Origin of the sequence: Kocuria massiliensis, assembly GCF_900169715.1 — a bacterium.
Classification (GTDB): domain Bacteria; phylum Actinomycetota; class Actinomycetes; order Actinomycetales; family Micrococcaceae; genus Rothia; species Rothia massiliensis.
The window spans coordinates 1,277,590-1,392,932 of sequence record NZ_LT835161.1 but is presented as its reverse complement, the minus strand read 5'-3'; the positions used below and the strand labels follow the sequence as shown (position 1 = coordinate 1,392,932).

Below are 115,343 nucleotides of genomic sequence, written 5' to 3'. Positions count from 1 at the left end.
AGATGGTTTGCGGAACTACCAACCTGGAGCGCACCGCATCCAACCCGTGGCCACCACGCATGGCGTGCTGTGGGTCAACGATTCCAAAGCCACCAATCCGCACGCGACCGACGCATCGCTCAGTTCCTTTGACCCGGTCATCTGGATCGCCGGAGGGCTGTCGAAAGGTGTGGCGTACGACGACCTCGTGGCCCAGCACGCCCACCGCCTCAAGGCAGTGATCTTGATCGGTACCGACACCGACTCCTTGGCGGATGCCCTGAGCAAGCACGCGCCGCAGGTGCCGATTCATCACGCCGCCTCGCCCGAGGTTGCTTCTGAAGACGGGCCATCCATCATGTCGTCAGCGGTGCGCATCGCGCATGAGCTGGCGGAGCAAAACGACACCGTTCTCATGGCGCCCGCCGCGGCGTCGATGGATCAATTCGTTTCCTATGCGGAACGCGGCGAGGCTTTCATCGACGCCGTGAGTGCGCTCGTTGAGAAGATCAACCAAGCCGGGGAAGGAAGCGCCGGAGCATGAGCACAGCAGCACCGGAGCGCCCGAGAAAGCCACGCCGCGACACTTTGTGGACCAAGATCGCCGACGGATACCGCTATGTTTCGCGGCCGTTATATCGGTGGGTCGCCACGGGATCGATGAATAGCGCGGCGATCGGCATCGCCGTATCGGCTCTGGGCCTCACGGTGCTGGGGTGCATGATGGTGCTGTCCGCTTCGTCCGTCGAGCAGATTGCTCAGGGACAATCGCCGTATAGCCTCTTTATCAGGCAGGGTATTTTCGCCTTTATCGGGATCATCGCGATGTTCGTCGCGGCGCGGATCAAGCTGTCCTTCTGGAAAAATCGTCGGCTGGTGTACTGGCTGATGGGGGTTTCGCTGGTCTTGCTTCTCTTGGTGCTCTCGCCCCTGGGTAAGGAAGTCAACGGTAACCGGAACTGGATCGCCCTTGGTCCGCTGTCGTTCCAGCCGTCGGAAATCGCTAAATTCTCGCTCATGCTATGGGTCGTATGGTCCCTAGCTCGGTCCACGCGGGTCGCGACCAGTGCACACGCCGCGCTTTTGCCGTCGTCGCTGGGATTCATTGCGGTCAGTGGGCTGGTGATTATCGGTGGCGATGCCGGTACCTGCATCGTCTTTGTGCTGATCTACGCGAGCGCCTTGTGGTTCGCACGTGCGCCGATGAAAATTTTCACGCGATCGATTCTGGGTGCATTGCTTATCGCGGTCTTGGTGGTCGTATCCGCCCCGCACCGCCTGAGCCGTGTCACGTCGTGGCTCTTCCCCTCCCAGTGCGTCGACGGACAGGAATGCTTTCAGTCCAATTCAGGGTTGGCGGCACTTGCTACGGGTTCGTGGTGGGGGCAGGGCCTGGGGGAGTCGCGCCAGAAATACAACTATCTTCCCGAGGCGCACAACGACTTCATTGTCGCGATTCTCGGTGAAGAGCTGGGATTCATTGGGACGTGCATCGTGGTGGCCCTCTTTGCCGTCATGGCGCTGTGCCTGGCCCGGGTGATCCTTCGCTCGAGCGACCGTTTCGTGCGCTTGTCTGCGGCAGCCCTGATGGCCTGGTTCGTCGGGGAAGCCTTCGTCAACATTGGTATGGTGACGGGTCTCTTGCCCGTGATCGGTATTCCGTTGCCGTTCGTCTCCTACGGAGGCACGTCCTTGACGGTCTCCCTCTTTGCGGCCGGTTTCGGGATGGCCCTGACAAAATCCCCGACCCATCCCGCGATCAGTCTGGCGTCCCTCGATAAGCATCGCGCGGACGTAGACTAGACACCGATCTCGCTCTGCGAAGACCACCACTACCGACCAAGGGAGATTCGACCATGACCCAGCCTCTGTCCGTCGTCGTTGCCGGAGGTGGGACAGCGGGGCACATTTCCCCGTTACTGGCCATTGCGGACGCCGTGCGCGAACGGCACCCTGAGGCAAAAATCGTGGCCGTGGGCACCAAGACAGGTATGGAGACCAGGCTGGTCCCCGAGGCTGGTTACGACCTCGAATTTGTGGACCGGGTGCCCATGCCCCGCAAACCCAGTCTTGATTTGCTGAAACTCCCTCTACGGATGCGTCGCGCGGTTCGTCAAGGCCAGGAAATATTGCGCCGCGCCGAGGCCGATGTGCTCGTAGGTGTTGGTGGGTATGTGTGCACGCCCATGTACCTTGCGGCGGCCCGCGAGAACGTACCCGTGGTGATCCACGAGGCCAACCAACGTCCGGGACTGGCCAATAAGGTCGGGGCCAAGAAGGCCGTTGTCGTGGCGACGGCCTTCGAGGGGACGCCGATTGCCGGAGGACGTCACGTCGGCATGCCGATGAGCCGTCGCATCGCTGAGTGCGACCGTGCCGCCGAACGGTCCGGATCACGCCAGCTGCTCGCCCTACAGGACGGGGTGCCGACCATCATCGTGACGGGCGGTTCTTTGGGCGCACAGAACATGAATCGGACGATCGCCGAGGTTCTGCGTCGTCGGGAATGGGTTGAATCGGGCGTCCAAATGTTGCACATCACCGGTCGAGGTAAGCAGCTGCTGGACGATGACGGTTCCTTGCTCAACGCCCCCGGATACCACCAGGTCGAATTCGTGAACGGCATGGAAAAGGTGTATTCGGCGTGCGACCTGTTGATCGCTCGATCCGGCGCAGCCACCGTGAGCGAAGTCGCCGCCGTTGGCTGTCCGGCGGTCTTTGTGCCGCTCCCGATCGGGAACGGCGAACAAGCGTTGAACGCTGCCGGTCTGGTGGACTCAGACGCCGCCCTGCTCGTCGAGGACAAGAAATTCAACGCCGATTGGTTTGTGTCCTCGGTCTTGCCCGTCGTCACGAACTCGGAACGCCTCACAGAGATGTCCCGGAACGGATACCGTCATGGCATTCGCGACGCGGCGCAGCAGATGGCAGAGCTGATCGACGACGCCGCAAGCCAGGGAGGGAACCACTAATCCCATGAATGCACAGCACGAGAACTCGAAATTGCTGCCGGACTTCATGTATCCGCCGTTTCCGGAGCGGCCCTCGCTGGGCGAGCTCGGACGCATCCACTTCATTGGCATGGGCGGAACGGGAATGTCGGCGATTGCCGATTTGATGTTGGCTCATGGGCTTTCGGTGAGCGGATCCGATATGAAGGACAACGCCGCGCTCGACGTCCTCCGGGCGAAGGGCGCCACGGTCCATATTCCGCAGGACGCCTCGAATGTCGAGAACGTGGACACCGTTGTCGTCTCCACAGCCATTAAGCCGACGAACCCGGAACTCGCCGCAGCCCGGGCCGCAGGATTACGGGTAGTGCACAGGTCGGATGCCCTAGCCGCCTCGATGGACCAGTCGCAATCGGTGGCTGTCGCCGGAACGCACGGCAAGACCACCACGAGCTCCATGATTTCGGTCATGTACGACGGCGTGGGAGCGCAGCCGTCATTCGCTGTAGGAGCCCGGATTGCGGCTCTGGGGTCCAACGCGGCCCTTGGCGCGACGGGACCTGACTCATGGTTCATCGCCGAAGCCGATGAATCGGATGGCTCCTTTGTCAAGTACAGGCCGACTATCGCCGTCGTGACCAACGTCGAGCCTGACCACCTGGACTTCTATGGAAGCTCCGAGGCTGTCACCGATGCCTTCGATCAATTTGTTGATTCCCTGGCCGACCCCGGGGTCTTGGTGGCCTGCTGGGATGACCCCGGCGCACGGCGTCTGGCGACGGGGCACCGGAGCCGGGGCGGAACTGTGTTGACCTATGGCACCACGGACGGTGCCGACGTCGTGATTCGCGACATCAACGGGGAAGGTACGACCAGTACCGCCGAGGTGACCTGGGACGTAGATCTGAGGGGGAACTCCCACTCGGGGTCCACGCGGCTGAGGCTTTCGGTCCCTGGCGCGCATAACGTTCGGAATGCGGCAGCAGCCCTGTGCTGTGCTCTGTACGCCGGATTCGATATGGATCGGGCGGCTCAAGCGTTGTCCGCATTCACCGGTTCTGCTCGCCGATTTGAGTTGCGAGGTCGTGAGCGCGGAATCTCCGTGTACGACGACTACGCCCACCACCCAACCGAGGTGGCCGCAGCGCTAGAAGCCGCTCGTACCGTTGCCGATGGGCACACCGTTTACGCGATTTTCCAACCGCATCTCTTCTCGCGAACTCAGGAATTTGCCCGAGAATTTGCTGAGGCCCTCTCGTTGGCGGACCGTGCCTATGTGGTCGACATCTTCCCCGCTCGCGAGGAACCGATGGCCGGCGTGACCAGCCACCTGATCACAGACGCCGGGTTCACCGAGGTGCGGTACGCCGCGAGCCCCGAGGAAGCAGCCCAGCAGATTGCTTCGTCGGCGAATGATGGAGATATCGTCATGACGATCGGCGCCGGCGACGTCACAACGTACGGCGAGATCGTCTTGAACGAGCTGCGTGAGGAAGGGCCCGTCAACGCCCGGGATTTGGCATGAGTCCACTCCATCGTCCACGCATGCCCCGTCACCAGGAGCAGCCTTCGTCGTCGAAGCAAGGAGAAGACGCGACGACCGGTTCTGTGCGTCCTGCGGATGTCTCTTCCTCGGGCGAAGCGCCCAGGGTCTCGACCACGGAAGACTCCGAACGGCCGAACCGAGCGCCACGTAACCCCCGCGATCAGTTGGCCGAAGCGACGGCTCGGGGCGACGCCGGTACCCGAGGACAACGCATCGAAGCCATCGGGAGCACCCAGCGAGTCGACGAACACCGCCCTGCCGCAGTGCGCGTCAATGACGAAGCTAAGGTTCGGGTCGAACGTGTGCCGGAGGAGCAGCCCGGAAGGACTGCGCAGGACGACCGCCCGGAACCGTCCTCGAAGCCCACTGAGACTGGGGCCGAAGAGCGTCCGGATAATATCCTGAGCTTCCCTCAGGCGGAGGACCGGCGCCGGAAGAGGCAGGGCAACCAGCCCTCGCGAGGTGCCCAAAATCGCCAGAGAAGCGCGCGTTGGTGGGGGAAGCTGCCCCGACGAACCCGCTGGATCGCTGGTATCGGGGTGCTACTCCTGGCGGCCCTTTTGTTTTTCGGCGTGGTGTTCTATTCGCCCTTGTTGGCGGTCCACAACATCACGATCAAAGGGGCAAACCTTTCCGACCAAGCAAAGGTGCAAAAGGCCCTCGATCCCCTCAAGGGACGGCCGTTGACGCGCATCAGCTCGGACGAGGTTCAGGGCATGATCGGTAACGACGTCGTCGTCGAAGGCGTCAGCATCGAAGCGAAGCCGCCCCACGACTTGGAAGTTACCGTTCACGAGCGAATTCCTGTGGCAACCGTGAAGTCCGGTGACCAATACATCCTGGTGGATAAAAACGGCGTCGCTGTGGGCTCGAAGAAGTCGGTGAATGAAGCCGGCGTGCCCTTGTTGGATGGCGGTCCGGATGCGGTCAAGAGCGAATCCTTCACCTCGGCGGTGGCGGCGTTGCAGACTCTTCCGCAGTCCTTGTTGTCTCAGCTGAACAAGGTTGAGGCTGATTCCCCGTCCAATATTCGTTTGGACATGAAGGACGGCTCACAAGTGATTTGGGGGACCAGCGACCAGAGCGAATTTAAGGCTCAAGTATTGAATAGCCTGGTCAAGGCCCTCAAGGATCAAGGTGGCGCGTCGGTTTACGACGTTTCGAGTCCTGATCACCCGGTCACCAAGTAACGCATCGCGCGTCCTCGGTGATCTAAACCTTAACGTCAAGGTTGAATATCACCATCAAACTGAGGAGATTTCCCGGAAATTCTTAGGCGCGAAACGCCGAATCGGTGCGACACGCCTACCGGTGATTGATACTCTAGGTGCGGTATAGGAACCGGCTGATAGTCGAAATCCGGTCCATAATCTAAACCTTCAATCTTAGGTTCAGGACTCGGGTTCCGGAATGTTGGCTTCACACGCTCAAACGAGGAAACCCATGGACGTTACAACTCCCCAGAATTACCTCGCCGTCATTAAGGTCGTCGGCATCGGCGGCGGCGGCGTCAACGCGGTCAACCGCATGATCGAAGTCGGCCTTCGCGGCGTCGAATTTATTGCCATTAACACCGACGCTCAGGCGTTGCTGATGTCGGATGCCGACGTCAAGCTGGATGTGGGTCGCGAGATGACTCGCGGACTTGGTGCCGGTGCGAACCCCGAAGTTGGTCGTCAGGCCGCCGAAGATCACGAAGAAGAGATCGAGGAAGTCCTGAAGGGCGCCGACATGGTCTTCGTGACCGCCGGCGAGGGTGGCGGAACCGGTACCGGTGGCGCACCCGTCGTGGCCCGTATCGCTCGCTCGCTCGGTGCTTTGACTATCGGCGTTGTGACTCGCCCGTTCACCTTCGAGGGACGCCGTCGTTCGAACCAGGCCGAAACCGGCATCGAGTCTCTGCGCGACGAGGTCGACACCTTGATCGTGATCCCGAATGACCGCTTGCTCTCCATCTCGGACCGCAATGTGTCGATGCTCGACGCATTCAAGTCTGCGGACCAGGTCTTGCTCTCCGGTGTTCAGGGAATTACCGACCTCATCACCACCCCGGGCCTCATCAACTTGGACTTCGCCGACGTCAAGTCCGTGATGCAGGGCGCGGGATCGGCTCTCATGGGAATTGGTTCGGCGCAGGGAGAGGACCGTGCCGTCAAGGCTGCGGAGCTTGCCATCGCATCACCGCTTCTCGAGGCATCCATCGACGGTGCCCACGGAGTCCTGCTGTCCATCCAGGGCGGCTCGGATCTTGGCTTGTTCGAGATCAACGAAGCCGCTCGGTTGGTTCAGGAAGTGGCTCACCCCGATGCCAACATCATCTTCGGCGCCGTGATCGACGACGCCCTGGGCGATGAAGCGCGGGTCACCGTGATTGCCGCGGGATTCGATTCCCTGAACCCCGAGACGAACAGCAATAACAACAATGCGGCGGCCAACCAGGCGCAGCGCACGCAGCAGACCTACGGCGGCGGATCTTCGCAGCCGGCCAAGGTTGCCAGCAACCCGCAGCGCGGCGGCAACAGCTATTCCGGGAACTCCTCATTCTCCGGTGGTAGCTCCTCGCAGTGGCAGGATGACTCGGACGTTCCGGCGAACGCCGGGTTCGACGTTGATCTGCCCCCGGCCGTTGATCCGAACGGGGAGTCGGGCGCCAAGAAATCCGGTAAGGATTCGCTGGACGTTCCTGACTTCCTGAAGTAACCAACTGAAAACGCGCGTGTGAAGCCGACGGGCGGGACGGCTAGGCCGTCCCGCCCGTCGCATCTCATCCACGGCGCGTACGTGGGGGCGTTATGCCCCGTAAGTAGTTTTGCCATCAGGCTCATAGAAGGGGCCGATTTCGAGGCGGTGGACGGTGCAATGCACGAGGGTGGAGGATCGACAAGCGATACGCGTGTTCATCTGAGGCATAGAGCGGACCTCTCGTCGGGGGTGTCGATCGCTTTTACCGCATCTGCTACCGGAAACCTCGGTTTGCACGTGCTTGGAACGGCGGACCCTCAGGAGCACCGACGACGCATCGAACGTGGAATCGGCCTCGATCCGGGTAGCTTGTTGTTTTTGGAGCAGGTGCATGGGACGGACGTCGCACTTGCCGACGAAGCCCCGCTCATTCCCTTGAGCTCTTCTGCGGAGGAAGAGCGCGCCTTGGCACCTGTGGCCGACGCGGCGTTGACGACGCACGGGCGCCCCCTGGCCATCATGACGGCCGACTGTCTTCCGGTGATTGTGACGTCGTCGAATCCCCTGATCTATGCGGTGGCCCATGCTGGGCGTCAAGGGCTCCTTCACGGAGTCTTGCCGAATGCCATCGAATCCCTTCGTGCCGCTGGAGGAACTGATCTGCAAGCCTGGATAGGGCCGTCGATTTGTGGACGGTGCTATGAGGTGCCTCCGGACATGGCGAACGAGGCCGAGGCCAAGCTTCCGGGTATCGCCGTTAATACACGCTGGGGTAGCCCTGGTCTCGATCTTCCAGCTGCCGCCGAAAAGCAACTGCGGAGCCTCGGCGTGGAGGTTCACCGCAAAGTCATCAACGAATGCACCTTTGAACAGGACGACCTTTTTTCGCATCGGCGAGCACCTGGACAAGGGAGGATCGCCGGTCTCGTGTGGCGGCGGGGTCATCAATCAGCGTCCTCACGGACTGAATCGATGACCGACGAAGGAGATGTACTGACATGACGGCAATCGAGTATGAGGCGGAGCGGGCACGAGAATTGTCCGTGCGACATGAGCGCGTCCTGAAAGATATTGAGCAGATGGCCGCGATGACGCCGGCCGATGTGAGGGATCCTCACGTCGGCGTCGAATTAATAACCGTCACCAAGTTTTTTCCCGCCTCTGACGTCAAGGCCCTGTACGACCTCGGAATTCGCACCTACGGAGAGAATCGCGACCAGGAAGCCTCGCAGAAGGCACATGACCTCAGCCCATTTATCGATGAGCCGGTGTCATGGCATTACATCGGTCAATTGCAGTCGAATAAGGCCAAATCAGTGGTCCGATACGCGACGAGCGTCCAATCTGTTGATCGGGCCTCGATCGTCAAAGCATTGAGCAAAGCCTATTCCGCGGCGATTTCTCGCGCTGAAGCTGGCGAAGCCTCTGAGCCGGCGGCGGCGAGTCATGGTGGCCTGGAATGTTTCATCCAGGTGGGCTTGGACGACGCGAAGGTAACTCCCGGAGAGGCTGCACAGGGGGCCCGGGGAGGAGCGGATCCCCAGGACATCGAGCACCTGGCCGATCTCATTTCCGAGGCAGATGGCCTGAAGCTCGGTGGGCTAATGGCCGTAGCACCGCTTGGTGCTGAACCCGATCGTGCCTTTGAGAAGCTTCACACGCTCAGCCGTCGTCTGATGGAAAGCCATCCCGATGCCTGGAAGATCTCTGCCGGTATGAGCGGTGATATGGCTGAAGCGATACGATGGGGATCGACCAGCGTCCGAGTTGGAAGTGCCATCATGGGGAATCGACCACGCAATAACGCGTGATGATTCCCCGATTGTGGCGTGTTGACCCACCTGATTTCCCTAGTCAGTGGGAATAATGGTCCCATTGGCGGGTAGCGCCCGTTTAACGAACGATTCTCGAGGAGTTCACATGGCCGGAACACTGCGCCAGGCGATGGTCTTTCTTGGCCTCGCCGACGACGGGTACGAGGCCCAGCCCGCGGCGCAACGGCGTCGGGTTGAGCCGGAAGCAAATGAACAGTCGTATGCCGATTCGATGGAGCGTGCCCCGCGCGAATCCATCGAAGGCTCCACGGCACTGGCGACTCGCCCCCGAGTCGAACAGCACGAAGACTATGAGTACGAGCTTGACGATCAGGACGAGCGTCGTCCCGTGGAGCGACGCTCTCAGCCTCGCCGCGAATCTCGTTCGTCCTCCTCGGCCGTGCGTCGAGCCGATGCTGCTCAAACGACTACTTCCCGGCGTAACAGCCAGGAAGCGACGGATGCGGAAGATGAGTACCGCGCTCCCGTGACCCCGATTAACCGTGCTGCGGCACAAACCGAAAGCGAAAACGAATTGCGACGCATTACCACCATTCACCCGCGCTCCTACAACGACGCGAAGGTGATCGGCGAATCCTTCCGGAACAACATTCCCGTGATCATGAACGTCACGGATATGGACGTTGCTGAGGCAAAGCGACTGGTAGATTTTTCGTCGGGACTGACGTTCGCTCTGAACGGCAGCATTGAACGTGTGACCGAGCAGGTGTTCTTGCTGACGCCCTCCAACTTGGAGGTCCTCGCGTCCGAGGACGTCTCGTCGGCACCAAACGAATCTGACGATTCACTGTTCAACCACAGCTAATAGCGCGTCGGTGCTTGGTTCGTCATAGGAAGGATTCGTCCGTTGATCTCGGCTTTGGCCATCATCCATTTCGCCTTGTATTTGGCGTTTCTCGTGCTGATGTTTCGGCTGATTCTGGACTGGGTGCAAACATTCGCGAGGTTCTGGAAGCCTCAAGGTGTTGCGCTCATTTTTGCGTCGACGGTCTACACCATGACCGATCCGCCGATGCGGTTGATGCGTAAGTGGATTCCGCCATTGCGTATCGGAACCGTTTCGCTTGACATGGGCTTCCTAGTGTTGTTGGTCGTTCTCAGCATCGCGCAGAGCATCGTGAGAGCCTCGTTAGCCTCGGGCGTGTCCTAGCCGAATCGTCGGCGCTCCGCTCGACATCAAGGTTTTCGTCAGACTTTTCCCATAAGCTCTCGTGTGAACCGTGAGGCAGCGGCCGGCTTGCCCCCAACACAACTTCGATGCGACAGCCGCCGCATCTCAACGACAAGAGGTGTATTTCATGACATTGACCCCGGAACAGGTCATTAACAAGACCTTCCAACCCACCAAATTCCGTGAGGGATACGACCAGGAAGAGGTCGACCTTTTCCTCGATGAGGTCGTGACCGAACTCCGCCGTCTCCACAAGGAAAACGACGAGTTGACGCAGAAGCTTCGCGAGGCCGGCGTCGATCCCGAGTCGGATTCCGTCTCGACGGTCGGCGTGAGCAACGCTGAGGCTCCGACTCAGAACGCGACGTCGAAGAACTCCACATCGAACGGTGAAGGCTCGTCCGATTCCGTGGCAGCGTTGAACGTCGAGTCTGACTCTTCGTCCGATCTGAAGACCGAAAACCTCAACTCTGAGATTCACCCGACCGAGGAGCAGGTTCCCACGGCGGCCGAGGGCGCCACGACGAGCGAGACCGCTCAGGCGTCGGATTCCACAAATGCCGGATCCGCTCAGGGAGGCCAGAGCGAGTCTGCCGCGTCGGCGGCGGCCGTCATCGCCATGGCTCAGCGTCTGCACGATGATTACGTCTCCCAGGGAGAGTCCGAAAAGGCCCGTCTCATCGAGGAAGGCCAAACCACGGCTCAGTCGCTCTTGAGCGATGCGGAAGCCAAGCGCTCGTCGATTCTTGCTTCTCTCGAGGAGTCGAAGACCAATCTCGAGTCTGATGTGGAAACCCTCCGCACCTTTGAATCGAAGTACCGTCGCGAGCTGAAGTCCTACCTCGAGGGCAAGCTCACCGACTTGGAGAATTCGCCGCGCGTCGAGCCGACCGCCTCCAAGTAAGTCGGAACGGAGACCGTCGAGTCTCGACCGGTAACCGGGGTCAGCGTCCTAGTGGCGCTGGCCCCGGTACTCTGTTAACGGCATACCGGATGCTTCGAGCACTACCGGAGTGTTAGCCCCGCAGTCTATCTATGAGGAGAATTTCGACCGTGAGCCAGCGCGTCGACACCGTTTCGTCGGATCGAATTCGTCGCCCCTATGTCATGGGCGGCGTGGTGATGCTGATCGTGCTGTACACGCTCGACCAAGTCTCCAAACACATGGTCGTGTCGAATATGACGGAAGGGCAGGTCATCCCCGTCGTGGACGGCGTGCTGTGGTGGCGATTCATCCGGAACCCGGGTGCGGCATTTTCGATGGGGGAATCCATCACTTGGATTTTCACGATCGTGATGGCAGTCGTCGCATGCGTGGTGCTGTTCTATCTCCCGAGGGCCCGTTCTCGTGCCTGGATTCTTGGTCTTTTTGGGCTGCTCGCGGGTGTGCTGGGCAACCTCACCGACCGGCTTTTCCGTGAACCCGGTTTTGGGCGCGGACATGTCGTTGATTTCATCTCCGTTCCGCACTTCGCGATTTTCAATGTCGCGGACTCCTGCATCACGGTGAGCATTGTGGTGCTAGCCATTGTGATGCTTCGAGGAGTTCCGCTCGACGGGCGCACTTCCGAGCCCGCTCAACCTGCTGAAGAGGACCGCTCATGAAGGATACGAACGACGTGACGACGTGGACCGTTGATGCCGACCACTCGGGGTTGCGTTTGGACGCATACTTGGCCGAGGTCACCGGGCGTTCCCGATCGGCGGCCAGTCAGTGGTGTGCCGAAGACAGGGTGTCCGTCGAGGTCGGGGGAAAACCGCTCAAGCCCACGAAGTCGCTGAAGGTTCCGGTGGGCGCTCAGGTTACGGCGGAGGTTCCGGATCCCGATGCCAAGATCCGCGTAGTGCCAGAAACCGTGGATGGGTTTGACATTGTGCACGAAGACGACGACATCGTCGTCGTCAACAAACCGGCAGGGGTGGCGGCCCATCCTTCCCCGGGCTGGCATGGTCCCACCGTGGTGGGCGCGCTGACCGCAGTGGGGGTGGCAATTTCCACATCCGGTGCGGCAGAGCGTCAAGGTATCGTGCATCGGCTGGACGTTGGAACGTCGGGTTTGATGGTTGTCGCCAAAAACGAACAGTCGTACTCGGTCTTGAAGAAGGCATTCAAAGAGCGAACCGTGACCAAGGTCTACCACGCACTGGTTCAAGGAATTCCGGATCCCCTGCGTGGGACCATCGACGCGCCAATCGGACGCCATCCCGGGCACGAGTGGCGTTTCGCTGTCGTCGAGGACGGCCGCGAGGCAATCACGCATTACGAAGTTCTGGAGGCCTTCGGCCCGGCGAGCCTGGTGGAAGTTCACTTGGAAACCGGACGTACTCACCAGATCAGGGTCCATTTTTCCGCTCTGCATCATCCATGCTGTGGTGACCTTACGTACGGGGCGGACCCGGCACTCTCGGCCCGTTGGGGGCTGACTCGTCAGTGGTTGCACGCTCATCGGCTCGGTTTTGAGCACCCCGGCACGGGCCAGGTGGTGGAATTCACGAGCGAATATTCGCCCGACCTGAGTTTTGCGGTGGACGCCATGCGCAACGGAGATGCTCTCACGGCGTCGAGCACCTAAAGTGGAGTGGTGACTTCCGCGGCTCCATCCTCCGGCAAAGGTTTTACCCATCTGCACGTCCACACCGAATATTCGATGCTGGATGGCGCGGCGCGTCTTGATGACCTCTTCGAGCACGCGCACGAACTCGGCATGGATTCCATGGCGACGACCGACCACGGATTCCTTTTCGGCGCCTTCGATTTTTGGAACCGGGCCAGAAACGCTGGCATCAAGCCCATCATTGGCGTGGAAGCGTATGTGACGCCCGGTACGGCCCGGCAGGATCGAACGCGCGTTAAATTTGGCGATGGCGGGCGCAACGACGTCTCCGGCGGTGGCGCGTACACCCACATGACGCTTTTGGCCGAGACGACCCAGGGCATGCACAACCTGTTCCGGGCCTCGTCGAAGGCGTCTTTGGAAGGGCATTTCTATAAGCCCCGCATGGACCGGGAACTGCTGAATACCTACGGCAAAGGCCTGATCGCGACGACGGGTTGTCCTTCCGGAGAAGTCCAGACTCGCCTTCGTCTGGGCCAATACCAAGAAGCTCGGGACGCCGCGGCGGAATTCCGCGACATCTTCGGCAAGGAAAACTACTATCTCGAGCTGATGGACCACGGCCTCGGCATCGAGAAACAGGTGACGAGCGACCTGCTGCGCCTGGGCAAAGATCTGCAATTGCCGTTGGTCGCCACCAACGACCTCCACTACACCCACGCCGAGGACGCCAAAGCGCACGCAGCCCTCCTGTGCGTGCAATCGGGATCGACGCTCCAAGACCCCAAGCGGTTCAAATTCGATGCCGACGAGTTCTATCTGAAATCGGCCGCCGAAATGCGGGAGCTCTTCCGAGACTTTCCGGAAGCCTGCGATAACACCCTCGAAATTGCGGAACGGTGCAATGTCGAGTTCGATACGAGCGCCAACTACATGCCGAATTTCCCGTGCCCTCCCGGGGAAAACGAGGAATCGTGGTTCGTCAAAGAAGTCGAAAACGGTCTGCACTACCGTTTCCCGAACGGCATTCCGGACGACGTCCGTAAACAGGCCGAGTATGAGGTCGGCATCATCACCCAGATGGGCTTTCCTGGATACTTCCTCGTGGTGGCCGACTTCATCAACTGGGCGAAGGACAACGGGATCCGGGTGGGGCCGGGCCGTGGATCTGGCGCCGGTTCGATGGTCGCTTACGCGATGCGTATTACGGAACTGAATCCGCTCGAGCATGACCTGATTTTCGAGCGGTTCCTCAACCCGGACCGTGTGTCCATGCCTGACTTCGATGTGGACTTCGATGATCGTCGTCGTTCCGAGGTCATCCACTATGTGACGGAAAAGTACGGCGAAGACAAGGTCGCGCAGATCGTCACGTACGGCACCATCAAGGCGAAACAAGCGCTCAAGGACTCCTCTCGGGTGCTCGGATATCCCTTCTCGATGGGGGAGAAGCTCACCAAGGCGATGCCGCCGGACGTGATGGGTAAGGGCATCTCGCTGAAGGACGTCTGCAACAAGGACGCGAAGCGATACGGGGAGGCCGACGAACTTCGTGAGCTCCTGTCCAGCGACGAAGAAGCCCGTAAGGTCTTTGAGACCGCGGAAGGCCTCGAGGGACTGAAGCGTCAATGGGGCGTCCACGCCGCTGGCGTCATCATGTCCAGTCACGACATCATCGACGTCATTCCGATCATGCGTCGTGAGCAGGACGGCCAGGTCATCACGCAGTTCGATTACCCGACCTGTGAAGGCCTCGGCCTCATCAAGATGGACTTCCTCGGGTTGAGAAACCTGACGATCATTTCCGATGCCATTGAGAACATCAAGGCGAACCGGGATTTCGACCTCGACCTGGAGACCCTCGAGACCGACGACGAAGAGTCTTACCGGTTGCTCGCGCGAGGGGACACCCTCGGTGTGTTCCAGCTCGACGGCGGACCTATGCGTCAGCTCCTCAAGCTCATGCAGCCGGATCATTTCGAGCATATTTCCGCGGTCCTTGCGCTGTATCGACCGGGACCAATGGGCGCTAATTCGCATACCAATTACGCCTTGCGAAAGAACGGTCTGCAAGAAGTCACGCCCATTCACCCCGAGCTTGAAGAGCCCCTCGCGGAGATTCTGGATACGACCTATGGTCTGATTGTTTATCAGGAGCAGGTCATGGCCATTGCGCAGAAGGTGGCGGGATATTCTCTGGGTGAAGCGGATATTCTGCGACGTGCCATGGGCAAGAAAAAGAAGGCCGAGCTGGATCGCCAGTACGAGACCTTCCACCAGGGCATGATCGATAACGGGTATTCGGAAGGTGCGGTTAAGGCACTGTGGGACATCCTTCTTCCGTTCTCGGACTATGCATTCAACAAGGCGCACACCGCGGCTTATGGCCTCGTTTCCTACTGGACCGCGTACCTCAAGGCGCATTTCCCGCAGGAATACATGGCGGCTCTGCTGACATCCGTCGGCGACGATAAAGATAAGCTCGCCCTGTATCTCAACGAATGTCGACACATGAACATCACGGTGCTCCCACCGGACGTCAACGAATCGGCATTGAACTTCACTCCAGTGGGTGACGACATTCGCTTCGGAATGGGCGCCGTGCGCAACGTTGGGGCCAACGTCGTTTCTGCTTTGGTCGAAACCCGCGAAAGCCAGGGAAAGTTCACCTCGTTCCACGACTTCTTGAAAAAGGTGCCGGCGGTCGTCTGCAATAAGCGCACCATCGAGTCGATGATTAAGGCCGGCGCATTTGACGACCTAGGTCACCGGCGTCGCGCTCTCTCGCTCATTCACGAAGAAGCCATCGACGCAACCGTTTCGGTCAAACGACAGGAGGCAGCCGGCCAATTCGATCTTTTCGGCGGTTTCGGCATGGACGACGACGATCCAGCGACCGACCTCACGGTGGCCATTCCGGACGTCCCCGAGTGGGAACGTCGCGACATGCTGAACTTTGAGCGGGAAATGCTGGGGCTTTACGTGTCCGATCATCCGCTTCGGGGGCTCGACGACGTCCTGGGGCAATTGTCTGACTCGTCGGTGCAGTCGCTCCTAGACGAAGACGGTAAGCCCGACGGATCTGTGGTGACGGTGGCGGGCATGATCACCTCGGTGCAGCGGAAGGTCGCCAAGTCGAGCGGCAATGCATACGCGCGTATTGAACTCGAGGACCGTACCGGTTCCATGGAGATCATGTTCTTTGGAAAGGTCTACGCACCCATCGCCGGCGTGTTGACGGAAGACCTTATCTGCACGATCAAGGGCCGGCTACAGCGGCGCGACGACGGTTCCGTCACGATTAGTGCCCAAGAGCTGAAAGTTCCAGACATTGATGCCGATGGACAAAAGGGACCGGTGATTCTGTCGATCCCCGAACACCGGGCCACCGAATCCACGCTACGGGAGCTAGAGAACATCTTGATTAATCACCGAGGGGACGCCGAGGTGAGGATCAACCTAGCCTGCCGGACCAAGGATGTTCTCATGAGACTGTCTCCGCGGCTGAGGGTCAACCCGAATCCAGCGTTGTTCGGTGACCTCAAGGTGCTCTTCGGTTCCTCCTGTTTGGAACGCTCCGGAGGCTCCGACAACGGACTGTGAACCACCGAATCTGCTGATCGCGGTCGTTGACGTTAAACTGGTCACGTGACTGAGACTGATTCGACCACCGTGCCCACTCCGCTCATGCGCGTACTTGACCTGCGGGGACAGCACCTGAGCCCCTCGCAGCTTCGATCCGTGGTTCCGCGACCCACCGGGGAATTCTTGGCGTCGGCCGAGGAATCGGTCGCCTCCATCCTGGCCGACGTCCGTGATAGGGGCGCCGAGGCCTTGCGCGAACTTGCCCAGCGTTTCGACGGCGTAACACAGGAATCCCTCCGGGTTCCCGAATCGGCCATACGTGAGGCCGTCGACGCTCTTGACCCTAAGGTTCGACGCGGCCTGGAGACCGCTATCGAACGGACTCGGGCCTTTGCCGCCGTGCAACGACCGGACGACGCCTCCGTTGAGGTGGCGCCGGGCGCTCACTTGATCCATCGCTGGACACCCGTGCAGAGGGTCGGTCTCTACGTTCCCGGTGGACTCGCGGTGTATCCATCGTCGGTCGTCATGAATGTCGTTCCCGCTCAGGCAGCCGGCGTTGACTCCGTCGTCTTGTGCACGCCGCCTCAAAAGGAATTCAACGGCTTGCCGCATCCCACGACCCTTGCCGCAGCAGGTCTTTTGGGAGTCACTGAGGTGTGGGCCATTGGCGGGGCTCAAGCACTCGCGGCCATGGCGTATGGGCTGGAAGGTGAGGAATCCCTTCAACCCGTGAATACGATTACCGGTCCCGGAAATATCTTTGTGGCCATGGCCAAACGGCAGCTGCGTTCGATCGTCGGCGTCGATGGAGAGGCTGGGACCACCGAAATCGCCGTCGTCGCCGATCACACCGCCGATCCCGAATTCGTGGCCGCGGATTTGCTGTCCCAGGCCGAGCACGACCCGCACGCGGGATCGTTGCTGATGACGGACTCACCAGAACTCGCAGAGGCCGTCGAAACCGCTTTGCAACGGCGGGTGTCCGAGACCAAACATCGTGACCGGGTGAGGGAAGCGCTCGGCGGGCCCCAATCCGGCGTGATCCTCACGGATTCGCTCGAGCGTGGCATCGACGTCGTCAACGCGTACGCGCCCGAGCACCTTGAGATCCACACAGAGAATCCCCGTGAGGTCGCGTCTCGCATACGGAACTCTGGCGCGATCTTCTTGGGCCCGTATAGCCCCGTGCCCCTCGGCGATTACGCCGCTGGATCCAATCACGTTTTGCCCACCGGCGGCTCAGCTACCCACAGCAGTGGGCTCTGCACCACGTCCTTCATGAAGGCCGTGCAAATCATTGAGTACACCGAGGATGCTCTAGCCGCCGTGGGGGACGACATCATTGCCGTGGCCTCGGCGGAGGACCTTCCCGCGCACGGGGCCGCCATAGCGGCACGTACTGATCGTCGGTCCACCTCAGGAGTGAGCTGAATGCATTGTCCCTATTGTCGGCATCCGGACTCCCGGGTCGTCGATTCCCGCGTGGCCGACGATGGTTCCGCCATCCGCCGTCGCCGCCAATGCTCGTCGTGTTCACGGCGATTTTCCACGCTCGAGACGACGTCGGTGAATGTCATCAAACGATCCGGGGCCACCGAGCCGTTCCAACGTGCCAAGATCGTCTCTGGTGTGCGCAAGGCCTGTCAGGGGCGACCCGTCAGCGAAGACGACCTGGCGCTGTTGGCCCAAGAGGTCGAGGAGTCCATTCGGGCCAAGGGGCTTGCCGAAATCGACGCCAACGACGTCGGTCTCGCTATTCTTGAACCTCTACAACGCCTCGATGAGGTGGCCTACCTGAGGTTCGCCAGTGTGTACCAAGCCTTCGATGGTCTTGAAGACTTCGAAACCGCCATCCGCACCTTGAGGGGCATCAACGAAGCCGACGGCGGTGCCGGAGCCGCTTCGAAGACGACGCCGGCGGAAGGAACCTCGAAGGATGGAGAATCCTCCCAGGCGAAGCCGCGTCGTCGGGCGAAAAAGGCCAAAGATTCCGACGAACCGGATCAGCCGACTCTGATCTAGACCCGTCGAGGAACTTATGGTTAGATAGTGACTGGTCGCCGGTACTTGCGGAGGGGAAGCCGTCAGGTACCGGCGTTCACCATTTAAAGCGAGATGTTCCATGCCGGTCCGTCACGGCATGGGCCAGCGTGGTTTCACCCCAGGGATCCACTCTGAGGGAGAAAAAATCCGTTCGAGGCCCGGAGGCCGCGAACGGATTTTTTCTTGAGGTCACTCGTCAGAAGCAACCGGGTAATTCTTAATCCTCCAGCTCTTGGTCGTGGTATTCCCTTTCTCCAGGTTGCCCCGCTGCCCAGAGGGCCGCGCCCACGATCCCGGCATTGTTCTGCAGCGCGGCCGGGCGGATCGGTGTGGAGATGTCCTCGAGATACGGCATGAACTTCTCCGGTTTCTTGGACACGCCGCCGCCCACCACGAAGAGGTCGGGGGAGAAGAGCGCTTCCACCCGGCTGAAGTACCGGTGTAGCCGTTCTCCGTATTTGTCCCAGGAAAGATCCTCACGCTCGCGGGCACGAACGGAGGCCTTTGATTCGGCGTCGTGGCCGTCAATTTCGAGGTGTCCGAGTTCGCTATTGGGCACGAGAATGCCGTTATGGATCATGGCCGAACCAATTCCCGTTCCCAAGGTGATCACAAGGATTAGTCCGTTTCGGTCACGACCTTGGCCGTAGATTCCTTCGGCCAAACCTGCCGCGTCCGCGTCATTGACCGCGTAGACGGTTCGTCCGAGCGAAGATTCGGCGAGCTTCTTCAATTCGGCGCCGATCCAGGACTTGTCGACGTTTGCCGCGGACCAGGTCACACCATTTTTCACGATCGCCGGAAAGTCGATTCCCACGGCGGTGTTTGGGTCTGGGGCAAGGTCGCGAGACTGAAGCTCCTCGACGATTTGTTGCACGACCGGTAGGACGGTTTCCGGGGTGGCGGGTTGTGGCGTATCGATGCGGTGGCGGTCGCTGACCAGCGAGCCGGTTCGCAGGTCCACAACGCCACCTTTGATGCCGGTTCCGCCAATGTCGATGCCAATGGCCAGTTCGTGAGGTTGCGGATCGGCAAGAGTGGAGACGGAGTTGAGGTCCTGCTGAATGGCTACAGCCGGACGGTCGGGGGTCACTGACGACATGCGTTCTCCTGGAAGAGGTTGAGCGAGAGGCTAGTGGGGTTACGGGAGGGTCAAGATATCGACGCCGTCGGCGGTGACCAGCATCGTGTGCTCAAACTGTGCGCTACGGCGGCGGTCCTTGGTGACAACGGTCCAGTCGTCGTCCCACATGTCCCACTCGATGGTTCCGAGGTTCAGCATCGGCTCGATGGTGAAGACCATGCCTTCCTCGATGACGGTGTTATACGCCGGGGCCGCGTCGTAGTGGGGAACGATGAGCCCTGAGTGGAACTCCCTGCCGACGCCGTGACCGGTGAAATCGCGAACGACGCCGTATCCGAAGCGAGAAGCGTATTTCTCAATGACGCGCCCAATGACGTTGAGCTCCCGGCCTGGTTTGACCGCGTTCATGGCCCGTCGAAGGCTTTCCTCCGTGCGCTCCACCAATAGCCTGGACTCTTCGTCGACGTCGCCGACGAGGAGGGTGCGGTTGGTGTCGCCGTGCATCCGATTTTTGTAGGCGGTGACATCGAGATTAATGATGTCGCCATCTTCAAGAACCGTAGAATCCGGAATTCCGTGGCAAATCACTTCATTGAGAGATGTGCACACGGATTTCCAAAAATTCTTGTAACCGAGGGTCGACGGGTACGCACCGTGGTCGCACATGTATTCGTGCACTACGCGGTCGATCTCGTCTGTGGTTCGCCCGGGTACGCAGTATTCTTCGGCCGCGACAATGGATCCTGCCGCGATCTTTCCCGCTTCACGGATGAGCTCTACTTCTTCCGGGGTGTAGAAGTTTGAGCCGGATCCTTCTTGTGCGGTGGCTTTTCCGACGTATTCGGGGCGCTCGATGGACGCCGGAACTTTGCGGGTAGGGCCGACGACGCCCGGCGTCAATGCACCTATGGGCGCGCCTCCGTTCGGGGCCGGAACGTTATGGGATCTCGTGGAAGTATTGCTGCGGGACATATAGTCAACTCTAGAACACAAGCTCGATTCAGGAGGCACATCATGAGCGTCAACGACAGCGGCGGAAGCAACCCCGACTCGCAGTTCTGGTTCAACACCTTCACCCATGAGGTCGAAGAAGGTGCCCAGTCCGACTACCGCCAGTTAATTGGTCCGTACGCCACCAGGGCAGAAGCAGAGCACGCACTAGAACGAGCCCAAGAACGCAATGAAGACTGGGACCGCTCCGACGCCGAGTGGCGAGGCGACGCCTAGCCCCGGGTGACATTTCACTCACGAAAGACGTGCGCTTCGGCAGGAAAACTGCCGTCGAGCACGTCTTTTCGGTAGGACGAGGCGGCGTCGGTGATGACCGATCGTACGTCGGCATATTTCTTGACGAACCGGGGCGTCTTGCCCGTGGTCAATCCGGCCATGTCCTGCCAGACGAGGACCTGGCCGGTGGTCGAACGACCCGCGCCGATACCTACGGTTGGGACGGTGAGTGCCTCGTCCATGGCACGAACGGCGTCTTCCGCACTCATTTCGGCCAATACCGCGAAGGCACCGGCGGCCTCCAGGGCGGTGGCATCCTCGATGAGCCGTGAAGCCGCTTCAGCCCGGCCCTGAACCCGGAATCCGCCGAGGGCGTTGGTGGACTGCGGGGTAAATCCCACGTGAGCCATCACGGGAATGCCCGCCTGCACCATGGCCCGAACGTGTTCGGCGTAGTAGGCCCCACCTTCCATCTTCACCGCGTGGGCTTCGCCTTCTTTCATGAGGAGAACGGCGCTAGCCACGGCCTGGGCTGGCGATTCCTCGTAGGTCCCAAACGGAAGATCCACGATGACAAGGGCACGTTGAGCCGCTCGGGATACCGCTCGCGTCAGGGGGATGAGCTCATCGAGGGTCACGGGAAGCGTGGATTCATAACCGAAGACGGTGTTTCCCGCCGAATCTCCGATGAGGAGGACCTCGATGCCAGCGGCGTCGAAAATCTCCGCGGTCAAGGCGTCATATGAAGTCAACATCGAGAATCGGTGACCGAGGTCTTTGCATCGCTGGAGATGAGTGGTTCTGACCCGGCGAACCGCGCTGAGCCAGTCATCGGCGTGGGGAGTCTGGTCGTCGCGGTCCTGCAAGTATGAAGCCATGTCCCTCATGATACGTATCCCGCCACTCTTCGCGGTCTGCTATCCACAAGTCGGCAATTTTCCGTAAGGAGCTCGTCGTCTCGGGATAGAGTGAGAAACGGATTCGATCGAGGTCACCGACCGCCAAGGAGAGTCATGGACCGTCAACAAGAATTTGTCCTTCGTACCATCGAGGAACGCGACGTGCGGTTTGTCCGGATGTGGTTTACGGACGTCGTCGGCACCTTGAAGTCGGTTGCCCTTGCCCCGGCCGAGGTGGAGACCGTCTTCGAAGAGGGGCTCGGTTTTGACGGTTCATCGATTGAAGGACTGTCTCGCGTCCATGAATCGGACATGTTGTTGCAGCCCGACCCCTCCACCTTTCAGCTGCTTCCGTGGCGTGGAGAGACGGAACCGACGTCGCGGATGTTTTGCGACATCTTGACCCCCGACGGCGAACCCAGCACGGCCGATCCTCGCGGAGTTCTGAAGCGCATCCTGGCTAAGGCGGGGGACATGGGTTTCACCTGCTACACCTCCCCGGAAATCGAGTTTTACCTGCTCAAGTCCCAAGAGCTGAATTCTGAGGGGCATCCCGAACCCGTAGATCGTGAAGGCTACTTCGACCACGTCTACGGCGGCGTCGTTCAAGACTTCCGTCGTCGGGCAGTCACGATGTTGGAGTCCGTCGGAATCTCCGTGGAGTTTAGCCACCATGAGGGTGGGCCCGGACAAAATGAAATTGATCTGCGACACGCAGACGCGCTTCAAACGGCCGACAACATCATGACTTTCCGTTCCGTCATCAAGGAGGTCGCATTTTCTCAAGGAATCTACGCGACCTTCATGCCCAAACCCTTCACCGAATTTCCGGGGTCGGGCATGCACACGCATTTCTCGCTTTTTGAAGGCGATACCAATGCCTTCTTCGAAGCAGGGGCCGAATACCAGCTGTCTCAGACGGCGCGTCACTTCATCGCCGGAGTCTTGCGCCATGCTCCGGAATTCACCTCTGTGACGAACCAGTTTGTTAATTCCTATAAGCGCCTCTGGGGTGGCGGAGAAGCTCCCAGCTACCTTTCGTGGGGACACAATAACCGTTCCGCACTCGTCCGGGTGCCCTTGTATAAGCCCAACAAGATGCAATCGGCCCGCATCGAATACCGAGGCGTCGATTCCGCGGTCAACCCGTACCTCGGATATGCAGTCATTTTGGCGGCAGGTCTTAAAGGCATCGAGAACGAATACCCCTTACCTGACGCCGAGGACTACGACGTCGCGTCGATGACCGCGGCGGAGCGCCGTAGCCTGGGGCACGATCCTTTGCCTTCCTCCCTGCACGACGCAATTCGTCAAACCGAAGACTCCGAATTCATGGCAGAAACGTTGGGGGAGACGGTTTTCCACCAGTTCCTGCGCAATAAGCAAGACGACTGGACCGCTTATCGCATGGAAGTGACGCCGTACGAGCTGAAGTACAACCTCGGCCTGCTCTGAGATGATGTCGGAAAATTCGGACCGTCCCCACCCCGTGATTCCCGAAGCAAAGAGACACCTCGCTGCGGTCGGTTTCAATGACCTCACCGGCGCCAGTCGGTGGTTAGAATCGCGTGAACTTGAAGGCGTGGACCAGCGTCGTCTCCTCGAGGGGCTCCGGCTCAGTCCGTCCCCTGACGTGGCCTTGAAATCGATCGTGTGGATGTTGGCCGAGGACCCGAACATCGCCCGGTATGTGGAACGGGGAGCTGATGCCGAAGGTTTCTACCGTGTCCTTGGTGCCTCCGAAGCCCTTGGTGAGTTCCTCCGGAGGCACACACAACATGTCGAGATTTTCGATGAGAATCCTGCCCCCTTGCCGGAACCCGAGGAATCGGGCCTCGCCGAGTCTTTGCGGCGCATTTTTCTGACCAGCGTGGGTGCTGACCCTGACTCGCCCTGGCCGGTCGCCCAGGTCACCGGGGAGGACGCCAAGTCGGCGGTTCGCGTGACGTATCGCGATCGTTTGACGCGAATTGCGCTGGCCGACCTCACCTCCGACGATCCCGTGTCCGATATGCCGAAGGTGGGCGCAGCTCTTGCGGATCTCGCTGGCGCCGCCATCGACGGCGCCTTGGCCGTGGCGCGTGCCGAATGCCTTTCCCAGGATCCAGAATCGAAAAATGTGGACATCTCCGTGATCGGCATGGGCAAGTGCGGAGCTAGGGAGCTGAACTATATTTCCGACGTCGACGTCATGTACGCCGTCGGACCCTCCGAGTACGTCGCCCAAGGTGAATCGACGGCGCCCGACGAAGAGACCATGATGCGTCTCGGCACCGAGATGGTGAAAGCCATGACGCCTGTGATCTACGGTGTCGGGCCGGAACCTGGACTGTGGGAAATCGACGCGAACCTTCGTCCCGAGGGCAAGGACGGCCCCTTGGTGCGAACCGTTGATTCACACCGCAGATATTACGAGCGATGGGCGGAAAACTGGGAGTTTCAGGCGCTCTTGAAGGCCCGTCCCATCGCAGGATCTCCGACCATCGGAGCCGAATACCTGGAAGCCATCTCGCCGCGCATCTGGGAGGCTTCGGGGCGAGAAAACTTCGTGGACTCCGTGCAGAGCATGCGCCGTCGAGTGACCAACAATATTCCGCAGGCCGAACGTGAGCGGCAAATTAAGTTGGGACCTGGCGGGCTCCGCGACGTCGAATTCACCGTTCAACTCTTGCAATTGGTGCACGGACGAACTGATGAAAACGTTCGCGATCGTTCGACCACCGCTGCGCTTGCGTCCCTGAGGGAACGGTCTTATGTCGGCCGAGAGCCTGCGGCTCAACTGGACCACGAGTATCGGTGGTTACGCACACTGGAGCACAGAATCCAGCTGCTTCACCTTCGTCGGACACACCTGATGCCGACGAAGGAAGCCGAACAGGCGACCGTGATGCGTGGAATGCGCGGAGTTTCCGACCGCAGTAAGGCTTCTCCAGCGGATCTCCTATCCCGGTGGAAGCGCTCGCAGCGGACCATCCGGGGTCTCCATGAACGACTATTCTTCCGACCTTTGCTGGCCGCGGTGTCCCAGCTATCTCCCGACGACGTCGCCCTCACCCCTCAGGCGGCACAAGACCGGCTTGCGGCCTTGGGTTATCTCGACCCGCGCGGGTCGATGCGCCACATCGAAGCGCTGACGAAGGGTATTTCCCGGCGCGCCGAGATCCAACGGACGATCTTGCCCGTTCTGCTTGGCTGGTTCGCTGCCGGAGTCGATCCGGATGCCGGACTTTTGGGATTTCGTCGGGTGTCCGAGTCCTTGGGGCAAACCCAGTGGTATTTGCGCATGCTGCGGGATTCTCAGGCCGCTGCGGAAAGGCTGTGCGCGATCCTGTCGAGTTCGCGGTACATCACCGATCTTCTGGAAGATGAACCGGAGTCCATTTCGTGGCTGGACCATGATGAGAAGTTGCGTCCCGTGGGATTCGAAGACCTGTGGGCCGAAATCCAGTCCAAAATGTCCAGGCATCCGGATGCTCCGTCAGCGATTCGAATGATCAGGCTGAGCCGACGCCGCGAAATTCTCCGGATCGCGCTCGGAGAGGCCTCGGGAGTGATCGGGCTAGAGGACATCATGAGTGGTTTGGCCGACATCGATCAGGCCACCATCCTGGGCGCCCTTCACGCATCTGAGCGGGAGCTCTACGAAGAAAAGGGCGAAGAAGTTCTCACCGATGTGGCAATCATCGGGATGGGCAGACAGGGCGGCCGCGAGATCGGTTACGGATCCGATGCGGACGTCATGTACGTACACCAGCCCCGAGAGGGCGTCGATGAGACCCGTGCCGTGACGCAAGCCAATGCACTGATCAATCGAAGCATGCAATTGCTGAAGATGCCGATGAAACCTGCGATACGAGCCGAGAAAGCCTTAGAAATCGATGCCGATTTACGGCCCGAAGGCAAGTCGGGGCCGATGGTAAGGACCCTCGATTCCTTCGCGGAATACTACGAGCGTTGGGCGGATACGTGGGAGTTCCAGGCACTCTTGCGCGCACGGCCCTTGGGCGGCTCCGCGGATGTGGGGGAGCGATTCATTCGGCTGGTGGATCCGTACCGGTATCCCGAAGACTTCCCAGAGGAACGGGTACGTCAGATCCAGCGGGTCAAGGCCCGGGTCGAGTCAGAACGCATGCCTCGGGGCGCGGATCCTGCACGCCAGGTCAAGCTTGGACGCGGCGGACTGAGCGACGTCGAATGGTTGGTTCAATTGATCCAACTGCTTCACGCCCACGAGAATCCTTCGCTGAAGACGACGAGCACATTGCGTGCCCTCGAGGAAGCGGTGAAACTCGGGTTGATGGACGCAGAAGACGCCGGCACCCTCGAATCCGCGTGGAAATTGGCGACGCGTATTCGTGGCGCTAACGTCCTCCGAAACGGCAGGGCCTCGGATTCCCTTCCCGGCTCTCGGAAAGACCTTGAGGCCACGGCCAGATGGTGCGGATATGAACCAGGTAGCGCTACCGAGTTGGAAGAGGACTACCTTCGGATTACTCGGCACGCCCGCGCCGTCTTTGAAAAACTCTTTTACCGGCCCCTGGATTAGACGACGATCCGTCTTCCTCGGGCCGATGATGAACCATGGAAAGCGAGAAGAACCTCGTGCGTTTCGCATCCCATATCTCGTCACTCGTTGGCGAGACACCCTTGGTCCAGCTGCAGAGCGTGACCGATGGATTATCCCCAACGGTCCTCGCCAAAATCGAGTATCTGAACCCAGGAGGATCGGTCAAGGACCGCATAGCTTGCCGAATCATTGAAACGGCCGAACGCGAAGGGCGACTGCGTCCAGGTGGAACCATCGTCGAGCCCACGAGCGGCAATACGGGAGTTGGCCTCGCGTTGATCGCCCAACAGCGTGGGTACCGCATGATCTTCGTCGTGCCCGACAAATTCGCCGGAGAGAAGGTCGACGTCTTGCGTGCCTACGGAGCCGAGGTCGTCATGACACCGGCGGACGTTCCACCGGAGGACCCCCGATCCTATTACAAGGTTTCTGATCGGCTGGCCGCTGAAATACCGGGAGCATTCAAACCCAATCAATTTGCCAACCTCAACGGCCCCAGAGCTCATTACGAAACGACTGGGCCGGAGATTTGGCGCGATACCGATGGCCGGGTCACGCATTTCGTCGCAGGTATTGGTACGGGAGGCACCATCTCCGGCACCGGACGCTACCTTCACGAGGTCTCGAACGGTACAACGATGGTGGTGGGAGCCGACCCCGAAGGATCCATTTATTCGGCGGTGGACGGGGAATCACCCCATGGCTTCTTGGTCGAAGGCGTCGGCGAGGATTATTTTCCCGACAGTTTCGACCCTGCGTCGGTGGATCGATACGAGCGGGTTTCAGACGCGGAATCTTTCGCGATGACTCGCCGGCTTGCACGGGAGGAAGGCCTTTTGGTGGGAGGCTCGAGCGGAATGGCTGTGGTCGCGGCGCTCCGAGTCGCGCAAGGTCTGGGGGAGGACGACGTCGTGGTGGTTCTCCTGCCGGATCACGGACGAGGTTACTTGAGCAAGATATATAACGACGATTGGATGACCGCTCACGGTTTCGTCGAGGGAACCTCCGTGACGTCAACCGATGGGTAGCCTCGTCACACGATTGCTCCGTCGTCGGATTGTGTTTGGATGAGATCATGGGCACATTGATCTACAACACCACGACGATCATCATGGGGGACCGCCATTTGGCGCAACTCCGGGAACAGGTGCTGCACCTGGCCAAAGTATCTTCGGAGCTGATCACGATCAAAGCTCCCAATCATGGGGGAACCATCGTGTTGTTTTATACCCCGGGTGTTCCCCTCGAATTCCGCTTTGACTCGACGGAGGGGGAAGTGCTGACCGACGCCGACCGTCGTAGAATCCATCGCTTTTTCGATGAATCGGAACGGCTGCGGACCGCATTCGTCTTCGACTAACTCTGCCTCAGCAGAGGAACCGCACCGGCCCGGTGGTGGGCCGCAATGCTTTTCGTGGCACATGAAGCGCCCTTGAGGCGAGTCAGTTGGCGAGGCGCCGTCCGCGAGCGTTGGCTAACAGGTTCGTTACCCATATTTCTCCGGAACTTTCCAGAATGAGTCGCTACGGTCAAATTCGCACACTCGTTCAAAGTTTTAAGGAGTAACAATGAACGATCTGACTATGACCAAGGAGCCGACGTCTCGAGCTGTTCGGCGGAAAATCATCCTCACCATGGTCGTGAGTATTCTGACTCTCTCTGGTGCGATTGCTCCGGCTCATGCACTCAATGGCGGAAATCGTCAGGCCGCTCCCGGTAATTCCTCCGATGTTCTTGATAGCAAGGGGAATCCTCTCATTTCGGGAAACTACTACAAGGTTTACGACAATAGCCGTAAGACGGACGTTTGTTTTCAGAATGATTTCTTCCACATGTGGACTCTTGGAGGAATTTGCCCGGGCGTGGACCCGTATTTCAAGATCACGGCTCAAGGGGCCAAGGACGGTGAGAAAATCTCTATCCACGACAGAATTAAAATAGAATCAACTACCGTCAACGAATTCTGGGGGTGGGAGCCCGTTACCGACACCTACATCATGCGATCCGAGGACAAATCAGGCACGTTCAGTATGGACTCGGACAACCTTCCCGGGCGATCCACCATTCACCTGAGGGACGATACCGTCGGTGATAGTGGGAATTTTATTGCTGATAACGATGTTCATGGATACGACCCCGAATATAAACAATATGCCGTATCGTTCTCCTTTGCGCCAAGGGAGTCGTGACGTTGGGAAGTGCCTCAGTAAATTGCTCCGTCGTCTCCAACTCTTGCTGAGCGGCGCTCTCATGATCTGTGGGCGACATGACAAATAGGGGGTAGGGCGCAGTGCCCTACCCCCTCAGTCTTGCCAGACTTGAGAGACTTTTAGACTCCGTAATAGAGCTGGAATTCCAAAGGATGCGGTACGAGAGCCAGAGGAGTCAGCTCATTCTCGCGCTTGTACGAAATCCAGGTTTCGATGAGGTCTTCGGTGAAGACGTCTCCGGCCAGCAAGAATTCATGGTCTTCTTCCAGGGCATCGAGGGCTTCACTCAAGGAGCCTGGAGCAGTCTTGATGTCCTTGGCCTCTTCCGGGGGAAGCTCGTACAGATCCTTATCGATCGGCTCCGGCGGTTCAATCCGATTGCGGATTCCGTCGAGGCCTGCCATGAGCTGCGCGGCGAAGGCCAGATAGGGGTTGCAGGAGGGATCCGGCGCACGGAATTCCAGGCGCTTGGCCTTCGGGTTGGAGCCCGTAATGGGGATGCGGATGCCGGCCGAGCGGTTGCCCTGCGAGTACACCATGTTGACCGGCGCCTCGAAGCCTTTGACCAGGCGCCGGTACGAGTTAACGGTCGGGTTGGTGAAGGCGAGAACCGCGGAGGAGTGCTGCAGGAGGCCGCCGATGTACCAGCGGGCAAGGTCAGACAGGTTGGCGTACCCGCGCTCGTCGAAGAACAGAGGTTCGCTGCCCTTCCACAGTGACTGGTGGCAATGCATGCCCGAGCCATTGTCACCGAAGACGGGCTTCGGCATGAAGGTCGCCGACTTGCCGAAGGCATCTGCAACGTTCTTGACGACGTACTTGAACTTCAGGAGGTCGTCGGCCGCCAAAGTCATGGTGTTGTACTTGTAGTTGATTTCGGCCTGTCCGGCGGCCCCTACCTCATGGTGTGAGCGTTCAACTTCCAAGCCGACCTCGTCCAGCGTGACGGAGATGGCGTCGCGCAGGTCAGCCTGCTTGTCTTGAGGGGATACCGGGAAATATCCGCCCTTCGTCAGGGTCTTATTGCCCTGGTTGCCGCCTTCTTCTTCACGGCCGGAATTCCACGGGGCTTCGTCGGAATCGACACGGTAAAAAGTGTGCTCGGGGGAGACCTGGTAGCGAACGTCCTCGAAAATGAAGAATTCAGCTTCGGACGCAAAATTGGCGACGTCGGCGATTCCCGTTGAGTTCAGGTAGGCCTCGGCACGTTCGGCAACGCCACGCGGATCGCGGTGGTAAGGCTCGCCCGTGCGGGGGTTCACGATCGAGCAGGTCAAAACAAGGGTCTTTTCAACGCGGAAAGGATCGACGAAGGCCGACTTGGGATCAGGGATCAGCTGCATGTCAGATTCGGCGATTCCCTGGAATCCACGAATGGAGGACCCATCGAAGAGCTGTCCGTTCACGAAGAAGTCATCATCCACGGACTTCGCCGGAAGGTTGAAGTGCTGCTGCACACCAGGCAGGTCGGTGAAGCGGATGTCGACGAAGACGACATCTTCATTCTGGATGTAATCCAGCACTTCTTGGGCATTTTCGAACATGGTCGGAGTTCTCCTTAGATTGCTCAACGCGATCACACCCGACAACCCTTCGAACGAGGCTGTCTGCGTGTTTTCTGTTGCTCAGGTTAAGCCTGGAACGTTGCCCTGCTGTATCTGCTATGTTTCCGGCACGTAACAGCGTGGCTCAATCCCAACGGCGCTCCGGCAACGGTGCGACCACCTGTCCCACCATAACCCGAGTCACTATGCCGTTTCGTTATCCTGGACTTTATGGCATCCACTCGAAATTCGGCCGACGGCGCTGGGTCACCCGATACCTCCCACCGCGCGACGTCCTCGGCGCGGCCCGACAGCGATTACCCTGGCAGTAGATTCGGCCGTCCGGAGACGGGGCGTGGCTCCCTCGCCAGAGTGCCACGAAGAATCGTGGCGTTGTTCATCGACTGGTTTCTCTGCCTCGGCATCACCCACCTCGTGGTGGGCGGAGGAGACTCATGGGCGCATTCGCTGATGGTATCTGGCGTCTTCTGGGTGTATCAGGGGCTTCTGGTTGGCGTCATGGGCCATTCCGTGGGGCATCTCATCTGCGGGATGCAGGTGCAAACCCTGGACGGGGAACCGGCTGGATTCGGTCGAGCCTTCATACGTGGCCTCTTGGTGACGCTCTTCATCCCGGTCTTGATCGTTGACGGCGACGGGCGTGGCCTTCACGACCGCGTCGTCGGAACGGTCCTGGTTCGCATTCGTTAGCCGGCCCAACGTCTTTCGTACACACAAAAGTGGCGGGGACCGATCGTCGTGATCGGTCCCCGCCACTTATTCAAGACACGGAATTAACGTCCGCGAAGTCCCTTACGGTCAGGGCGGGCCTTCATCGGATCCACACCCTTAGGCATCGGCATTCCCTTATTGAGCGAAGCCAGGCGGTTATTGACCGCGTGGACTTCTTGCTGAGTCAGGTTCTTCGGGTACTTCTTCATCGTCTTGGTAATTTTCTTCAAGGGAACCTGGCCCTCACCGTTACCGGACTTGATGACGTGCACGGGAACATTGGGGGCAACGCGGTTGAGCTTCTTCTTTTCCTGCGCCACCAATGAATTAACCCGACTTGCTGGGCCTTCCGTGACGAGCACGACGCCGGGCCGGCCCAAAGCGCGGAATGCGAGATCCTGGGTGCGCGGATTCACCGCGACGGGCTGTTCCTCAACAATCCAACCGCGGCGCAAGGTCGACAAGGCAGCACCGGCAGCTCCTGGCTGGCCCTCAATTTGCCCGAAGGCCGCTCGTTCGGCTCGCCTCGACAAAATGATGACGCAGGCTAGGGCAGCGACCGGAACACCGATGATGAGCCAGGTGATCCAGTTATTCAATAAGACGCCGACAAGCAGGAAGACCAGCAGAATCACGAGCGCGACGGTCAGGAGGATCCAACCAATGTTGGGATCCGACTTCCTGGTCATCGTGAAGAGCTGCTTCATCTGAGCAAAATATCCAGGCTTATCGCCCTTCTTCTTTCGCTTTTCGGCACGCTTTTCTTCACGCGTGAGCTTGCCGTTCTTGGCACTCTGTGACGACACGTTGATTTCCTCGTTGATTTTGGGTGTGGTGGCACGGGTTGCCCCGGGATTCGGGACCATTCTACGGGAGGAGAATTCCCGCGGGGAACACTACCCGGCCATGGCACGACGCCGTCGGCGGGGTTGCCGACGGCGTCGTGAAGAAAACAGGAGGCTTACAGGCCGGCTGCGACGAGAGACGACGCTTCCTGGCGGGCCGAACCGGTGTCTTCGATGTGGGCGAGATGCTCCGGAATGGGGCGGCCCATCTTCTCCATCGCCCGAGCCCAGAGGCGACCCGCACGGTAGGACGAACGAACCATTGGCCCGGCCATGACGCCCAGGAATCCGATTTCCTCGGCGGCCTGGGACAATGCCACGAATTCTTCCGGTTTAACCCATCGATCAATGGGGTGGAAGAGCGGTGACGGCCGGAGGTATTGCGTCAGCGTAATGATATCGGTTCCGGCGTCGTGAAGATCGCACAGAGCCTCATATACTTCCTCGTTGGTTTCGCCCATGCCGAGGATCAAATTGGACTTGGTGATCATCCCGCGATCTTTGCCATGCGAGATGGTATCCAGGGAACGCTCGTAGGTGAAAGCGGGGCGGATCTTTTTGAAAATCCGAGGAACGGTTTCCACGTTATGGGCGTACACCTCGGGTTTTGCATCGACGATCATGTCCAAACGATCTGGCTTGCCTTGGAAATCGGGAATCAGGATTTCCACGCCAGTGTTGGGGTTCATCTCGTGGATCGCTTCGATGGTTTTCGCATAATGTAACGCGGAACCGTCGTCGAGATCGTCACGGGCGACCCCGGTCACCGTGGCGTAGCGGAGATCCATCTTCTGGATCGAGCGGGCGACCTTCACGGGCTCCAAGGGGTCCAGAGGAGCGGGGCGACCTGTGGCGATATCGCAAAAATCGCATCGACGCGTGCACGTGTCACCCGCGATGAGGAACGTTGCCTCGCGATCTTCCCAACATTCGTAGATATTGGGACAGCCTGCTTCTTCGCACACCGTGTGTAGACCTTCGCTTCGAGCCATGCTCTTGAGCTCTTGATACTCGGGACCCATCTTTGCGGTGTTTTTCAGCCACGACGGCTTTTTCTCGATGGGGACCTGAGCATTGCGCGATTCCACGCGCAGTAGGCGGCGTCCTTCAGGGGCGATAGTCATGGATTCTCCTTCATGGTCGTGAAACCGCAACGAGGGATCGGTGCGGATCAGACCTTTGACGGTCCGACACGAGGCGTAAACGACGCAGCAAGTCGGTCTGCATTGGCCAGAAGCTCTGTCTCGACTTGGTCAACAACATCGGACGGCGAAATGTTCCGCCCCAGTTGTTCGCTGATCGTCGTGACGGAGGCATCCGTGATGCCGCACGGAATGAAGTTTGCAAAAGAACTGAGATCATTGTTGCAGTTCAGTGCGAAGCCGTGCATGGTCGTTTTCTTGGCGACGCGGATACCGATGGCGGCAATCTTCCGATCTGGTTCGATCCCTTCACCACGGACCCAAACTCCCGATCGTCCCTCAACGCGTTCACCCTTGACGCCCAAGTCGCACACGACCTTCATGAGGATCTCTTCCAAGATCCGGACGTAGCGGACCACATCGAAGGGCTCGGGAAGCTTGACGATGGGGTAACCGATCAGCATGCCGGGGCCGTGCCACGTGAGCTTCCCACCGCGATCGATGGGAACGACGTCGGTGCCGTCCTGTGGATATTCGTGCTTTTCAGTTCTTTTGCCGGCCGTATAGACCGGGGGATGTTCCAACAGAAGAACGGTGTTATCCCGTTCCTCGTTGCTGACGCTGCTGTGGATCTCTTCCTGCAGTGCGAGGGCTTCACGATAGTCCACGTACTCGGGCGCGAGACCAACCCGATTCATGACCAAAGACATGGGTTAACCCTACCGCCGGGACATGAGGCGGCTAAATCTCCAGACACGAATGTCCCGCGAAATGGTTGAAACCTGTGGATAACGTGATGAGACTCATGCCAACGGGTGTACACCTATGCGCATGACTATTGCGACAACAGGACATCCAGCCCCGTTCGGACCAGCCCTGTCTGGTTTGGAACGGTATCGGTTGATACAAAAATTGGAGCAGGAGGAAGGTCGATCCTCGTGGTACGCGAAGCTACGGGAGGCGGACCACGAGGGGCAGGTCGGTGATGCCGATGATGCCGGCGGGCTCGAGGGCAGAGTCCGGCGTCGGACCGAGATCGAGCGGCTGCTCTGTGTCTACGCACCGCCAAGCGGTGACATCGATGACCTTTCCGAGGCTGCGGCCCGATGGGGAGCCACAGTGGCCTCCGAATCGGTAGGCATGCGTCATCCGCATATCCTGTACACCCACGATGCTTCCGCCAGCGATCCATTGTGTCCGCTGATCGCCTTAGAGTTTCCCGACGGCGGAACCTTGGCCAGGTTATTGGACGCCCGCGGAAAGGTAGAACCTGGTGAGTGCGCGCAGATTGTCAATGGAGTCGGGCGGGCCTTGAGCTGGTTGCATGGGCGCGGAATCGTGCACGGAAATATTCGGCCAACCGAAGTGCACTTTTCGGTCTCGGGCGTCCCCCTCATCAAGCCGCCGTGGTCGGATCCGTGGCGGGAACGACCAGAGTCGGGTCCTGGGGCCGTGGCCTTAGAGGTTTTTGATTTCGCGGCGATGATCTGGCGAATGCTGACGGGCCGTGCTCCGGGTCCGAGTGTGTCCCGATTTCCGCTTCCTATGGTCTGCCCGTCAACGCCCCGTCCGGTCGTTGATGTCTTAGAGTCGGCCCTGAATGATTCCCCCGAGTCGAGGCCGGACGTGAGGGAGGTGGTTCTCGCCGTAACGGGGGCTTGGGAGTCGATGCCGCTACCGCTCAGGCAGGCAGCGTATCCGGAATTCGTGCGACGCCTGCCGGTGGAAAATGTTTCGGGTTCCGTTCACTCCAAAACGCAGCACACGCCACTCTGGGGTGGAATCGAACGGGTGCGTGCGGCTTCCCGCGGACGTGGAGGGGCCCGGATTTCTGATCGATCGAAACCAACAGGCGAAGAAAAAACTCGTACGGTCCCGGATGGTCAATCGTTCGTCAAGGCCAGGGTTGCTCGGAGCCTGCCCCATGGCCGGTTCCCCGCCTCGAAGCGTTCACTCATCCTGGCAGGTGCCGTTGCGATGGCTGCCGGCGGGGCAATGCTCGGCAGCCGATGGTGGGTTGAGGAGCCTCAGGCGACGAACTCCCTGGGCCACAGTCAGCCTTCAGCAGAAGCCTCCGACGGGCTCATACCCAGGCCGTCAGGCATGGAACCGGCGAAAAGTGAAAATGGCGACGAGGGGCAACTGACATCGGAGATTACCTCACTGTTTGAGGCTCGAGATAGAGCCTTGAGGGACGCCGACGCGGAAAAGATCGCCCTCTACGCGGAACGGGGTGGAGCCGTGGAGCAACAAGACCTCAAGCTCATCCAAGAACTCCACACGACAAAGACTCGGTGGCCGGACCTTCATAGCGCTGTGTCTGACATCCAGGTTGAGAAGGTCGCCGATGAACGGGCCGAAGTGGTGGTCACCCTGACGGTGACAGGCTGGAACGGCCCCACAGCCCAGGAACCGAAGCCTCAACACAACGAAGCCGGCGCCTCGTCCCAGAGAATCCGCATCGGACTGGGACGAGCCACCGGCTCGTGGAAGTTCTCGGACGTTACTCCGATGGGAACGTGAAAATTAGTTCCAGAGAGTGGCCACGGCAATGTTGATGAGAGCGAGGCCGCCGACAGAGTGAGCGATTCCGGTAGGAACTGCTTCCCCTGCCTTGTACTTGCGTTGCCCAATGAACGCGGTGACCGCGATGGCCAAGCCAATCACAAGTTTGACTCCGAGCTTGGCGTGGTTCACGACGCCGTCGCCCATTTCGAGCATTCCCCACATGAGGATGCCCGTGACGAGTTGAAGTAACGCGGCGTAGAACTGCACGGGGACCACGCGCGGCGGCTTGAAATTTGCGACCCAGAGACCGAAGACGAGGGCGGCCCCCAGGATGTGGAGGAACAGGAAGATGGACATCAGAACAGACATACATCAATTCTAGAACGTTTCTAGCTTTTTGGCGTCATAGTGTCAGTAAAAACTGGTGGGGTTTGACACGTGGTGCGAGGTTAACGCATATGAGGCTGCTACCCCTTCGGGGCGGCCGCCTCATATGCGTCGTCGGTCGGAGCCTTACAGGCCAACCTCAGACTCGAACTTGCCTTCCTCAAGGCGCTTCTTCAACGTCGAGAGGAAACGACCGGCGTCGGCGCCGTCGACCAATCGGTGATCGTAGGTCAGCGACAGGTAGCACATCTGACGGATCGAGATCGTGTCGTTGCCTTCCTCGTCGGTGACGACGACGGGGCGCTTGACGATCGATCCGGTCCCCAAAATGGCAACCTGCGGCTGGTTGATGATCGGGGTGTCGAAGAGAGCCCCGAAGGAACCGATGTTCGTGATGGTGAACGTTCCACCGGAGAGCTCATCGGGTCCGATCTTGCCGGATTTGGTGCGCTCGCCGACGTCGGCGATCTTCTTGGCAAGGCCTGCCAAGTTGAGATCTCCGGCGTTGGAAACAACCGGGACCAACAGCCCACGCTCGGTATCCACGGCGATGGCGATGTCCTCGGAGTCGTGGTACGTGATCTCCTTGGCATCAGCATCGTACGAGGCATTCAGCTTGGGGTGCTGCTGCAATGCTTCCGCAACGGCCTTCGCGAAGAAGGGGAGGAAGGTCAGCTTGGCGCCCTCACGAGCCTGGAAGGAGTTCTTGGCGCGTCCACGAAGCTTGGCAACGCGGGTCATGTCGACCTCGGTGACCTGAGTCAGCTGCGCAGACACATCGAGGGATTCCTTCATCCGCTTGGCGATGGTCTGACGGATCCGGGGGGCCTTCTCCGTCTTGCCGCGCTTCTCGGTGTCTACGGCCGGGGCCTTCGGGGCGGGAGCCTCAGACGAAGGTGCCGCGGACTGCTGAGGAGCTGCACTTTCGGAAGACTTCTTGGCATCCACGGCCGCCTGAACGTCCTGTTTCCGGATCCGGCCACCAACGCCTGAACCCTTGATGGTGTTCAGGTCAATGCCCTCCTGCTTAGCGAGCTTACGCACCAGCGGGGTGACGTAAACTTCACCGCTCTGCGAGGAAGACTCCTGCTTGGGTTCGGACTTCGGAGCCTCCTGCTTGGGGGCTTCCTGCTTCGGAGCTTCGTCCTTGGGGGCTTCCTGCTTGGGAGCCTCCTGCTTCGGTGCTTCTTCCTTCGGAGCCTCTTCCTGAGCGGCGGAGTCATTCTTCGAAGAATCAGATGCAGGCGCGGAAGATCCTTCAGCACCGACGATTGCGAGAACCTGACCGACCTCGGCCTCTTCGTCTTCGTCAACCTTGATTTCCAGCAACGTGCCGGCAACAGGGGAGGGAATCTCGGTGTCGACCTTGTCCGTGGACACCTCGACGAGAGGTTCGTCAACCTCCACGGAATCACCGATGGACTTGAGCCAACGGGTCACGGTCCCTTCGGTGACGGACTCACCAAGAGCCGGCAAAGTGACTTCCTGTCCTTCGCCCCCGGCGGACCCGGAAGAATCGGACTTCTGCTCAGATGCGGCAGGAGCCTCTTCCTTCGGAGCCTCTTCCTTCGGGGCTTCTTCCTGGGCAGGCTCTTCGGCCGGTGCCTCTTGAGCAGAGGATTCGTCCGAAGAAGAATCATCTGAAGATCCGGCTCCTGAACCGTCGCCAATTCGTACGAGGGGCGCGCCGACCTCGACTTCTTCGTCCTCGTCGACCAGGATTTCCTCGATCGTTCCGGCAACGGGGGAAGGCACCTCGGTGTCCACCTTGTCCGTCGAGATTTCGACTAAGGGCTCGTCAACCTCGACGGTGTCGCCGACGGACTTGAGCCAGCGGGTCACGGTTCCTTCGGTGACAGATTCGCCCAGTGCGGGCAGTTCTACGGTTTCAGACATCGTCTCTTCCCGTTCTCCTTATGAATATTGCCTGTGTGATGAGTGTTTATCTCGGTAGGATCGCGGCGATCAACCGTGCAACGGGTGACCGGCCAGGGCCATAGCGGCCTCGCCGAGTGCCTCGTTCTGCGTCGGGTGTGCGTGGATGAGCTTGGCGACGTCCTCTGGGTAGGCTTCCCAGTTGACGATGAGCTGAGCCTCGCCGATCTGTTCACCGATGCGCTTGCCGATGGCGTGAACACCAATGATGGGGCCATCTTTTTCGCGCACGAACTTGATGATGCCGTTGGCGCCGAGGATCGAGCTCTTGCCATTGCCGGCCAGGTTGTATTCGGAGACCTCGATGTTGTCGTCGCCGAACTTCTCCTTGGCCTTGGGCTCGGTGTAACCCACGGAAGCGATCTCGGGGTCAGAGAACGTGACCTTGGGGATGTTGATGTCTTCCACAATGACCGGGTTGAGGCCGGCGATTTCCTCGGCAAGGAAGATGCCCTGCTGGAAACCACGGTGAGCCAGCTGCAAACCGGGGACGATGTCGCCCGCGGCGTAGATATTTCCGACGCCGGTGTGAAGGCGTTCGTCGGTGATGACAAAGCCACGGTCCATCGTGACACCGGCTTCTTCGAAGCCCAGTCCTTCGGTGTTGGGGCCACGGCCGACCGCCACGAGGACGATATCGGCTTCGAATTCCTTGCCGTCGGTCAGAGTGACCTTGGCGCCGTTGTCGTCCTGCTCGACCTTTTCAAAGAAGGTGCCGAGGTTGGACTTGATCCCGCGCTTCTTGAAATTGCGTTCGAGGACCTTGATGATCGAGGGATCCTCATTCGGTACGAGGTGGGGCAAACCCTCGATGATGGTGACGTCTACGCCCATCGAGCGCCACATCGAAGCAAATTCGGAGCCGATGACGCCGCCGCCGAGGATGATCGCCGACTTCGGCAAGTAATCCATCTCTAGCGCTTGGGTAGAGGTGAGAACCCGACCGCCAATTTCGAGACCGAAAGTCTTTGAAATCGAACCGGAGGCGAGAATGATGTGCTCACCGGTGTATTCGGTGCCATCGACGTCGATGGTGTTCTTACCGGTCAGCTTTCCCTTGCCGTTAATGACGGTGACGCCGCGCATCTTGAGAAGCCCCTGAAGTCCCTTGAACTTTCCGGAGATGATGCTGTCTTTGTAGTCACGGATCTTGGACATGTCGATGCCCTCAAAGCTGACCTTGACACCGTATTTCTCGGATTCGCGGGCTTCTTCCGCGACCTCCGCGGAGTGGAGATACGCCTTCGTAGGGATGCAACCCCAGTGCAAGCAGGTACCTCCGACCTTTTCCTTTTCGATGAGCCCGACGGAGTAGCCGAGCTGAACCGAGCGAAGAGCGGCGGCGTAGCCCGCGCTACCGCCGCCTAGAATGAGAATGTCGAAAGCATTTGCCGAATCGGCCACGTGGACGCTCCCTCGCGTTGGGTACAGGCCCGAAGGCCTGTCGCTGATGTTGAATCATTGTCTAGCTTATATCCCTGGTCGGCCAGGTCTCTACTTAACGCCACGGAAGACAAAACGCCCCTTCGAGAGGATCATCACACCTCGAAGGGGCTTTTTGCCATAGTGAACGGGCCTTAGGTCAGGCTTCGGAGAGGTCCTCCAAGAGGCTCACCAACGTGGCGACCGAAGCGCCCGTGCCGTTCTTGGGGACGAATCCACGAGCCGATCCTTCGTTGTACGCGGGGCCGGCAATGTCCAGATGGGCCCAGGGAATCTTCTTTCCCTCACGTTCGCCGACGAACTCCTGGAGGAACAAGCCCGCGATGAGCATTCCGCCGTCGCGACCGGAACCGATGTTCTTAAGATCGGCGGCCTCGGTTTTCAATTCAGCGCGCATGTAGCTCGGCAACGGCATCGGCCAAAACGGCTCACCGGCTCGTTCGGACGCTTCGAGGACTTGTCCGCGGAGCTGCTCATCGCCCATGACAGCGGCGTAGCGCGTCCCCAAGGCGACCATCTGGGCGCCCGTGAGGGTGGCGACGTCGAGCAGGTAGTCGGGCTCTGCCTCGGAGGCGTAGGCCAAGCCGTCCGCCATGACCAGTCGGCCTTCGGCATCCGTGTTAAGCACCTCGACGGTGGTGCCGCCGCGCATGCTCAGCACGTCATTCGGTTTCGTCGCCGAGCCGGAAGGCATATTTTCGGCGATGCAGAGGTAGCCCGTGATGCGAATCGGGAGCTCAAGCTCGGCTGCCGCTGCGACGGCGTTGAGAACCGCAGCGGCCCCGCCCATGTCGCACTTCATCGTCATCATGGCCGAGCCAGGCTTGATGGAAAGACCACCCGAATCAAAGGTGATGCCCTTGCCGACCAACGCGACGCTCTTGACGGGATTCTCAGGTTCGTAGGTGACCTCAACCAGTCGCGGTGGGCGTTCGGAGCCCTTTCCAACACCCAAGATGCCGCCAAACCCGCCCTCTTCGAGGGCCTTTTCGTCCAGGACGGTGCAGGAGACCCGGTCAATTCCGGAGACTCGCTCGACGGCACGGTCGGCAAAGACCTGGGGATAGAGGTCATTGGGGGCTTCATTGACGAGCCTGCGGGCCGAATCGACCGCTTCGCCCAGAATAAGGGCCCGCTGGAAGATCTCCATGGTGCCTTCGGAATCAACGTCGCTGACGATCACGACGTCGGAGACGGGCTCTTTCTCCAGGACGTCCTGGGCCGTACGGCGTCCGGCATCAAAGAATGCGCCAAAGGCGGCGCCTTCTGCGAGGGCGGAGACCTCAGACAGGGTCGAGGCCGGGAGATTCAGGGCGACCGATTCGAAGTCGATCAGCTGGCGGACCGCACTGCCGGCGGCTGAGCGAAGGGCATCGAGACGTTCGGGGCCTGTTTCGGCTAGAGACCCCAGACCGATGAGGGCCAACAGGAATGGCCCTTCTTCGCCGTAGCTAGGAAGCCTTAAGAGCTGGTCGGCCGTGCCTTGATGGCCCAGGTCTTCGAGGCTCGATTCGAGGGACTCGACGCTGGCTTCATCGAGGGCGGATGGGGTGAGCTGGGGGCCTTCAGGGCCTTGTACGACGCCGATCACCAAGACCTGAGCGTCAATATTTTCCAGTTCCGGCTCGACCAATGAAAATGCGAGTTCTGTGGACTCCGTCAAACCATGCTCCTTGTATTAGCTGGATAGGTGTTACCTGAATGAGGTATTCCGGTGAATGCGACGTGCAACGATGCGCGGCGTATCACAAGCGTCGGAGGAAATACTCAGGACGTCCCGGGGGTTATGCCTGTACGACCCTTAGTGCTTCCCCCTGACCCCAAGCCTAGGCCTTGAAACTGGTCACCGAGGGGGAATATGGGGATAATTTGTGAAATCCGCAGTAGGGACTACTTGTGGTACCGCTGTCGTCGACGAGGTAGAGGGATAGCTGATGCAAGATCCACAGAAGCTGTATTTGGGGCATCCAGGTCTGCTCAATGACCCCCGGCTGAAGGGGCTTGACCTGGTGGTGGCCCTGACTGGCTTCGCTGAAGCAGGATTCACGGCTCAGCAAGTCTCCGAGGCGATCTTGGCGGAGTTGCAGACTGAGGAAATCGTGGAGTTCGACGTCGATCAGCTCTACGACTATCGCTCCCGTCGGCCGGTCGTGAAATTCCTCGAGGATCATTTCGAGGACCTCTCCTTGCCGGAACTGAAGCTTTACGCTGTGACGGATGGGCTGGGCCAACCGTTCCTCCTGCTTGCGGGGCCTGAGCCCGACCTGCAATGGCAACGGTTTAGCAAGGCAGTCACGGACCTGGCGGAGAAGATGGAAGTCCGTCTTGTCGCCTCCATCGCCTCGATGCCGATGCCTGTTCCGCACACGCGGCCATTGCCCGTCACGGCTCATGGAAACCGAAACGACCTCATCCAAGGGATCTCACCGTGGAAGCCGCTCGCCGAATTGGGCGCATCGGCAGGTCACCTGTTGGAGGTGGACTTCTCCCAACGTGGTTTCGACACGGTCGGGTACACGGTGAATGTTCCTCAGTATCTGTCCGAGGCGGAGCTTCCCCAAGCGGCTGTGACGGCTTTAGAACATCTCAGCGCCGCGACGAAGCTCAACCTCCCGACGGACCGGCTCAGGGAGGCCGGGCGAGAGGTCGAGCAACAAATTAATGACCAAGTCAACGGGTCCATCGAAGTGCAGAGCATCGTCAACCACTTGGAAAAGCGGTATGACGAGACCATGACGGACGCATCGAAGAGGTCTTTGCTTGCGCGCGACGAATCAGAGATTCCGGATGCCGACGAATTGGGCGAAACCATCGAGCGGTTCCTGGCCGAGCACGAAGACGACGAACACAACGATCACTGAGTTGAACGCCCTCTTCGCGAGAATCGTCATCCACAAGATGGCGATTCTCGGCGTTTAACGGTCCCTTCATCACAGGGAACTGCCCGAACGGGATTTACGGTGAATCGGCGTCGCCCGATCTGGTCATTCTGTGCGGCATGACATCAACACATGATTCACGCATGACCACGCGACAGTTGAACACGGTGGCGCGAACGCCGGAAGACATCTTGGCCTACATGGTGCATGCCTTGGGGTACTGGCCGAGAAATTCCCTTGTTGTCCTAGGAGCCTCGGACGGGCGTCTAGGCCCTTGCCTTCGCGTCAACCTGCCGACCCATGACTCCAGCTTTGAGTCGTGGTGCCAAACCATGCGAGGCATGATTCAGCCGATCGAAGACGCCGAGTCCACAGCGGTGGTATTCGCGGCAGCCTTTGCGGAGACCACAAGTTGCTCCGCAGTCGAAGAAGGTGGAGGAACCGCCGGCTCCAATCCTGAGGAGGCTATTCCAAACTCGTTCTTGTGCGAAACATCGACGGTTTTGTCTCTCCTCGCGACCCGAGCCACGATCATTCGCGCTGGCCTTCACGCTCCGGGCGCTTGGGTGGTCGATGTGGACGCTGGGCGGTGGGGCTCGGTCATTGTTGAGGAAGCGAATCCAGGAGAGGCCGACGGGGAACGGCGTGAGATGGTCTCGGTGTTACGCGTGGGTTCGCATCTGAAAGGTCTCAGGTCCCGTCGGCACGAGTGGCTGGTAGAGCCACAGGGAAATCTCGAATCGATTCTGACCAGCCCAGTTGGCGTGGCACTTGCAGTGGAAGGTTACTCCTTGCGCGAGGCAGAGCATGCTGTTGCCGACCACTGCATCTTCCCAGGGGCGTTGGATGTACGGTCCGCGGTGGGGCCAAATGAAGAAGGACGACTCTGCGCCGCCTCACGGGCGGAACTACGAGCCGTCCGGGGGAGTGACGTGTCTCTGTATCGGCTCGACGCCGAGTTGACTCGTTTGGCGGAATCGTTCCGGGGCCAGCCCAGGCCACGAAACGCAATGCTCGACGCCGTTCCGACGGTGGACGAGGCGGCGCTGACGTCTCTGGCGACAACAATCGGCGACGTTGCTGGACTGCATAGTGTCCTAGTGCTGACGGCATGCAATCGCCGAGCCGCTGAACTATTTTCTCGAGGTATGCGGGGCGATCTCCGACAGGTCGTCGACGGGACGAGCATCGGGGCACGCATCGTGACCGGACGGCACCGCATCCCACCAAACAGAGACCGTATGTTGGCCGCAAGAGTGCTCCTGAGCATCGTGGAGTACTTCGCGGAGCCGGAATCTCAAGATTTTGCTCGAGTGGCCAATGCGTATTTGAGCTGGTTCTTCGGGCTGAGTAGTCAGGCGCATCGTTACTTGGAAGAAGTCCAAACTCTTGCCGGGATGGAACACGCGCTCTTGTGTCGACGACTCATGTCGCTCACTCCGATCCCGGCGTGGTTAGGCGGGTCTGGTCACACGTCGGTTAACGAATAGGTCCATGGGAAAAACTCTGACAGAATGTGTCTCCGAAGACCCCGTCTTGTCCGTGACGCAATGCGTCCACGCGGAATCGCAGACTTGGTAAATGTGCCCGGGAATAAACGCGGAAGTGACCTCGTTATTTCTCAGGTACGGCCTTGCGAGTTGCGCGCGGCTGACCCTCTATAGGGTCGGCGCAGACTTGACAGGGTCATAGGTGTTTTACGCGCCTGTGCATACACGACAGGGAAGAAAGGTTTTTGAGTGTCACCTGCTGCACGCAAAAAGTCAGAGTCCGGCGATACCAAGGTCAAAGGCAAGGCCTCGGCAACAGCCGACGCTGGGACGACCGCCGGCGCCGTGACGTCGTCAAAAACCGCGAAGTCCTCAAAGGCCACCGCGCAGACCAAGAGTAAGGCCAAGCCGGCTACCAAGAAGTCTCCGGCTAAGACGGCGTCGCGTCAGAAAGCCACCTCCGAGACGGTGGGTGTGGCTAAGACGGAGGCTGCCGAATCGAGCGCCGCGAATTCAGAACCAACGTCGCGGGACGTTGAAGAGCTTGCCCCCACCTCGACGACCTCGGAAGAGCCTGAGGGTGCCGAGGAAATCGACCGCGACGAGACCCCCGTCGCCGACGACGCCGACAAGGAAGAGAAGAAAACCGTCGCCGCAAAGGGCAACGGATTCGTCATCTCCACCACCGACGACGACGATGAGCCGGCTCAGAGGGTTATTGCTCCAGGCGCTACTGCTGACCCCGTCAAGGATTATCTCAAGCAGATCGGCAAGGTCTCCTTGCTCAATGCAGAGCAAGAAGTTGACTTGGCCATGCGCATTGAGGCTGGTCTTTATGCTGAGCACAAGCTCAAGGACCGCGCGGATGAACTCAGCTCGCAAGAGCGCAAAGAGCTGCGCTGGGTCATTCACGACGGAAAGCGGGCGAAAAACCACCTCCTGGAGGCCAACCTGCGCTTGGTCGTGTCGTTGGCCAAGCGGTACACGGGACGAGGCATGCTCTTCTTGGACCTGATCCAGGAAGGAAACCTTGGCCTGATCCGCGCGGTCGAAAAATTCGACTATTCCAAGGGCTTCAAATTTTCCACGTACGCAACGTGGTGGATTCGTCAGGCGATCACGCGTGCCATGGCCGATCAGGCACGCACGATCCGTATTCCGGTCCACATGGTCGAGGTCATCAACAAATTGGCCCGTGTGCAACGCCAGATGCTTCAAGACTTGGGGCGTGAACCAACTCCGGAGGAGCTGGCCAAGGAACTCGACATGACACCGGAGAAGGTCGTCGAGGTACAGAAGTACGGCCGCGAGCCGATTTCGCTGCATACACCCCTCGGTGAGGACGGCGATTCAGAGTTTGGCGACCTCATCGAAGATTCCGAAGCCGTAGTCCCGGCAGACGCCGTCTCCTTCACCTTGCTGCAGGAACAGCTCCATTCGGTCTTGGACACCTTGTCCGAACGGGAAGCCGGCGTCGTCGCCATGCGATTCGGTATGACGGACGGGCAACCGAAGACTCTCGATGAAATCGGGAAGGTCTACGGTGTGACCCGCGAGCGTATAAGGCAGATAGAGTCCAAGACCATGTCGAAACTTCGGCATCCCTCGCGCTCGCAGGTCTTGCGGGACTACTTGGACTAATCGTCTGAACGGGATGAGGCCGGAAAGCGCTCCGGCCTCATCCCTCACAGGGGCGAATGACAAAGGCCCCGGTCCCGCCAACTGGCGGGGCCGGGGCCTTTGCTACATCCGATGCATGGCATCGGCACATTAATTATGCGGAGGCTGTAGCGCCGAGACGATCGCGCTCGTCCTGCCACAGACTTGCCAATGGACGAAGCTTGTCCTCATTGGTGGTCGCGTGGTGGGCGCAGAACAATAGTTCGCCGCCAGTGTTCTCAAGCACAACGCGCACGTAAGCCTGAGCCCCGCAGGAATCGCAACGGTCGGTTGCGTTGAGTTCCCGAGCTTCCAATGTCGCCGTCATGACTACCTCCTGACGTCTCGATCCGGTCGTTGCTACTGGTTTCGAAAGGCTTGTGAAAGCCGTTTACGACATCCAATAGATACCTTCCGGATATGAATGTTCATCTATGCAAACACGCTCCAAGGCCGATTTCATCCCCACCACGGCTAGTTCGCTGTGGGCGTTGCGTCATGTGGCGTTCATGAACCATTAGACTCGAGGTCGCGCCGGTAGCGGCGTCGTCGTCGTCAGATTGTCAGGAGTCCCAGCTCAGTGTCGCCGAAGAATTCCGAGTACACCGCCCGTCAGCTTTCCGTCCTGGAAGGACTGGAGGCGGTCCGCAAGCGCCCTGGTATGTACATCGGTTCGACCGACTCTCGGGGACTCATGCACTGCCTGTGGGAAATTATCGACAACTCGGTGGACGAGGCTCTCAGCGGGTATGGCCAGTCCATTGACATCGTCTTGAACCGCGATGGATCTGTGGAGGTCAAGGACGAAGGCCGTGGCCTCCCCATTGATATCGAGCCTCGAACCGGGCTCTCCGGCGTCGAGGTGGTCTTCACTAAATTGCACGCGGGCGGCAAATTCGGCGGCGGAACCTACAACGCCGTGGGCGGGCTCCACGGAGTGGGAGCGTCGGTGGTCAACGCGTTGTCTTCGCGCCTCGACGTCCAGGTAGACCGTGGCTCGAAGACGTATCAGATGTCATTCCAGCGCGGAATACCCGGCATTTTTGACGACGGGGGATCGCCAAAACCCGATGCCCCCTTTACCCCTGCGGAGGGCAAGGCCGCGCTCGACGTCGTCGGCAAGGCTCGTCGAGGCGTGACCGGCACGCGAGTCCGGTACTGGGCGGATCGCCAAATCTTCACACCGGACGCCAGATTCGACTACGAGCGCCTCGTCGAGCGCGCCCGACAGACCAGCTTTCTCGTTCCCGGCCTCCGCCTCCGGATTCGCGATGAACGACGTCTGCCTGGAACACCGGGTGAAGACGGGCCTCACGAGGAAGTCTTTCAGCACGACGGCGGCATCGCCGAGTACGTCGAGTTTTTGGCGGCAGGTCCCGCTCTGACCGATGTGTGGCGTTTTCAAGGCTCGGATAGCTTTCACGAAACCGTTCCGGTACTCGATAGCAATGGACACTCCAAGCTGGAAGACGTCGAGCGCGAGTGTGAGGTCGATATCGCTCTTCGGTGGGGGACGGGTTACGACACTGCAGTTAAGTCCTATGTGAATATCATTGCCACGCCCAAGGGCGGTTCCCATGTCACCGGCTTCGAACAGGGCCTGGTGCGAACTCTGCGTAAAGAAATTACGGCGAACGCGCGCAAGCTCAAGGTCGGGACCGACAAGATTGAAAAGGACGACATCCTCGCTGGCTTGACGGCTGTCGTGAACGTTCGGCTGGTGGAGCCGCAGTTTGAGGGGCAAACCAAAGAAGTTTTGGGTACGCCGGCAGTCCGTGCCATTGTCAGCAAGATTCTTTCCCGAGAACTGGATCGAGTCCTGACGTCGAAGAACCGTTCAGAGAAGCAACAGTCTGCGGCACTCCTGGAAAAGGTTGTGGCCGAGATGAAGTCACGGATCTCGGCGCGTGTTCATAAGGAGACGCAGCGGCGAAAGAATGCTCTCGAAACGTCGACGATGCCGTCCAAGCTGGTGGACTGCCGTTCCAACGATGTGGAACACAGTGAGTTGTTCATCGTGGAGGGTGACTCGGCTCTGGGAACCGCGCGTTTGGCGCGTTCGTCCCAGTACCAAGCGCTGTTGCCTATCCGCGGCAAGATTCTCAACGTTCAAAAGGCTTCGATCACTGACATGTTGGCCAATGCCGAATGTGCCGCACTGATCCAGGTCATTGGTGCGGGTTCAGGCCGAAGCTTCGACCTCGATGTGGCCCGCTATGGCAAGGTCGTCATGATGACAGACGCGGACGTGGACGGCGCACATATCCGGACGCTCTTGCTGACGTTGTTCTATCGCTACATGAAGCCGCTGGTGGAAGCGGGCAGAGTTTACGCTGCCGTTCCGCCGTTGCACCGGGTGGAAGTTATCAACGGAGGCGGCAAGGCCAACGAGATGGTCTACACCTATTCGGAGAAAGAACTTCAGGAAATCCTGAACGACCTCGAGGCGAAGGGTAAGAAGTACAAAGAACCGATCCAGCGGTACAAGGGTCTCGGCGAGATGGACGCTGACCAATTGGCCGAAACCACCATGGACCCGCGGCATCGATTGTTGCGGCGTGTGCGCATTGAAGACGCCGAAGCCGCCGAACGTTCCTTCTCGTTGTTGATGGGATCGGAAGTGGCACCTCGTAAGGAATTCTTGATCAGCCACGCGGATCAACTGGACCTCGAACAGATTGACGCCTGATCAGAACGTGGCCGAAAGTCCAGCTGTCCTGCTCCGGTGAGCGGAGCCTGACGGCAGTGAATGTGTAATTAATCACTCGGTGAATCTTCTGGGTCGGATCCGCATCGTCGCGGATCCGACCATTTCCATACCTTTGCCCAAGCATCGGTGGGCCCTCATCGATGAGGTCCAAAAGACCTTATGCTTGATCGTCACGAATAACGTCAAGACATCGTCCAGTCCCGGGAACAAAGGGTAAAAACTACCCTTTCCCGCGTGTCAAGAGGCCGCTGACGGGTCGTCATCAAGTGTTCAGACCACGTTGCTATCTTGAACTTAACCGGTCCGCTGGGGTCCGGTTGTGTGCGTTCAGATGCGCGAGGAGAACCGTGGATACTGTAGAAATTGCCCGTTGGCAGTTCGGGACCACCACTGTCTATCACTTCATGATGGTTCCTCTGACGCTGGGCTTGGGGATGGTTGTGTTGATCTTCAACCTTCTCTGGGTGAAGACCGGCAAAGAGGAATACCTCAGGATGACGAAGTTCTGGGGAAAACTATTCTTGATCAACTTCATCATGGGCGTGGCCACAGGCCTCGTTCAGGAGTTCCAATTCGGTATGGCTTGGAGCGAGTACTCCAGATTCGTCGGCGACGTCTTTGGCGCTCCGCTGGCGATGGAAGGTTTGTTGGCCTTCTTCGTGGAATCTACATTCCTTGGCCTGTGGATTTTCGGCTGGAAGAAGTTGAAGCCGACTATTCACGCATTCTGCCTCGCCGCAGCGGTGCTGGCATCCTGGCTGTCGGCCACGTTCATCATCATCGCGAATTCGTGGATGCAACACCCCGTGGGATACGAGGTGGTCAACGGACGGCCAATTCTCAATGACGTTTGGGCGGTGCTGACGAATAGCACGGCATTGGTAGCGATCACACACACCATCTTTGGTGCCTTGGCCGTCGCGGGATCCTTCCTCCTCGGTATCGCTTGGTACAAGCTGTGGAAGCGGCGTACCAGCGGTGTCGACTCCGTGGATGAAAAGGGCTACGTCATCGTAGGCGACGCCGGACGAGGCGCGCAGGACAAACGCGACTACAAGGTGTGGTTCCGTTCTCTGCGATTCGGCATTCTGATCGGGCTCATCGGATTTTTGGGCACGGCATTCAGCGGCCACATTCAGGGACAACTCATGTTCCAACAACAACCACTCAAGATGGCCGCCGCGGAAGCCGCTTGTCACGACGGGACGGCATTCTCTGTCATGACGGTGTCGGATCTGGGTTCGCAGAACTGTGATGACGTGAAAAACCTCATCGAATTGCCCGGGTTGCTCTCGTTCTTGGCTCACGATGATTTCCACACGAATATTCCGGGCATTACGACGCTGATGCCCGAGTACCAGAAGATGTATGGCACGAACCTCGCAGATAATTCGCTGTATGGGGATCGTGCTGGCCAAGAAATCAGCTATCTTCCGCTGATGGAGGTGACCTACTGGGGATTCCGCATCATGATTACCTTCGGCGGTATGGCTGCCGTCGCGTGCATCTTCGCCTGGTGGATTACCCGGAAGGGCACTGTTCCACAGTCAAAGTGGCTCACGAGACTCGCGATCTTCGGAATCCTCGCGCCCTTCGGCGCCAACATTGCGGGCTGGATTTTCACCGAGATGGGGCGCCAACCATTCGTGGTAGCGCCTAACCCTGATTTGCCACTGGATCAGCGGGTTTACATGTTCACAGAGGCGGCGGTTTCGCCCCACGTGACGGCGGGGGAGATGCTGTTCTCCCTGGCGGTCCTCGTCTTGATCTACGCGGTACTCATGGTCGTGGAGGTCTTCTTGATCTCGAGATACGTCAAGACGGGCGTCGTCGCCGCGATGCCAGAGCTTGTCTCCTCGGATGATCACGACGACGAGGATCATCCCACCAAAAATGACGATGTCTTGGCCTTCGCCTACTAGGAGCACATCACCATGTTCGAAGAATTTGTAGGACAACCTGGATTACCGACCCTGTGGTTCTTAGTAGTCGGTGTATTGCTGATCGGATACATCGTCCTGGATGGATTTGATCTCGGAGTCGGCATGCTCATGGGCCGAATTTTCTCGAAAAACGAGAAAGAGCGGCGCCTGCTGCTGAACACTATTGGCCCCGTGTGGGACGGGAACGAAGTGTGGCTCATCACGGGTGGCGCGGCAATTTTCGCGGCCTTCCCCATGTGGTATGCCTCGCTCTTTTCGTCCCTCTACATACCGTTGACCTTGATCCTCCTGGCCCTCATCTTGCGAGCCGTGTCGATCGAATATCGTGGCAAGCTCACCGGGCCTCGGTGGGAAGCACGGTGGAACGCGATCATGTCGGTGTCTTCCTTCTTCATCGCTTTTCTCATCGGCGCCGCGTTGGCGATCACGACGACGGGCCTGCCACTCAATGATCACGCGGACCGGGTTGGTGGACCATTTGCCTGGCTGACAGTTCCCGCTGTGCTCGGCGGCCTTGGAATGGTCGGGTTCTCTCTGGTCCACGGTTTGGCCTTCCTCGCCCTGAAGACGGACGGAGAGGTTCGCCATCGCGCCCGGGCCTACATGGTCAGAACGCTTCCGATCGCATTGTTGCCGATGGTCGGGTGGGCCGTGTGGCTTCAGATACTGGGCGCGACGGCCCTGTCGCTCACATTCCTCGTCCTGGCCGCAGTCGCCGCAGTGATCGCCTGGGTCATGGCTTCCAAGGGGCGTGAGGGCATAGCGTTTTCGGGGATTGCAGGGTTCGCCGTGTTTGGTGCCTTGGCCATTTTCATGGCGGCCTACCCCAACGTCCTTCCCACCACGTTGGAGGGAGGAACGACCTTGACGATTCAGAACGCCTCTTCCTCGCCCTACACGTTGAAGGTGATGACGATCGTGGCGTGTATTGGGCTACCGGTACTGTTCCTCTACCAGGGATGGACTTACTGGGTCTTCCGTAAACGCCTGTCGGCAGAGCACATCCCAGCGGCTCACGACGTCACCAGCTTGGCGAATCAACCCAACGCCCGGTAAGCGAGAGTCATGACCCAGCAGCAAGCCCCCACGACCCAACCTCGGACCTCGGCGCGTCCGCCGTTGGGTCCGGGGGCTCGCCGCATCATGGCCTGGCTCTCGGTCATCAGTGGATTGAGGGCGGCGGGCCTCGTCCTTTTCGCGGCGTCCGTCGCGACACTATTGACCGTGCTGGCTCGCGAGGCATTCCGCGTCGTTTCCTCGGGCAATGGCCCCGAAGCATCGAGCGATTGGGCAGATTTCGTCGGTTCGCATTCGGCGGGTGCCGATGGTCTATTTCCCTCCTGGCTGACTGGGATAGATCCCGGGCACTGGGCCTGGCAGATCGCTGCATGGGGTGTGGCTGGTCTTGCCATTCGGGCACTCGCGGACTGGGCTCTTTCTGTGGCGTCACAGCGAGCGGCTTCCTCCACGAAGTCTGACCTGCGTCGTCGGCTTCTTGAGGCTGTACTCCATCGCTCGTCGACATCCGCCGGAGCCCGCATCGAAACGGGCGGGGACAGCGAATCATCGTCCGATGGCGGCATCGCCGTTCTGGCCTCGCGGGGGCTCGACACCGTCGATGACTACTACGTCAAATCGTTGACGGCTATGTGCTCCTCTGCGGTGATTCCGGTGGTGCTTATGCTCGTCGTCCTGTGGCTCGACCCGATCAGCGCGCTGGTCCTCGTTTTGACGTTGCCGTTGGTTCCGCTCTTTATGATCCTGATCGGGAAGACCACCCAGCAGGACACCCGCGAGGCACAGACTCAATTATTGCGGCTGTCCAGCCACATTGTGGAACTCTCTCGGGGGCTACCGGTACTCTTCGGGCTCCGACGGAACCGGGCCCAAGCCCAGGCCCTCGACGATTTGGGTGAAAACTATCGACGTCGGACCCTGACGACGCTTCGTTCGGCGTTCCAATCGTCCTTGGCGCTCGAACTCATCACCACCATCTCCGTCGCTCTTGTCGCGGTCTTCATTGGGCTTCGGCTCGTGACGGGGTCGATAGGGCTAGATACGGCGTTGGCGGTCTTGCTCATCGCTCCGGAGTGCTTTCAACCATTGCGGGACCTGGGTTCTGCTTTTCACCAGTCCCAAGATGGCATTGATGCGTTGCGTCGGGCAGAAGCGGTCGTTGAACGGGGCCGCGCACCCCATGCACGTCAGACGAACCAGGATGGGGGTGTGCGCGTACGACAAGTCTCCGTGGCGTACCCGGGACGAGGCCCTGTCTTGACGGACGTGAACCTGGACATATCGGCAGGGAGCACCGCGGTGGTCGTCGGGCCTTCCGGCGGGGGCAAATCCACGTTGTTGAAGGTGCTCGGCGGCATGATCGACGCGATGCCGGCGGAACACCAGACGCCGACGGTTCGCGCGCCCTCGGAGACCGCGTGGATCAGTCAAACCCCCTCATTTCTCGCCGCAACCGTCTACGACGAAATGGGTCTGTATACGGCCCCCGAATTCGCCGAAACCTGGCTCGCCGAAGTCGATGACAACGGGTCGGTCCAGAGTAAAAGCCTCGAACCTCCTGCATCCGATGGCCCACAGTCTTCAGCGGTGGACTCCCTTATTCGCGGGGCTCTGACTGATCTGGGACTACAGGGCCTGAGGGATGTGGCGCCGTCCGCCCTCTCCGCCGGACAGGCCCGGCGTCTGGCCGTGGCGAGGGTGTTGGCGCGAGTACGAGGCATGGTCCTCGACGCGGGTGGCAGTCGTCAGATTTCATTGCTCGTTCTCGTCGACGAACCCACGGCCCACCTGGATGATCGCGCCGCCGCGTCCGTGGCGGGGGCCTTACGCGAGATCGCGAGCTACGGTTCGACCGTCATCTGGGTGACTCACGATCCGGCGACGGTGCCTCACGCGGAGTACTTCCTGGAGGTGCCTGGAGATAGGCAAGTCGTGGTCACCTCCTCGAGAACTCAAGCCCTCGACGGTGCGCGACTGACGAAGGATGCCGCCCACGGTGACCGCCACGCGGTAGATATTCCCCAAGCCGAAGGGCAGGGAACCGACGCCCCAAGAGATGACTACCCGGCGGGATCTGAGGGGAACGTTGCATCTCGTAGTGTCGTGCAAACCTTGGGATCCTTGAAGCGGATCACCGGGGCCAGGTTGACCACGGCGCTTGGCCCATTAGCTGTGAACTTTTTGACGGTAGCTTTTGGGGCATCGTTGACGGCGTTGTCTGGCTGGTTGATCGTTCGGGCCTCTCAACAGCCGGGCATGATGTATCTGATGGTGGCGATCGTCGGGGTCCGATTCTTCGGCCTCGGAAGAGCCTCCTTCCGATACGCGGAGCGATTATTGACCCACGACGTCGTGTTGAGGGCGGCTAACCGGTTGCGCATGACAGCGTGGCGGACCGTCGGGGAATCCGCTCTGAGCCTACGTACCTTGCTCCGGGGAGGAGCGTTCTTAGACCGTCTCGTCGGCGACGTGGATGAACTGCGCGACGCGATGCCGCGTGTCCTCCTGCCCATCGCCACAAACATCCCCGTGATGGTGGGTGCGGTTGTCGTGACCTCGTTGACGGTCCCGTCTGCAACGTGGCTCGTGGGGGTGGCTGCCTGCATGAGCACCTTCTGCCTTCCTTGGGTCGTGACGTGGGCAGATCGTCGGGCCGAATCCATACGACGAACGGCCACATCCCGGACCCTCCGTGGCGTCGTCGGCATGACGGAGGCCGTCGAGGACCTCCGAGGGAATTCTCTGGGACCCCACGTGTTGCGGGTCTTCCGGCATTGGGACGCAGATTCCTTGAACGCCGCTCGGAGGTCGGCCTTTGCCGCAGGTCTGGGCAATGCCACAACCCTCGGACTGTGGTGGTTGACCGCGCTCTTGATTGGGCTTGTGGCGTGGGCGCCCGTGAGTTCAGGACAGATCTCCGCTCCCGTGGCTGCGATTCCCGTATTGCTGTGCACGGCGTTGGTTGAGCCGGCCGCCCAAGCCACCGATGCGCTCCGGGCTTGGCCCGCTTTTGCGCGTCTCGTTGCCAAAATTGATCGGGGTGTTCCTGAAGAACTGCCGAGTTCACGCACGGATCACGACTCCGAGACGACGCGACACAACGCGCAGACGTTGCGGATCCAGAATGTGTCGGCCCGCTGGCCGGGGATGGAGAGACCTGCTGTCCGTGGGGTTAGCGGAGGAGTCGAGCGGGGGCAGGCTCTGGGACTCACCGGGCCGTCCGGATCAGGTAAATCGACCTCCTTGGCCGTTCTCCTAGGATTTCTCCGTCCCGAACAAGGCGAGGTGTCCGTGGACGGCGTCAAATCGGACCCGGAAACGCTCCGGGGAGTCTCGGCATGGTGCCCTCAGGACGCCTATATCTTCGATTCAACGGTTCGAGGAAACCTCGCCCTCGCCAAGCCCCGGGGGCAGGCACCGGGGGATGACGAGTTGTACTCGGTGCTGGACAGAGTCGGGCTCGGTGACGTCGTGCGTGGATTCGAGGACGGCCTGGATACCCGTGTGGGTGCCGGGGGCTCGAATCTCTCCGGCGGACAGCGCCAGAGGCTAGCCGTGGCACGGGCCCTGCTGACCGAGGCCTCGTTCCTGCTGCTCGACGAACCCACGGCTCACCTGGATCACGAGTCCGCTCAAGAGCTCATGGAGGAAATCGACCGGGCCACCCGACTCGACGCCCACGGCGAGAGCGGACCCGGAACGATCATCATTTCCCATCGGCCCGCAGACCTCGTCTACTGTGCTGACGTGGTTGCCCTCAAGTAGCGGCTACCGCCTACGCACCGGCTTAAGCCGAGTCCGCCTCGTCGTCGCGGACCGAGCCGTCCTCGGCCCCGCTGCCGAGAGCCGGCCCGACGGCGTCAATCGGTTGCTGCAGTTGCACGCCGGAACCATCGCGTGTCCCAAATTCCGTGGGCAACGATCGCGAAACTCCGGCCGAAGAGACGGCCTTAGCCGGTCCGCGTCCCGCCCACGCGAGTTGTAGAGCCGACTCGCCTTTCAGGAAGCGATGCGCGCGAACGCCGCCCGTGGCTCGACCCTTGGAGGGATACTCGGAGAATTCGGTAATCTTTACCGAGCCGCCAGACATCCCCGGAAGGCTGTCGCCAGGTTCAGCAACAGTCACGACGACGCCGGGCTCCGTGGGGGAGACGGCACCAAAGAACATCACACGATCCCCGTCCGCGAGCTTAATACCGGCCACACCGCCTCCCGTGCGGCCTTGTGGGCGAACCTTCGCGGCATCGAAGGTCAAAAGCTTGGCGTCGCGCGTGATGAACACCAGGTGATCGTCGTTGGTCGCGTGTGCGACGCCCACGAGCTCGTCGCCCTCCTTGAGGGAAATGATGGGCCAGTCGTCCCGGTTCAGGGGATAGTCAGGATTGACCCGTTTGACCACGCCCTGAGCCGTGCCCATAGCGAGCACCTGATGCAGCGGAGCAAGGGCGATGAGGGATTCACCACGTTCGAGCGTCAAGAAATCCTTGACCGCAACGCCGGTTCCCAAATTCGGTGCGGTCCCGGATAGTTCGAGCTGAGGGATATCCATGACATTGACTCGAACCATACGGCCAGCCGACGTCACCGCCCCGATCTCGCCCCGCGCCGTGGTCGGGATCAAGGACCGTAGGGCATCATGTTTGATGCGCTTGCCGGGATCCGCAAAAGATTCCCGGCCGCCGGGACCACCCGGCGTCCGGCCCACCATGCCCGAGGTTGACAGGGCCACCCAGCAGGGGTCATCCGCGATCTCTAGAGCTAGGCCAAGTCCCTTCTTGGACGACGCTCCGGATGCTGTGACGGCGGAGGCGAGTTGAGCCAAGTCATCGGATTCGAGCAGTTCGGTGCGCCGATCGGTACCGTAGCGTTCGGCGACGTCACCCAACTCATCCGAGACCACGCCACGGAGCTTGTGGTCCGACGCCAAGATGGACTCGAGCTCGTCAATGGTGGAGCGCAAATCGTCGCGCTCCGATTCGAGTTCGATGCGTGAGAATTTGGTCAGTTGCCGCAACCGCAATTCCAGGATGTAGCTGGCCTGTGCTTCGCTCAGGTCGAAAACCACCATGAGTCGTTCCCTGGCCTGAGCGGTCTGATCCGAGGTCCGAATGATCTCGATGACCTCGTCAATGTCGAGCATTGCGATCAGCAGGCCCTCGACGAGGTGGAGGCGGTCCTGGGACTTCTTGAGGCGGAACGCGGTCCGACGTCGAACGACGTCGATTCGGTGCGATACATACACCGTGAGAAGTTCCAGAAGACCCAATGTTTGTGGTTGCCCATCAACAAGGGCCACGTTATTGATGCCGAAGGAATCTTCGAGTGGCGTGTACTTGTACAGGGACTGGAGCACGGCGTGGGGATTGAAACCGTTCTTGAGCTCGACCACGAGCCGTGTTCCGTTCTTGCGGTCCGTGAGATCCACGACGTCGGAAATGCCGGACAGCTTTTTCGACTGCACGCCATCCTTGATTTTGTCGATGACCTTTTCCGCCCCCACGAGGTACGGCAATTCGGTGATGACCAACCCCTGTTTGCGGGGAGTAACCTGCTCGATCGACACTTTGGCCCGAGTCTTGAAGGAACCACGGCCCGTCGCATAGGCATCCCGGATGCCGTTGAGACCGACGATGCGGCCGCCCGTGGGAAGGTCGGGCCCCGGAATGAACTTCATGATGTCGTCGAGGCTCGCGTCGGGATGGTCGATGAGGTGCTGTGCCCCAGCGATGACCTCCCGCAAGTTGTGAGGCGCCATGTTGGTCGCCATGCCCACCGCGATTCCCGACGAACCGTTGACCAAAAGATTCGGGAAGGCCGCGGGGAGGACCCCGGGCTGGGTGAACTGGTTATCGTAATTCGGCACGAAATCGACGACGTCTTCGTCCAAGTCACCCGTGAGCGCCAGCGCGGCAGGGGCCATACGGGCCTCGGTATAGCGGGCTGCAGCCGGGCCGTCGTCGACTGAGCCGAAGTTGCCGTGTCCGTCTACGAGCGGGATGCGCATGGCAAAGGACTGCGCCAGGCGCACCATCGCGTCGTAGATCGCGCTGTCGCCGTGAGGGTGGAGCTTGCCCATGACCTCGCCGACGACTCGTGCGGACTTGACGTGTCCGCGGTCGGGACGGAGTCCCATCTGCATCATCATGAACAAAATGCGCCGCTGCACGGGCTTGAGTCCGTCGCGCGCGTCCGGGAGCGCGCGGGAATAGATGACGGAGTAGGAGTACTCCAGGAAGCTCGTTTCCATCTCGGAAGACACGTCGATGTCGACGATATTCTCGACCACGTCGAGCGGGAAGTCCTCGGGGGTATGCGACGACTTACGGCGGGGTGCCATCTACGGATCCTCACGGTTGAGCGAAAACGGGCGACCCCAGTCTAGAACAATAGGCGCCTGTGACTTGCGCTACTAGACTGTGGTTCATGGTCGATGAAAATTCCTACCCGTCCCACTGGGAAGCGGACGTGGTGTTGCGTGACGGTGCTACGGCTCACTTGCGTCCGGTGCAACCATCCGATCGTGACGCGCTCGCGGAGATGTATGCCCGGCAATCGGAACGCACGATCTACCTGCGGTTTTTCACCTATAAGTCTGCCTTGAGCGCTAAAGAGCTCACGCGCTTCACGACGGTGGACCACCACGATCGGGTCGCCTTCGTGATCATGCTGGGCGAGGAAATGATCGGCATCGGTCGTTACGATCGCACGAATCAGCCGAATGAGGCCGAGGTCGCCTTCTTCATTTCGGATCATCACCATGGACGAGGCATCGGTTCGATTCTCCTGGAACACCTCGCTGCGGCGGGGCTGGAATGTGGGATCACCAAGTTTTCCGCAGAGGTCTTGCCTGAAAACCGCAAGATGCTCAATGTGTTTTCCGAGGCCGGGTTCGAGGTGGCCCGTGTCTTCGACGACGGCGTCGTGATGGTGAGCTTCGACATCGACCCAACCGAAAAATCTCGGGAAGTCATGGCTTCCCGGGAGCATCGCGCCGAGGCGAAGTCGGTTGCCTCTCTGGTGGCGCCACGCTCGATTGCCGTGGTGGGTGCCTCGCGGGACTGGACGCAGGTGGGCCACGAAATTCTCGTGAACATCGTCGACGGTGGCTTCACCGGACCCGTGTATGGGGTGAATCCCGAGGCCTTCGAATTGGCCGGTATGAAAGCCTTCGCGCGGCTCGAGGATCTTCCCGAGGTTGTGGATTTAGCGGTGGTGTCGGTTCCGATTCCCGCGGTCTCTGATGTCGTGGACCAGTGTGGACGTTTGGGTGTGCGCGGGGTGTGCATCGTGACGGGCGGTTACGCCGACGACGGCGCCCGGGGGCGCGCCCGCCAGCAGGCCCTCGTACGAAAGGCCCGTGGCTACGGGATGCGTGTCATCGGCCCGGCTTCGCTCGGCCTGATCAATACCGACCCGGACGTCAGCCTGAATGCCTCGCTCGGAACCGTCTCACCCTTGCGCGGCCACTTGGGGCTTTTCAGCCAGTCGGCGGCGATGGGGGTCTTACTGGGAACCTCGGCGTACCGGCGCGGGGTTGGGGTCTCTACGGCGTTCTCGGCGGGCAATAAGACGGACGTTTCGGGTAACGACCTCATGCAGTACTGGGAAGATGACCCAGGAACCACGACCTGCTGCATGTACCTCGAATCAATCGGTAATCCCCGAAAATTCTCCCGAATCGCTCGGCGACTGGCCAGATCTAAACCGGTCGTGGTCGCCAAATCCGATGTGACCGGCGTGCGGTTGCCTCCCGGGCATTCCGGGAGGACCACCCAAGCCCCGGTCGAGGCCCTGGATGCGATGTTCCGCCAGTCCGGCGTGATCCGCGCCCACACCTCGGATCACCTCATGGACATTGCGCAACTTTTGGTGTCCCAGCCCCTCCCGACGGGACGTCGCGTGGCGATCTTCTCTAACGCGTTCGCTCTGGGGCAGGTACTGGCCGATGCGTGCGTGAGCCACGGCGTCGAGGGGCACCACACGGACCATGTGTTGGACACCTCGAGTGCGGACATCGACTGCTTGCAGATGATTCGAGACGCGGTGTTGGGCGCCTTGAACTCCGAGTCGAACGACGCCGTCGTCGCCTCATTCCTCCCGTCGCCTTTTGTCACGCCGGAAGAGATCGCCGAGGTCCTCATGGAGTGCGCGGCGGCGACGGGTAAGCCCGTGCTCGCCGCGTTTACTGGGGTCACGGAGCCGTCGAGCTACCGACGGGGAATCCACCCGGTGGAGCGCGAGATCCAGCCCGCCGGATGCGACGAAGCGCGGACCTTTCCGGGCGTTCCATGTTACGAAAGCCCTGGATCCGCCATCGCGGCATTGGCAGCAGCCATGGACTACGCGGCCTGGCGCAAACAGGAAGAGGTCTTTGTCCCTGAGGTCGAGGACGCGGATATCCCCGCCGCGAAGGATCTGGTCCAGGGCCTGATGAGCGGCGTCTCCGGTGACGGACTCGCCGAATTGGGCCAGACAGATACACGAAACCTCTTGGCGACCTTCGGGATCAAGGTCCTGGAATCCGTCCCCTTTGACACGCCAGACCAAGCCGCAGAGGCAGCGAACCGGTTGGGCTACCCGGTCGCCCTTAAAGCGATGGATGCGACCATGCGTCACCGTCTCGATCTCGGAGGCGTCCGCCTGGGTATCGAGAACGAGGACGCGTTGCGGCGCGACATCGATCTCATGCATCGCACCCTGCGCCCTTACGGCGTCTTCGACTTGGAAGTTCAAGCCATGGCTCCTACTGGGCAGAACTGCGTCGTCAGGGCGACGGAGGACCCCTTGTTGGGTCCCGTCTTGTCCTTCGGCATGTCCGGCGATTCCGTGGATCTTCTCGAGGACTGGGCCCACCGGGTGCCGCCGCTGACTCAGGGCGACGTCGTCAAGATGGTGCGAGCGCCCAAAGCGGCCCGGAAGCTTTTCGGGTACGGCGGGCTGCCCTCCGTGAAGGTCGACATGCTGGAGGACCTCCTGCGAAGGGTTGCCCAGTTGAAGGACAGCCTTCCCGAGGTGGCCCTGCTGGAACTAAAACCCGTGATGATTTCGGCCGATACTTTGACGGTCCTGGGGGCGTCCATGAAACTCGGTAATCCGCAGCAGAGAACAGACAGCGCGCGACGCACAATGTCTGGATCGTGACACGGACCGACGCGGGTGTGCCCGAAGGACCGTAGAATGACGGAGACGCGTCGAGAACTGATGCGCGAACTGGGTGATGCCGGCGTGACGACGTCGGCGAATCGTCGAAAGCGAGTGAATGGCTGAGTCAGGACATGAAGGGCAGAATCTGGACCGCGACATCGTCAACGCCGGTTTCTACCCGCAATTGGTCAACGACGTGGTGTGGGACGCTCTCGATGGCCAAATTCCCACCTCCCACCTCGTCCATTTGGAGACGCATTTCGATCAGAACGAGGTGCACCGCCACGTTACGGTCGTGGCTTTAGCCGGGGATATTGTTCAAGTCACCCATGTAGACGATCAAGCGTTGGACGAAGACGCCCAACAGATTGTGGCCCACGTGTCCACGGAGACGGTGCCGATCCGAAACCTGACCTCGGTGACGCTTTCCTACGCGTACCGGCAACCGCAGAACTACACGTCGGAAACCCCGGCTTCGGAAGTGACACTCATGATGTCGTGGACGGGTAGTCAGAGGTTGGACCTCCAACCTGCCGGTTGTGCCGACCCACAATGCGAGGCCGATCACGGGTACACCGGAGTGGCAGCGCGCGAAGACGTCGTCTTGAGGATTTCCGCCGAGGCCGATGGACAAAAGGCCGTTGAGGACGCCAAGGAATTCGCCCGAGCCCTTCGGCGAGCCAACACCGAGCTATCCGGAACGTCGCACGCCTGATGGTGGAGGACAAAACCACCAAGTCCGCCGCAGTGACGGATCTTCAGGGCACCCCGCTGCCGGGCCCCCCACGATACGACGGCGCCTCGATTGCCAATGTGCTCAGCTCGGCCGCTTCCGTTTTCCTCCCGGTCGCGGAGTCGGAACGGGCTCCGGAATTTCCGGACCAATTGGGCCTTGGCGATGCGTTGCGGGAGGCCGGGCGTCCCGCCGGCCCTTTTCGGAATGTGTGCGTGGTGTTGGTCGACGGTTTGGGCGAAGAACTCGTCAACCGCCATCGAGGGCATGCCCCGACGTTTCGTCGCTCCGTGAATTTGGGTCCGCTCGACGCCGCGCTCCCGTCCACGACGGCTGCCTCACTCGCGGTGCTCGGTACGGGCCAGCCGACGGGACAAACGGGAATGGTGGGCTACGACGTCGTCGATCCTGAGCGCGACGTCGTCGTGAACCAACTCTCGGGCTGGGACCCGGCGGTCGATCCAGTGGCTTGGCAACCCGTGCCGACCGTGTTCGAACGGCTTGCGGGTATTACCCGTCCCGTGACGGTGTCGATGCCGACCTATGAGCATTCCGCGCTGACGGATGCGGCTCTCCGAGGAACCGAATTCGTGGGGGCAGGTTCGACGACGGCCAGAGTCAGCAAGGCGGCTGAGTTGCTTGCGACGCGAACGCCGACGTTCATGTATCTGTACTGGGGAGAACTGGATCAATCGGGTCATCAGCACGGCTGCACCTCGGAGCGCTGGCTCGAAGCCCTCGAAGAGCTCGACTTGGGCCTGAAGCGACTGGCCTCGAGAGTTGGCCCCGAAACGCTCATCCTCGTCACCGCGGACCACGGAATGGTGGATATCCCCGAGACCGACCGCGTGGATTATTCCGCCTACCCTGATTTGGTGGACGGGGTGAAACTCACCGCTGGGGAGCCCCGCATGGTTCAGTTGCACCTGCAGGATCCCGCGGACCACGAGGCAAAAGAGCGGCTCGTCGCCGCGTGGACCCGTCAATTCGGTGACCGTGCCTGGGTCTTGGACCGGGACGAGCTGATGGAATCCGGATATTTTGGAGCCGAGGTGCGCCCCGGCGTCAGGAAACGGATCGGCGATCTCATCATCGCCGCACGTGGCTCCTTGGCGTTGTACGACCTGCGACGAACCCGCTCCACCGCGTTATCCATGGTTGGGCAACACGGCTCGTGGACCGACGAGGAACGCTACGTTCCCCTCCGGGTTATTCCCCCGACGGGGCAGGGCCGCTAAGGAGCAGGGCCTCGTCGGTCACGGTCCTACTCGCCCCGAAGGGTCGGTTAACCGCGCCCTTGGCCACCACCGTGACTTGCATTTTGTGACGGAATGTCTTGCGCCGGCGCTTCCGTCGCTGCGGTCTTGCCAGAGGGGCGGTTCGGAGTTGCGGGCGCGGCCGGTGTCGTCGGCGCTGGCGTTGGGGCCTGCGTGGGTTCTTGGGTCGGCGCCGGAGTCGTAGGCTCGGGCGTCGTCGGTTCGGGGGTTGTGGGTTCGGGAGTCGTCGGTTCCGGCGTGGTCGGTTCGGGGGTTGGCGTCGGCGCGGGAGCCTGTGTCGTCGGAGCGACGGTGGGGGCTTGGGAGACGCTTCCTTCCGGTGCCGTCGGAACGGGCTGTTGCTCGATGACACTCGGTACGGGTGCCGGTGGCGGGGTTTCCCACGTGGGCGCTGGTGAGCTGCTGGTGGGCGTGCTTGAGGTGGTCGTTGCCGACGAGCTGGCAACCGGGGGAGCATCGTTCTGTTGGTGGTTGAGGAAGAGGACCGTTCCTCCACTGATGGCGAGGACGGCCAAGACTCCCGCGCCCGTCCATATCCACGGTGTGGCCTTCGATCCTCGCGCGGTGTCTTCTACAGGACTCTCAACCGATGCGGCATTGCGGTTCGTGTCATCACTGCCTGGAGCAGCGATGCCTGCGGGCTCTGGACCAGGGCCGCTTTCGGATGAACCAGCTCCTTCCGGAGCATGCTCGATGGGATTTCCGTCGGCATCTGCTGCCGACGTCGCGCTGATTGATTCAGGCGAGGAGGCGGCGTTGGCGGCCATAGCGCCCGCCGCGATCCCCGAAGCCGTTGCGCCTCGGGAGCTCGTGGAACCGCCGCTACGGGCGCGTTGCTGGGAACGGCGACGTGCCTCGATGGCTTCGCGGCGTCGTTGTTGTTCCCTCCGCTCACGCTTGGTCGTAGGAATCTCGGCATCGGAGAAAAGCTCGTCATTGAGGCTCATCATCGGCTCGGTGGCCGGCGATACCGTCCTGGAGGATTCTGTTTGACCAACGTATTCGTAGCCTGGGGCTAGGTCGTCGCGGTTCGCGGAGCCAGGTTCCTCGGACTCCAACGGCTCGGTGGGTAACGCCTTGTCTTCGTCCACAGGTTCGGAGTGGTCCATGGAGGAACCGTCGGCGGAGGACGACGCGTCCGACGGACGTGACGTTGTGTTACCGGACGTCGAGGGTTCTTCCTCCGAGGTGGAGGACGTCTCAGACGTGGTGTTTTCCTTCGGGCCGATCGGCGATGTGCCGCTCCCTGGACGCTTTTTGCGGCGGTTCTTCCCCATGCAGACCTTTGCGCGTTGTGTGCGAAACAGGCAGTTGACTACCTCATACATAAAAGTACCGTGATATCGCGGCTACTGACGAGTTTATAGCTACCGAATGTTTCTAAGGATAAGCAAGGTCACGGTTTGGGGTGGTGTTGGTCTTAGTCTTTGGGACGTTGCTGCCCGAAGACGATGTCATCCCAACTGGGAATTGAAGGCCGGCCGCTCCGTGAACGCGATGAACCCTGCTTGGCAGAACTGGCCTGGGAACGGGCTTCGTCCATCCCCTCGATGTCGAGGGTGGGTTCGCTGTCCTCGGCTTCGGCTTCATCCGTCGTGGAGTCTTCCATCGGAAGGTCTTCGCTCATCTGAGCGAGGCGTCGATCGCTGTCCGGGTCAGCGCCTGCACGCGTCCCGCGACGGGTCTCCAGCTCGTCCAAGAGGGCTTCCGTCGATGTCTGCTCATCGCTCACGGCGTGAAGGTGGCTTCGTGAAGTGCTGGGAACGGACTCTTCGGCGTCCTCTGGTGCGACGGTCGACGACTCCGTGGAATCGTCTACGACGTCGTGAGAGGGTTCGTTCCCGCCGTCGGGGTCGGCGTCCGATCCTGCGGCGTGCGGCGGGGTCGCCTCATCCGCCGGAGCCTCCACGGGCTGAGGGCCGTCGTCGGCGTCGGACAAGCTCTTGCCCAAGAGGAACTCGGCGACGGCGTTGCCCGCCGTCACGGTTTGATTTGCGGGGTTATAGACAAATCGGGCGGGAAAATCCGCGCCGGGGGAAATCTGGGCGAGAGCGGACTGCGAATAATCCACGGAGACCGTGACATTCCACTGACCGTCCTCGCGTTGCCAGGAATTCCACTGGGCATCGCCCTCGGCGAAATTCCAATCCTCGCGAACCGCCACGACCTGGTCGTGCAGAGTCCGGCGTCCGGGGGAGTGATGGCCGAGTTGGCGGACGGTTACCTGACGAGCGGCCGCCACGATATGGGCGCGCTCTGCCAAAATGGGCCATTCGTATCGGCGCACGCGCTCGGGCTTCCAGCCGGATTCGGCAACGATCTCGTCCACGCTGGCACCTTGCCGAAAGCGAGTCTGAATATCTCGAGGGCCGTATTCACCGCGACCGCTCAAGCCCCGAGGTGCTTGGGCGCGTCGGGCCTTGACTACGGCATTGCGTAAGCCGTTGTCGATGCGAACCTGATACCGGTGCCCGTCGTTCGCGGATTCGAGGACGAGGTGTTCGCCGTCGTCCTGGACACCCACGAATGTCAGCCGATCCATCAGTTCTCCTTTGAAAATACTCGTCCGGCGCGTCCGTGACCTGGACGATCGCGCCCGCTTCTCCAGACAGAATACCGCCTGTGTTCTTTTTCAAGGGACTTCCGTATCGACGCGAATCAGCTGTCAGGAAATTCGGCTGGACAGTTACGGGGGAGATAGTGAACAATCATCGCGACACCGGCACACGTGACTCCGATGAATTTACCGAGATGGCGTCGGCAAGTGTGTATGCCGGCTGGGAGAACCACTTGACGATCGATTTGGCCCTGTGGGCCGATTGACACAAAAACCAACGAAAGCGTGACAAACACATGGCTACCGATTACGACGCCCCGCGCAAGCAAGACGAAGAGAGCAGCTCCGACTCCATCGAGGAGCTGAAGTCTCACCGAAGCGATCAGCAGTCCAACGTCGTCGATGAGGACGAGAACGCTGCCGCCGAGAGCTTCGAGTTGCCGGGCGCCGACCTGTCCCACGAGGAACTCTCCGTGGTGGTACTCCCGGCCCAGCAGGACGAATTCACCTGCGCTTCATGCTTCTTGGTGCGTCATCGCTCTCAGATTGCACGCGAAGAAGACGGCCTGTACTACTGCGTGGAGTGCGAGGCGTAAAACTCGCCGTGACCCGTTAACGCATAAGGGGAGGGACCGAAATGGCCCCTCCCCTTTATGTGTCGGCAACGTGGTGACCTCTGAGCGTTCAGGGCGCTTCTTCCTCGTCCGTCTCGGCGACGGGCTGATCGATGAGGGGTGTACGAACCGTCTGTTCCGCAGGGTCCGAACCCAGTGCCAGCGCGAATTCTTCGGGACGGCGGGAATTTGTGAGCCAATACGGCGTCGGATCCGCGGGGTCGGTGATGTGAATTCGTGCGACCGGGGAAACCCACGGGCGGAAATTCATGAATGCTCGGCCATCGGCGGCGGGGCCGCACGCGATGCGAGCGTTTTCGCCCCGGAAAACCTCAACCTCCCCGACGAATTCGCGTTCGATGTGAGCGCGACCGACTTGGAGCGAATCTTCTGTGACTTCCAGCACGGGAGATGAGGAATAGAGAATTAAACCCAACGTTGCCGCAACAATAATTCCGGCCACGATCGCGATCGGGATGTTGATGGGGGCACCCACGGCAAAGCTGGCGACGCCGGTGAGGGCCACGAAAATCCACATGCCCGCGCCGGGGACGAGCTTTTCGTGGAATATGACGCGGCCGGGATCGCCGAAAGGCGCGTCGTCGGGGGTTGGGGAGGCAGGCTCAGACATGCCTCCCAGAATACGCGTCGGCGCCCTCGGGGAGTTAACCCGTGAGCCCGGCCACGGCGGTGAAGCCGCTACAGTGGCCTAAGGCGTGTCGGGATAGCACCCCGCGCGTCGACCTGAGGACGCGCTCATAGCCGGCGCGGGATCCCATCGGCGACAAAGGAGTAATGGGTACATGCACCCCACCGTGGACGTACCGGTGCAATTATTGGACGCGGGCATCGAGGCCCCAAGCTACGCGAAGGACGGCGACGCCGGCGCGGACTTGCGGGCCCGGCACGACGTCACCTTGGCCCCCGGCCAGCGCGCCCTGATTCCCACGGGTGTGGCGATCGCCTTGCCTCAGGGCTACGTCGGCCTGGTCCACCCACGTTCCGGACTCGCGGCCAAACACGGCATCACCGTCGTCAATGCCCCGGGAACCGTGGACTCCGGCTATCGTGGCGAATTGATGGTCACGCTGCTGAATACAGACCAGAATGAAACTTATGAGATTCATCGCGGGGAGCGCATCGCTCAACTCGTGATCCAGAAATACGAGCACGCCACATTTGGCATCGTCGACGAACTGCCCGTTTCCGAACGCGGTGCGGCCGGTTTCGGCTCGACGGGAACCCTGTAGGAAGGACCGAAAGTGCTGGGATTCGGAAAGAAAAAGAAGCAGGACGCCGAAGCAACGGACGAGACATCGAAGGACGTGGAGTCTGCCAAGCAAACTCCGTCCTCAGAGGCTTCAGGCGCGACCTCGGTTGAGGACACCGATGCCGAACGCGATCTGGTGAATGCGGACGATGACGAAGATATCGAGGGCGCCGAACAGGCCGCGGCCGCCGCGGACCAGGACCTTGACGATGAACCGGACCGTTCCGTGACCGGCCCTTTCGACGTCTCCGAGATCGAGACCGACGACTCGTACATTGATCTTGGTGGGCTTCGAATCAAACCGGATGAGAACGTCAATATGCGCATCGATGTTGATCAGCGCAGCCAGTCGGTCGTGTCCGTGACTTTCCAGAAAGATGGCGCGGTCCTGCAGGTTCAACCATTCGCCGCGCCGAAGAGCCGGGGCTTGTGGGCCGAGGTGCGGGCCGAGCTGGCCGCGTCGGTGCGCGAGCAGAATGGCGTCGTCGATATCTTGGAGGGCACTCTGGGCCGACAGGTCATCGCGAAATTGCCGGCATCCTTGCCGAATGGCGACAGGGGTTACCGCGTGGCACGATTCGTCGGGATCGACGGCCCCCGCTGGTTCTTGCGCGGTGTGTTCTCCGGAGACGCCGCGGTCAAGCGGAGTTCTGCCCGTGAAATGGAGCGCATCTTCCGTAGTCTCGTGGTCGTTCGCGGACGCGAACCCATGGCTCCCCGGGATCTCTTGCCCCTGAACATCCCGGATAACGCCGTGCGCCGTGACCCCACGGAAGAAGAGGCTCAAAGCTTGCCGGTTCCGGAACGCGGCCCGGAAATCACCAAGATTGGCTGATTCCGAACCGACCACGGAAATGCCCGTGCGGTCAGGTGCCCCGCAACAACGCATTCGAGTGCTCGTCGAGGGGCGAGTGACGGAAGTGCATCTGCAACCCATCATGGCGCGTCCGAGGTACGAGGCTGAGGTGGACATTACCGCGAGCTATCGAACCGTGTCCTCTGAGACCCGGGGCAAGACCCCGAAAGGCTCCTTCGTGGCCCCGACATCGGCGATCGCGATGGATATGCCGCACTTCGACACGGACGATGAGGCGCCCCTTGGGCCGGGGACTCACGTTCGATTGGTCTGGCACGGGCAACGAACCGTGCCCGGCATTGGCGCCGGCACGAGACTGCGGTGTTCGGGGATGCTCGCCGACCTGAACGGCGTGCCGGTCATCTACAACCCGCGCTACGAAATCGTCTCGCGACACCAAGAGATTTGATGGAGAAAAGGAAAGCGACCGCATGAGTGAGCACCATGACCACCCGGGAGAGGCCGCCGAGGGGCCCGAGGAGCGGCGACTCACCTTTGGCCAGCAGATGGCCCAGGCGTATGGAAACTCCGGAGCATTCCGCCGGGATGAACGCGGCCAGATCGACGTGATGCACGCGATCGGGGGAGTTCGAGGACTCCTTGAGGCCGTTTTGCCGTCTATCGCCTATCTGACGGCCTTTCTGATCACCTCGTCGTTGGGCATTTCCCTGTCGATCGCGATCGGTTTGGCAGTGGTGGCTTCAGTCCTCCGATTCATCACCGGAGGCCAAAAGATTCAGGCGTTCTCCGGAGCGGTCGGCGTGTTGATCTGTGCATTTTTCGCTCACGCCGGGGGCAAGCCGATCGACTACTACGTGGTGGGCTTCTGGACCAACGGCGCATACGCGGCGGGCCTGCTTCTGTCGATGGCGGTGCGGTGGCCCCTCCTCGGATTGATCTACGGCATGCTTCGGGGCGAAGACACCGCGTGGCGTGGGGAGCCGGCACGACGACGCGTGTATCAGCTCGCCACCGGCGTCCTCGCTGCGATGTTCCTCGTCCGGCTCGCGGTTCAACTCCCGCTATTCTTCGCGGAGAACCTACCGGCGTTGGGCATCAGCCGTCTGGTGATGGGAATACCGCTGTACGCCTTCTGCCTCTGGATCACGTGGATGATGACGCGCCCCGCCGTCGTCGTGGAGGCCGCAGAGAACTGATCTCGGCGGCTCCTCAACGGCGGAGACACGCTACATCTCTTGCCCTTGGCTGAGCTCGTCCGTACCGGGCTCATCGACGCGCTCAAAACTCGACTCGGAACTGTCTACCTCGGCGTTGAAGAGGCTCCGCAATTCGCGTTCTCCGGTCGGGGTGGTGATCAGGAAGAGCTCATCATCGCCTTCGACGACGTCGTCATTGCTGGGCGTAATCGGGACGCCATCTCGCAAGATGGCGACCAACGTGGTTTCGGCCGGCCAATCGATGGTTTCCACCGTCCAGCCAACGTACGGGTGATCCGTGGGGACCGTGTATTCGATCAACGTTGCCCCGCCGGTTTGCAGGTCGAGGAGACGCACGACGTCGCCAACCTCCACCGCCTCTTCCACGAGCGCCGTCATCAGGCGCGGCGTCGACACCGCGACATCGACACCCCAGGATTCGTCGAAGAGCCACTCGTTCTTCGGATTGTTGACCCGGCCCACGGTTCGGGGAACCCCGAATTCCGAACGGGCCAGGAGAGAGACCACCAAATTGGACTTATCATCGCCGGTCGCCGCCACAATGACGTCGGCGTTTTGAGGTTCGGCCTGGCGGAGGACGGATAATTCGCAGGCGTCACCAATGAGCCAGTGGGCCCCGCGCAAATCAGACCGGCCGATGGACTCGGGTTTTTCGTCGAGAATCGTGACCCGGTGGCCATGGCCCAACAACTCGTGCGCAATCGAGGACCCCACGGATCCTGCGCCGACAATCAGTACCTGCACGTTATTCCTTTCCCATGCCTCGGCCAAGGCCGGAATCGCTGGAATCCTTGCCGTTGACGTCGTTGAGCCTCTCGACCGTCGAGGCGGGTTTTCCCCAGGACCGCTGTTGGAGTTTCGGTTCGAGGGGCTCGTCGTCCAACCCTGCCGGGGGAGCCGAGAGAATCCTCGCGACCGCGTTCATCTCCTGGGTGCGCATCATCGCGTGCACGACGTCGCCTTGCTGATAGCTCGTCTCGGCGCTCGGCAACATGCCTTCGCCAAACCGGGTGATGTAGGCAATCCGCAATTCGGCGGCGTCTTCGATGTCGCTCAACGGGTGGCCCGTCCAGTCCTCATGCAGCTGTAGCTCGGCCAGGACGAGACGGCCCGACGCTTCGCGGTAATCGCCGGTCATCGACTGCTCCGGGAGGATGCGACGCAGCACCTGGTCTGTACTCCAACGAACCGCGGCCACCGTGGGGACGCCTAAACGTTGGAAGAACTCGGCCCGGTTGGGGTCGTTGATGCGCGCCACCACGTGCGCCACCTTGAACGTTTCGCGTGCCACGCGGGACGCCAAAATATTGGAATTGTCGCCGCTCGACACCGCCGCAAACGCGTAGGCACTTTCGATGTCGGCGCGCTTCAAGGTTTCGCGGTCAAATCCCACGCCCTTGACCTTCTTGCCGTCGAAATCCTTGCGAAGCCGGCGGAAAGCGCGTTCGTCCTGGTCGATGATCGCCACGGTGTGACCGGCGGCCTCGAGAGAATGCGCGAGCATCACGCCGACGCGGCCGGCGCCCATGATCACGAAGTGGGGCACGGTGGATGGTCTCCTGACATTGTCGTGGGCCGCGGTCGAACGATGGATTCGGACGCGGCGGTGGGCTCAGGACCAGCGTAATGCACCCACGGAAACGACATCCGGTGGTGCGGTAGCGTATGGCATTGTGCAAACACTTCCCACTCGCTTGCGGCGCGCTCTTTTTGGCGCACCGAAAGAGACCGAGCAGATTCGGAGTTTGGTCCTGTCCAAACGCTCCGCGCTCGCGGTCTTTGGTGCGGATGGATTCTCGGCGATTGCCTATGCACCGGATGAAATCATCATGGTTCTGGCCCTGGCGGGCACTGCGGGCTTGGCACTGTCCCCGTGGGTTGGCCTCGGGGTAGCGATCGTCTTGCTGCTGGTTATCGGCACCTACCGATACAACATCCGGGACGTGGCCGTATCCGGCGGGGACTATCACGTGGTGACGGAACTCCTCGGGCCCAAGACGGGAGCGGCCGCTGGTGTCAGCCTGCTGTTTGACTTCGTCCTCACCGTTTCCGTTTCCGTTTCCTCAGCGGCAACGTATCTCATGGATCTCATCCCCGCTGTGGCGGGCCACCGACAATTGGTCGCCGTGTGCCTGGTCATCATTCTGACGCTCGTCTTTATCCGCGGCCTTCGATTCATGGGCCGGGTGGCCTTCATTCCCGCCGCCCTCTTCGTCGTGTGCCTCACCGTAACGCTGGGAGTGGGCTTGGTGGAGGCGTGGAGCGGCTCGTTGGGGCAGGCCCCCAGCCACGACTTCTATGTCAGACCGGAAACCGCAGAATCCAACGCCCTCACGGGTATGGGATTGTTCCTCTTAGTGGCCCGTTCGTTTTCCTCAGGCGCGGTGACCTTGACGGGTGTGGAGTCCGTCAGCAACTCGGTGCGCTTCTTTAGGCCACCCAAAGCTCAGAATGCGGCACGAAGCTTGACCATCACTGGGGTGGCTACCGCGGTCGTCCTGGTCGTCGTGCTCTACCTGGCGCGTGCCAGTGGTGCCGTGGTCACTATGGATTCCACTCAACTCGTCCTGAACGGCCAGGGCCGCTCCGAAGACTTTCAGCAGATGCCGATCTTGGCGCAGGTAGGAGAGGCAGTCGGCGGCCACGGGGTCATGTTTTACGCCTTGGTGATCAGCACGGTGCTGTTCTTGCTGATGGCACCGGCCGCCGCATACGCGGGATTCCCGATCTTGGCATCAACAATGGCCGAAAAGGGCTACCTGCCGGTGCACTTCCGTGCGCGGAGCAACCGGTCGCTCTACGCCAACGGCGTGCTCGTGTTGGGGGCCTCGGCGGCGGTCGTAACCCTCGCCTTTGGAGCGGATGTCAACGCGCTGATTCAGCTGTATGTGGTGGGGGTCCTCTTCTCGATGTCCCTCACGCAGACCGCCGTGTTCTTGCGGCGTCGTCGCGAGATCCGTGTGGTCCTGGATGCTCAGCCTCGACGCCGCCTCCTGCGCGACCAAATCATCACCGCGATCGGCTTGATCGCCACGGTCCTGGCGACCGTCGTGGTCTTGCTGACCAAACTCACGCAGGGTGCGTGGGTCACGGTCCTCGTCGTCGGCGTCGTGACGATGACCGCGTGGATCATCAAAAAGCACTATTCCGCGATCGAACGGGAGCTCGCCGTGACACAAAGGAATCCGCTCAAGGCTCTACCTTCACGGGTCCACGCGATCGTCGTGGTACCGCGGTTGCGAAAGCCCGCGCTACGGGCCCTGGCTTACGCTCGGGCGACCCGACCCTCGACCATCGAGGCCTTGGTGCTCAACGTAGATGAAGCCGGGACTCGGAAAACCCGTCAGCTCTGGGATCGCTACGAAGTACCGGTGCCGTTGACGATCCTTGCATCGCCATATCGCGACCCCGTTCTGCCGGTGGTCGAACACGTCCGTGGAGTGCGACAGGCCTCGCCCCGCGACGTCGTGATCGTGTACGTTCCCGAATACGTTCTGGAGCACTGGTGGGATAAATTCCTGCACCATAGATCGGGACACAAAATTGCCAAGGCACTACGCCGCGAACCTGGAGTGGTAACGGCCGTGGTGCCGTGGCGGCTCGGACACGAAGACGAGGAGATGCTGGCGTGATCGAAGAAGGCAGCGAGATCGAAGTAGATCTGGACCGAATGGCGCACGGGGGTGCCGCCGTCGGTCGACACGAATCCCTCGTGTGCTTCGTCCGAGATGGACTTCCCGGTGAGCGCGTCCGGGCCCGTGTCGAGTCACTGGGCAAAGGCGGCCGTTTCGCCAATGCTCGGGCCGTCGAGATCCTGAATCCCTCACCGGATCGGCGATCTTACGACTGGGCCCCCGCCGATCCAGAGCGAACCGAAACGCCCGTCGGAGGCGTCGACTACGCACACATCCGCCCTGAGGCGCAGCGCCAATACAAGGCAGGAGTGATCCGAGAGCAGCTGGAACGATTGGGCGGAATGGATCCGGCCGACGGCCTCTTGACCGACCTGACGGTTCAGCCCTTGGACGCGCCCTCCGACGAGGGATGGCGCACGAGGGTTCATTGGGCCGTCGATGATTCGGGCCGCTTAGGTATGCATCCATATCACGGCTCGGACATCATCCCGGTCGAGGACTTGCCCTTCGCGATCGCCGGAATCAATGCCTTGCGCCTCTACGAGGGGGAATGGCGGAGCATCCAGCGCATCGATGTGGCGGCTCCCGCATGCGGCAACCCACCCTTGGTGGTCCTTACGGCCGTGGACGGCGTCGTGCCGGAGGAGATCGCCGACGACATCGACGTGGAACTCGGAATGTGCCTGCCCACCGACGAGGCGGTCGGGGCCGTGATTCTCCCGGCCCCACGCTCCGGACGTTCCCGGGGCGAAAAGCCCGCTCCGGTCGTGGTTCGGGGGAGCGGGGACGTCGTCGAGGAACTCAGCCTCCCCGACGGCTCGTCATTGCGTTTCAGAGTGGGAGCCGGCGGATTTTGGCAGAATCACCGCGCAGCGCCCGAACGACTTTACGACCTCGTGGGACAAGCTACCGGACTCGCCGAAGGAGAAACGGCTTGGGATCTGTACGCCGGGGCCGGGCTCTTGACGGCGGCGCTCGCGGACCGCGTGGGAGGACCTGGGACAGTGTGGGCCGTGGAGGGCTCGCCAGTGACTGCCGCCGACGCTGAATTCAATTTTGGTCCCGAGGGTCGAGCTCGGACCCCGCGCGCGGCTCAAACTCAGATCGTGACCACCCGGGCCGGCGTCGAACAGGCACTGGCTCGATGGGGCACGCCGAGTCGTGAGGCTCACGGAGGGGCCGATCCCGGGCGCCGAAACCGGCCTGCATCGAGGTACTCGCCCGAGCCGTCATCCATTCCCGACGTCGTGGTCCTCGACCCGCCACGCCAGGGCGCCGGGCGAAAAGTCTTGGAGCGTCTGACGCAGATTGGTCCGCGGCGCATCGTGTACGTGTCTTGCGACCCGGCGGCATTGGGTCGAGACACCGGCTATCTCGCCGCCTTCGGATGGAAGCTTGCGGAGGTGACGGGGCTGGATATGTACCCCGATACACACCATGTGGAGACGCTGGCCGTTTTTGAACGAGCCTAAATTTCCAGGTGGGACGGTGGTTCGTCCTCGGCACAAAGTGTCGTCACATGAGGGTCCGCCCGCGCACTTACGGGTACACTTCAAGGCGAAGGCTTAGTGTCACTGTGTCTCCAAAGGTTTGCATCACACCTATCACCGACGCTCTGCAAGGGCGTATTTGCGCTAGGACTCACCTGGGGACACGGAACTACGCCCCGTAATGACAGTGGCGAGAGGAGTCCCAAGCAATGAGCACTGTGGACAGCTTCGGATCCAAAGGCGCGTTGAACGTCAATGGAACCGACTACGAAATTTTCCGACTCAGCAAGGTCGAGGGCGCGGAGAAGCTGCCGTTTAGCCTGAAGGTGTTGCTCGAAAACCTGCTTCGCACCGAAGATGGCGCGAATATCACCGACGAGCACATTCGAGCCCTGGCGAACTGGGATCCCACGTCCGAACCGGACACCGAGATTCAGTTCACGCCGGCTCGCGTGATCATGCAGGACTTCACCGGCGTTCCCTGCGTGGTCGACCTGGCCACCATGCGCGAGGCCGTGAAGGACCTGGGCGGCGACCCTGGCAAGATCAACCCGCTCGCTCCCGCCGAGCTCGTGATCGACCACTCGGTGCAGATCGATTCCTTTGGAAATAAGGACGCGATCGAGCGCAACATGGACATCGAATACGAGCGCAACGGCGAGCGCTACCAGTTCCTCCGGTGGGGACAGACCGCCTTTGAGGACTTCAAGGTCGTCCCCCCGGGAATGGGCATCGTTCACCAGGTCAACATCGAGTATCTGGCCCGGACCGTCATGTCTCGTGAGGTGAACGGCGTCCTCCGTGCGTACCCGGACACCCTCGTCGGCACCGACTCCCACACCACCATGGTGAATGGTTTGGGTGTTCTCGGCTGGGGCGTCGGCGGCATCGAGGCCGAGGCCGCAATGTTGGGTCAGCCCGTGTCCATGCTGATTCCCAAGGTTGTGGGCTTCAAGCTGACCGGCAAGATTCCCGCCGGCTCGACCGCGACCGACGTCGTGCTCACGATCACCCAGATGCTCCGTGAGCAGGGTGTGGTCGGCAAGTTCGTCGAATTCTACGGCGAAGGTGTCGGTGAGGTGCCGCTGGCCAACCGCGCCACGATCGGTAACATGAGCCCCGAATTCGGTTCGACCGCCGCGATCTTCCCGATCGACGACGTGACCCTGGACTACCTGCGCCTGACCGGCCGTAGCGAGGATCAGGTCGCCTTGGTCGAGAAGTACACCAAGGAACAGGGTCTGTGGCACGACCCGAGCAACGAGGTCGAGTACTCCGAATACCTCGAGCTTGATCTCTCGACGGTGGTTCCCTCGATCGCTGGCCCGAAGCGTCCCCAGGATCGCATCGAGCTGACCAATGCGAAGCAGCAGTTCCGTGCGGATCTGAACAACTACGTGAACGGCAAGCAGTCCGAGGCGGGCGACGAGTCCTTCCCGGCATCCGATGCTCCGGCCGCCACGGCTTCGAATAAGGAGCAGGAAGAGCAGCGTCCGCGCCGCGTTTCTGCCGCCGCGTCCGCCAGTGGCCGCCAGTCGAATCCGATCGACGTCGATATGCCGGATGGACGCGAGTTCGAGCTGGATCACGGCGCCGTCGCGATCGCTTCGATCACGTCGTGCACCAACACCTCCAACCCGTCCGTCATGATGGCGGCCGGCGTGCTCGCTCGTAACGCCGCGGCGAAGGGCCTCAAGGCCAAGCCGTGGGTCAAGACATCGATCGCACCGGGCTCGAAGGTCGTCACCGACTACTACGAGAAGGCTGGCTTGTTGCCGGAGCTCGAAAAGGTCGGGTTCTACATTGTCGGCTACGGCTGCACCACCTGCATCGGTAACTCGGGCCCGCTCGAGGACGAGGTTTCGCAGGCCGTGAGCGATAACGATCTGTCGGTCACCTCGGTGCTTTCGGGTAACCGTAACTTCGAGGGACGCATCAACCCCGACGTCAAGATGAACTACTTGGCTTCGCCGCCGTTGGTCATCGCCTACTCGTTGGCCGGGTCCATGGACTTCGACTTCGAGAACGACGCTTTGGGTCAGGATGCGGACGGTCACGACGTCTTCCTCCGAGACATCTGGCCGGATCCGACCGAGGTCCAGTCCATCATCGACGATTCGGTCTCCACGGACCAGTACAGCACCGAGTACGGAACGATCTTCGACGGTGACGAGCGCTGGCAGAACCTGAACACCCCCACGGGTGACACGTTCGAGTGGGACGAGAAGTCGACGTACGTGCGCAAGCCACCGTACTTCGAGGGCATGACGATGAACCCGGATCCCGTGGAGGATGTCCAGGGTGCACGCGTGCTCCTGAAGCTGGGCGATTCGGTCACGACCGACCACATTTCGCCGGCCGGCTCGTTCAAGTCCGATACCCCCGCGGGTCGGTACCTGACCGAGAACGGTGTGGAGCGCAAGGACTTCAACTCCTACGGTTCTCGCCGTGGTAACCACGAGGTCATGATTCGCGGTACGTTCGCGAATATCCGCATCAAGAACGAGTTGTTGGACGGCGTCGAGGGCGGTTTCACCCGCGACTTCACGAAGGGCGGCGAGCAGGCCGCGGTGTACGACGCCGCACAGAACTACGCCGCTGAGGGTACTCCGCTGGTCGTCTTGGGCGGCAAGGAGTACGGCACGGGTTCGTCCCGTGACTGGGCAGCGAAGGGCACGCGCCTGCTGGGCGTCAAGGCTGTCATCGCCGAGTCCTTCGAGCGCATCCACCGTTCCAACCTGATCGGCATGGGCGTTCTTCCGCTCCAGTTCCCGCAGGGTGAGTCGCACTCATCCCTCGGCTTGGACGGAACAGAGACGTTCTCGATCACGGGCGTGACCGAAATCAACGAGGGCAAGACTCCGAAGACGGTTCACGTGACGGCGACCTCGGAAGACGGCAAGACCACCGAGTTCGACGCCGACGTTCGCATCGATACCCCAGGTGAGCGGGAGTACTTCCGTAACGGGGGCATCTTGCAGTACGTGCTGAGGAACCTGGTCCGCGAGGCCTAAGAGCCAGCCGGATAGCACGACGCCGGGCGGGGGAGTTGAATGACTTCCCCGCCCGGCGTCGTTATTGAGGGTGTGGTTTCTCCGCGGGCTCAGGGCCGCGCGAGGCGCTGGCTGGCTAGCTGATGGTGACGCGGTCGCCGTTGACCGCGACGGTGTACTCCGGAAGGGCCTCAGGTGCCGGACCGGCCTGGACGGATCCATCGCTCAGCGAAAAGACCGAGCTGTGGCATGGACAGGTGATGGTGTCCTTTTGGACGTTAACTGAGCAGCCTTGGTGCGTGCAGGACGAGCTGAAGGCTTTGAACTCGCCGGGCTTGGGTTGGGAAACGATCGCCGTCACGCCGTCGGCCGATGCTTTGATGCCGCTTCCCACGGGGACATCGGTGGTCGACGTGAGATCCACGGGTTTCTGGGGATCGATGCTCGCTTTGCCACTGCTCTGGTCCGAATCGGAGCTGGAGCCACATGCCGAAAGGACGGCTGCGGTTCCGGCCAGGGCGCCCGCTCCGGCAAGAGCGGAACGTCGCGGGGTCCCACCACGTACCGATCCGTCGGTTCCGGCCGCCTCCGTGATGTCGTGCGGATGGTGAGTGGGCTGCTGCTCTGACAACGTGTCCTCCGTGGATTGTCTTGTGATGCGCCTGCATCGCGGTATCGATGCCGCATTCTGTGGACCGGCCGGCACGATCCCGCAGCCGATGACCATGACACCGAAGGGCCCACCGTTTACGTGCGCCATGCACGGCATCGGTGGGCCCTTCGACGTTCCCGTTAGTCGATACGCTCGAAGGCACCGACGCGGTCCAGGTACCGGGTGATTCCTCCGTTGAAGAACGGCCATCCGGTGCCCAGAATCATGGCCAGATCGATGTCTTGGCGGTCCGGGACCACACCTTCATCCAGCATACGAGAGATTTCCGAAGCCAAGGCGCCTTCCACCGAGGTCCGGAGCGTCTCCTGGGTCACCGTATCGTCGTTGGACGCGCCCACGAGTTCGCGGGCTTCGGTGCTCAGGCCGCCCTTCTGGTCGGACAGTGGCGAGATCGCGTGCTCATTGAGCGTCCGGAATTTCTCGGACACGTGGAATCGATCGCCCTGGTGACGCTCGAGGGATTCCAACAGGTGCACCGCGATGGGGAGCCCCACGAGGTCAATCAAGGTGAAGGTATCCATGGGAAGTCCCAATGGCCGGTATGCCTCGGTAATGCTCTCCGGGGAGGCGCCCCGATCAAGGGCCAGGCCGGCTTCGGAGAGGACGACGCCGAGCACCCGGTTGACGATGAATCCGGAAGAATCCCGGGCACCGACGGCGATCTTGTCGAGCCGTTTGGCGAGAGAGAAGGCCGTCGCGATGGCGGCGTCGGTGGTCGAGTCCGTCCGCACAATCTCCACGAGGGGGAGGACGGCGACCGGATTGAAGAAGTGAAAACCGATCACGCGTTCGGGGTGATCGAGGTCTTCGATCATCTCGCTGACCAGGAGCGAGGAGGTGTTGGTCGCGAGGATGCAGTCCGTGCGCACGGACTTCTCGAGGTTCGCGAATACATCCCGTTTGACCTGGGTTTCCTCGAAAACCGCTTCGATCACAAAGTCACAATCGGCGAAATCTGCCGTGTCTGTGGTGCCGCTGACCAATGTCCGAAGGTGTGCGGCCTGTTCTTCGGCCAATCGTCCCTTGGACACGTTCTTCTGAAGTTCGCCGGAAATCGTGTCCAATCCTCGGTCAACGCGAGCCTGGTCGACGTCGCTGATGATCACCGGAACCTGGAGCCGAGTCAGGAACAACAGCGCGAGTTGCGAGGCCATCAACCCCGCGCCGACGACGCCCACCTTGGCAATGTGCGCAGGCTCGACCTCCGGAGGAACCATCGAGGGGTGCTTGGCGCGATGCTGCACGAGTTCCAACATGGAATAGACGGACGAAGAAAATTGGTCGCCGCGGGCGAGCTCGTCGAGGACGGAGATTTGGCGTTCCCGCGACTGCTTACGAGACTCGAGCGGACCGTTGGTAAAGACCTCGAGGGCAACTCGAGCGGCGTCGCTGGCACCGGAGGTCTTCCGCTGCACGATCTCTTCTGCGGCCCGCACCGATTCCTCGAATCGTTCGCGCAACGAGCCTCCCTCGTCGCTATCCGCGGCCCACAAAGGCTCTTCTTGATCCGTCTCGTGTGGGCGGTCGACGACGACCTCGCCCCGAACCACGCCCTCGAACCATGCCAGGGCCTGGTTTCGGGCGTCGTCGTCGGTGACGGCAGCCTCGGTCAGTTCATCGAGGATTCCGATCTCGTGAGCCTGTTGCGAGGTCAGGGACTTGCCGTTGTTGAGTGGGTTGTGGAAGATGACGCGCACGGAATTTTCCGGGCCAATGAGGCGCGGCAAGGCGAAGACCCCCGTCCATCCCGGTATCAGACCGAGGCGGATTTCGGGAAGACCAATGTTTTTGGTTCCGGGATGACCGATCCGGTAGTCGGCGGCCAACGCGAGTTCGAGTCCACCGCCGAGCGCGGTGCCATTGACTCGAGCGCACGTGGGAACCGGCATGGAACGAATAGATTCCACAAAGTCGTGTCCCATCGCCCCGACCGCGGTAATGGGAGTTTCCGGGTCTGCCGCTAGGGTGCTCACCAGGGTGAGGTCGACGCCGGCGGCGAAAGTTGGGGCCGTTCCCTCGATCATGACGCCGTCTACGGAACCGTCTTCTGCCAACCGGTGGACCTCGTCAATGGCATTGAGCAATTCTTGCATCGAGCGGGGTCCCAGGGTCTCGGGGCGCTTCTCGGAGTCGTTGTGCAAGGTCAGTACCGCGATCTTTCGTCCCTGAGGCCCGGTGACGACGTCGCGAGAGACGTGCGTGACCACCTCGTCGGGGCAACGGTCTGTCAGCGGCGTGTAATCGGGATGTGACACGGTCATGGGGATCCTCTCGACGGGGTGTTTCAGCACCACGGTACTGTAACGCCCGTCACGAATCTACCCGGTACTCGCGGTATCGAAGAGTCGTTCCGTCGTCAGGCGTCCTCGGCGAGGTCGCGGGCCAGGGGGTGGGCGACGAGATCGATCTGCCAATTCCGCGCACCATATCCGCGCAGGGCCTCGATCGCCGTCTCCTCGGAAGGATACGGATGTTCCCAACACAGACGCCGCAGGTGCTCCGGGGTGAGCAGATTTTCGGACGGCATGGAGTATTGCTCCGCCAGCTCGGACATAGTCTCCTTGGCGATTTTGAGAGACTCCGCCGAATCCGGTCGCTTGGATTCCCATGCCTTGATGGGAGGGGGAGACGAGCTAGGAATGCTGTATGGGACGAGGTTTTCCTCGCGAGCCGCTTCCTGAATGGCTCGTACCCACCGCACAGACTCCCTTTTGATGAGCTTGGCGTGGAAACCCGGGATGCGTTGCAATTGTGGGACGGATGCGGGCATGGCCTTCGCGGCCGCGATCAAGGCCGAATCGGGCAGGAGCCGCTTCGGAGCGACATCCTTGTGTCGGGCCAAAAGATCCCGTTCGTTCCACAGGTTTCTGAGGGCGGTGAGCTGGCGAGGCGAGCGAACTTGGCGAATGCCCTTGGTCTTGCGCCAGGGGTCGGATTTGGGCTCGGGATCGGGTGCGTCGCAGATCGCTTCGAATTCCTCGAGGGCCCAGTCGAGCTTGCCTTGTTGCCGCAAGAGTTCGACGACGGCGTCACGCAGGTCCACGAGGAGTTCAACGTCCAGCGCGGCGTAGTTGAGCCACGGAGTCGGGAGCGGACGCTGCGACCAGTCGGCCGCCGAATGTTCTTTGGCCAAGGCATAGCCCAGGAGCTCCTCAGTCATCGCACCGAGACCGACGCGGGGCAGCCCGGCGATGCGTCCGGCCAATTCGGTGTCGAAGAGCCGGGAAGGATGCATCCCGACCATGCGCAGACTCGGAAGGTCTTGTGAGCTGGCGTGAATGATCCACTCGGCACCCGACAAGGCCCTGTTAATCACCGTCAAGTCCTCGAAGGCCTCGGGGTCGATCAGCACGATGGGGGAGTCCCCGCGTTTAATCTGGACGAGAAAGGGCCTCTGACCATAGCGAATACCGGAGGCACGTTCCGTGTCGATCGCGACCGGTCCCGAGTGCTTCGTCAAGAGCTCGGCCGCTTCCTCAAGCTCGGGATAGGTGTCGATGACCGACGGTACGCCACCGGACGGCTCGTTGAGCGGAACGGATGGGGGAATGACCAGATCAGGGCTCAGTCCGAGGTCTTCGGGATCGATGCTCAGTTTCTCGAGCTCGTCGGCGCTGAACCCCTCTCCGTAAGCCTGGTCGTGGCCGCCGATGGGGGTCGATTCCTTGGTCATGACGCTGTCACGGGCCGGGTATCCATCCTTCGTCCTGCCTCGAGGGGGAGTGCCATCCCTCGGCTGTCCTGCCTTGTCATTTGTGCACGTCTAGTCTAGTTCACGGGAAATCCGCGTCGTGGGGCTCAGCATCTCGAGGAAGTCAACGGCTAGATACCGCTCACCGGGAAACGGGCCACATCTTCCGGGAGCGGGGGCAAGCCAGCGTAGGTGCAGACCATGTCGGCCCAGGCTTCGAGATGTCGGCGCATGTCCGGCCCGGTAGGGGTCCATGATGCCCTCAGCTCGATCTCATTGCGTTCGCCGCTGTCCTCAAGGACTCCGAAGCCTTGAGAAAAGGCGCGCGTTGCCGTGCCACCAGCCTGCTTATGGAGAGCGCCTTTGGACTCGAGGGATTCCACGAGCCAGTCCCAGGCGACCGAGGAGAGCAACTGTTCTGCCGCGACGTCGGGTTCAATCGCTGCGCGGATGTAGCTGACCACGCGAAATTCCCCGCCCCAGGTCTCCGGTGCTCGAGGATCGAACAGAAGAATGAACCGTCCCAGAGCGAGATCCTGATCTGGGGCATCGGGATCCGCCACCCCGGCCCCCAAACCGACGCCGTATGGCGCCAGATGTTGGGGCGCATCAATCGGTGACAGCGAAAGTTCAGGCTGAAATCGGGCGCGACGCAGTGATTCCAAGGCCTCCTGAAATTGGCTTGGCGTCTGGAGATCATCCTGTGGCGTCGTCACGTTGCCAGGCTACGACTAGCGAGCGGACGCACCCGGCAGGCACGCCGGTTAGGGTCAACAGGCCCCCAAAGTTACGCGCGACTCAGGATCCCGACGGCGTGAACTTCAGGGATACGGAGTTCATGCAGTACCGAAGGTCCGTGGGTGTGCCGAATCCTTCGCCCTGAAACACGTGCCCCAAATGAGAATGGCACGCGGCACACTGCACCTCGATGCGTTCCATGCCCATGGAAGTGTCCTTGATGTATCGGACTCGTTCCTCGGCCAACGGTGCAAAAAATGACGGCCAGCCGCACCGGGCATCAAACTTTGTATCGGCCTCGAAGAGATCGGTCCCGCAGGCGCGGCAGGAATACGTGCCTGGGGAGTCTTCGTCCCAATATTCCCCGGTAAAGGGCCGTTCCGTGCCGGCCTGGCGCAATACCGCAAATTCTTCGGGAGTGAGGATCTGCTGCCATTCCACCTCGCTCCGTTGTGCCGAGCCGCTAGCGTTCAGCGCAGAGTTTTCGAAAGGGTTCTTCTCAGTCATCGACGTGTCCCGTTCCCCAGTACAGGTGCAATACCGGCACCCCTAGGGTCCTTTCCGCTTGGTTGGACCAATGAATGTTCAGCGTGTCCTCGACCGGATGGGGCTCGGTGATGATCAGCACCTGTTGGGCGCCGGTTTCCACCTCTTCGCGCATCGCGGCCACGGGGTCGCCCAACGCAACCCGGCCACGCGCCGTGAAACCGGCATCGCTGAGAACGGCCAAAGAATCCTCGAGGATTGCTCGAGCGTCGGACTCCAGCGTCGCCGGTCCCTTTTCCGCGTGGGACACCACGTGAACTGCTTCCTCAAAGTCCAACAGCGCCAGTTGGTCCAAAAATTCCAGCCACAGATGTTTCGGCAGCGCGGCGGGGACCACGACACGGACATCGTCACCCTCTTCCTGCGGGGCCACGATGTTGATGTTCTCGATCTCCGTTTGGCCGAGAGTCACTTCGGTTACCACTAGCAATGTGCTCATGACTCAAACCCTACTCGCGACGCACCCCAAATGACCTGGTTGTCTACCGATTGACAAGCAAGGATGATGGTAAAAGACACGGTCGAGAAAGGGCGGTACCTGGTGGGCTTATTGGAGTCGGCGATCGGTAGGAGAGGGCGATCCGCCTCCGTGATGAGTCACATCCCTGGCATGACTCCCGAAGTGCGACGTCCCTGGGTTTCCGGTCTCCGTACCGGCGTCGTGGCAGGGGCTTCAATTACCGGCCTCGCGGTGGGCGCGGTGGCGACGATCGCCGGATTCTACGCGCGGACCATCGTGACCCCTCCTAAACAAGGTAATGAGGCTCTGAGAATTCTCGGCGTCGGCTATGAGACCCCCGAACCCAGCGAATCAGATATTCCCACCACGGTGACGTTGCCCGCCAACGACGAAACTCTGGTCAGCGGTCGGTACATGCTTTTTTTCGATGGTGGGCGGGGTTACGCCGTCGTGGGCGACGTCGTGGCCTACTCTCCGAGGCTCGAGACCGTGACACGGCGGGTCGTCGAAGTCCACGAAGGAGACCTCCGCGAGGCCAAGAGGGGACGTTGGTCCGGCGCTATCTACGAGAACCCCGGCGATGCGGGATATGACTACGACGACGTGACCCTTGAGTTGCCGGTCGGGGATGCTCCCGCATGGGTGGTTCCGGCGCCCCAGGGCTCGTCCTGCCGGACGTGGGCCGTGATGGTGCATGGCCGTGGGGCTGCGCGCCAAGAGACCCTCCGGTCACTCGACACGGTGCAAGAACTGGGCATGACCAGTATCCATGTCGCGTATCGAAACGATCGGGATGCGCCGCCCTCCGAAGACGGCCGATACGGCCTGGGATTCACGGAGTGGGAGGACATCGAGATCGCGATCCGCTACGCCCTTGATCACGGGGCTCACGACGTCGTGCTCTTTGGATGGTCCATGGGCGGCGCCATCGCTTTGCAAGCCACCGATAAATCCCAATACCAGCACCTGATTAAGGCCTTGGTGCTGGACGGTCCCGTGGTGGACTGGTTCGAACTCATCCGGTACCACTCGCGGATGCAGCGTTTGCCGTTGAGGCTGGGCCAGCTGGTCTCCGACCTCCTCGCCGAACCCCGAGCCGCAATGATGACCGGATTAGGTGCGCCCATTCTCCTCTCTGACTTGGACTGGCTCTCCCGCAGCGATGAACTCCTGACCCCAACCCTGATCTTGCACTCGGTGGACGACGAATTCGTGCCCGTCAATACCTCCGTGGACCTGGCGTCCCGAAATAGCCTCGTGGAACTCGTCCCGTTTCATAAAGCCCGGCACACCAAAGAATGGAACGTGGACCCCGAGCGATGGAAGCAAGCCGTGGTCGAGTGGCTGCCGGAACATCTCTTTCACGAGAGCGCCCCCACGGAGTTGCCAGAGGGCGAGTCCCCGTTGGACGTCGCCGAGCGCCAGGCGGACTACTGATCAGCCCGGACGGCCGCAGCCGCCCGGCATCTCGACTCGGCCGGGTTCACTGCGCGGCGATATCCGCGAACTCTCCATGGGTCGCGGCGACCAGGTCATCCGGAGCCAGCTCCACATCCAGACCTCGTTTCCCGCCCGAGACGAAAACCGTGGGGTGTTCCCGGGCGCTCGCATCCACCACCACACGCACGGGATTCTTCTGGCCCAACGGTGACATGCCTCCGAGCACGTAGCCGCTACGCTTTTCGGCAACGGCCGGGGGAGCCAACGAGGCAGACTTCCAACCCAGCGCGGCCGCGGCCTTTTTGACAGCCAGCGAACCCGACACGGGAACCACCGCCAGGGCGTAGTCGTCGTCGTGAGTGATCATGAGTGTCTTGAAGACTCGATCGGCGGAATGCCCGAGTGCAGCGGCGGCTTCGGCCCCGAAATTCTGGGTGTCCTCGTGTTCAAATGGGTGAAGAGTGTACTCATAGCCCGACTCGATGAGGGCAGTGACGGCGGCCGTAGGTGCCCCGGATGAATGCTTGGATGATTTTTTCGACACGACTCACCTGTCTTTCTTGAGGATGCTCCCACGATAGTCATGACGCGGCGTTGTACGCACGCATCGCGGAGAGACTACACTCGCTGTGGACCGCCGCCCCGCTGCGGTCCCGTATTCGCGCCGTGAAGAGGTCGAATGCGCATGATGAGCGAGACTCAGCCTCGAAGGAGTACGGTGCCCGAAAACCCCATACGTCTGGTCGACCGACGTCCCAACGTTTCCGCGGAGGAGCTCCTCGAAGGGTTCACGCCGTCGGAGCGCTTCGGGGAGGTTTCCTTCGATACCTACATTCCCGACCCGCAGCAACCGTCGCAGTCTCAGGCCGTCGAGGCGCTCAAGAATTTTGCGCAAACGGTTGGCGGATCCTCTCAAGGCGGCTTCCTCTCCAAGCTCTTCGGTAAAGGGGCCAAGAAGGAGGATAAAGCCGGAATCTACCTCGACGGCGGATTCGGCGTCGGAAAGACCCACCTCCTGGCTTCCTTATTCCACGCGGTACCTGGGCCTAAGGCCTTCGGCACATTCGTCGAGTACACCAACTTGGTGGGAGCGCTGTCTTTCCGCAAGACGGTAGAGGCTTTGTCCACCTACAAGCTCGTCTGTATCGATGAGTTCGAACTGGATGACCCGGGCGATACCGTGCTGATGTCCCGCTTGATGCGCGAACTTTCCGATGCCGGGGTCAAGCTCGCGGCGACGTCGAATACCCTGCCCGGCTCCCTGGGAGAAGGACGATTTGCCGCGGTGGATTTCAAACGGGAAATTCAGGTGTTGGCCGATCAATTTGAGGTCATCCGCGTGGATGGCGAGGACTACCGCCACCGCGGCTTGCCGGCGGCTCCGCAGCCCGTAGCCGATGGCGATTTCGATCGCGTCGTGGAACAACATTTCGGAGAATCCACGCAGGTTGCCGTGGACGATTTCGACCAGCTCATCGAACATCTCTCCTCGGTTCACCCGAGCCGATACCGCCAGCTCGTGGCGGGGCTGGACGGGATCGCGTGGCGGAACGTCACGACGATTACCTCGCAGGCCGTGGCACTGCGTTTCGTCGTGCTTGCGGATCGCCTCTACGACCGAGACCTTCCGATCATTTCGTCCGGTGCGCCATTTGACCAGGTCTTCACCGAGGAGATGATGGCGGGCGGATACCAGAAGAAGTACTTCCGCGCGGTCTCTCGTCTGACGGCACTCGCTCGCGAGGGCATGCTCGAGGGTTCGGCGCATCAAAACTAGGCCCCCAATGGGCTTGGCGGAAGGAGCTGCCGTTGTTGTGGTGGATACTTCCGGCGGTCGTGGTGGGCACGATTCTGCAACGGATTTCCGGGACCGGGGTGGGCCTGGTGGTCGCTCCGGTGTTCACCCTCATCCTGGGTGGGGCGAGCGGCATTTTCTTGGCGAATCTCACCACCGCGGTCTCTGGGGCCCTCCTGACCGTCGCGCTGTGGCGTTCCGTCAACTGGAAACAGTGGCGGTTGCTGTGCCTGTCGGCCGTGTTGGGAACGGTCCCCGGTGCCGTCCTCGTTCGGCTGGCTCCCGGCCCCGTTCTTCAGCTCATCGTCGGTAGCGTCGTCGCTCTCGCCCTGGTGGTGACGCTGGCGGGAAAGCAAACCCGTGCGGTACAGGGGTCCGGTGTCGGCGTGGTCTCCGGTGCCGCGGGCGGGCTCTTGAACGTCACGGCCGGAGTCGCCGCACCCGCCATGGTGATCTATTCGCGCGTGACCTCGTGGCGTCAGACGGAATACGCCGCAACGATGCAACCGGTGTTCATGACCCTCGGCCTGATGTCTCTCGTCGCCAAATGGTCGGTCGGCGCGGTGCACGGGGCCGCTCTGCCCCCGCCCTGGTTGTTGCCGGGTGTGGCGCTCTCCGTCGTCGTCGGTTTGGTGATGGGCCGGCCGTTGGTTCGGCGTATCTCCCCGAACATTGCGAGGACACTCGCACTGACGCTCGCGGGGGCCGGAGCCGCCCTGACGATCGGAAAAGGGATACTCGGACTGATGACCTAGCGACGTCGGCCTGACCCGAACGTACGGACCCGTGATTGGGCAGGTGCGGTAGACGCACAAAGGCCCCGGTTCCAAAGAACCGGGGCCTTTCCTTTGTGCGCGATACTGGGATCGAACCAGTGACCTCTTCCGTGTCAGGGAAGCGCGCTACCGCTGCGCCAATCGCGCGAGTTACATCAATATATTATGTACTGCGAGGTGAGGACGGGATTCGAACCCGCGTTCACGGCTTTGCAGGCCGCTGCCTAACCACTCGACCACCTCACCATGTTCCTGATCAAGCGACTCAGGGCCTTCGCTTCACGAGGTGAAGCAAGCTGCGAGCGGTTGACGGGACTCGAACCCGCGACATCCACCTTGGCAAGGTGGTGCTCTACCAACTGAGCTACAACCGCATGTCCAGCAAACTCCAGGGTGACACCCTGACGTCCGGCGGGTGAATATTTCCAGCCCGTCGCGCTGACAGATGAATACTCTACACATCTTCTAAGGTCTTGCAAAATCCAGCGATCCATACCCAAAAATCCCCGGAATTACGGGGGAGAAGAGGGTTCCTTGGTGTGAAATCGGGCCATGTGGCGTCGAAATAGTGACCGTGTTGTGCATCACGGGCCCTTGGAGGGTGCCGAATTGACTCCCAGGGGTGGCGTCTCTAAGATGTATCGAGTGCTGAGCGCGATTGGCGCAGTGGTAGCGCGCTTCGTTCACACCGAAGAGGTCACTGGTTCGAACCCAGTATCGCGCACAAATGGTTGCCCAGCAGCCAGGTGAAGGTCCCCGCCGGAACATCCGGTCGGGGACCTTTTTCATGAGGTGTGGTGTAGATCGGCACCCGAGGTGCAGTGTCGATCCCGCGGGTGTGGACTGACCGGACGCACACTGGAATGAAGCATTTCGGGGTGGACCGAAGATTGGGTGGGCTCTCACGGCGCGCCGCCCAAGCCCCCGGACACGCCAGTACGAAGGACTGATTCATCGATGACCCAACCGAGGTTGGCAACCGCCACCGAGCACGGGCGCATGTATGCGCGCAAGGTGGACGGTGAGCCCACGGTGCCTTCCATTACGACGGTCATCGGCCAGTTTGCTCAAGATCTGGGCGGTTGGCATGGGTACATGGCAGCGAAGGCCGCACTCGAAGACGACCGCATGCTCCGGGCCGGGCGCTCGACCGGCCTCAAACACGCCGTCATTCGCGACGCCGCCGCAGCAGCCGAACGATACAGAGATCAAGCCGCCGCACGGGGAGATCGGGTGCACAACTATTGCGAAGCCGTCGCTTTGCGAGAGTTGGGCCGAGAAAATCAGGTTGCCGAGACCCGGGAAACCCTGCGCGCGCATGGGGAAACTGACTGGGCGGATCGGTTCGATGAATGGTGGGACCTCTACCAACCCGAGCCTCTTGCGGCAGAAGTGACGGTGTGGAACCACACCGTGGGATACGCGGGGACCCTGGATCTCGTGGCTCGAATCGGCGGACGCGTCTGCATCATCGACTACAAGACCAAAGGCACGGATCGGAAAAACCGCGTCAAACCGCTGGACGCCAAGGTCATCATGCAGCTCGTGGCCGGGGTCAAGGCGGAGGAGTATCTCGTTGACGCCGAAACGGGACAGTGGGAACCGTGGGAGTACGGGGATGCACCCGTTCTCCTGGGAGTTGCGCTCGGTGAAACTGAAGTCAAACCCCAACAAGCGAATCCGGCTTTGCTCAAGGACAGCTGGTTCAAGTTCTGCGCTCTCCGTAAAGTATGGGAATACCACCGGAGCGTGGATTCGATCGCTGCCGACGGGGCCGTTCAACCACTCATGCCGGTGGTTCCGCCGCCCCCGCGCGTCACCCTGCCCGAACAGAACGCCAGCTGACTCACCAACCTCAAGGACTTCGATGACCGTACTGACCGTGCGCACTCTTGGCGATCCGGTACTTCGTACCGTGTGTGAACCCGTGACGAATTTCGACGACGAAATCGGCCGCCTCGTCGACGACATGATTGAAACCATGTTCGAGGTCGAAGGCGTTGGGCTAGCCGCGCCGCAGATCGGGGTCTCACTGCGACTCTTCACCTACGGCGTCGAGGGGCGCGATGGCGAGGTCGGTCACGTGATCAATCCGGTGCTCGAAGTGGGCGAGGAGCCCCAAGAAGGCGGCGAAGGCTGCCTATCCGTTCCCGGGTTGAGTAGCGACACCCCGCGCCGACACTGGGCGCGCGTCACCGGCGTGGACAAAAATAATCGTCCCGTCGTGGTGGAAGGCGAAGGCCTTTTGGCGCGATGCTTGCAGCATGAAACCGACCACCTGGACGGCAAGCTGTACATCGACCGGCTGGTCGGCGACGACAAGAAGCGGATCATGAAAGCCATCCGAGCCGCCGACTATCGGGACGTTGCTGCGGGAGTGGAACGACGCCGGGCGGGCACCGTGTCCAGCGGATTCGCCGCTGGGTCAAGCTTCGGCAAGGGATCAGCTTTTGGTGGTTCGGCATTGGGAGGACGCTCATGACCCGAGTTCTGTACGCGGGGACCCCGGAGACGGCCGTCCCCCCGCTCGAAGCGCTCCTCGCCGCCGGGCTCGACGTCGTCGGGGTTCTGACCAGGAATGATGCCCCCGTGGGACGCAAGCGTGTGATGACACCGTCGCCGGTGGCGCGTCGGGCAGAGGAGCTGGGTCTTCCGGTCATTAAATCCGGTGCGTACGACGACGAAGCGCACCAGGCGGTCACGGACCTCGCCCCGGACATCGCGGCGGTGGTCGCCTATGGTGCGATCCTGCCGAGTCGAGCGTTGGACGCCTTGGAACACGGATGGATCAACCTGCATTTTTCGGTCCTCCCGGCGTGGCGAGGAGCGGCACCCGTGCAACGTGCGCTGATGGCGGGGGAGCGAGAGCTTGGCGCGTCCGTATTTCAGATCGAAAAGGGCATGGACACCGGCCCGGTGTACAAGACCCTGACCGAGACGGCCTCTGACGACGACACTGCAGGGACCATGCTGCACCAGCTGTCCATCAGCGGAGGCGCTCTCCTTGCCGAGGTGATCGGTGACGTCTCACAGGGGCGGATCGTCGCGACGCCGCAGTCCGGCGAACCGACCTACGCCGCGAAACTCACCCTTCAGGATGGACGCATTGATTGGTCGGGCTCCGCCGCCGACGTCGCGGCGCAGGTGCGCGGAGTGACGCCAGAACCCGGGGCCTGGACGGAACTCAACGGCCAGCGGGTCAAGATGCAAGGAATCCGGCAGGTCCACGATGCGGCCGACCCAGCCCCACCAGGCACTGCCCGATTGGAGCATCGCACGATGACGGTCGCCTGCGGCGTCGGGCGAGTGAGCGTTGAGCGCCTCCAGCCGGCGGGCAAGAAGATGATGGCCGCGGCGGACTGGGCCCGTGGAGCCGGGCAACTCGAGCAGAATACGGTGGTCTTTCAATGAGCGAAACTTCAGGACGCGGCCGGTCATCGGCATCTGGCGGTCGGCGCGCCGGGTCGTCCCCACAGCGGGGAGGCGCAAAGCGTCGAAATGCACAGGGCCGGGAGCGCAATCGTCAGAGCCAGGGAGCGCGAAACTTTTCGTCCTCCGCGCCCAGCCAACGGCGTCGAGTCGCAGACCCGGAACGATTGGTCGCTTTCGAGGTTCTTCAGGCCGTCGAAACCCAGGACTCTTACGCGAATTTGGTTTTGCCGTCGACGATTCGTCGCCACGGGTTGGACCGGCGTCAGGCGGCCTTCGCCACGGAACTGACCTACGGAACGTTGCGCGAGCGGGGAATTTACGACGCCGTCTTGGCCGAATGCCTCGATCGGAAGCTCTCCGCAACGGACCCGAAGATCGTGACCGCGTTGCGCCTGGGGGCCCACCAGATTCTCGGAATGAGGGTTCCGGCCCACGCCGCGTTGAATCAGACCGTCGGTCTGGCGCGCGGCGTCATCGGTGCCGGACCCGCCACGATGGTCAACGCAGTTTTGCGTCGCGTCAGCGAGAAGAGCCGCGACGAGTGGCTGGCGCAACTCACGGAAGGGGTAACCGACGAGGTCAAGCGGCTCTCCCTCGAGACATCGCATCCGGCATGGATCGTCCGTGCCTTCCGCCAAGGACTGGCGGCACACGGTCGTACGACCTCGGAGCTTCGCTCGCTCTTGGACGCGGACAACGAAAGCCCCTCCGTGCACCTGGTCGCGTTGCCGGGGCTGGGAGACCTCGCCGAAGCCCGTGAGAATGACGCCCGACCTGGCGAACTCACTGAGGAGTCGGCCGTATATCGCCACGGCGACCTGAGCAGGCTCGAATCGGTACGATCCGGCACCGTCCGGGCTCAGGACGCCGGGTCTCAACTCGTGGCCCGAACCCTCGCCGCAACACCGATCGAGGGTTCGGACGGTGCCTGGCTCGATCTGTGCGCCGGTCCCGGAGGTAAAGCGGCGCTGCTCGGTGCACTCGCCGCCCAGAGGGGTGCGCAGCTTGTGGCGAACGAATCGGCCGAGCACCGTGCAGATCTCGTCCGCAAGGCCCTTGCTCCGCTTCCGCGGGAGTCCTACACGGTGCTGACTTCGGACGGACGTGCCATCGCGGAGACGATCCACACCGCGGACCTCCCGGAAGAGGTATCGCTCGCGGTCGAGGCCTTTGGCGAAACCGGTGAGATTTTCGACCGGGTCATGGTCGACGTTCCGTGTTCGGGTCTCGGGGCATTGCGACGTCGGCCGGAAGCCCGGTGGCGGAAGACGCCGGGCGATATCGCGGAGCTGATGTCGTTACAACTCGATTTGGCCCGCGCGGCCGTCACAGTGACGAGACCGGGAGGTCTCATCGCGTATGTGACGTGTTCGCCCCATCCCGCCGAAACACAGAACGTGCTGTTGGACCTCCTGAACGGGGACGACGTCGAACTGCTCGATACTGGCGCTGCCATGCAGGCGGCGGCCCTTCCCGGAGCCCTCGAGGGCGAAGCTGCTCCTGGAGCGCCGATGGCGGGGGCTCCAGTTGCCGAGGGGCAGAAGGCGGCCACCACGGCACAGCTTTGGCCGCATGTGCATGGAACGGACGCGATGTTCATGGCCTTGTTGCGCAAAAAATAGGTCTGCGCACGGCCGAAAGCGGCAAGTGCTCTCGGTATGCTGTGACATGCACCCCGTCTCTTGCAAGGCACAAGACGGGAAAACCGCGTCTCGACGTCAGGAGGGCCCGTGAGGCATCTTCACATCAACCCGTCCATTTTGTCCGCCGATTTTTCTCGCCTGGGCGAGGAACTGCGTGCCATCGAGACGGCCGATGCGGCCCACATCGACGTCATGGACAACCACTTTGTGCCGAATCTGACCTGGGGACCCGCCGTCGTGGAGCGACTCCACGCCGTCTCACCCGTGCCCTTCGATGTCCACCTCATGATTGAGGACGCCGATCGGTGGGCACCTCGCTACGCGGAGATCGGGTGTGAGTCCGTGACATTCCACGCGGAAGCTGCGATAGCACCGATCAAGCTCGCGCGCGAGCTACGAGCTCAGGGCGCCAAGGCCGGGATGGCGTTGCGTCCGGCGACTCCGGTGGAACCGTACCTCGACATGCTCGAGGAGTTGGACCTTCTCCTCGTGATGACCGTCGAACCCGGGTTTGGTGGCCAGAAATTCTTGGATGTGACCTTGCCGAAATTGCGGCGTGCCGCGGAAGCGATCCGCGGTTCTGATGCCCAGGTCGCTTTGCAGGTCGACGGCGGAATTTCGGAAGAGACCATCGGGCGTGCGGCCGAGGCTGGGGCCGATGTGTTCGTGGCCGGATCCGCCGTCTATGGTGCGAAGGACCCTGCGGAGGCCATCTCTTCATTGCGTTCCATTGCATCCCGATCGGTGGGCTAAACCTCTTCATCGGCACTCGATGTGCCATAATCGAATTCACGCAATCGTGCTCCGGGGGTCGGTGAAATTCCGAACCGGCGGTTATAGTCCGCGACCCGGTTCATTCAGTTCCTCTTGAATGGCCCGGCCGAATCGGTGAAATTCCGGTACCGACAGTCACAGTCTGGATAAAGGCGCACGAGCAGAACGCGGCACAGCGCCGTCGGACGCTCGCTCTCAGCGGGCTTCCTCGATGGGCTGGGCCTAACGTTGTGTTCTCCCCGGAGCCTCCGCAGCTCGGAAGGAGAACAGTGAACTTTCTGCGGTGGCTCTTTGACGCTCAGCTGTCGATCGGTGGAGGTTTCATCCTCTGGCGCGAGGTCTTGGGCAATCTTTTCGGCTTGGCATCTGCCCTCGGCGGAATGCGGCGCAAAGTCTGGGCCTGGCCCGTCGGCATTGCCGGAAATCTGCTCTTATTGACCGTGTTTATGGGTGCCGTGTTTGGTTCCCCGCACCCTGTGAACCTCCTCGGCCAAGCGGCCCGGCAGATCATGTTCATCATCGTGTCGATCTACGGCTGGTACCAGTGGAAGACCGCTAAGCAACAAGGCCGCTCGGCCGTTTCGCCGCGGTGGGCCACATGGAAAGAACGACTCGTGCTGGTCGTGGCCTTTATCGGCGGTACCGCAGCGCTCACGCCAGTTTTTCGGGCCCTGGGATCCTACGAACCGGTGTGGTCGGATGCATGGATTTTCGTGGGAACGCTGCTGGCCACCTGGGGAATGGCCAGGGGATGGGTCGAATTCTGGCTGATCTGGGTCGCGGTCGACGTCGTCGGCGTACCGTTGTTGTTCTCGGCCGGCTACTACGCCTCCGGGTTCATGTATTTGTTCTATGGATGCTTCACACTGACCGGTTTCTTTATGTGGTGGCGTACCCGGAACCAAGAGCGGCGCGTTGAACTGGAAACTCAATTCCCGGATCCCACGGTGGACGTCACGAGTAAGGACCACGCGTGAACCACTCGGCGGAAGAATCTGGCCTCAGAGCCATGCGAGCGGCGCTCACGGCGGCTCTGCACGGAGTCCGAGGATCGAACCCCCTGGTGGGGGCGGTGCTGACCAATGAATCCGGGGACATCCTTCACGTGGGGTGGCACCGGGGGAGCGGCACGCCTCACGCCGAGGTAGATGTTCTGGAACAAGCCCGCCGGGCCGGAACCGACCTCAACCACACGCATCTATACGTGACCCTCGAGCCGTGCAATCATTACGGGCGAACCGGCCCGTGTTCCAAAGCGATAGCAGACGCCGGCATACCGAAGGTCACCTATGCCGAGACGGATGGGACGGGCGCCGCAGGGGGCGCGGAATTCCTGGCCTCCCATGGGATCGACATGCATGCGGGACTCCTTCGCGAGGAAGCCCACGACATCAACGCCCGATGGTGGGCCTCCCAACAAGAGACACGACCATTCGTGACCGCCAAGGTGGCCGCTTCACTCGACGGCCAGGTGAGCGCGCTGGACGGAACGAGTCAGTGGATCACCGGCCCCGAAGCGAGGGCCCACGGGCATACACTTCGCAGCCGAGCGGATGCGATTCTCGTCGGAACGGGCACGGCGTTGAGCGACAACCCTCAGCTCTCCGCGCGCGACACCGGGGGACACCCATTGGGGCGCCAACCCCTCAGGGCGGTCATGGGCATCCGGACCATACCGGCGGGAGCACACCTCAACCAAGGTCCCGGCCATTTGCACTTGGACACTCGCGACCCCCGGGAGGCCCTTCGGCGTCTTGCCCAACAGGGGATCGGTCACGTGCTCATCGAAGGAGGGCCCAGCATCATCTCGGCCTTCCTCACGGAGGATCTGGTCGATGAAATGTACTGGTATACCGCTCCCACCCTTCTGAGCGAGGGCCGCTCCGCGACACACGGTCTCAGCGTGCCCACCCTGGCGAAGGCTTATCGGCTCGCGATCGACCCAGCTAGCGGCGAAGCCGACGGAACCCGAGAAGGCATCGGACGCCTCGGAAACGACACCCTGACGCATCTCGCACCTCAACGTCCCCACGAGAGAAAGTAACGCATCATGTTCACCGGAATCATTGAATCCCTCGGAACCGTGGAGCATCTCGATCTCCGCGCCGACTCGGCGGTACTGTCCGTGCGGGCCGGAGACCTGGTGGCTGATCTGGACGAGGGCGGATCCTTGGCCATCAACGGAGTATGCCTGACCGCCACGCCCCATCACGCCGAACCCGGAATCTTCACCGCCGATGTGATCGGAGAGACCCTCGCCCGCACCTCATTGCGGACCCTGCACCCGGGATCGCGAGTCAACCTGGAGCGTTGCCTCCGCGCCGACGGCCGATTCGACGGTCACATCGTGCAGGGGCATGTCGACGGCACCGGCACGATCCTCGCGATCGAAGACCTGCCCGACTGGTCGATCGTCCGCATCGGCATGCCTCAAAGCCTCGCCCCGTTCTTGGCGGAAAAAGGCTCTATTGCGGTGGACGGGATTTCCTTGACTGTCACCGCGGTCAGCCCGGCCGGTTCTCCGGATCCGTGGTTTGAAGTGGGAATTATCCCGACGACGTTGCGAGCCACCACCCTGGGGGACGCCCACCCCGGAGACCCCGTGAACCTGGAGACCGACGCCGTCGCTAAATACTTGGCGAGGAGCCGAGCCTTCGAAACCCCCGCGCACGAAGCCCTCACGGAGATCCCCGACCATGACGCCGACGTGTCGACGGGGCTCGACGCCGTCGAAGACGCCGTCCAAGCAATTCGTGCAGGCGGCTTGGCCGTCGTGGTGGACGACGAGAACCGGGAGAATGAAGGCGACCTCATCGGAGCCGCGGCGCTCGCCGACCCGGCACGACTGGGCTTCATGATCCGGTATTCCTCAGGAGTGGTGTGTGCACCCATGAGTCCCGAGCGCGCCGATGCCCTCGACTTGCCTCCCATGACGGCAGTCAACGAGGACCCTAAATCCACGGCCTACACGGTGACCTGCGACGCCGCCCGTGGGATTACCTCTGGTATCAGCGCTGCTGACCGAGCCAAGACGCTGAACGTTCTCGCCGGTTCGTCCTCCACGGCGTCGGACCTGACGCGCCCCGGCCACATCCTGCCTTTGCGTGCCGTTCCTGGGGGTGTGCGCGCCCGGCAGGGGCACACCGAAGCCGCGGTCGACTTGGCGCGGCTGGCTGGCCTCCCCGACGTCGGATATATCGCCGAGGTAGTTCACGATGACGGTTCGATGATGCGCTTCGATGCTTTGCGTGAATTCGCGACGATGCACGGCCTGCCGATGATTTCGATTGCTGATCTCCAAGCGGAGCTCGAGGCCGACTTGGTGGAGGACCTTGACGCATGAGTATTCCACCAGATTTTGGGGACGAGGGGGAGCAGCGGATTCGTCCCGAGGCGACGTCGGAGGCCGTGATGGTCCCAACGCCCCATGGCATTTTCAGCATCCGGGCGTGGTCTTTCCCTGACGGCCACGAAATTCTGACCGCGACCGCGGCGGACGCCTCGGGCAACATCATCGATTCCGAGAACCCGGAGCCTCTGGTTCGTTTGCATTCGGAGTGCCTCACGGGTGACGTCTTCGGATCGTTTCGTTGCGACTGTGGTCCGCAACTGGCCCAAGGCCTCGAGACCATTGCCAAGGTCGGAGGAACATTGATGTACATCAAGGGCCATGAGGGGCGAGGCATCGGGCTGGTCCACAAGATCAGGGCCTATGCTCTCCAGGACCAAGGGATGGACACCGTGGACGCGAACCTCGCGCTGGGTTTCGAACCTGACCCGCGAGCCTATGCCCAGGCGGCCTATGTCCTCCGAGACCTCGGAATCACGACGTTACGGTTGATGACCAACAACCCCGCCAAAGTCGAGGCACTCGCCGCGCTCGGCATCGAGGTCTCGTCGATCGAACCTGACGAAATCGGTCCACGACCGGAAAATGCACGATATCTTGCGACCAAGAGGGATCGCATGCATCACCGCCTCGAGCTGCTCACGAATGAGGGCCCGGAACAAGCTGACGTCAACCATGACGACAACAATTCACCCAACGTAGCTGACGGAACGAAGGAGACATCATGAGTGGAGAAGGCGCATTCACGGCGGAACTGAAGGATCTGGACGCGGGAGACCTCAGGGTCGCCGTCGTGGCAGCCTCATGGCATGAGCGTGTCATGAACGGACTCCTGGACGGGGCCTCTCGTGCCCTGTCCGAGGCCGGTCTCAGCGAATTGTCGACGATCGTGCGCGTGCCCGGATCATTCGAACTTCCGGTGGCCGCCGCACGGCTGGCTCAGAGCCACGACGCCGTCGTCGCGCTGGGAGTCGTGATTCGTGGAGGAACGCCTCACTTCGAGTATGTCTGTCAGGCGGCGACGCAGGGGTTGACCCAGGTCAGCCTCGAGAGCGGAAAGCCGGTCGGTTTCGGCGTGCTGACCTGCGACGACGAAGAGCAAGCCCTCGATCGTGCCGGGCTCGAGGGATCGTCGGAGGACAAAGGCTACGAAGCGACGTCGGCCGCTGTCCACACCGCGGTAACACTGTCTCGACTTTGAGAACGCCGGGGTACCCTAAACAGGTGAAAACATTTGACGAGCTCTTCGCCGAGCTGACCACTAAAGCAGCCGACCGACCCGACGGTTCGAAGACCGTGGCCGAGCTAGATTCCGGTATTCACGGGATCGGGAAAAAGGTCGTGGAAGAGGCCGCCGAGGTGTGGATGGCCGGCGAATACCAGTCGGACGAGGAACTCTCTGAGGAAATTTCCCAGCTGATCTATCACCTTCAGGTGCTGATGATCGCGCGGGGCCTCAAGCCGCAGGACATCTACTCGTACTTGTAGTCGCGGACACGATCGCCCAAGAACCATCACCGATCAGCGCCCGAAGGAAGACCATGTTGCGCATTGCCGTCCCGAATAAGGGATCCCTCTCCCAAGCCGCCCAAGCGATGCTGACCGAAGCGGGGTACCTGCAGCGTCGTGACAGTCGCGAACTCGTGATCGTCGACGAAGAGAACGACGTTGAATTCTTCTACCTTCGTCCCCGCGATATCGCGGTGTACGTTGGCCACGGAACCCTCGACGTCGGCATCACGGGCAGGGACCTCCTTCTCGATTCCGGAGCGAACGCCGAGGAGTCCTTGGGCCTCGATTTCGCTCGTTCGACCTTCCATTTCGCGGGTCCGCGTGACCAGTTCAGCGACATTTCACAGCTCCACGGCAAGCGGATCGCGACCAGCTATTCGAACCTCGTGCAGAATTATCTGGAAGAACAGGGCATCGAAGCTTCGGTGGTTCGGCTCGACGGCGCCATCGAATCGTCCATCCGATTGGGCGTGGCCGACGCCATCGCCGACGTCGTGGAAACCGGAAACACCATGCGAGCGGCCGGACTCGAACCATTCGGAGAACCCCTCATGCGGTCCGAGGCCTTGCTCATCAAGCGCCGTGGCTTGGAAGATCGTGCAGGCCTGGATGTGCTTTCACGTCGCCTGCGCGGTGTGCTGGTTGCCCGCCAATATGTGCTGATGGACTACGACGTCAGCGGAGACGACCTGGACGCAGCAACCGCCGTTACTCCAGGTCTGGAAGCGCCGACCGTGTCCCCGCTCCAACGTGAGGGATGGTTCGCGGTGCGCACCATGGTGCCCAAGAAGTCCACCAACCAGATCATGGACCGTTTGTATGACGCCGGGGCACGGGCCATTCTGGTGTCCCCGATCGCGGCGGCTCGGCTGTAGCCACCTACTCGGTGAGAGGAGACGCATCATGGGCGTTGCTGTTCGTGTGATCCCTTGCTTAGACGTCGACGCGGGACGTGTCGTCAAGGGCGTTAACTTCGAGGATCTCCGGGACGCGGGAGACCCCGTCGAGCTGGCGCGGCGCTACGATGCCGCCGGAGCCGATGAACTGACTTTTCTCGACGTCACGGCGTCTTCCTCCTACCGCGAAACGACCTACGACATCGTCGCGAAGACGGCCGAACAGGTCTTCATTCCTCTGACGGTCGGCGGAGGCGTTCGCACGCCGGAAGATGTCGATCGGTTGCTCAGGGCCGGGGCGGACAAGACGTCCATCAACACCGCAGCCATCAAGAATCCGAACGTCATCAACGAGATCACAGATCGATTTGGGAATCAGGTGCTCGTGCTCTCCGTGGACGCCAAGCGGTCGGAGCACACCGCATCGGGATTCGAGGTCACAACACACGGAGGGCGCACCTCGACGGGATTGGATGCCCTCGAATGGGCTCGCGAAGCCGCCGAACGCGGGGTGGGCGAGATATTGCTGAATTCCATCGACGCCGACGGCACGCGCGACGGATTCGATCTGGAGATGATCCGGGCGGTGCGCGGCGTCGTAGACCTCCCACTGATTGCCTCCGGAGGCGCCGGCAAGGTGGAGCACTTTCCGGAGGCCGTCCGAGCGGGCGCGGATGCGTTGTTGGCCGCGTCCATCTTCCACTTCGGGCCAGATCACGCGATCAGGGACGTCAAAGCCGCTGTTCGACAGGCGGGCTTCGAGGTCCGCTGATCTCCGGTCGTGACGCTGGGTGCCGCGGAAACTAGTAGGAAATGTCGACTCGGGCGGCGTCCCGACGTCCAAAGAGATACATCATCAACTCGAGGGGTTCTCCCGTGAGCGTTACGGACTCACCGGTGCTGGGGGCCCGCACGACCTTCTGCACGACGGCGCTGACCCTGGACTCGTCGGAAGGCTGGCGCACGACCTTGGTCCCGTAGGTCGGTGAGCCGTCGGAGTCGGTCCCCACCATGGTGAGCCCATCGGGATAATTCTTCGCGAAGAGTCCCGCACGACGGGACAGAGCCCTCCAGACGGCGGATTGTTCATCCGCATCTGCCTCTCGGCCAGCATTCATCTCCAAAGCACCGGGCGATCCACGCAGAACATCCTCGCGATGAACGAGGTACTCCAAGAAGTTCGTCGTCTCGTCGACCGCCTCAACACGGCGAATGAGCGGACGAGCCGCCTCGAAACGGCTCAAACCGTGAGAAAACGCCTGACCATCGGAGAGTTCCTCGGCGAGTTCTTCGGTCTTGGCTTCCGTGCGCTGAGCAAGCGGGGGAAGGAGGACTCCGGCGGCGACGTCGGGTCGAGTCTCCCGCAAGATCAGGTGCGCGAGCATGTGCTCGGTGTTCCAACCCTCACAGAGTGTGGGATAGCCAGGGCCCACCCGGCCCAGGACATTGACGAGGTCTTGTCGAATTTCTGTGATCGCGCTCATGGGTCGATTGTAGGCCCACAAGGTTAAACGGGGGAGACGCCGAGGTGTCCCACCGGTCACGTTCGCCCGCCACCGTTGCGTCACGACGGCCCGAAGGCCGGACGGTAGAGTGGTGGGCGATGATGAGTCAGCCACGTACCCAGGAATCCACCCTGCCCGAGGAGATCAGGCAGCGGTTGAAACGCGATGATCAAGGACTCGTTGCCGCCGTCATCCAGCAATACGACACCGGTGAAGTGCTCATGTTGGGATGGATGGACGACGAAGCTCTGCAACGCACCCTGTCCACAGGCCGTGTGACGTTCTGGTCGCGATCCCGCGCCGAGTACTGGCGTAAAGGCGACACCTCGGGGCACCGCCAGTACGTCAAATCCGTTGCATTGGACTGCGACGGCGACGCACTGCTGGTGCAGGTCGACCAAGTCGGCGCCGCGTGCCACACCGGAACGCGAACCTGTTTCGACGAGAGGTCATTGCACGCCGTCACGGGCCACCGAGACGACCACTAATCCCAGGCCGATCCATCGCTTAAGGAAACATCGATGAAGACCCACGAACCGTCCTACTCCGGCAAGTTCCGGCCAACCCGCGAGGAATTCCGTCAGCTGGCCGAAGAACACCGGGTGATTCCGGTGACCCTCAAGGTCGTCGCGGATTCCATGACACCCATAGGGCTCTACCGCTCCCTCGTGGCGCGCGATGGCCAGAGCCGGCCGGGAACCTTTCTCCTGGAATCCGCCAACGAAGGCGCCCAGTGGTCCCGCTACTCATTCATCGGCGTCTCCTCGCGCTCGACGCTGACGACCAAGGACGGCAAACCGCACTGGCAGGGCACCATCCCGGAAGGGGCCCCAACCGACGGCTCTCCCGTAGACGCCATCCGCGACACCCTTGAGATGCTCCACACGGAAGCATGGGACGGTCTTCCGCCCCTGACCTCGGGACTCGTCGGTTACTTGGGCTGGGACACCGTCCGGCACTGGGAGAAACTGCCACACCCACCCACGGACGATGTCCACCTCCCTGAATTTGCCCTCAACCTCGTATCCGACATGGCGATTCACGATCACCACGACGGTTCCGTCACCTTGGTGGCTAACGCCATCAATTGGAACGGCACCTCGGACCGGGTGGACTGGGCCTACGACGACGCCGTCGCGCGATTGACATCCATGATCGATGACCTCGCCGAACCCCTCGGGCGGACCACGGTCTCCATTTTCACGGGCGATGACAAGGACACCTCGTCACCCGTGGACGACGAGCGAGTCCACGAAACATGGAGTCGCCAGCAGTACATGAACGCGATCGTCGAGGCTAAACACGCGATCGTCGACGGGGATATCTTCCAGGTAGTCATCTCCAGGCGTTTCGAGGCAGACTGCCCCGAGCCGCCATTAGATGTCTACCGCGTCCTGCGGCAAACCAACCCCTCGCCGTACATGTACCTCTACACTTTCGAAGACCCCGACGGCGAACCCTATTCGATCGTAGGTTCCTCGCCTGAGGCCTTGGTGACCGTTCACGGCGACCGTGCCAGCACGCACCCGATTGCCGGATCCCGCCCCCGAGGAAAGACCCACTCGCAAGACGTCGCGCTCGCAGAAGAACTCCTGGCCGATGAGAAGGAAAAATCGGAGCACTTGATGCTCGTGGATCTCTCCCGGAACGATCTCTCGAAGATCGCCACCCCGGGCACCGTGGCCGTCACGCAGTTCATGGAGGTCGAGCGGTTCAGCCACATCATGCACATTTCCTCGACGGTCGAGGCCCACATTCGCGACGACGCCCATGCGTACGACGTCTTGAGAGCCACCTTCCCCGCCGGAACGCTCTCGGGAGCACCGAAACCCCGTGCCATGCAACTCCTCGACGATTACGAGCCACACCGCAGAGGGGTCTACGCTGGCGTGGTCGGGTATTTCGATTTCGCGGGAAACATGGACATGGCCATTGCCATCCGCACCGCGTTATTGCGCGACAATCGTGCATTCGTGCAAGCAGGAGCGGGAATCGTCGCAGATTCTCAACCCGAAACGGAAGCCGATGAATCCGTGAGTAAAGCTGCCGCCCCCTTGAAGGCGGCGCTCCGTGCCCGTGATCTGACGAGCATCGCCGAGGAGGAAAAGCATTGACCCAGGAACCGGACAACGCCTCACTCGCGGCCCCCGAAGTGTCCGGAGGGACGGACCAGGGGAAACGGGCTCCCGGCTCAGGGCGGGTGATCTTGGTGTGTTTGTTGATTCCTGCGTTGGCCTTTGTGACGACGCTATTCCCGTGGATTCAGGCACACGTTTCGAGCGTGATGTCAGCGGTCGATGTCGACGTTAAGGGCACGGACGCGGCGCCCGCTGTGTCCGCCTTGGCCTTGGTGGCCTTGGCCGGCGTCTTGACGGTTCGGATCGCGGGCAAAGTGTTGAGGTTGGTGATCAGCGCCGTCATTGCCCTGGCTGGACTTGGCATGGGGATCGCTGCCCTCACCGCCGCTCTGAACCCCACGGATGCCGCGATGACCAAGGTGGGCGAAGCCACCGGCACCAACGGACCCGGAGGCCAGTACGTTGTCACCGTTTGGCCCTGGCTGACTCTCGTCCTCGGGGTCGCCACCATCCTCGCGGCGGCCTGGCTGTGGTGGAGCAGCCGGTCGTGGAAGACCACCTCCCGGCGTTACGAACGAACGTCGCAACATTCGGTCCAACGAGGTGAGAACCCTCACGCTGACGATATCGATGCCTGGGACTCCTTGAGCGAGGGCGAAGACCCGACGCGGTGAGGCCCGTGCAACATCCGTTGCCGGCGGTATCCTTGACATAGACTATTCACAGACTGCGCACGAATTCGTGCTGATCACTTCGTATTAGGAGGGCCAGTGAGCTCTGAACAGAATCTCGAACTCACGCCGACCGCCGTCGAGGGACACGGAAATACACCGGCCGCCTGGGCCTTGGTCACGTTGGTGATGCTCGGGACTCTGGTCGGTACGGTTGCTTTCGACCGCGGCAGCATGGTGTGGATCATCATCGGTGTCGCCATCATTCTGCTCGGCGGGGTAGTCGGTGGCATCTTGAAAGCCGCCGGTTACGGCAAGCTCGGCTCACGGCTCAAGAGCCATCACTAACAATCCATGACGACAGCGCTCCCCGAGGCACCAGCCTTCGGCGGGGCGCTGTTCTTCATGAACAGGCGCGGCACAACGTCACGCATCGCAGCAGACCGGAGACCACAGCTTCATGACCGTTTTGGAAGAAATTATCGCCGGAGTCCGAGAAGATCTCGAAGAGCGGCGCCGGAAGGTGAGCCTCGACGAGCTCAAGGAAAGGGTCTCGTCGGTATCGCCTGCCCGGGACGCCGTCTCGGCATTGCGTGGACCCGATGCCTCGACCCTCGAAATCCTGGCCGAGGTCAAGCGCGCCAGCCCCTCCGCGGGCGATCTCTCGCACATCGAGTCGCCGGCCGAATTGGCCCATGACTACGAGGCCGGGGGAGCCGCGGCGATCTCGGTGCTGACGGAATCCCGGCGTTTCAAGGGATCTTTGGAGGACCTAGACGCCGTCCGTGCCGAGGTCTCGATCCCGATCCTGCGCAAGGATTTTACGATCGATCCCTACATGATCTGGGAGGCACGTGCTCACGGTGCCGATATGATCCTGCTGATCGTGGCGGCCTTGAGCGACGAAGAGCTGCGCGAATATCTAGAACTGACCCATCGCCTGGGAATGAACGCTGTCATCGAGACGCACACGGTCGAGGAGATCAAGCGTGCGGCTCAGCTGGATGCGCGCATTGTGGGCGTGAACGTTCGGAACCTCAAGACGCTGGGGACGGACAAAGCTCATTTCGGCAAACTCGCGTCGAAGCTGCCTTCCGGGCCCGTGATTTTGGCAGAGTCCGGGGTCGTTGAGGCCGAAGACGTGGCCGAATACGGACGTCAAGGTGCCGAGGCGGTCTTGGTGGGCGAGGCGCTCGTCAAACACGATGATCCTCGGGACGCCGTCAGCCTCTTCAAAAAGCAAGGGCGCAAAGCACGGGCTGCCTATTTAGAAGAGAAGGAAGCACACAATGGCTAATTCCCCATCTCCTCAGGAGCATCACAAGCTCGCGGAAGCCTTCTTGGAAGGATCCGGCGGTACCCTCAAGAACGCTAGCGGTCCGTACTTTGGCGAATACGGCGGGCAATGGATGCCGGAATCCCTGATTCGGGCGATGGACGAGCTCGAAGACACCTTTGATAAGGCCAAAGCCGACCCGGCCTTCCTGGACGAGTTCCAGAGGCTTTCGCGGGACTATGCCAATCGCCCGTCGCTGATGACCGAAGCCCAGCGCCTCAGTGAACGGGCTGGCGTGCGCATCTTCCTGAAGCGGGAAGACCTCAACCACACGGGATCCCACAAGATCAATAACGTCCTGGGGCAGGCCCTCTTGGCGAAAAAGATGGGCAAAACCCGTCTCATCGCCGAGACTGGTGCGGGACAGCACGGCGTCGCCACGGCCACGGCCGCCGCATATTTCGGCATGGAATGCGTGATCTACATGGGCGAGGTCGACACCGACCGGCAGGCCCTGAACGTAGCGCGGATGCAATTGCTCGGAGCCAAAGTCATCGCGGTTCAAAACGGTTCACGAACGTTGAAGGACGCGATCAACGAGGCCCTCCGGGACTGGGTCGCGAACGTCGAAGATACCCACTATTTGTTGGGAACCGCGGCCGGAGCGCATCCGTTTCCCGCGATGGTGCGGTATTTCCATGACGCCATCGGCTCCGAGGCCAGGAGCCAGATCCTGGAACAAACTGGTCGTCTCCCCGATGCGGTCACGGCCTGCGTTGGCGGCGGCTCGAACGCCATCGGAATGTTCCACGCCTTCCTGGATGACACCTCGGTGCAACTCATTGGTTTGGAGCCGGGCGGCGACGGCGTAGAGACCGGTCGCCACGCGGCCACCATAAATTTGGGCCGTCCGGGAGTCTTGCATGGTGCTCGCACGTATCTCATGCAAGACGACGATGGTCAGACGATCGAATCCCACTCCGTCTCGGCGGGCTTGGACTATCCCGGAGTCGGGCCCGAGCACGCGTACCTGTCTGACATCGGTCGAGCAACTTACCTTCCGATCACGGACAGCGCGGCGATGAATGCCCTGCGAATTCTGTGCGAAACCGAGGGCATCATCCCGGCCATCGAGTCGGCGCACGCCTTGGCCGGAGCGCTTGATCTCGCCGCGTCGTGGAAAGAACAGGATCCCGAGGGAGCCCGTGAGAAGATCATCGCCGTCTGCATGTCCGGGCGTGGGGACAAAGACATGGACACTGCGGTGTCGTGGTTTGGCCTGGGGAAGGCCATCCCTAGTTCCGAGGTCAACGCCTCAACACTGAAGAGCCAGGAATCTGACGCCCACGACGCCGCGGAGGAAACTCGATGACCACGCCCGAATCGGAACAATTCAGCGCCTCGACCCGAAGCTTCCCTCAGCCCAACCCGGAGTCGCCACTCGCGGCCAAGCTTGCGGAATGCCAAGCGGAGGGACGCCCTGCACTGATTGGTTACCTGCCGGTGGGTTATCCCACAGTCGACGAATCCATTCGGGCCGGCATTGAGCTGGGACAGAACGGGGCCGACATCATTGAACTCGGCATACCCTATTCCGACCCGGTCATGGACGGCCCCGTCATCCAGGAAGCCACCGCCGTGGCACTGTCCCGAGGTTTCCGGGTGGACGACGTTTTTCGTGCCGTCCGCGAGATTACGGCCCAAACCTCGGCGGTCGTCGTCGTGATGACCTACTGGAACCCGGTGCTTCGAAAGGGCGTTGACCACTTCGCGTCGCAGCTCGCTGCTGCCGGTGGCGCCGGAATCATCACGCCCGACCTGGTCCCGGACGAAGCCGCAGAATGGCTCGAGGCGAGTGACCGTCACGGCCTCGACCGAATTTTCCTCGCGGCACCGTCGTCTACGGTCGAACGCCTCGAAATGATCTCTCGGGCTTCAAGTGGTTTCGTCTACGCCGTTTCCGTGATGGGAGTGACCGGGGCACGATCATCCGTTTCGGACGTGGCCGAACGGCTCGTGTCCGACCTCCGAACCGCGGGCGCACCGAAGGTCTGCGTTGGACTCGGCGTCTCCCGCCGGGAGCACGTGGAAGAAATTGGCAGCTACGCCGACGGCGTGATCGTGGGGACCGCCCTCGTTCGGGCGCTCGGAGAGGGCGGCCCGGAAGCCGTCGGTGAACTGACGAGACAGTTGGCGGGTCGGTCCGGAGCCTCCGCATGAGCCTGGTGGTACCCATCCTCGGAGCTATTCCGTCTCCCAGCTGGTCCGGTTTTCATCTGGGCCCCCTGACCATCCACGCGTACGCGTTGTGCATCCTGCTGGGGATTCTCGTGTGCCTATGGCTCACCACTCGACGGTGGGCAGCGACAGGCCGTAACCCCGACGATATTTGGGACATCGCCCTCTGGGCCATTCCCTTTGGGCTCGTCGGAGCCCGGATGTATCACGTCTTGATCACGGCCCCCGGTGACTACTTCGGTCCCGGCAAAAACCCCTGGGATGCCCTCAAAATTTGGGAGGGCGGAATCGGCATCATGGGTGCCGTGACCCTGGGAGCCTTGGGAGCCTGGATCGCCTGCCGCCGGAAGCACGTCTCCTTGGCGGCATTTGCCGACGCCGCGGCCCCTGGAATTCTTATCGCTCAGGGCATCGGCCGGTGGGGGAACTGGTTCAACCAGGAGCTCTTCGGGAAACCGACCACCTTGCCATGGGGACTCGAAATCGACCCGCTGTCCAGCAACTTTCCGCAACAGTACCCGCCCGGAACTTTGTTTCACCCGACGTTCCTCTACGAATCCCTGTGGGACATCCTCGGCGGGCTCGTCATCCTGTGGCTTTCCCGGAGGGTTCTGACGAAAATGGGGCAGGTCTTCTGGACCTACGTCATGTACTACGGATTCGGCCGATTCCTCATTGAGCTGTTCCTCCGGATCGACCACTCGGATGAATTTCTGGGTCTCCGGATTCACGTGTGGACGTCGGGGTTCCTGGTGGTTCTCGGCGCGGTCATGCTGTTCGCTATGAGCCGCCGCAAGACCAAAGATCCTGAGGATATTTCCAAAGATCGCGACGCCACGGCCGTCGAAGCCTAACCACATGGGAGTTGAAGAGGGCCGGTTCCAGAAATGGAACCGGCCCTCTTTTCGTGCTCGTAATGATTCTGTATCTCAGCCGTAATACGTGGAGAAGTTGAGACCTCATTCAGGGACGTGGGTCACGTCGTGGTACTTTGGCGGAACAACACATGGGAAAGTCGTGCCTTGCCGCCGCATCACATCACAGGCGAGGCAACATGATCGACTCGGTGCGTGCACCACACAGCGCCGAAATATCTCGTAGTAGCTGCAAAGACGCGGTGACCGTTGGATCGTCGGGGCCTAGAGCTCCGACCGGTCGCGCTCGTTGCGCCAGCAGCCGTGACCCTTCCTCTCCCGTTCGACGTCGGAACTTCAAGACCCGCACGTGAAACCCGATCGACAGGGATGTTGGATCCACCGGTTCGCCGAACCGCGGTGCCGCCTCGTCAGGAGTACGTGGCACCGACGAACTCGCAGGGCACTGACCTGGCATGAGTTCACGGACTGACACGAGGAGGAGAGGCTCCACTTTGAATGGTTTCGATATGACCGATTCCGCCGAGGGACGCGGCCACGCACCTTCACCGTTCAAGACGTTCGCGGACATTCCGGAGAAACACGGACTGTACGACCCGGAGTTCGAAAAGGACGCCTGTGGGTTGGCGATGATCGCCAGCTTGACGGGAGAGGCCACGCACGACGTCGTCGACAAAGCCCTGACCGCCCTCCGTTCGCTGGAACATCGCGGCGCCGTCGGAGCCGACAAAGGCACGGGCGACGGCGCTGGCGTGATGACGCAGATCCCGGACGACTTTTTCCGGTCCGTCGTCGACTTCGAGCTACCTCCGCTGGGGAAATACGCCGTCGGCACGGCCTATCTTCCGACCGATGGAGTCAACTCCGAGGAGCTTCTGCAGTCCTTGACCGAAATGGCCGAGGGTGAAGGAACCCGGGTGGTCGGTTGGCGCGAGGTACCGGTGGACTCAAGCATCGTGGGGGGATCCGCCCGCGCCGTCATGCCGTATTTCGTGCAGATGTTTATCGCGGAAGCCATCACCGACGAGGCAGATCAAGCCGTCACGGGACACATCCCGGTGATCGAGTTGGACGCCGACCAGCAGCGACGGCAGCTCGACCAAAAGGCCTTCCGTCTGCGTAAGCGGGCGCAGCATAAGTTGGGGATCTACTTCCCGTCCTTCTCGACGCGCACCATCACGTACAAGGGCATGCTGACGACGGCCCAGTTGGAGCCGTTCTACCCCGACCTTTCTGATCCGGCCTTCGTGACCCGCCTGGCGATCGTGCATTCGCGGTTTTCCACCAACACCTTCCCCTCATGGCCTCTGGCCCAGCCGTTCCGCACCATCGCTCACAACGGTGAGATCAATACCGTCAAGGGCAACCGCAACTGGATGCGTGCGCGTCAGTCGCAGCTCAAATCCCCGGTGCTCGGACGCCGTCCGGAAGAACTCTTTCCGATCTGTTCCGTGGGCGCCTCCGACTCACAGTCTTTCGACGAGGTCTTGGAGCTGCTCATGCTTTCTGGGCGTTCCGTAACCGAGGCCATCATGATGATGATTCCTGAGGCCTGGGAGAACCACGAGAGCATGGATGAGGCGCGCCGCGCGTTTTATCGGTATCACTCGACCCTCATGGAACCGTGGGATGGCCCGGCCGCCGTGACCTTTACCGACGGTGAACTGGTGGGTTCCGTGCTGGACCGTAACGGGCTACGTCCGGGCCGCTACTGGGAAACCGAAGATGGACTGGTGATCTTTGCATCCGAAGTCGGCGTCGTCGATCTGGGTGACACGAAGATTGTGTCCAAGGGACGCGTCGCTCCGGGCAAGATCTTCCTGGTCGACACCCGCGAGGGCCGGATCGTTCCTGATCAGGAGGTCAAGGACGACGTCGCGGCCCGCAACCCCTGGAAAGAGTGGGCGGATCGCAACATCATGCGGCTCGCCGATCTTCCCGAGCGTGAGCACCGCAATCCGTCGGCTCAGTCGATTCTCGTGCGTCAGCAAACTTTTGGATACACACACGAGGAACTGAAGTCACTGCTCGGGCCGATGGCGGCGAAGGGTGCCGAGCCGATCTACGCGATGGGCACGGATACGCCCATCGCGGTCCTCTCCGGCCGGCCTCGATTGCTGTTCGACTACTTCATCCAGTCCTTCGCCCAGGTGACGAACCCGCCGTTGGACTCGATCCGCGAAGAGCTCGTCACCTCCCTGCGATCATCGCTGGGGCCCAACGGAAACCTTTTGCGCAACGGGTACGTGCCCACACGTCAGCTCGAGCTCGATTTCCCCGTGATCGACAACGACCAGCTCGACAAGATCATGTACATCGAGGACGACGACGGCATGCCGGCCGCGCTCAAAGTGAGGGGTCTGTACGAACCCGCCGGGGGAGAAGCGGCATTACGGTCTCGGATCTCCGAAATTTGCGAGAAGGTCTCTGCGGCCGTGAACCGCGGCATCGAATACGTCGTGCTGTCAGACCGTAATTCGAACGCCAACTGGGCACCTATTCCTTCGCTCCTTCTCACGGCGGCTGTGCACCACCACCTGTTGCGCTCCGCGACCCGCACCAAGGTGGCTCTCGTCGTCGAGGCTGGTGACGTCCGGGAAGTGCATCACATTGCTGCCCTGGTGGGTTTTGGTGCTTCTGCGGTCAATCCGTACCTGGCCATGGAATCCGTGGAACAGCTGGTCGCCACCGGTGACCTAACCGGTGTCACGGCTCAACAGGCGACCACGAACCTCATCAAGGCCTTGGGTAAAGGCCTGCAGAAGATCATGTCCAAGATGGGCATTTCGACGGTCAGCTCATATTGCGGCGCTCAAACCTTTGAGGCATTGGGACTTGCGCAGTCGCTCGTGGACGAATATTTCACCGGAACGCACTCCCAAATGGGCGGTGTGGGGCTCGACGTCATTGCCGCCGAGGTCAAGTCTCGTCACGATCGTGCCTACCCTCAGGACGGCGTGAAGATTCCGTATCGAAGCCTGGAGACCGGCGGCGAGTACGACTGGCGTCGTGACGGGCCGCCGCACTTGTTCAATCCGCACACGATCTTCCGGCTCCAGCACGCCACGAAGACTCGGAGCTACGACATTTTCAAGTCCTACACCAAGCTGGTGGACGACCAGTCGAAGGATCTCATGACCCTTCGTGGACTCTTGGATTTCAGGTCGAAGCGTCCCTCGGTGCCTCTCGAGGAGGTCGAGCCCGTCAGCGAGATCGTTCGTCGATTCTCCACGGGCGCAATGTCCTACGGATCCATTTCGAAGGAGGCCCACGAGACCCTCGCCATTGCGATGAACCGTCTGGGGGCCAAGTCGAATACGGGAGAAGGCGGCGAGGACCTCGACCGTTTGCTGGATCCTGAACGTCGATCGGCCATCAAGCAGATAGCCTCAGGACGTTTTGGCGTCACGAGCTTGTACCTAACCAACGCGACCGACCTCCAAATCAAGATGGCACAGGGTGCTAAGCCGGGTGAGGGCGGCCAATTGATGTCGGCCAAGGTTTATCCGTGGGTTGCCCGCACCCGTCACGCGACGCCGGGTGTCTCGCTGATTTCACCGCCGCCGCATCACGATATCTATTCGATTGAAGACCTGGCCCAGCTCATCTACGACCTCAAGCGGGCGAACCCGGAAGCTCGGGTCCACGTCAAACTGGTCTCGGAAATGGGGATCGGCACCGTAGCCAGCGGCGTCACTAAGGCGAAGGCCGACGTCGTCCTCGTTTCGGGTCACGACGGCGGCACCGGTGCGGCACCCATGAACTCCCTCAAACACGCCGGAGCCCCGTGGGAACTCGGTCTCGCCGAAACGCAACAGACCCTGCTGCTCAACGGGCTGCGCGATCGTGTGGTGGTCCAAGCCGACGGCCAAATGAAGACAGGCCGCGACGTCGTCGTGGCGGCACTGCTGGGGGCGGAAGAATACGGTTTCGCGACCGCACCTTTGGTGGTCGAAGGCTGCATCATGATGCGCAAGTGCCACTTGGACACGTGCCCGGTGGGCATCGCGACCCAAAATCCGCAGTTGCGCGAACGCTTCCGTGGTCAAGCTGATCACGTGGTGAACTTCTTCGAATTCATCGCGCAGGAGATTCGCGAGTATTTGGCCGAACTGGGATTCCGGAGCCTCGCCGAGGCGATCGGTCACGCGGAAGTGCTCGACACCCGCAAGGCTGTGGCCCATTGGAAGGCCGATGGGCTGGACCTGCGCGATATCCTGCGTTCCTCTGCCGACGAGTTCGGAAACGAAGGCATCCGAAATACTCGTCCGCAAGACCACGAGCTGGAATTGCACATGGATAACGAGCTCATCCGGCTCGCGGAACCTGCATTGCGCGATCGTCGCCCCGTCTCCATCGATCACACGATCATCAACACCGATCGGGCGATCGGCACGATGTTGGGGCACCGCGTGACGCAGACCTTCGGTGCCGACTTCCTGGAGGACGACACCATTACCTTGAACCTTCACGGTCAGGCGGGCCAGTCTCTCGGTGCGTTTTTGCCCCAGGGCATCACTATCCGATTGACGGGCGACGCCAACGACTACACGGGCAAGGGGCTTTCGGGTGGCCGCATCATCGTCCGGCCGGAGTCGGACGCGTTGTTTATCGCTCAGGACAACGTGATCGCGGGCAACGTCATCGGATATGGAGCGACCAGCGGCGAGATGTTCCTTCGAGGCCAAGTCGGTGAACGATTCCTGGTTCGAAACTCGGGCGCCACCGCCGTCGTCGAAGGAATTGGCGACCACGGCTGCGAGTACATGACCGGTGGTGTTGCTCTGATCTTGGGCGACACGGGCCGAAATTTCGGAGCCGGTATGTCGGGAGGCGTGGCGTATGTTCTGGACCTCGACGTCATGGATGTCAACAAGGCCGCGCGCGAGTCGGGGGAATTGACCTTCGCCGGGCTCCACCCGCATGAAGAAGAAATTGTCCTGGAGCTGCTCCGTCAGCATGTGGCGGAGACCGACTCGGAGATCGCTCGGACCATGTTGGCCGATCCCGAGGGGTCTCTCGCACGGTTCACACGCGTCCTACCGCGGGACTTCGCGGCGGTCCGAGACATTAGGGCGCGCGCCGAAGCTGAAGGAACGGATCCCGATGGGGATCAGGTCTGGCAAGAAATTTTGGAGGAGACCGCACGTGGCTGATCCGAGAGGCTTTTTGAAGCACAATCATCGAGTTGACCGGCCCAAACGCCCCGTACCGGTGCGAATTCGAGACTGGAAAGAGGTCCAGGTCGAGCAAGACTCGGCGGTCCTCAAGGAACAAGCGTCCCGGTGCATGGACTGTGGCGTGGCCTTCTGCCATCAGGGGTGCCCGCTGGGCAACTTGATCCCGGAGTGGAACGACCTCATGTGGCGCGACAAGACCGCCGAGGCAGTGCAGCGCATGCACGCGACCAATAATTTTCCGGAATTCACCGGTCGCGTGTGCCCCGCACCGTGCGAGTCGTCGTGCGTTCTGGGGATCAACCAGCCGGCCGTGACGATCAAACAGGTCGAATACACGATCGGTGAGAAGGCCTTCGACGAGGGGCTGATTGAGCCTCACCTGCCAGAGCGCTTGGTCGACAAGACGGTGGCCGTGGTGGGTTCCGGTCCGGCCGGACTGGCCGCTGCGCAGCAACTCACACAGGCCGGATACACGGTGGCCGTCTACGAACGAGACGACCGTATCGGCGGGCTTCTCCGCTACGGAATTCCCGACTTCAAGATGGAAAAATCGGTGCTGGATCGCCGTTTGGACGTGATGCGCGAGGAAGGTACCCGATTCCGCGCGGGAGTAGAGATCGGTCGGGATATTTCCTGGGACCAGCTCCGCCGTCGTTATGACGCCGTGATCGTGGCCACCGGGGCAACCAAGCCTCGAGACCTACCGATTCCCGGACGTGAACTCGACGGTGTTCACTTCGCCATGGATTACCTCGTGCAGTCGAATCGCGTGATCGCTGGCGACGACGTTCCGGATCAGATTTCGGCCGAAGGCAAACACGTGGTGATTTTGGGCGGTGGCGATACCGGCGCGGATTGCATCGGTACCGCGAACCGGCAGAAGGCGGCTTCCGTGACGACGCTGGCCATTGGTAAGCGCCCTCCAGAGGAACGTGCCGACCACGAACCGTGGCCGATGTTCCCGAATCTCTTCGAGGTCGCCAGCGCCCACGAGGAAGGCGGCGACCGAAACTACCTCGCCTCGACCATCGAATTCGTGGGGGAGGACGGCGTCCTCACCGGTCTCAAGATCGCCGACACAGAATACCGTGACGACGGCACTCGAGGGCCCAAAGCGGGAAGTGAGCGGGTCATTCCTGCGGATCTCGTGTTCCTGGCCCTCGGCTTCACCGGTCAGGATTCGGAAGACATCGTGGATCAGGCCGGAGCGGAATTCGACTCTCGGACCAACGTGGCCCGCGACGACCAGTACATGACCAACGTGCCCGGCGTCTTTTCCTGCGGCGACGCTGGCCGGGGTCAGTCGCTCGTGGTGTGGGCCATCGCCGAGGGCCGAGCCTGCGCTGCGGCGGTAGAGCGGCATTTGGTGGGAACCACGGTTCTTCCGGAACCGGTTTCGCCTTCGGACCGACCGATCAATCTGTTGTAACCGACCACGACGGCGCATCGCCGGTCGCGGACGAGTGAGCCCCCGGATTCTTCTCCTGAATCCGGGGGCTCATGGCATGTCGAGGGGATGTCGTCGTCAGAGAGCCTTCAGTGCCTCGATGAACGGCGTGATGGATGACCGGTCGCGATAGTCGGCCGAACCGCCGTAACAGTCGATCATCTGACGGTCGGTCTCTGATTTGTGCGGTTTAGATTTCAAGAAGGTTTTGACGCCGACCATTGCGGTTTTGTGTGCTCGGGAGAGAACCGAGTAGTCGATTCCGCCGCGAAAGTGAGCCGTGGGCGCGCCGTCCTGATAGACCTCGCCGAGGTTCTTCGCGATGAGTGCATCGAGTTTCTCCGTTGGCTGCGACACATCTCCGGAAAAGGAGACGGTGAAGAAGCCCTTCTTCTTGGGCGAAAGGGCGGCGTCCAAAGCTTTAAACTGGTCGGCATTCGTCAGCTTTCCCGCGTAATCGCTGGCTCCCAACACCACGAGATCAGCCTGGGCGACGTCGTCTCCGGTGGCGTCGCTCACTGCGAGTGCGCGACCACCCAGATCCTCGGCGATCCATTCGGCGTACGAACGGGTGTATCCGTAATTTGATCCGTAGAGCACGAGAGTCGTGGCCAAAGGTTTCTCCTCTTGTCCGTTGTACGCACAGACGCAATGGGTGATCTGAGCGGTGCATGATGAGCATCACCTCCACTGTAGTCGTGACGACCCTACGGCAAGGACCATGACCTGGCGAGTGTGGGTAGATGTGGGAAATTTGGGATGTGGGGTAACCGTATGTGAGGTATATCTACACGCTGTGCTTTACCCCGGTAATCCCCGAAAACCCCCGGTTTCTAGGGGAAACGCAGGTGGAATCGGCCGGCTACAGTTCGTGACGATGACCCTGACGACACCATTCTTAACCCGGGGATGTTGCCTCGCCTTACTGTTCATGTGGCATTGAGGGAACTAGAGTTGACGCTATGAGACGCGCAAAAATCGTATGTACCCTTGGACCCGCCCTTTCCACCTACGACAAAGTCTCGGAGGCCATCTCCGCTGGACTGAATGTTGCCCGGCTGAACATGAGCCACGGTGACCACGAAGTCCACATCAACAATTACGACAATGTCCGGCGTGCCGCGGCTCATCTCGGCAAGAACGTCGCGATCTTGGCCGACATTCAGGGACCGAAAATCCGCTTGGAAACTTTCGCTGATGGTCCCGTCAACCTGGAGCCAGGTGACGTTTTCAAGATCACCATTGACGATGTTCCGGGTAATCAGGACATCTGTGGCACCACCTATAAGGGACTTCCCGGCGACGTGCGTCCCGGAGATGCGCTCCTGATCGACGACGGAAAGGTCCGCCTCGAGGCCACCCAGGTGGATGCCACGACGGTCACCACCCGAGTCGTCGTCGGCGGCAAGGTCTCCGACCACAAGGGGATCAATCTCCCCGGTGTCGCAGTCTCGGTTCCTGCACTGACGGAGAAGGACGAAAAGGACCTTCGCTGGGCCTTGCAGACGGGTGTGGACATCATCGCCCTGTCCTTCGTTCGTTCGGGCGACGACATCACCCGCGTTCACGAGATCATGGAGGAAGAGGGTCTTCGTCTTCCGGTGATTGCCAAGATCGAGAAGCCGCAGGCCGTGGATAACCTCCAAGACATCGTCGATAAATTCGACGGCATCATGGTGGCCCGTGGTGACCTCGGTGTGGAGTACCCGCTGGAAGAGGTGCCCCTCGTCCAGAAGAAGGCCATTACGCTGGCCCGCCGTTGGGCCAAGCCCGTGATCGTGGCGACCCAGGTTCTCGAGTCCATGATCACCAACCCCATGCCGACCCGCGCCGAGGCTTCCGACTGCGCCAACGCGATTCTTGACGGGGCGGATGCTGTGATGCTGTCCGGCGAAACCTCCGTGGGTAAGTACCCGATCATCACCATTCAGACGATGGCGCGCATCGTCGAGTCCACGGAGAAGCACGGTTTGGATCGTGTTCCGGCCTTGGGCTCTTCGCCTCGAACCCGTGGCGGTGCCGTGACGCTG

The 115,343-nt window shown here is 61.1% G+C and carries 98 protein-coding genes, 4 tRNA genes and 1 riboswitch (2 of these 103 only partly in view); of the genes, 71 read left to right on the top strand and 31 right to left on the bottom strand.

What is annotated here, in order from left to right; genetic code table 11:
- Positions 1–523: the 3' end of a UDP-N-acetylmuramoyl-L-alanine--D-glutamate ligase gene (gene murD / locus B9Y51_RS10550; protein WP_085529620.1), read on the top strand. Its footprint begins 1,031 nt before the window's first position; the window shows 523 of its 1,554 coding nt (coding positions 1,032–1,554); the start codon falls outside the window, past its left edge; its stop codon occupies positions 521–523.
- Here murD and B9Y51_RS11500 read toward each other — a convergent pair.
- The gene (locus B9Y51_RS11500; RefSeq protein ID WP_353954373.1) at positions 489–566 is read right to left on the bottom strand and encodes a twin-arginine translocation signal domain-containing protein; all 78 of its coding nucleotides are present in this window, start codon (positions 564–566) and stop codon (positions 489–491) included. The two genes, murD and B9Y51_RS11500, sit on opposite strands and share 35 nt — an antisense overlap.
- Before the next feature lie 73 nt (positions 567–639).
- Here B9Y51_RS11500 and ftsW point away from each other — a divergent pair, with 73 nt between their 5' ends.
- The 15 genes from ftsW to nrdR all read left to right on the top strand — a co-directional run bounded on the left by ftsW (position 640) and on the right by nrdR (position 18,329).
- Positions 640–1,782, top strand: a complete 1,143-nt coding sequence (ftsW, locus tag B9Y51_RS10540; protein ID WP_158088290.1) for a putative lipid II flippase FtsW — start codon at positions 640–642, stop codon at positions 1,780–1,782.
- A 53-nt stretch (positions 1,783–1,835) separates the two neighbouring features.
- Positions 1,836–2,951, top strand: a complete 1,116-nt coding sequence (gene murG / locus B9Y51_RS10535) for an undecaprenyldiphospho-muramoylpentapeptide beta-N-acetylglucosaminyltransferase (RefSeq protein WP_085529619.1) — start codon at positions 1,836–1,838, stop codon at positions 2,949–2,951.
- 4 nt (positions 2,952–2,955) lie between these two features.
- Positions 2,956–4,455 carry a UDP-N-acetylmuramate--L-alanine ligase gene (murC, locus tag B9Y51_RS10530; protein WP_085529618.1) on the top strand — a complete coding sequence of 500 codons (1,500 nt, stop codon included), beginning with the start codon at positions 2,956–2,958 and terminating at the stop codon, positions 4,453–4,455.
- Between the two features lie 20 nt (positions 4,456–4,475).
- On the top strand, positions 4,476–5,666 hold the full coding sequence (locus tag B9Y51_RS10525; RefSeq protein ID WP_158088289.1) for a cell division protein FtsQ/DivIB: 1,191 nt from the start codon (positions 4,476–4,478) through the stop codon (positions 5,664–5,666).
- A gap of 253 nt (positions 5,667–5,919) precedes the next feature.
- Entirely contained in the window at positions 5,920–7,176 is a 1,257-nt protein-coding gene (ftsZ, locus tag B9Y51_RS10520) for a cell division protein FtsZ (protein WP_048678811.1), read from the top strand.
- Between the two features lie 231 nt (positions 7,177–7,407).
- A complete protein-coding gene (locus B9Y51_RS10515; RefSeq protein ID WP_245826153.1) occupies positions 7,408–8,160 on the top strand; it encodes a purine nucleoside phosphorylase YfiH/LACC1 family protein in 753 nt (250 codons plus the stop codon).
- On the top strand, positions 8,157–8,969 hold the full coding sequence (locus tag B9Y51_RS10510; RefSeq protein ID WP_085529615.1) for a YggS family pyridoxal phosphate-dependent enzyme: 813 nt from the start codon (positions 8,157–8,159) through the stop codon (positions 8,967–8,969). Before B9Y51_RS10515 ends, B9Y51_RS10510 begins: the two co-directional genes overlap by 4 nt.
- A 109-nt stretch (positions 8,970–9,078) precedes the next feature.
- Positions 9,079–9,798, top strand: a complete 720-nt coding sequence (locus B9Y51_RS10505) for a cell division protein SepF (protein ID WP_053089939.1) — start codon at positions 9,079–9,081, stop codon at positions 9,796–9,798.
- Between the two features lie 42 nt (positions 9,799–9,840).
- Positions 9,841–10,143, top strand: a complete 303-nt coding sequence (locus B9Y51_RS10500) for a YggT family protein (protein WP_126855833.1) — start codon at positions 9,841–9,843, stop codon at positions 10,141–10,143.
- A gap of 148 nt (positions 10,144–10,291) precedes the next feature.
- On the top strand, positions 10,292–11,068 hold the full coding sequence (locus B9Y51_RS10495) for a DivIVA domain-containing protein (protein WP_085529755.1): 777 nt from the start codon (positions 10,292–10,294) through the stop codon (positions 11,066–11,068).
- Positions 11,069–11,217: 149 nt separating this feature from the next.
- A complete protein-coding gene (gene lspA, locus B9Y51_RS10490; RefSeq protein WP_245826151.1) occupies positions 11,218–11,769 on the top strand; it encodes a signal peptidase II in 552 nt (183 codons plus the stop codon).
- Entirely contained in the window at positions 11,766–12,737 is a 972-nt protein-coding gene (locus B9Y51_RS10485) for an RluA family pseudouridine synthase (protein WP_085529613.1), read from the top strand. Before lspA ends, B9Y51_RS10485 begins: the two co-directional genes overlap by 4 nt.
- A gap of 75 nt (positions 12,738–12,812) precedes the next feature.
- Positions 12,813–16,322, top strand: coding sequence for a DNA polymerase III subunit alpha (gene dnaE / locus B9Y51_RS10480; RefSeq protein ID WP_245826190.1), 3,510 nt, complete (start codon positions 12,813–12,815; stop codon positions 16,320–16,322).
- An 84-nt stretch (positions 16,323–16,406) separates the two neighbouring features.
- Positions 16,407–17,738 (top strand): histidinol dehydrogenase, encoded by a 1,332-nt coding sequence (gene hisD, locus B9Y51_RS10475; RefSeq protein ID WP_085529611.1) that lies wholly within the window; start codon positions 16,407–16,409, stop codon positions 17,736–17,738.
- The gene (gene nrdR / locus B9Y51_RS10470) at positions 17,739–18,329 is read left to right on the top strand and encodes a transcriptional regulator NrdR (protein ID WP_085529610.1); all 591 of its coding nucleotides are present in this window, start codon (positions 17,739–17,741) and stop codon (positions 18,327–18,329) included.
- A gap of 238 nt (positions 18,330–18,567) precedes the next feature.
- Here nrdR and ppgK read toward each other — a convergent pair whose 3' ends face one another.
- Both ppgK and map read right to left on the bottom strand, forming a co-directional pair.
- A complete protein-coding gene (gene ppgK / locus B9Y51_RS10465; protein ID WP_085529609.1) occupies positions 18,568–19,452 on the bottom strand; it encodes a polyphosphate--glucose phosphotransferase in 885 nt (294 codons plus the stop codon).
- Between the two features lie 39 nt (positions 19,453–19,491).
- A complete protein-coding gene (gene map, locus B9Y51_RS10460; RefSeq protein ID WP_048678790.1) occupies positions 19,492–20,406 on the bottom strand; it encodes a type I methionyl aminopeptidase in 915 nt (304 codons plus the stop codon).
- 42 nt (positions 20,407–20,448) lie between these two features.
- Here map and B9Y51_RS10455 point away from each other — a divergent pair, with 42 nt between their 5' ends.
- Positions 20,449–20,661 (top strand): SPOR domain-containing protein, encoded by a 213-nt coding sequence (locus B9Y51_RS10455; protein ID WP_048678787.1) that lies wholly within the window; start codon positions 20,449–20,451, stop codon positions 20,659–20,661.
- Positions 20,662–20,675: 14 nt separating this feature from the next.
- Here B9Y51_RS10455 and panB read toward each other — a convergent pair whose 3' ends face one another.
- Complete coding sequence (gene panB / locus B9Y51_RS10450; RefSeq protein WP_245826149.1) at positions 20,676–21,539, bottom strand: 3-methyl-2-oxobutanoate hydroxymethyltransferase; 864 nt, start codon at positions 21,537–21,539, stop codon at positions 20,676–20,678.
- 135 nt (positions 21,540–21,674) lie between these two features.
- Here panB and glnA (B9Y51_RS10445) point away from each other — a divergent pair, with 135 nt between their 5' ends.
- The 5 genes from glnA (B9Y51_RS10445) (at position 21,675) to B9Y51_RS10425 (ending at position 28,316) form a co-directional block, all read left to right on the top strand.
- Positions 21,675–23,015 carry a type I glutamate--ammonia ligase gene (glnA, locus tag B9Y51_RS10445; protein ID WP_048678786.1) on the top strand — a complete coding sequence of 447 codons (1,341 nt, stop codon included), beginning with the start codon at positions 21,675–21,677 and terminating at the stop codon, positions 23,013–23,015.
- Between the two features lies 1 nt (position 23,016).
- Positions 23,017–26,106 (top strand): bifunctional [glutamine synthetase] adenylyltransferase/[glutamine synthetase]-adenylyl-L-tyrosine phosphorylase, encoded by a 3,090-nt coding sequence (locus B9Y51_RS10440; protein ID WP_245826147.1) that lies wholly within the window; start codon positions 23,017–23,019, stop codon positions 26,104–26,106.
- A gap of 35 nt (positions 26,107–26,141) precedes the next feature.
- Positions 26,142–27,155, top strand: a complete 1,014-nt coding sequence (locus B9Y51_RS10435; protein ID WP_245826145.1) for a pyridoxal-phosphate dependent enzyme — start codon at positions 26,142–26,144, stop codon at positions 27,153–27,155.
- A gap of 47 nt (positions 27,156–27,202) precedes the next feature.
- Positions 27,203–27,487, top strand: a complete 285-nt coding sequence (locus B9Y51_RS10430) for a hypothetical protein (RefSeq protein ID WP_048678781.1) — start codon at positions 27,203–27,205, stop codon at positions 27,485–27,487.
- A gap of 208 nt (positions 27,488–27,695) precedes the next feature.
- A complete protein-coding gene (locus B9Y51_RS10425; RefSeq protein WP_085529607.1) occupies positions 27,696–28,316 on the top strand; it encodes a hypothetical protein in 621 nt (206 codons plus the stop codon).
- Positions 28,317–28,456: 140 nt separating this feature from the next.
- Here the strand turns inward: B9Y51_RS10425 and glnA (B9Y51_RS10420) are convergent, their stop codons facing one another.
- Positions 28,457–29,881 carry a type I glutamate--ammonia ligase gene (glnA, locus tag B9Y51_RS10420; protein ID WP_085529606.1) on the bottom strand — a complete coding sequence of 475 codons (1,425 nt, stop codon included), beginning with the start codon at positions 29,879–29,881 and terminating at the stop codon, positions 28,457–28,459.
- Positions 29,882–30,112: 231 nt separating this feature from the next.
- On the opposite strand from glnA (B9Y51_RS10420), the gene B9Y51_RS10415 reads away from it, so the two are divergent.
- Entirely contained in the window at positions 30,113–30,592 is a 480-nt protein-coding gene (locus tag B9Y51_RS10415) for an RDD family protein (RefSeq protein ID WP_065424214.1), read from the top strand.
- A gap of 83 nt (positions 30,593–30,675) precedes the next feature.
- Here B9Y51_RS10415 and B9Y51_RS10410 read toward each other — a convergent pair whose 3' ends face one another.
- From B9Y51_RS10410 to lipB, 3 genes are all read right to left on the bottom strand, one after another.
- The gene (locus tag B9Y51_RS10410; RefSeq protein WP_082156626.1) at positions 30,676–31,479 is read right to left on the bottom strand and encodes a DUF4191 domain-containing protein; all 804 of its coding nucleotides are present in this window, start codon (positions 31,477–31,479) and stop codon (positions 30,676–30,678) included.
- A gap of 95 nt (positions 31,480–31,574) precedes the next feature.
- Positions 31,575–32,582: a lipoyl synthase gene (gene lipA / locus B9Y51_RS10405; protein ID WP_085529605.1), complete on the bottom strand. Its 1,008-nt coding sequence runs from the start codon at positions 32,580–32,582 to the stop codon at positions 31,575–31,577.
- 47 nt (positions 32,583–32,629) lie between these two features.
- Complete coding sequence (gene lipB, locus B9Y51_RS10400) at positions 32,630–33,310, bottom strand: lipoyl(octanoyl) transferase LipB (protein ID WP_048678555.1); 681 nt, start codon at positions 33,308–33,310, stop codon at positions 32,630–32,632.
- A gap of 121 nt (positions 33,311–33,431) precedes the next feature.
- Here lipB and B9Y51_RS10395 point away from each other — a divergent pair, with 121 nt between their 5' ends.
- A complete protein-coding gene (locus B9Y51_RS10395; protein WP_143468047.1) occupies positions 33,432–35,123 on the top strand; it encodes a serine/threonine-protein kinase in 1,692 nt (563 codons plus the stop codon).
- A gap of 3 nt (positions 35,124–35,126) precedes the next feature.
- Here the strand turns inward: B9Y51_RS10395 and B9Y51_RS10390 are convergent, their stop codons facing one another.
- From B9Y51_RS10390 to B9Y51_RS10375, 4 genes are all read right to left on the bottom strand, one after another.
- Positions 35,127–35,477, bottom strand: a complete 351-nt coding sequence (locus tag B9Y51_RS10390; RefSeq protein ID WP_048678551.1) for a hypothetical protein — start codon at positions 35,475–35,477, stop codon at positions 35,127–35,129.
- A 144-nt stretch (positions 35,478–35,621) separates the two neighbouring features.
- Positions 35,622–37,391, bottom strand: a complete 1,770-nt coding sequence (gene sucB / locus B9Y51_RS10385) for a 2-oxoglutarate dehydrogenase, E2 component, dihydrolipoamide succinyltransferase (RefSeq protein ID WP_085529603.1) — start codon at positions 37,389–37,391, stop codon at positions 35,622–35,624.
- Positions 37,392–37,460: 69 nt separating this feature from the next.
- Positions 37,461–38,834 carry a dihydrolipoyl dehydrogenase gene (gene lpdA / locus B9Y51_RS10380; protein ID WP_048678548.1) on the bottom strand — a complete coding sequence of 458 codons (1,374 nt, stop codon included), beginning with the start codon at positions 38,832–38,834 and terminating at the stop codon, positions 37,461–37,463.
- A gap of 178 nt (positions 38,835–39,012) precedes the next feature.
- The gene (locus tag B9Y51_RS10375) at positions 39,013–40,536 is read right to left on the bottom strand and encodes a leucyl aminopeptidase (RefSeq protein ID WP_085529602.1); all 1,524 of its coding nucleotides are present in this window, start codon (positions 40,534–40,536) and stop codon (positions 39,013–39,015) included.
- 271 nt (positions 40,537–40,807) lie between these two features.
- Here B9Y51_RS10375 and B9Y51_RS10370 point away from each other — a divergent pair, with 271 nt between their 5' ends.
- The 3 genes from B9Y51_RS10370 (at position 40,808) to B9Y51_RS10360 (ending at position 44,883) form a co-directional block, all read left to right on the top strand.
- Entirely contained in the window at positions 40,808–41,734 is a 927-nt protein-coding gene (locus B9Y51_RS10370; RefSeq protein ID WP_048678545.1) for a proteasome assembly chaperone family protein, read from the top strand.
- A 137-nt stretch (positions 41,735–41,871) separates the two neighbouring features.
- Positions 41,872–43,242, top strand: a complete 1,371-nt coding sequence (locus B9Y51_RS10365) for a DUF4192 family protein (RefSeq protein WP_085529601.1) — start codon at positions 41,872–41,874, stop codon at positions 43,240–43,242.
- Between the two features lie 249 nt (positions 43,243–43,491).
- The gene (locus B9Y51_RS10360) at positions 43,492–44,883 is read left to right on the top strand and encodes an RNA polymerase sigma factor (RefSeq protein WP_082156624.1); all 1,392 of its coding nucleotides are present in this window, start codon (positions 43,492–43,494) and stop codon (positions 44,881–44,883) included.
- A 133-nt stretch (positions 44,884–45,016) separates the two neighbouring features.
- On the opposite strand, the gene B9Y51_RS10355 is transcribed toward B9Y51_RS10360, so the two are convergent.
- Positions 45,017–45,229: a DUF7455 domain-containing protein gene (locus tag B9Y51_RS10355; RefSeq protein ID WP_048678542.1), complete on the bottom strand. Its 213-nt coding sequence runs from the start codon at positions 45,227–45,229 to the stop codon at positions 45,017–45,019.
- 252 nt (positions 45,230–45,481) lie between these two features.
- Here B9Y51_RS10355 and B9Y51_RS10350 point away from each other — a divergent pair, with 252 nt between their 5' ends.
- The 4 genes from B9Y51_RS10350 (at position 45,482) to cydC (ending at position 54,336) form a co-directional block, all read left to right on the top strand.
- Positions 45,482–47,590, top strand: a complete 2,109-nt coding sequence (locus B9Y51_RS10350) for a DNA gyrase/topoisomerase IV subunit B (RefSeq protein WP_048678540.1) — start codon at positions 45,482–45,484, stop codon at positions 47,588–47,590.
- Between the two features lie 368 nt (positions 47,591–47,958).
- Positions 47,959–49,533 carry a cytochrome ubiquinol oxidase subunit I gene (locus B9Y51_RS10345; protein ID WP_048678538.1) on the top strand — a complete coding sequence of 525 codons (1,575 nt, stop codon included), beginning with the start codon at positions 47,959–47,961 and terminating at the stop codon, positions 49,531–49,533.
- A gap of 12 nt (positions 49,534–49,545) precedes the next feature.
- On the top strand, positions 49,546–50,610 hold the full coding sequence (gene cydB / locus B9Y51_RS10340) for a cytochrome d ubiquinol oxidase subunit II (protein ID WP_085529600.1): 1,065 nt from the start codon (positions 49,546–49,548) through the stop codon (positions 50,608–50,610).
- A 9-nt stretch (positions 50,611–50,619) separates the two neighbouring features.
- Positions 50,620–54,336: a thiol reductant ABC exporter subunit CydC gene (gene cydC, locus B9Y51_RS10335; RefSeq protein ID WP_085529599.1), complete on the top strand. Its 3,717-nt coding sequence runs from the start codon at positions 50,620–50,622 to the stop codon at positions 54,334–54,336.
- 22 nt (positions 54,337–54,358) lie between these two features.
- Here the strand turns inward: cydC and B9Y51_RS10330 are convergent, their stop codons facing one another.
- A complete protein-coding gene (locus tag B9Y51_RS10330) occupies positions 54,359–56,908 on the bottom strand; it encodes a DNA gyrase/topoisomerase IV subunit A (RefSeq protein WP_085529598.1) in 2,550 nt (849 codons plus the stop codon).
- 86 nt (positions 56,909–56,994) lie between these two features.
- Here B9Y51_RS10330 and B9Y51_RS10325 point away from each other — a divergent pair, with 86 nt between their 5' ends.
- The 3 genes from B9Y51_RS10325 (at position 56,995) to B9Y51_RS10315 (ending at position 61,686) form a co-directional block, all read left to right on the top strand.
- Positions 56,995–59,712, top strand: a complete 2,718-nt coding sequence (locus tag B9Y51_RS10325; protein ID WP_048678530.1) for a bifunctional acetate--CoA ligase family protein/GNAT family N-acetyltransferase — start codon at positions 56,995–56,997, stop codon at positions 59,710–59,712.
- A 118-nt stretch (positions 59,713–59,830) separates the two neighbouring features.
- Positions 59,831–60,430 (top strand): DUF5998 family protein, encoded by a 600-nt coding sequence (locus tag B9Y51_RS10320; RefSeq protein WP_053089931.1) that lies wholly within the window; start codon positions 59,831–59,833, stop codon positions 60,428–60,430.
- Positions 60,430–61,686, top strand: coding sequence for an alkaline phosphatase family protein (locus B9Y51_RS10315; RefSeq protein ID WP_085529597.1), 1,257 nt, complete (start codon positions 60,430–60,432; stop codon positions 61,684–61,686). Before B9Y51_RS10320 ends, B9Y51_RS10315 begins: the two co-directional genes overlap by 1 nt.
- Positions 61,687–61,733: 47 nt before the next feature.
- Here the strand turns inward: B9Y51_RS10315 and B9Y51_RS10310 are convergent, their stop codons facing one another.
- Both B9Y51_RS10310 and sepH read right to left on the bottom strand, forming a co-directional pair.
- On the bottom strand, positions 61,734–63,002 hold the full coding sequence (locus B9Y51_RS10310) for a hypothetical protein (RefSeq protein WP_085529596.1): 1,269 nt from the start codon (positions 63,000–63,002) through the stop codon (positions 61,734–61,736).
- 143 nt (positions 63,003–63,145) lie between these two features.
- Positions 63,146–64,267, bottom strand: a complete 1,122-nt coding sequence (gene sepH / locus B9Y51_RS10305; RefSeq protein ID WP_085529595.1) for a septation protein SepH — start codon at positions 64,265–64,267, stop codon at positions 63,146–63,148.
- A 35-nt stretch (positions 64,268–64,302) separates the two neighbouring features.
- Between sepH and B9Y51_RS11110 the strand changes: the two genes are divergently transcribed.
- Positions 64,303–64,548 carry a hypothetical protein gene (locus B9Y51_RS11110; RefSeq protein WP_143468046.1) on the top strand — a complete coding sequence of 82 codons (246 nt, stop codon included), beginning with the start codon at positions 64,303–64,305 and terminating at the stop codon, positions 64,546–64,548.
- 30 nt (positions 64,549–64,578) lie between these two features.
- Positions 64,579–64,878, top strand: coding sequence for a DUF4193 domain-containing protein (locus B9Y51_RS10300; RefSeq protein WP_048678524.1), 300 nt, complete (start codon positions 64,579–64,581; stop codon positions 64,876–64,878).
- Positions 64,879–64,966: 88 nt separating this feature from the next.
- Here B9Y51_RS10300 and B9Y51_RS10295 read toward each other — a convergent pair whose 3' ends face one another.
- On the bottom strand, positions 64,967–65,527 hold the full coding sequence (locus B9Y51_RS10295; protein WP_065424203.1) for a DUF3093 domain-containing protein: 561 nt from the start codon (positions 65,525–65,527) through the stop codon (positions 64,967–64,969).
- 172 nt (positions 65,528–65,699) lie between these two features.
- On the opposite strand from B9Y51_RS10295, the gene dut reads away from it, so the two are divergent.
- From dut to B9Y51_RS10275, 4 genes are read left to right on the top strand one after another with little or no spacing between them, the layout of a single operon-like run.
- Positions 65,700–66,146 (top strand): dUTP diphosphatase, encoded by a 447-nt coding sequence (gene dut / locus B9Y51_RS10290; protein WP_085529594.1) that lies wholly within the window; start codon positions 65,700–65,702, stop codon positions 66,144–66,146.
- Between the two features lie 12 nt (positions 66,147–66,158).
- Positions 66,159–67,001, top strand: a complete 843-nt coding sequence (locus tag B9Y51_RS10285; protein ID WP_085529593.1) for a DUF3710 domain-containing protein — start codon at positions 66,159–66,161, stop codon at positions 66,999–67,001.
- On the top strand, positions 66,994–67,431 hold the full coding sequence (locus B9Y51_RS10280; RefSeq protein WP_085529592.1) for a hypothetical protein: 438 nt from the start codon (positions 66,994–66,996) through the stop codon (positions 67,429–67,431). The genes B9Y51_RS10285 and B9Y51_RS10280 overlap by 8 nt, the downstream gene beginning before the upstream one ends.
- A gap of 22 nt (positions 67,432–67,453) precedes the next feature.
- Positions 67,454–68,179, top strand: a complete 726-nt coding sequence (locus B9Y51_RS10275; RefSeq protein WP_048678520.1) for a DUF3159 domain-containing protein — start codon at positions 67,454–67,456, stop codon at positions 68,177–68,179.
- A 30-nt stretch (positions 68,180–68,209) separates the two neighbouring features.
- Here the strand turns inward: B9Y51_RS10275 and B9Y51_RS10270 are convergent, their stop codons facing one another.
- Positions 68,210–68,944, bottom strand: coding sequence for a potassium channel family protein (locus B9Y51_RS10270; protein WP_048678519.1), 735 nt, complete (start codon positions 68,942–68,944; stop codon positions 68,210–68,212).
- Position 68,945: 1 nt separating this feature from the next.
- Positions 68,946–69,746, bottom strand: a complete 801-nt coding sequence (locus tag B9Y51_RS10265; protein WP_082156634.1) for a potassium channel family protein — start codon at positions 69,744–69,746, stop codon at positions 68,946–68,948.
- Between B9Y51_RS10265 and B9Y51_RS10260 the strand changes: the two genes are divergently transcribed.
- The 3 genes from B9Y51_RS10260 to acnA all read left to right on the top strand — a co-directional run bounded on the left by B9Y51_RS10260 (position 69,727) and on the right by acnA (position 76,339).
- Complete coding sequence (locus B9Y51_RS10260; protein ID WP_085529591.1) at positions 69,727–71,832, top strand: APC family permease; 2,106 nt, start codon at positions 69,727–69,729, stop codon at positions 71,830–71,832. The genes B9Y51_RS10265 and B9Y51_RS10260 overlap by 20 nt on opposite strands.
- Positions 71,829–73,307 carry a class I SAM-dependent RNA methyltransferase gene (locus B9Y51_RS10255; protein ID WP_048678518.1) on the top strand — a complete coding sequence of 493 codons (1,479 nt, stop codon included), beginning with the start codon at positions 71,829–71,831 and terminating at the stop codon, positions 73,305–73,307. The genes B9Y51_RS10260 and B9Y51_RS10255 overlap by 4 nt, the downstream gene beginning before the upstream one ends.
- A 227-nt stretch (positions 73,308–73,534) precedes the next feature.
- Positions 73,535–76,339, top strand: a complete 2,805-nt coding sequence (gene acnA, locus B9Y51_RS10250) for an aconitate hydratase AcnA (protein WP_048678517.1) — start codon at positions 73,535–73,537, stop codon at positions 76,337–76,339.
- Positions 76,340–76,454: 115 nt separating this feature from the next.
- Here the strand turns inward: acnA and B9Y51_RS10245 are convergent, their stop codons facing one another.
- From B9Y51_RS10245 to B9Y51_RS10220, 6 genes are all read right to left on the bottom strand, one after another.
- Positions 76,455–76,949 (bottom strand): Rieske (2Fe-2S) protein, encoded by a 495-nt coding sequence (locus B9Y51_RS10245; protein ID WP_218189212.1) that lies wholly within the window; start codon positions 76,947–76,949, stop codon positions 76,455–76,457.
- 161 nt (positions 76,950–77,110) lie between these two features.
- A complete protein-coding gene (locus B9Y51_RS10240; protein ID WP_085529590.1) occupies positions 77,111–79,252 on the bottom strand; it encodes a 3-hydroxyacyl-CoA dehydrogenase NAD-binding domain-containing protein in 2,142 nt (713 codons plus the stop codon).
- Positions 79,253–79,347: 95 nt separating this feature from the next.
- Positions 79,348–80,664: an HRDC domain-containing protein gene (locus B9Y51_RS10235; RefSeq protein ID WP_085529589.1), complete on the bottom strand. Its 1,317-nt coding sequence runs from the start codon at positions 80,662–80,664 to the stop codon at positions 79,348–79,350.
- Between the two features lie 149 nt (positions 80,665–80,813).
- On the bottom strand, positions 80,814–81,398 hold the full coding sequence (locus B9Y51_RS10230) for a DUF3000 domain-containing protein (protein ID WP_085529588.1): 585 nt from the start codon (positions 81,396–81,398) through the stop codon (positions 80,814–80,816).
- An 82-nt stretch (positions 81,399–81,480) separates the two neighbouring features.
- Positions 81,481–81,927: a peptide-methionine (R)-S-oxide reductase MsrB gene (gene msrB, locus B9Y51_RS10225; protein WP_085529587.1), complete on the bottom strand. Its 447-nt coding sequence runs from the start codon at positions 81,925–81,927 to the stop codon at positions 81,481–81,483.
- Complete coding sequence (locus B9Y51_RS10220; protein ID WP_065424202.1) at positions 81,920–82,405, bottom strand: hypothetical protein; 486 nt, start codon at positions 82,403–82,405, stop codon at positions 81,920–81,922. The genes msrB and B9Y51_RS10220 overlap by 8 nt, the downstream gene beginning before the upstream one ends.
- 171 nt (positions 82,406–82,576) lie before the next feature.
- Here B9Y51_RS10220 and B9Y51_RS10215 point away from each other — a divergent pair, with 171 nt between their 5' ends.
- Positions 82,577–83,863, top strand: a complete 1,287-nt coding sequence (locus B9Y51_RS10215; protein WP_143468045.1) for an alpha/beta hydrolase family protein — start codon at positions 82,577–82,579, stop codon at positions 83,861–83,863.
- Positions 83,864–83,909: 46 nt separating this feature from the next.
- Here the strand turns inward: B9Y51_RS10215 and ybaK are convergent, their stop codons facing one another.
- The gene (gene ybaK, locus B9Y51_RS10210; protein WP_085529585.1) at positions 83,910–84,410 is read right to left on the bottom strand and encodes a Cys-tRNA(Pro) deacylase; all 501 of its coding nucleotides are present in this window, start codon (positions 84,408–84,410) and stop codon (positions 83,910–83,912) included.
- A gap of 144 nt (positions 84,411–84,554) precedes the next feature.
- On the opposite strand from ybaK, the gene zapE reads away from it, so the two are divergent.
- Together zapE and B9Y51_RS10200 are read left to right on the top strand one after the other, a co-directional pair.
- Complete coding sequence (gene zapE / locus B9Y51_RS10205; protein ID WP_245826188.1) at positions 84,555–85,643, top strand: cell division protein ZapE; 1,089 nt, start codon at positions 84,555–84,557, stop codon at positions 85,641–85,643.
- Positions 85,644–85,675: 32 nt separating this feature from the next.
- Positions 85,676–86,416 (top strand): sulfite exporter TauE/SafE family protein, encoded by a 741-nt coding sequence (locus B9Y51_RS10200; protein ID WP_158088288.1) that lies wholly within the window; start codon positions 85,676–85,678, stop codon positions 86,414–86,416.
- Between the two features lie 96 nt (positions 86,417–86,512).
- On the opposite strand, the gene B9Y51_RS10195 is transcribed toward B9Y51_RS10200, so the two are convergent.
- From B9Y51_RS10195 to B9Y51_RS10185, 3 genes are all read right to left on the bottom strand, one after another.
- A tRNA-Val gene (locus B9Y51_RS10195) sits at positions 86,513–86,584 on the bottom strand.
- Between the two features lie 28 nt (positions 86,585–86,612).
- A tRNA-Cys gene (locus tag B9Y51_RS10190) sits at positions 86,613–86,683 on the bottom strand.
- 55 nt (positions 86,684–86,738) lie between these two features.
- Positions 86,739–86,811 (bottom strand) — tRNA-Gly (locus B9Y51_RS10185).
- 278 nt (positions 86,812–87,089) lie between these two features.
- Here B9Y51_RS10185 and B9Y51_RS10180 point away from each other — a divergent pair.
- The 14 genes from B9Y51_RS10180 (at position 87,090) to hisF (ending at position 98,815) form a co-directional block, all read left to right on the top strand.
- A tRNA-Val gene (locus tag B9Y51_RS10180) sits at positions 87,090–87,161 on the top strand.
- Between the two features lie 233 nt (positions 87,162–87,394).
- Positions 87,395–88,282 (top strand): PD-(D/E)XK nuclease family protein, encoded by an 888-nt coding sequence (locus B9Y51_RS10175; protein WP_085529582.1) that lies wholly within the window; start codon positions 87,395–87,397, stop codon positions 88,280–88,282.
- A gap of 22 nt (positions 88,283–88,304) precedes the next feature.
- On the top strand, positions 88,305–88,919 hold the full coding sequence (gene def / locus B9Y51_RS10170; protein ID WP_048678503.1) for a peptide deformylase: 615 nt from the start codon (positions 88,305–88,307) through the stop codon (positions 88,917–88,919).
- A complete protein-coding gene (fmt, locus tag B9Y51_RS10165) occupies positions 88,916–89,848 on the top strand; it encodes a methionyl-tRNA formyltransferase (RefSeq protein WP_085529581.1) in 933 nt (310 codons plus the stop codon). The genes def and fmt overlap by 4 nt, the downstream gene beginning before the upstream one ends.
- A complete protein-coding gene (locus tag B9Y51_RS10160) occupies positions 89,845–91,491 on the top strand; it encodes an RsmB/NOP family class I SAM-dependent RNA methyltransferase (protein WP_085529580.1) in 1,647 nt (548 codons plus the stop codon). Before fmt ends, B9Y51_RS10160 begins: the two co-directional genes overlap by 4 nt.
- 108 nt (positions 91,492–91,599) lie before the next feature.
- Positions 91,600–92,265, top strand: coding sequence for a ribulose-phosphate 3-epimerase (gene rpe / locus B9Y51_RS10155; protein WP_048678498.1), 666 nt, complete (start codon positions 91,600–91,602; stop codon positions 92,263–92,265).
- Positions 92,266–92,308: 43 nt separating this feature from the next.
- Positions 92,309–92,447: riboswitch (FMN riboswitch) on the top strand.
- 108 nt (positions 92,448–92,555) lie between these two features.
- The gene (gene pnuC, locus B9Y51_RS10150) at positions 92,556–93,263 is read left to right on the top strand and encodes a nicotinamide riboside transporter PnuC (RefSeq protein WP_048678496.1); all 708 of its coding nucleotides are present in this window, start codon (positions 92,556–92,558) and stop codon (positions 93,261–93,263) included.
- Positions 93,260–94,330 carry a bifunctional diaminohydroxyphosphoribosylaminopyrimidine deaminase/5-amino-6-(5-phosphoribosylamino)uracil reductase RibD gene (gene ribD, locus B9Y51_RS10145; RefSeq protein ID WP_143468044.1) on the top strand — a complete coding sequence of 357 codons (1,071 nt, stop codon included), beginning with the start codon at positions 93,260–93,262 and terminating at the stop codon, positions 94,328–94,330. The genes pnuC and ribD overlap by 4 nt, the downstream gene beginning before the upstream one ends.
- Before the next feature lie 6 nt (positions 94,331–94,336).
- Positions 94,337–95,629: a 3,4-dihydroxy-2-butanone-4-phosphate synthase gene (gene ribB, locus B9Y51_RS10140; protein WP_085529579.1), complete on the top strand. Its 1,293-nt coding sequence runs from the start codon at positions 94,337–94,339 to the stop codon at positions 95,627–95,629.
- Positions 95,626–96,363 carry a GTP cyclohydrolase II gene (locus tag B9Y51_RS10135; RefSeq protein ID WP_085529578.1) on the top strand — a complete coding sequence of 246 codons (738 nt, stop codon included), beginning with the start codon at positions 95,626–95,628 and terminating at the stop codon, positions 96,361–96,363. The genes ribB and B9Y51_RS10135 overlap by 4 nt, the downstream gene beginning before the upstream one ends.
- The gene (gene ribH, locus B9Y51_RS10130; protein WP_048678492.1) at positions 96,360–96,836 is read left to right on the top strand and encodes a 6,7-dimethyl-8-ribityllumazine synthase; all 477 of its coding nucleotides are present in this window, start codon (positions 96,360–96,362) and stop codon (positions 96,834–96,836) included. The genes B9Y51_RS10135 and ribH overlap by 4 nt, the downstream gene beginning before the upstream one ends.
- Before the next feature lie 23 nt (positions 96,837–96,859).
- Positions 96,860–97,123 carry a phosphoribosyl-ATP diphosphatase gene (locus B9Y51_RS10125; RefSeq protein WP_048678491.1) on the top strand — a complete coding sequence of 88 codons (264 nt, stop codon included), beginning with the start codon at positions 96,860–96,862 and terminating at the stop codon, positions 97,121–97,123.
- Positions 97,124–97,176: 53 nt separating this feature from the next.
- Positions 97,177–98,022 (top strand): ATP phosphoribosyltransferase, encoded by an 846-nt coding sequence (hisG, locus tag B9Y51_RS10120; protein WP_048678489.1) that lies wholly within the window; start codon positions 97,177–97,179, stop codon positions 98,020–98,022.
- A gap of 28 nt (positions 98,023–98,050) precedes the next feature.
- The gene (gene hisF / locus B9Y51_RS10115; protein WP_085529577.1) at positions 98,051–98,815 is read left to right on the top strand and encodes an imidazole glycerol phosphate synthase subunit HisF; all 765 of its coding nucleotides are present in this window, start codon (positions 98,051–98,053) and stop codon (positions 98,813–98,815) included.
- A 31-nt stretch (positions 98,816–98,846) separates the two neighbouring features.
- On the opposite strand, the gene B9Y51_RS10110 is transcribed toward hisF, so the two are convergent.
- Positions 98,847–99,527: a maleylpyruvate isomerase family mycothiol-dependent enzyme gene (locus B9Y51_RS10110; protein ID WP_143468043.1), complete on the bottom strand. Its 681-nt coding sequence runs from the start codon at positions 99,525–99,527 to the stop codon at positions 98,847–98,849.
- 119 nt (positions 99,528–99,646) lie between these two features.
- On the opposite strand from B9Y51_RS10110, the gene hisI reads away from it, so the two are divergent.
- From hisI to B9Y51_RS10060, 10 genes are all read left to right on the top strand, one after another.
- Positions 99,647–100,036 (top strand): phosphoribosyl-AMP cyclohydrolase, encoded by a 390-nt coding sequence (hisI, locus tag B9Y51_RS10105; protein WP_085529575.1) that lies wholly within the window; start codon positions 99,647–99,649, stop codon positions 100,034–100,036.
- A gap of 33 nt (positions 100,037–100,069) precedes the next feature.
- Entirely contained in the window at positions 100,070–101,662 is a 1,593-nt protein-coding gene (locus tag B9Y51_RS10100; protein ID WP_085529574.1) for an anthranilate synthase component I, read from the top strand.
- On the top strand, positions 101,659–102,300 hold the full coding sequence (locus B9Y51_RS10095; protein WP_085529573.1) for a Trp biosynthesis-associated membrane protein: 642 nt from the start codon (positions 101,659–101,661) through the stop codon (positions 102,298–102,300). Before B9Y51_RS10100 ends, B9Y51_RS10095 begins: the two co-directional genes overlap by 4 nt.
- A 96-nt stretch (positions 102,301–102,396) precedes the next feature.
- Positions 102,397–102,645, top strand: a complete 249-nt coding sequence (locus B9Y51_RS10090) for an HGxxPAAW family protein (RefSeq protein WP_048678480.1) — start codon at positions 102,397–102,399, stop codon at positions 102,643–102,645.
- Positions 102,646–102,757: 112 nt separating this feature from the next.
- Entirely contained in the window at positions 102,758–103,594 is an 837-nt protein-coding gene (trpC, locus tag B9Y51_RS10085; protein WP_085529572.1) for an indole-3-glycerol phosphate synthase TrpC, read from the top strand.
- Positions 103,587–104,945: a tryptophan synthase subunit beta gene (trpB, locus tag B9Y51_RS10080; protein WP_085529571.1), complete on the top strand. Its 1,359-nt coding sequence runs from the start codon at positions 103,587–103,589 to the stop codon at positions 104,943–104,945. The genes trpC and trpB overlap by 8 nt, the downstream gene beginning before the upstream one ends.
- Positions 104,942–105,793: a tryptophan synthase subunit alpha gene (gene trpA / locus B9Y51_RS10075; protein ID WP_085529570.1), complete on the top strand. Its 852-nt coding sequence runs from the start codon at positions 104,942–104,944 to the stop codon at positions 105,791–105,793. Before trpB ends, trpA begins: the two co-directional genes overlap by 4 nt.
- The gene (lgt, locus tag B9Y51_RS10070) at positions 105,790–106,665 is read left to right on the top strand and encodes a prolipoprotein diacylglyceryl transferase (protein ID WP_085529569.1); all 876 of its coding nucleotides are present in this window, start codon (positions 105,790–105,792) and stop codon (positions 106,663–106,665) included. The genes trpA and lgt overlap by 4 nt, the downstream gene beginning before the upstream one ends.
- Positions 106,666–107,195: 530 nt before the next feature.
- Positions 107,196–111,842 carry a glutamate synthase large subunit gene (gene gltB, locus B9Y51_RS10065; protein ID WP_085529751.1) on the top strand — a complete coding sequence of 1,549 codons (4,647 nt, stop codon included), beginning with the start codon at positions 107,196–107,198 and terminating at the stop codon, positions 111,840–111,842.
- Positions 111,835–113,295 (top strand): glutamate synthase subunit beta, encoded by a 1,461-nt coding sequence (locus tag B9Y51_RS10060; RefSeq protein ID WP_048678471.1) that lies wholly within the window; start codon positions 111,835–111,837, stop codon positions 113,293–113,295. Before gltB ends, B9Y51_RS10060 begins: the two co-directional genes overlap by 8 nt.
- 96 nt (positions 113,296–113,391) lie before the next feature.
- On the opposite strand, the gene B9Y51_RS10055 is transcribed toward B9Y51_RS10060, so the two are convergent.
- A complete protein-coding gene (locus tag B9Y51_RS10055; protein WP_158088287.1) occupies positions 113,392–113,928 on the bottom strand; it encodes a flavodoxin domain-containing protein in 537 nt (178 codons plus the stop codon).
- Positions 113,929–114,275: 347 nt separating this feature from the next.
- Here B9Y51_RS10055 and pyk point away from each other — a divergent pair, with 347 nt between their 5' ends.
- Positions 114,276–115,343: the 5' portion of a pyruvate kinase gene (gene pyk, locus B9Y51_RS10050; protein ID WP_048678467.1), read on the top strand. 402 nt of this gene lie beyond the right edge of the window; the window shows 1,068 of its 1,470 coding nt (coding positions 1–1,068); the start codon lies at positions 114,276–114,278; its stop codon lies off the right edge, out of view.

Bases quoted from the DNA above. Each gene is read 5' to 3' on its own strand.
- sucB (WP_085529603.1), bottom strand. From the start codon at position 37,391: ATGTCTGAAACCGTAGAACTGCCCGCACTGGGCGAATCTGTCACCGAA.
- ftsW (WP_158088290.1), top strand. From the start codon at position 640: ATGAATAGCGCGGCGATCGGCATCGCCGTATCGGCTCTGGGCCTCACG.
- trpC (WP_085529572.1), top strand. From the start codon at position 102,758: ATGACCGTTTTGGAAGAAATTATCGCCGGAGTCCGAGAAGATCTCGAA.
- B9Y51_RS10365 (WP_085529601.1), top strand. From the start codon at position 41,872: ATGACATCAACACATGATTCACGCATGACCACGCGACAGTTGAACACG.
- zapE (WP_245826188.1), top strand. From the start codon at position 84,555: ATGAGCGAGACTCAGCCTCGAAGGAGTACGGTGCCCGAAAACCCCATA.
- ppgK (WP_085529609.1), bottom strand. From the start codon at position 19,452: ATGTCGTCAGTGACCCCCGACCGTCCGGCTGTAGCCATTCAGCAGGAC.
- B9Y51_RS10160 (WP_085529580.1), top strand. From the start codon at position 89,845: ATGAGCGAAACTTCAGGACGCGGCCGGTCATCGGCATCTGGCGGTCGG.
- murG (WP_085529619.1), top strand. From the start codon at position 1,836: ATGACCCAGCCTCTGTCCGTCGTCGTTGCCGGAGGTGGGACAGCGGGG.
- trpA (WP_085529570.1), top strand. From the start codon at position 104,942: ATGACCACGCCCGAATCGGAACAATTCAGCGCCTCGACCCGAAGCTTC.
- panB (WP_245826149.1), bottom strand. From the start codon at position 21,539: ATGGCTTCATACTTGCAGGACCGCGACGACCAGACTCCCCACGCCGAT.
- acnA (WP_048678517.1), top strand. From the start codon at position 73,535: ATGAGCACTGTGGACAGCTTCGGATCCAAAGGCGCGTTGAACGTCAAT.
- hisD (WP_085529611.1), top strand. From the start codon at position 16,407: ATGCGCGTACTTGACCTGCGGGGACAGCACCTGAGCCCCTCGCAGCTT.
- B9Y51_RS10430 (WP_048678781.1), top strand. From the start codon at position 27,203: ATGGGCACATTGATCTACAACACCACGACGATCATCATGGGGGACCGC.
- nrdR (WP_085529610.1), top strand. From the start codon at position 17,739: ATGCATTGTCCCTATTGTCGGCATCCGGACTCCCGGGTCGTCGATTCC.
- B9Y51_RS10440 (WP_245826147.1), top strand. From the start codon at position 23,017: ATGATGTCGGAAAATTCGGACCGTCCCCACCCCGTGATTCCCGAAGCA.
- B9Y51_RS10110 (WP_143468043.1), bottom strand. From the start codon at position 99,527: ATGAGCGCGATCACAGAAATTCGACAAGACCTCGTCAATGTCCTGGGC.
- murC (WP_085529618.1), top strand. From the start codon at position 2,956: ATGAATGCACAGCACGAGAACTCGAAATTGCTGCCGGACTTCATGTAT.
- B9Y51_RS10315 (WP_085529597.1), top strand. From the start codon at position 60,430: ATGGTGGAGGACAAAACCACCAAGTCCGCCGCAGTGACGGATCTTCAG.
- B9Y51_RS10260 (WP_085529591.1), top strand. From the start codon at position 69,727: ATGATCACGAAGTGGGGCACGGTGGATGGTCTCCTGACATTGTCGTGG.
- def (WP_048678503.1), top strand. From the start codon at position 88,305: ATGACCGTACTGACCGTGCGCACTCTTGGCGATCCGGTACTTCGTACC.
- B9Y51_RS10410 (WP_082156626.1), bottom strand. From the start codon at position 31,479: ATGGTCCCGAATCCCGGGGCAACCCGTGCCACCACACCCAAAATCAAC.
- hisI (WP_085529575.1), top strand. From the start codon at position 99,647: ATGATGAGTCAGCCACGTACCCAGGAATCCACCCTGCCCGAGGAGATC.
- B9Y51_RS10220 (WP_065424202.1), bottom strand. From the start codon at position 82,405: ATGAGCACATTGCTAGTGGTAACCGAAGTGACTCTCGGCCAAACGGAG.
- B9Y51_RS10415 (WP_065424214.1), top strand. From the start codon at position 30,113: ATGGCATCCACTCGAAATTCGGCCGACGGCGCTGGGTCACCCGATACC.
- gltB (WP_085529751.1), top strand. From the start codon at position 107,196: ATGACCGATTCCGCCGAGGGACGCGGCCACGCACCTTCACCGTTCAAG.
- sepH (WP_085529595.1), bottom strand. From the start codon at position 64,267: ATGGATCGGCTGACATTCGTGGGTGTCCAGGACGACGGCGAACACCTC.
- ftsZ (WP_048678811.1), top strand. From the start codon at position 5,920: ATGGACGTTACAACTCCCCAGAATTACCTCGCCGTCATTAAGGTCGTC.
- trpB (WP_085529571.1), top strand. From the start codon at position 103,587: ATGGCTAATTCCCCATCTCCTCAGGAGCATCACAAGCTCGCGGAAGCC.
- ribB (WP_085529579.1), top strand. From the start codon at position 94,337: ATGTTCACCGGAATCATTGAATCCCTCGGAACCGTGGAGCATCTCGAT.
- hisF (WP_085529577.1), top strand. From the start codon at position 98,051: ATGGGCGTTGCTGTTCGTGTGATCCCTTGCTTAGACGTCGACGCGGGA.
- B9Y51_RS10355 (WP_048678542.1), bottom strand. From the start codon at position 45,229: ATGACGGCGACATTGGAAGCTCGGGAACTCAACGCAACCGACCGTTGC.
- B9Y51_RS10275 (WP_048678520.1), top strand. From the start codon at position 67,454: ATGAGTGAGCACCATGACCACCCGGGAGAGGCCGCCGAGGGGCCCGAG.
- lipA (WP_085529605.1), bottom strand. From the start codon at position 32,582: ATGACTATCGCCCCTGAAGGACGCCGCCTACTGCGCGTGGAATCGCGC.
- B9Y51_RS10295 (WP_065424203.1), bottom strand. From the start codon at position 65,527: ATGTCTGAGCCTGCCTCCCCAACCCCCGACGACGCGCCTTTCGGCGAT.
- B9Y51_RS10300 (WP_048678524.1), top strand. From the start codon at position 64,579: ATGGCTACCGATTACGACGCCCCGCGCAAGCAAGACGAAGAGAGCAGC.
- ribH (WP_048678492.1), top strand. From the start codon at position 96,360: ATGAGTGGAGAAGGCGCATTCACGGCGGAACTGAAGGATCTGGACGCG.
- B9Y51_RS10310 (WP_085529596.1), bottom strand. From the start codon at position 63,002: ATGGGGAAGAACCGCCGCAAAAAGCGTCCAGGGAGCGGCACATCGCCG.
- B9Y51_RS10325 (WP_048678530.1), top strand. From the start codon at position 56,995: ATGGTCGATGAAAATTCCTACCCGTCCCACTGGGAAGCGGACGTGGTG.
- B9Y51_RS10370 (WP_048678545.1), top strand. From the start codon at position 40,808: ATGCAAGATCCACAGAAGCTGTATTTGGGGCATCCAGGTCTGCTCAAT.
- B9Y51_RS10455 (WP_048678787.1), top strand. From the start codon at position 20,449: ATGAGCGTCAACGACAGCGGCGGAAGCAACCCCGACTCGCAGTTCTGG.
- glnA (WP_085529606.1), bottom strand. From the start codon at position 29,881: ATGTTCGAAAATGCCCAAGAAGTGCTGGATTACATCCAGAATGAAGAT.
- fmt (WP_085529581.1), top strand. From the start codon at position 88,916: ATGACCCGAGTTCTGTACGCGGGGACCCCGGAGACGGCCGTCCCCCCG.
- dut (WP_085529594.1), top strand. From the start codon at position 65,700: ATGCACCCCACCGTGGACGTACCGGTGCAATTATTGGACGCGGGCATC.
- B9Y51_RS10505 (WP_053089939.1), top strand. From the start codon at position 9,079: ATGGCCGGAACACTGCGCCAGGCGATGGTCTTTCTTGGCCTCGCCGAC.
- dnaE (WP_245826190.1), top strand. From the start codon at position 12,813: ATGCTGGATGGCGCGGCGCGTCTTGATGACCTCTTCGAGCACGCGCAC.
- glnA (WP_048678786.1), top strand. From the start codon at position 21,675: ATGGACCGTCAACAAGAATTTGTCCTTCGTACCATCGAGGAACGCGAC.
- B9Y51_RS10320 (WP_053089931.1), top strand. From the start codon at position 59,831: ATGGCTGAGTCAGGACATGAAGGGCAGAATCTGGACCGCGACATCGTC.
- B9Y51_RS10485 (WP_085529613.1), top strand. From the start codon at position 11,766: ATGAAGGATACGAACGACGTGACGACGTGGACCGTTGATGCCGACCAC.
- B9Y51_RS10390 (WP_048678551.1), bottom strand. From the start codon at position 35,477: ATGTCTGTTCTGATGTCCATCTTCCTGTTCCTCCACATCCTGGGGGCC.
- lgt (WP_085529569.1), top strand. From the start codon at position 105,790: ATGAGCCTGGTGGTACCCATCCTCGGAGCTATTCCGTCTCCCAGCTGG.
- B9Y51_RS10525 (WP_158088289.1), top strand. From the start codon at position 4,476: ATGCCCCGTCACCAGGAGCAGCCTTCGTCGTCGAAGCAAGGAGAAGAC.
- B9Y51_RS10100 (WP_085529574.1), top strand. From the start codon at position 100,070: ATGAAGACCCACGAACCGTCCTACTCCGGCAAGTTCCGGCCAACCCGC.
- lipB (WP_048678555.1), bottom strand. From the start codon at position 33,310: ATGTCTTTGGTCATGAATCGGGTTGGTCTCGCGCCCGAGTACGTGGAC.
- B9Y51_RS10215 (WP_143468045.1), top strand. From the start codon at position 82,577: ATGACTCCCGAAGTGCGACGTCCCTGGGTTTCCGGTCTCCGTACCGGC.
- cydC (WP_085529599.1), top strand. From the start codon at position 50,620: ATGACCCAGCAGCAAGCCCCCACGACCCAACCTCGGACCTCGGCGCGT.
- B9Y51_RS10395 (WP_143468047.1), top strand. From the start codon at position 33,432: ATGACTATTGCGACAACAGGACATCCAGCCCCGTTCGGACCAGCCCTG.
- B9Y51_RS10175 (WP_085529582.1), top strand. From the start codon at position 87,395: ATGACCCAACCGAGGTTGGCAACCGCCACCGAGCACGGGCGCATGTAT.
- B9Y51_RS10330 (WP_085529598.1), bottom strand. From the start codon at position 56,908: ATGGCACCCCGCCGTAAGTCGTCGCATACCCCCGAGGACTTCCCGCTC.
- B9Y51_RS10425 (WP_085529607.1), top strand. From the start codon at position 27,696: ATGAACGATCTGACTATGACCAAGGAGCCGACGTCTCGAGCTGTTCGG.
- B9Y51_RS10435 (WP_245826145.1), top strand. From the start codon at position 26,142: ATGGAAAGCGAGAAGAACCTCGTGCGTTTCGCATCCCATATCTCGTCA.
- hisG (WP_048678489.1), top strand. From the start codon at position 97,177: ATGTTGCGCATTGCCGTCCCGAATAAGGGATCCCTCTCCCAAGCCGCC.
- B9Y51_RS10235 (WP_085529589.1), bottom strand. From the start codon at position 80,664: ATGACCAAGGAATCGACCCCCATCGGCGGCCACGACCAGGCTTACGGA.
- B9Y51_RS10510 (WP_085529615.1), top strand. From the start codon at position 8,157: ATGACGGCAATCGAGTATGAGGCGGAGCGGGCACGAGAATTGTCCGTG.
- B9Y51_RS10135 (WP_085529578.1), top strand. From the start codon at position 95,626: ATGAGTATTCCACCAGATTTTGGGGACGAGGGGGAGCAGCGGATTCGT.
- cydB (WP_085529600.1), top strand. From the start codon at position 49,546: ATGTTCGAAGAATTTGTAGGACAACCTGGATTACCGACCCTGTGGTTC.
- map (WP_048678790.1), bottom strand. From the start codon at position 20,406: ATGTCCCGCAGCAATACTTCCACGAGATCCCATAACGTTCCGGCCCCG.
- B9Y51_RS10495 (WP_085529755.1), top strand. From the start codon at position 10,292: ATGACATTGACCCCGGAACAGGTCATTAACAAGACCTTCCAACCCACC.
- msrB (WP_085529587.1), bottom strand. From the start codon at position 81,927: ATGACTGAGAAGAACCCTTTCGAAAACTCTGCGCTGAACGCTAGCGGC.
- B9Y51_RS10240 (WP_085529590.1), bottom strand. From the start codon at position 79,252: ATGACCGTGTCACATCCCGATTACACGCCGCTGACAGACCGTTGCCCC.